The sequence below is a fragment of the Mesorhizobium sp. MC2-1-1 genome, assembly GCF_057597255.1.
On the sequence record NZ_CP195205.1, the window covers coordinates 3,469,193 to 3,581,239 of the forward strand.

The window sequence follows — 112,047 nt, forward strand, 5'->3', positions numbered from 1 at the left end:
GACCGCGCGACCGTGCTGCGCGACGGCTCCACGGTCGGCGTCGTCGACATCGAGCCAGGGGTCGAGGAAAGAATAGTCGAGATGATGCTCGGCACCCGCATCGAGAAGACGCGCGTCGCCGCGCGACAGGCCGGCGATCAAGCCGCGAACGGCGCTCGTAAGCGCTTGTCGGTCCGCAACCTGCAATTCGGCACCAAGTTACACGATGTCTCCTTCGATCTCGCCAATGGCGAGGTCGCCGGCGTGTTCGCCCTCGAGGGCCAGGGCCAGGACGAACTCTTCGCAGCACTTGCGGGCTCGATCCGCCCGACCGGCGGCACCATCGACGTCGACGGCGCGCCGGTGAAATTCTCGCATCCGAGCGACGCCATCCAGACCGGCATCGCCTATGTGCCGGGCGACCGCGCCGAGGCCTTGGCCATGCAGCGCTCGGTGCGCGAGAATATCGCGCTGCCCTTCAGCGCGGCGCTGCGTAAGTGGGGGCCGATCCGCATGCGCCGCGAGCAGGTGGTGGTTTCCAGCGCCATCGCCAGATTGCAGATCGACACCCGCGCGCAGGGCGAGGTGCAGCGTCTTTCGGGCGGCAACCAGCAGAAGGTGACCATCGCCCGCTGGATCGCCGCCGACGCCCGTACCATCCTTTGCTTCGACCCGACACGCGGCATTGATGTCGGCACCAAGCAGGAGATCTACAAGCTGCTGCGCGAGCTTGCCGGCCAGGGCAAGTCGGTCCTGTTCTACACGTCGGAAATGGAGGAGGTGCAGCGTGTCTGCGACCGCGTCATCGTCATCTTCGGCGGCCGCGTCGTCGACACCTTCCCGGTCGAAGAGGCCGACGAGGCGGCGCTGATGCGCGCGGCCTACGGCCTGCCGCGCGGCGCCAAGGCGGATGTCGGCATCCTTGCCGACGTCAAGCCAAGTTCCAATGCGGAGGTCACGCCATGAGCCGTTTCTTCCGCAATCAGGGCTGGGTCGTGGGCCTCTTGCTTCTGCTGATCTTCCTCTTCGTCGTCACGAAGCTGATCCAGCCGGGCTACGGCAGCGGCGACTTCGGCTCGCTGGCACGGGCGGTTCTGCCCTACGCCTTTGCCGTCGCGGCCCAGACCGTCGTCGTCATCGCCGGCGGGATCGATCTTTCTGTCGCCGCCATGATGGCGCTGACCAGCGTCACCGCGGCCTCGATGATGAACGGCGCCAGCGAGGAATATGCGCTCTTCGTCGTGCCCTTCGTGCTGGCCATGGGTTTCGCGCTCGGCGCGCTGAACGGCATCCTCATCGTTGTCACCCGGGTGCCCGACATTGTCGTCACCTTGGCCATGCTGTTCGTTCTGCAGGGCGCGGCGCTGCTTGTGCTTGGAGCGCCTGGCGGCGCCGCCGCCGAATGGCTGAAGGCAAGCGTCATCGGCACAGTGCCGCTCCCCGGCCTGCCGGATTGGGCCGATGCCTGGGTGCCGAAGGCGCTGGTGCTGCTCGTCGTCTGCCTCTGCATCGTGTGGATTCCCCTCAGGCGCTCACGCCTCGGTCTGTCCATATACGCCATCGGCAGCAACGAGCTCGCCGCCTTCCGCAGCGGCGTGCCGGTGGCGCGGACCAGGGTCGTCGCCTATGCGCTCTCCGGCCTGTTCGCGGCGCTCGGCGGCCTGTCGCTGACCGTAAGCACCGGCATCGGCGCGCCCATCCCCGGGCCTTATCTGCTTGCCAGCGTCGCCGCGATCGTGCTGGGCGGCGTCGCGCTCGGCGGTGGCAAGGGCGGCCTGCTCGGTCCGATCGTCGCCGTCTTCGTGCTTAGGCTTGTGCGTACCGACCTGACTCTTCTGGCCATCGATCCCAACGTCACCGCGATCATCGAAGGCGCGATCATGGTCGCGGTCGTTATGTTCGGCGCCTTCATCACCATGCGGAGCCGCCCTGCGGGAGCAACGCCATGACCGACATCGCGACCATGTCCCAGCCTGTCTCGTTCGGCCGTCGTATCAAGCGCTTCATGGCGGACCGGCCGCTGATCCCGCTGATCATCCTGTTGATCATCCTCGTGGTGATCCTGCAGGTGCTGCGCCCCGGCATCGTCAACGAGCGCTGGCTCGCCAACACGGCGAAGTTCGCCATCCCGCTGGCGATCCTCGCCGGCTGCCAGACCATGACCATGCTCACCGGCGGCATCGACCTTTCCGTCGGCACGGTGGCGACGATGAGCGCCTTCATCATGGCGACGCAGATCGTCAACCAGGATCCGGCGGTGGCGTTCCTGCTGGCCATGTTGCCCGCCGTGCTGATCGGCCTCGTCAACGGCATCGGCGTCGGAGTCTTCCGGGTGCATCCGCTGATCATGACGCTCGGCACCAGCCTGATCGGCACCGGCTTCCTGCAGGTCTACCAGCGCACCGTGATCGCGTCCGGCGCGAAAATCCCGGATTTCCTCAACTGGCTGGGCACCGGCGTCACCTTCGGTTTTCCCAACGCGCTTCTGCTGTTCGTGCCGGTGGCAGTGCTGATCGTCTTCATGCTCAACCGCACCGGCTTCGGCCGCCTGCTCTATGCTGTCGGCGACAATGAGCGCGCTGCCAGGCTCTCCGGCGTCCGCTACTGGCAGGTGATCGTTACGCTATACGTGCTTTCAAGCCTGCTGGCCGGCATTACGGGCCTGCTCTATATCGGCCTGATCAAGGCGCCCTCGCTGTCGCTCGCCGAACCGCTGGTGCTGCCTTCGGTGGCGGCCGCCGTCATCGGCGGCACCTCGATATTCGGCGGCCGCGGCGGCTACACCGGCACCATCATCGGCGCGCTGATCCTGACCGTGCTGACGACGCTTCTCACCATCCTGCAGATGCCCGAAGGCGGCCGCCGTATACTGTTCGGCTTCATCGTGCTGTTCGTGACCGCGGCCTATCTGCGGATCGTCGAGGATCGGTAGAACCGGGTGACGTGACAGGCGCGGCTCACTCCGCCGCCTGCACCTGGCGGGCATCGATGATCGCCCGGATCTCGGAGCGGCATGAGCCGCAATTGGTGCCCGCGCGCAGCGTCGAGCCTATCGCTTCGAGGCTGTCGCATCCGGCGGCTACGGCCGACGCAAGCTGGTTGGCGCCGATGTGAAAGCACGCGCATACGACGCGGCCGATAGCCGGCATGGGCACAGGCGAGCGACCGGACAGAAGCGCATGGCGATCGGCCGCTGACAGCTTCTGGCGCGTGGCGAGCAACGACACCAGCCAGTCCCGCATCGGCAACTGCTCCGGAGCGGCGACCAGCAAGGCTTCCGCCATGGCGCCGGCATCGTCGATGGCGGCCGCGCGATAAACGAGGCCGCGGCGATCGGTGTATTCGAGCAACTGGTCCCGCCGTTTGACGCCCAGCAGCTTGCGCGCCAGGAGGATGCCCTGGTCCGGCGGCTCGGTGCCGGTCAGTTCGTAGACCCAGCCGCCTTCGACCGCATGCCGGCTCCAGTGGACGAAACCCGTTGGCCTGAGATCGCGACTCGTGATGAGGACGCCGGCCCAACCGGTCTCTTCCCGCATGATCCGGACCGGAACATGCTTGAGCTCCGGCTGGCCGGAATGCGGATCGGTGACCGGCGAGGACAACATTCCGGCGGAGGCCCTGGCCGCGAAATGGCCGCTCCAATGCATGGGCAGGAAAGCATGGCCGCGCCGCTGCGCGTTCGACACCCGCACTCTCGCCCGAACGAAGCCGAAGCGGGTTGAAAGATGAGCGAGGTCGCCATCCTTGAGATGTCGCGCGGCCGCATCGGCCGGATGGAGATCAACCACCGGCTCCGGCGCGTTCGCCATCAAACGCGGCACGGTCCCGGTGCGCGTCATGGTGTGCCACTGGTCGCGCAGCCGGCCGGTGTTGAGCGCAAGCGGATAATCGGCATCGACTGTGAAAGCCGTCGCTTCCTGCCGCGCCGGCACAAAACGCGCGCGGCCGTCGGGCGTCGGGAAGCGGCCATCGGCGAACAATCTTGTCTGCTGCTCGCCTCTCTCCGACGCGGGCCAGTGGCGCGGCGCAAAGGCGGCATAGGTTTCATCGCTGAGGTCAGCCACGCCGCCGAGATCGAACAGGCGCTCGCCGTCGTTCTCGAAGGCGGAGAGCGCGGCATGCTCGCGGAAGATATCGGCCGGCGACTGATAGGCGAAAGCATCGCCGAAGCCCATGCGGGCGGCGACGTCGCAGACGATGCGCCAATCGGCCTTCGCCTCGCCCGGCGGCGGCTGGAACGGCCGCTGACGCGAGACGCGCCGTTCCGAATTGGTGACCGTGCCGTCCTTCTCGCCCCAGGCGGCGGCGGGCAGCAACACGTCGGCATAGCGCGTTGTGTCGGTGCGCGTCACATCCGAGACGACGACGAAATCGCATTTGGACAAAGCGGCGCGCACGCGTGAGGCGTCGGGCATCGAGACGGCGGGGTTGGTACCTATGACCCACAGCGCCTTGATGCGGCCGTCGGCGACCGCCTGGAACATATCCACCGCCTTCAGGCCGCCGCGCCGCGCGATGTCTGGCGCATTCCAGAAGCGGCAGACCCGGTCGATGGCGGACGGATCGGCGAAGTCCATATGCGAGGCAAGCTGGTTGGCCAGACCTCCCACCTCGCGCCCGCCCATCGCGTTCGGCTGGCCGGTGACGGAGAACGGCCCCATGCCAGGCTTGGCGATGCGGCCTGTGGCGAGATGGCAATTGATGATGGCGTTCACCTTGTCGGTCCCGTGCGCCGACTGGTTGACGCCCTGGCTGTAGACGGTGACGGTCCGCTCCGTGCCGGCGAAGAGATCGTAGAAGGCCTGGACGTCGGCAGCCGCCAGCCCGCAACCCTTGGCGACGCGGGCGACCGACGGCGCGTCGGCGCCGGCGAGCGAAGCTGCCGCGTCGAAGCCCGACGTATGGTCGCGGATGAAATCGGCATCGGTCTTTCCAGTCAGCGCGAGATGCGCGAGCAGCCCGTTGAACAACAGCACGTCCGTGCCCGGATCGAGAGCCAGATGCAGGTCGCATTCGTCGGCCGTGGCGGTGCGGCGCGGATCGATGACGACGATCCTGGTCCCACGTGCCTTCCGCGCCGCGAGCATGCGCTGGTAGAGCACCGGATGGCACCATGCGGTGTTGGAGCCGGTGAGCACGATGAGATCGGCGTGCTCGAAATCCTCGTAGACGCCAGGAACGATGTCCTCACCGAAAGCGCGGCGGTGGCCAGCGACGGACGAGGCCATACAGAGCCGCGAATTGGTGTCGATGTTGCCGGAGCCGATAAAACCCTTCATCAGCTTGTTGGCGACGTAATAGTCCTCGGTGAGCAATTGCCCGGAGACGTAGAAAGCGACCGAATCCGCCCCGTGCTCGGCGATAGCCCGCAGGAATTTTTCGGCGACGAGGTCGAGGGCTTCGTCCCAGCTCGCTTGCTTGCCGAGAACCTCCGGATGCAGCAACCGGCCTTCGAGGCCGAGTGTCTCGGCAAGGGCGGAACCCTTGGAGCAAAGCCGGCCGAAATTGGCCGGGTGCTCGGGATCGCCGCGCACGGTCGTCGTGCCGTCCGCGGCGACCCCGGCCAGCACGCCGCAGCCCACCCCGCAATAGGGGCAGGTGGTCCTCACCTCGCGTGCTTCTTCCATGCCTCAGGCCGCTTTCGAGGCCAGAGCCTGAAGCGCGATGAAGAGCCGTTCGCCCTCGACCTTGACCGGTATCGTCCTGACCGAGCCTTCGTCGGCGCCCAGCGCCTTGCCGGTCTCCAGCGAGATCACCCAGTTGTGCAGCGGGCATGTCACCGCCGCGCCGTGGACGATCCCCTGGCTCAGCGGCCCGCCCTTGTGCGGGCAATGGTCGTCAATGGCGAAGACCTGGTTATCCGCCGTGCGGAATACGGCGATCCTGCCTTGCGGCGTTGCGACACAGCGCGCCCCGCGCGGCGGGATGTCGGCGATGGAGCCGATGGCGGTCCAGTTCATGTTGGTCATTCCGCCGCCTCCGCGAACCCGACCGATGCCATCGGTCGGAACTCGTGCTTGTCCTTGCCGGAGACGCGCTCGGACCAGGGATCGACCTGCGCGAATTTCTGGCTGAAGACGAAGCGCTCGAAATAGGCCTTCCGCTTCTCGGCATCGTCGAGGATCTGCTTCTTGATCTCGGCGGTGCCGATGCGCTTGGCCCATTTGTAGATGCGCTCCAGATAGCGGGCCTGCTCGCGATACATCTGGACAAGCGCCACGATCACCTCCAGCGCCTCGTCCTCGGTCCTCACCAGGCCGAGCACTTCCGTGCCCTTGATGTCGAGGCCGGCCGCACCGGCGAAATGGATCTCGTAGCCTAAGTCGACGCAGACCACGCCGACATCCTTGCAGGTCGCTTCGGCGCAGTTGCGCGGGCATCCCGACACCGCCATCTTCACCTTTGCTGGCGTCCAGGAACCCCACATGAACTTCTCAATGCGGATGCCGAGCCCGGTCGAATCCTGGGTGCCGAAGCGGCACCAGTCGGTGCCGACGCAGGTCTTTACCGTGCGCAGGCCCTTGGCATAGGCATGGCCGGAGACGAAGCCAGCCTTGCCGAGGTCGGCCCACACCGCCGGCAGGTCCTGCTTGCGGATGCCCAGCATGTCGATGCGCTGGCCGCCGGTGACCTTGACCATCGGTATCTCGAACTTGTCGACCACGTCGGCTATGGCGCGCAATTCATTGGCGCTGGTCACGCCACCCCACATGCGCGGGACGACCGAATAGGTGCCGTCCTTCTGGATGTTGGCGTGCACGCGTTCGTTGATGAAGCGCGACTGATAGTCGTCGGCATATTGGTCCGGCCAATCGCAGACCAGATAGTAGTTGAGCGCCGGCCGGCACTTGGCGCAGCCGCAGGAAGTCTTCCATTCAAGCTCCTGCATGACGGCGGGGATCGTCTTCAGCCCCTTTGCCTTGATCAGGCGCCGCACGTCGTCATGGCCGAGGCTCGTGCAGCCGCACATCGGCTGCACCGCCGCGGGATTGTAGGCCTCGCCCAGCGTGAGCTTCAGCAGTTGCTCGACCAGGCCCGTGCATGAGCCGCACGAGGCCGAGGCCTTGGTGTGGGCGCGCACGTCGTCGAGCCCGCTCAGCCCTTTGCCGGTGATCGCGCCGGTGATCTTGCCCTTGCAGACGCCGTTGCAGCCGCAGATTTCCGCATCATCCGCCAGTGCCGCAACGGCCGCCAAAGGGTCCGAGGAGATGCCTCCCTGGAACGCCTGTCCGAAGATCAGCGTGTCGCGCATCGCCGATATGTCGGTCGCCTTCTTCTTGAGGTCGTTGAACCAGGCGCCATCGGCCGTCTCGCCGAACAGCACCGTGCCGATGATGCGGTTGTCCTGCAGCACGAGGCGCTTGTAGATGCCGGCGGATGCGTCGCGCAGGATGATCTCCTCGCGATCCTCACCATCGGCGAAGTCGCCCAGCGAATAGAGGTCGATGCCGGTGACCTTGAGCTTGGTCGGCGTGTCGGAATGGACGAAGCGCCTGTCTTCGCTGTCCGCCAGCCCGGCCGCCGCGACGCGGGCCATCTCGTAAAGCGGCGCCACCAGCCCGTAGACATGGCCGCCGACCTCCGCGCATTCGCCGAGCGCCATGATCGCCGGATCCGAGGTCCGCATGCGGTCGTCGACGACGATGCCGCGATTGACCTCGAGCCCGGCCTCCTTGGCCAAAGCGGTGCTCGGTCGGATGCCGACCGCCATCACCACCAATGTCGCCGGAATGATCGTGCCGTCCATCAGCTCGACGCCCTCGACCTTGGCGTCGCCGACAATGGCCTTGGTGTTGGCCTTGGTGATGACCTTGATGCCGCGCGCTTCGACGGCCTTCTGCAGCAGATAGCCGGCGGCCGGATCGAGCTGGCGTTCCATCAACGTCGGCATGACATGCAGCACGGTGACGTCCATGCCGCGTTCCTTCAAGCCGGCGGCTGCCTCGAGCCCGAGCAGACCCCCGCCGATGACGATCGCCTTGGCGCGCGATTGCGCGGCGAGCAGCATGGCGTTGACGTCGTCGAGGTCGCGATAGCTGAGCACGCCGGGCAGATCCCTGCCCGGCACCGGGATGATGAACGGGACCGAACCTGTGGCGATGACCAGACGGTCGTAGCTTTCCGTCACGCCGTGGTCCGACGTGACGGTCCTCGCATCCCGGTCGATGGCGACGATCCGGTGGCCCTTGTAGAGGGTGATGCCGTGCTTGATGTACCAGCCGTCGCCATGGATGACGATTTCCTCGAACGCCTTCTCGCCCGAGAGCACCGGCGACAGCATGATGCGGTCGTAGTTCACCCGCGGCTCGGCGTTGAAGATGGTGACGGCGTAGCGGTCGGGCGCCGCCTCGAGCAGGTGCTCCAGCATCCTGCCTGGCGCCATGCCATTGCCGATGATGACGAGTTTTTCGGTCATGTCCGGTCTGCTCCGATTCATTCGGCGGCGTAGGAAAGGGAGGCGTTGTCGACGGCGGCGGCGCGCTGCATCCAGCGGATAGTGAAGTGCATCCAGATGAGGCAGGAGCTGACAATCACGAAGAGCAGCATGAAGCAGCTCGACCAGACGCCGGTGAGGTCGTTCAGCGCGCCGAAGGCGATCGGCAGGATGAAACCGCCGAGGCCGCCGATCATGCCGACCACGCCGCCGACCGCGCCGACGCTCTGCGGATAATAGGCCGGGATGTGCTTGTAGACGGCGGCCTTGCCGAGGCTCATGAAGAAGCCGAGCACTGAGGCGACGGCGATGAAGGCGAGCGGGCCGATCTCGAAGTGGAAGGGGATCGGCCCGCTGATGCCGCGCACGATATAGTCTGCCGAGGGGAGAGACAGAACGAGCGTCGCGACGGCACAGACGCTGAAGGTCCAGTAGAGCACGGTGCGTGCGCCGATGCGGTCGGACAGCACACCGCCATAGGCGCGGAAAATGCTGGCGGGGATCGAATAGGCGGCGCCGATCATGCCGGCGGTGGCGATGCCGAAGCCGTAGACGCCGATCAGGTAGCGTGGCAGCCACAGCGACAGCGCCACGAACGCGCCGAAGCAGAAGAAATAGTAGAAGGCGAAACGCCAGACCTGCAGGTTCTTCAGCGGCGCGAATTCCTGCCAGAAGCTCCTCGCCGGCGCGGCCTTGCCGGCGCGGCGCTCGCGAATGACCGGATCGTCGCCGGTCGTGAACCAGAACACGGCGGCCATGACGACCAGCGCCGCGGCCCAGATCAGCGCCACCGACTGCCAGCCCCAGGACAAGAGCACGAACGGCGCGAGGAACTTGGTGACCGCGGCGCCGACATTGCCGACGCCGAATATTCCGAGCGCGGTGCCTTGCCTGCCGGCCGGGAAGAAGCGCGAGACATAGGCGACGCCGACGGCGAAGGAGCCGCCCGCGAGCCCGACGCCGAGCGCGGCCAGCAGCATCTGCTCATAGGTATGCGCGAAGGCGAGCAGGAAGGTCGCGACCGCGGCGGCAAGCATGGTCATGGTGTAAACCAGGCGGCCGCCATAGCGATCGGTCCAGACGCCGAGCACCATGCGCATGAGTGATCCGGTGAGGATCGGCGTACCGACCAACAGGCCGAATTCGGTCTCGTTGAGCCCAAAGTCCTGCTTGATGCGCACGCCGATGATGGAAAAGATCGTCCACACCGCGAAGCAAACGGTGAAAGCGATGGTGGACATGACGAGCGCTTGCCGGGAAGCACCGTCCTGGCTGGGCGCGGTTGGAGTGTTTGCAGTCATGGTCGGCTCCGGTTTGCGGTGTGGGAGACACCGCGTGTTGTGTTCATCAAGGCATCGGTCAGCGCGACGGGGTTTGCGCGGTCACATGCGGACCCTTGCCTTCGGTTTCGTGGCTGGCGGGAAACAAAAGAAGCGCAGCAATGAACAGCACCGCCGTCAGCGCGCTGCTCGCCAGGAAATCGCTGCGGGTGAAATGCTTGAGCGAAGGTCCGATCCTCTTCGTCATCGTCGTCTCCGGTCCAAAACGAAAAAAGCTGCCGTCCAGGCCCTCTCGCGTCCGTACATCCGGGATCGCGTGGTGACCTGAGCGGCAGCTTTGCCTGGGGCGCCCGCCTTTGGACGCCGGTTCTATTGCCCGCGAGGGGCTTGGCTAATTCGAAGCACGAAGCGTGCCAGTTTTGCGCTGAAGCTGAATTTCATGGAAATTCAATGCGGTGGGCGTTTTGACTGTTGACTGAGGGAAGAGGCGACACGGTCAAACATTGATCAATGGCATAGACCAGCCGCACAAATTTTGTGCAATGCACAAGATTGACGCGCAAATGATCAGGCGCGTTTCTGCCTGGCGATGTAGGCGTCGATCCGGTCCGGATCGAAGATCTGGCCGTCGAAAAATCCGTCCGGTCCGAGCACGAGGCTTGCCCCCGCCGAGCCGACCGGCGTCGCCGTCTTCAGGGCCCCTTCGACCTTGGCATTGGCGCCGGGCAAGGCCACGCCGAGCGGTCTCAGAGCCGAGCGGTAGAGATCGGGCCGATAGCAGTCGCGGGCAATGGCCAGGTTCTGCGGCGTGTGCTGCAATTGTCCCCAGCGCACCATCTGCGTGTAGAACCACAGTGCATGGCTCTTCCAGGGAAAGTTGGCCGCCTTGTCGAAGGGCAGGAAGAAATCCTCGACGCTCCGCTCTACGCCTCCGCCGAGCTGAAGACGTCCGGTGAGCGCCGGCATTTGGATCGCCTCCGGCTGCCCAAGGAAGGCAGGCTTGGCCATCAGCGCCGCCAGCTCGCTTCGGTTGGCCGGATCCTGGCACCAGCGGGCGGAGTGATGCAGCGCCCTCAGCAGCGCCGCCAGCGCATCGGGGTTCTCCTCAGCCCAGACCCTGCGCGCGCCGATCACCTTTTCCGGACTGTTGCGCCACAGCAGCGCCTTGACGGTGACGATGCGGCCAGTACCGGCCGCCACGGCGGCGCTGTTCCAAGGCTCGCCGACGCAATAGCCGTCGATGCGGCCGGCGGCCAGCGCGTCGGCCATGAAGGGCGGCGGGACGATGACGATCTCGAAGTCCCGGTCGGGATCGACGCCACAGGCGGCGAGCCAGTAGCGCAGCTCGTAATTATGCCCGGAATGCGGATGCACGACGGCGAAGCGCAAAGGCTCGCGGCCGGCCGCCGCCCGCTCGCGGATCAGCGCGCCGAGCGCTGCCCCCGCGCGCGACGGATCGAGATCGGGCGCCGCTCCATGCGCCGCCATGCCTTCCCAAACGGCGTTTGAGACGGTGACGCAATTGCCGCCGAGGCCGAGCGAGAACGGCACGATGGTCTCGGAAGCAAGCGGCGTCAGGCCGAGGCTGCAGGCGAGCGGCATCGGTCCCAGCATGTGCGCGACATCGAAATGGCCGATGGCGATGCGGTCGCGGATGTTGGCCCAGGAGGTCTCGCGATGCAGCTTGAGTTCGATGCCCTCGCGGGCGGCAAAGCCCATCTCGCCGGCCGCAACCAGAACGACGCTGTCGAAGAGCGGCATGAAGCCGGCGGTGATCTGATGCGCGGCGCTCATGCTCATTCGCCCTCCAGCGGCCCAAGCAATCCCGCCGCGGTCACCAGGCTCTGGGCGATGTCGGCGATCTTGCGGTTCTGGTTCATGGCGGTTTTGCGCAGCAGCGCGTAGGCCGCCTCCTCGCTCAAGCCGCGCGACTTCATCAAGATGCCCTTGGCCCGGTCGATGACCTTGCGGTTCTCGAGTTCGCTGCGCGCCTCCTCCAATTCGCGCGCCATGCGCGAGAAGGCGTTGAAGCGGCTGATCGCCATGTCGAGGATCGGCTTGATGCGTTCCTTCTTCAGCCCGTCGACCACATAGGCGGACACGCCGGCATCGACGGCCGCCTCGATCGAGGCCTGGTCGGAGCGATCGACGAACATCGCGATCGGCCGTTTCACGGCGCGCGAGAGCTGGAACATGTTCTCCAGCATGTCGCGGTTCGGGTTTTCGAGGTCGATGACGATGACGTCCGGCTCGATCTCCGCGATGCGCCGGGCGATGCCGGCCACGTCATGGATCACCGTGACATGGCGATGCCCGGCGTCCCGCAATCCGGCCTCGATGATCGAGGCACGGATGCGGTTCTCGTCGATAACAAGGATGGCCAACGAACCGGCGGACATGCGCCTATTGTGCAGGTGGGCCGGATTTGTGCAATGCGGTAGTCGACGTGAGCGGATCTCAGCCGCCGTCAAGGTGCGGACTGCGACGCTATCACGCCCAACCGTGCGTTGCTGGCGGGCGAAGGGAACATTATAGGTGTTCCATCGTGCGCCAAGATATTCACACAGCGGGGGTTCCGGTACTCTGCGTTTCATGCGAGGCGCGGCATCGGGGTATATGCGGCGCGCTCAACGCCGGGCAGCTCGTCGATCTTTCCAAATCGACGAAACGGCACAAGGCCGAGGCCGGCAAGGAACTGGTCGGCGATTCCAGGAGCGTCGAGCGTTTTTCGAACGTGATTTCGGGCGTCGTGAAGCTGACCAAGACGCTTTCCGACGGCCGCCAGCAGATCGTCGGCCTGCAATTCGCTCCCGATTTCCTCGGCAGGCCATTCCAGAGCGAGAGCACGCTGAGCGCCGAGGCGGCGACCGACGTCGAATTGTGCTCGTTCCCGCGCCAGGCGCTGGAGCGCTTGATAAGGGAGCAGCCGGATCTCGAGCATCGCCTGCTCGAACAGAAGCTGCGCGAGCTCGACCAGGCGCGCGACTGGATGGTGGCGCTCGGCCGCAAGACGGCCTCGGAGAAGATCGCCAGCTTCCTTCTGATGATCGCGCGCAACATCGATCCCGCCGCCGGCCCGGAACGGCGCGGCGCGGCTTTCGATCTTCCGCTGTCGCGCGCCGAGATCGCGGATTTCCTGGGTCTCACCGTCGAGACGGTGAGTCGGCAGATCACCCGCCTGCGGGGTGAGGACGTCATCCGCATCGAAAACAACCGCCACGTCATCGTCGACGATATCGGGCGCCTGGCCGCGCGGGCCGGGGACTGATCTCCCCGCGCCCCTTTACTGATTGCCGAGAACCTTCGGCAGCACGTGGTCACGCTCAAAGGCGATGTGGCGGCGCATGGATTCGAAGAAGGCGCGCAGCATATAGCCGAACGCCTCGGGATTTTCGATCGGCCGCCCGTGGCCGTAGGCCAGCAGAGCGTCGCTCAGGTCCACCGCGGCGCTCTCGTCCTCCAGGTGTTCGAGCTTCAGCCGCGCGAGGGTGTCTTCCTCGCCGCTTCGCCTGGCAAAGGCGGGGAAGACGACCTCTTCCTCGAAGCGATGACACTCGCGCAGCAGCGGCAACAGGTCGGCCGCCACGGCGAGGCACTGGAGCCGGTCGACGCGCGACGGCAGATCGTCGGCGATGCCCTCCAGCATGTGGCAGAGCGCAAGCTTCTGCATATGCGCCCGCCGCATGTCTGCCGGGCTGCGCAACGGCTCGGTGCCCGTCATGATGGCTGCTCCGTCACGCACAGGCTCAAGGGGTGGGCAACGCGACAGGCTCCTCTGCCGCTTCTTCGCGGACGGTTCGCAGTTCGTACCAGAGCGCGTTGAGGATGCCGACGGAGGCGGCCAGTCCAAGGCCGAGGATCCATGAAAAATACCACATGATCATAAACTCCGGTTGGATCAATAGGCCGACGAGCCCGCTTTTTCGATGCTCTTCTCGCCGACCTTGCCCCACAGCACGCTGTAGACCCAGGCGGTATAGGCAAGGACCAGCGGCATGAAGATCACCGTGGCGATCAGCATGTTGCGCAGCGTGGCGCGGCTCGACGAGGCGTCGAAGACCGCGAGCGAGTGGCCGGGGTTGCTGCTCGACGGTAACAGGATGGGGAACATTGCGAGCCCCACCGTCGCGATGATCATCGCAACGCCGAGCTTCGAGGCGATGAAGGTCCATCCTTCGAGCCGCGCCCGGAAACCGCCGGCGGCAAGCAATGGCGCGGCGACGCCGAGCGCGGGCACGATCCAGAGCAGCGGGTGGGCATGGAAGTTGGCCAGCCAGGCGCCGCCGTCCGCCGCCACCGTCTTGAGCAGCGGATTGGACGGCCCGTCCCAGACGATCGGCGATGTCACGCGGTAGCCCCCGAGCAGGCCGAGCCAGACAAGCAACCCCCCGCCGGCGAAGAGCACCGACGTGATGATCGCGGACCTGATCCCGATAGCACGGGCGCGGTCGGCGACCGGGCCTTCCGCCTTGAAGGTGAGCCAGGCCGCGCCATGGGTCACCAGCATGGCGAGCGAAACCAGCCCGCAATATAGCGCGAGCGGATTGAGCAATCCGAAAAGGCTGCCTTCGTAGACCGGGCGCAGGTCCGGCGTGAAGTGGAACGGAACGCCCTGGAGCGCGTTGCCGACGGCGACTCCGAAGATCAGCGCAGGCACCGCGCCGCCGACGAACAATGCCCAGTCCCAGCGCGCGCGCCAGGCCGGGTCCGGCCGCTTGGAGCGGTACTTGAAACCGACGGGCCGCATGATGAGCGCCAAGAGCACCAGGAACATGGCGAGGTAGAAGCCGGAGAAGCTCACCGCGTAGAGCGCCGGCCACGCCGCGAAGATGGCGCCGCCGCCGAGGATGAACCACACCTGGTTTCCCTCCCACACCGGACCGACGGTGTTGATCGCGACCCGCCGTTCGGCATCGGTCTTGCCGACGAAGGGCAAAAGCGCGCCGACGCCCATGTCGAAACCGTCGGTGGCGGCAAAACCGATCAGCAGCACGCCCAGCAGGACCCACCAGATCACGCGCAGCGTTTCGTAATTGAAGAGAAATTCGATCATCGCCGTGATCCTTCACTCCGCGGGTTGCAATGCGGGATCCGCGTTCGGACGCAGGTCATCGATGATGCTCGCGACCTCCGGTCCCTTGCGGATGGCGGCCAGCATCAGCCTGACCTCGATGACGGCGAGCACGCCGTAGACGAGCGTGAAGCCGGCGATGGTGAGCAGCAGGTCGGTCACGCCGAGTTCCGAGGTGGCAAGGAAGGTAGGCAGCACGCCGTCGATGATCCAGGGCTGCCGACCGAACTCTGCCACGAACCAACCCACTTCGACGGCGATCCATGGCAGCGGCATGGCGAGCAGCGCGGCGCGGAGCAGCCAACGCGGCGCTTCGGTCTCACGGCTCGTGCGCCACAACGACAGCGCGAACAGCGCGGCGAGCACGAAACCGCAGGCCACCATCAGCCGAAAACTGAAGAACAGCAGCGGCACGTAGGGCACCGTCGACCAGGCCGCGTCCTTGATCTGCTGCTCGCTCGCCTGCCTCGGATCGGGCAGGTAGCGCTTGAGCAGCAACGCGTAGCCGAGATCCTTGGAGCTGGCGTCGAAGGCCGTGCGGGCGGCGGTGTCGTTGCGGTCCGTCTTGATTTTCTCCAGTGCGTCATAGGCCGTGATGCCGCTGCGGATGCGGGTTTCCGCGTGCGCGACGAGCTCGTCGATGCCGGGGATCTGCTTGTCGATCGAACGGGTGCCGATGATGCCCATCACCCATGGGATGCGGATGGCGAAATGCGTCTCGCGATCGCTTTGGCTGGGGATGCCGAACGCCGTGAAGGATGCCGGCGCCGGCTCGGTCTCCCACATGGCTTCGATGGCCGCGAGCTTCATTTTCTGGTTGTCGGTCAACGCGTAGCCGCTTTCATCGCCAAGCACGATGACGGACAGCGCCGACGCAAAGCCAAAGGCGGAGGCGATCACGAAGGAGCGCTTGGCGAGCTGCACGTGGCGCCCACGCAGCAGATACCAGGACGAGACGCCAAGCACGAAAGTGGCGGCGCAGACATAGCCGGCCGAAACGGTGTGGACGAATTTCGCTTGGGCGACCGGGTTGAAGATCACCGCCATGAAGTCGGTGACCTCCATGCGCATCGTATCAGGGTTGAAGGCGGAACCGACCGGATTCTGCATCCAGCCATTGGCGATCAGGATCCAGAGCGCGGAAAAGTTCGTCCCAAGCGCCACCAGCCAGGTGACGATCATGTGCGCGCGCGGCGAGAGCCGGTCCCAGCCGAAGAAGAACAGTCCGACGAAAGTGGCTTCAAGGAAGAAGGCCATCAGGCCCTCGATGGCGAGAGGCGCCCCGAACACATCGCCGACATAGTGCGAGTAATAGGCCCAGTTCATGCCGAACTGGAATTCCATAGTGATGCCGGTGGCGACGCCGAGGACGAAGTTGATGCCGAACAGCGTGCCCCAGAACTTCGTCATGTCACGCCAAATGACGCGGCGGGTCATCACATAGACCGTTTCCATCATGGCGATGAGGACGGAAAGGCCGAGCGTGAGCGGGACGAACAGGAAGTGGTAGAGGGCCGTCAGGGCGAACTGCAGCCGGGAAAGGTCTACGAGGAGAAAGTCGGACACGGAAATATCCTTTCTGGCTACGCCTCATACCGCGCGGAGGATATACTTGACTTGACATGAATCAATTCGTTTCGTCCTGGCGCGTGACAGAAGGAGTGCATGACGATAGCCGCCGTTCCCGCCCCGTCTCCTGAGCTCGCTTCAGCGCCGCCCGCGTTCGATGCCCTCTCCGCCGCCGAGCGGGTGGCAAGGCCTGGTTTGCGCCGTCTTCTCGCCTTGCAGGCGGTCCGCACGGCGTTCAGGCTCGGCTTCGCCGCGACGGCCGCGATGACAGCTGGCCGTGTCGTGATGGGTGAGACGGTCGATCCCTGGCTCATCGCAGGCATGATCACGCTGCTCTCGGCCGCCTGCCTTGCAGGATTCGCCGCCGAAAGGATGCAGGCTTCCGCGGAGCACGCCGTGTCGACGCGGCTGCGGGCGCTCGCGGGTGAGCGACTGAGCGAGATGCCGGCTCGCCAGCTGCAATCTCTCTCGACTGGCGCCTTGATCGTCTCCATGCAGCGCCACCCGGAGTCGATCGCCGCGCTTTTGGTTGGCCATCGCGCCGCCACGGCGATGATGGCCGCCGGCCCGTTGCTAGCGGCCGTTGCGCTTTGCTTCGTCTCCTGGCAGGCAGCGCTGCTGGTCATCTGCCTGACGCCGGTGATGATCCTGTTCTTCGCGCTGGTGGGCAATGCCATTCGCCGGCGCGCCGACGCCCAGGAGCGCGCCTTCGGCCGGCTGGCGGGTCAGTTCGCTGATCGTGTCCGCACGCTGCCCACGATTCTCGCCAACCACGCGACGGCAACCGAGGAAGCAAAACTCGGCCAGCGCCTCGAGGGCTACGCCGGCAAGACGATCGGCCTTTTGCGCATCGCCTTCGCGAATGCAGGAATCATCGATTTCTTCGCTTCGCTCTCGATTGCGGTCCTCGCCATCTTCCTCGGCCTTGGCCACCTGAAGCTTGCAATGATCCCGGGCTTCTCCAATCTCGAGCTCTGGCAAAGCCTGTTCATCCTGATGATCGCGCCGGAATATTTCGCACCGTTCCGACGCTTCTCGGAACAGTACCACGCCAAGGCGGAAGGGCTGGCGGCGGCGGCTGCCCTGGACCGCTTGCTCGGCGCCGAGCCGATCGCGCCAAGAACCTTGCCGGCGCTTGACCGGCTGCGACTGACATTGCCGGCGCATGGCCTCGTCGCCATCGTCGGTCCGAGCGGATCGGGCAAATCGACCCTTCTGCGCCGCCTCGCCGGGCAAGAGCCGGGTGCGGTACCAACGCCGGGAACCCCTTCGCCGGCGGCCAGGGAGATCGCCTGGGTTTCGACGGACGCCTATGTACCCGAAGGAACGCTGTCGGAGGCCATTTCGTGGAACGCCGGCGCGCCGAATCAGGGCCGGCTGGAAAATGTCGCCCGCGCGATCGGGCTGCTCGACGACGCCCTGCTGCCAGGCGGTCTCGATGCCAGGCTGGACAAGGGCGGCGCCAACCTTTCGGGAGGTCAGCGGCTTCGCATCGCCGTTGCCCGTGCCCAACTTTCCGGACGAACCGTGCTCGCCGACGAGCCGACGGCCAAGCTTGATCGCCGGACAGCCGAGAGTGTGCGGCGCATGCTTCTGGAGATTTCCGCGGCGCGGCTGGTCGTCGTGGCGACGCATGACCGGGACCTTGCCGCCGCCGCCGATGTCACGATCGATCTCACGCACGACGATACCGTAGAGGTCGCGGCATGAGCACTGCGTATCAACCATCGAGCCGGAAGTCTTGGCGGCTGGCGACGGGCTTTGCCTTCACCGCAATGGCCTGCGCCATGTTGCTGGGCGGCGTTTCCGCCTGGCTCCTCGGATCGGTGGCGATCGCCGGCCTATCCGCCGCCGCCTTCACTTTCAACTTCCACATCCCCGCGGCTTTCATCAGGCTGTTCGCGGTCGGCCGCACCGCCGCCCGCTATGGCGAGCGCCTGACCGGCCATAAGGCGGCGCTCGCCGATCAGGTATCGCGTCGCGTCGGACTCTTCGCCGCCATGGCGGCGGCGCCGGCGGTGCGCCGGGCCGGGTGGCAACTCGGCGACGACGCGCGTCTTGCCGACTATCTGGACGACGTCGAGGACCTCGACTTCGCCAGGCTGCGGGTCGGGCTGCCGGCCCTGACTCTGGCCTGCGGCCTCGCGATCTTGATCGCAGGCTCCGTCGTGCTGGCGCCTCTATCCCTCCTGCCGATCACGCTATTCCTGCTTGCCATCCTGTTCGCGGGGGACAGGGTGGCCAGAGCTGGCGCCATGGCATGGGAGCAGACCAGGTCGCTGCGTCGCGGGGGCGCGAGTCGGCTTGGCGCGGCCATGGCGTCAGCCATACCCTTGAAGGCGGAGGGCGCTTGGAACCGTGAATGCACCGAGGCCCTTGCCGCGTTCTCCCGCGCCGACGGCGCGCTGCTTGCGCTTCGCCGGATGCAGGCCACACTGGACATCGTCGGCGCGTCCTTCGGTCCGGTTGCTGGTGTCAGCGTGATGGCGGCCGCCTGGTACGCCGGCAGACAAGGCGCCGAGCTTCTCGCGCCCATGCTGCTCGCCTTCTCCTGGCTGGCGCTGGGCGAGGCCATGAATGGCGCGTCGCGCATGCTGGTTGCCCTGCTTCGCCGCAACGCGGCCCGCGCCGAGATCGGTGAATGGACGACCGGCACCGCGGCAGAGAGGCCCGAATCCGTGCCGGATGACATCCGACCCGGCCTCCTGCGTCACGGCGCCCTGCAGCGCCGCGCGCCAGATGGCCGGGCGATTGGAACGCCCATCTCCCTGCTCCTCGCGCGGGGCCAGCCGACGGTGCTCGTCGGCGCAAGCGGTTCGGGCAAGACGAGCCTGCTAAAGCAGATCGCCGGTTGGATCGGTGACGACGCCTTCGCCGCCGGCGATCGCATCCTGCCGGCAAGCGAGCGGCGCGCACTCGTGGCCCTCGTGCTGCACGACGCGGTCGTCCTCGAGGACACCGTCCGCGCCAATTTTTTCGCCGGCGATGCCCCGGACGCGGCGCTCTGGCGGGCGCTGGAAGCCGTCGAGATGGACGGCCGCATCCGCGAAGCGGGCGGGCTCGATGCCTGGGTCAGGCAGGACCGGTTCTCGCTCGGCGAGGTGCAGCGCATCAACCTCGCGCGCGCCTGGTTGTCATCCCAACCGCTTGTACTGCTCGACGAACCGACCGAGCATCTCGACGACGCCCAGGGTGAGCGCATCCTCGGGCGACTGCTGGCCCGCTTCAGCGATCGGATCGTCGTCGTTTCCAGCCATCGCGCAACGCCGCTGCGCGACACCCATGTGATCGAATTGCAGCCGTGAATGCGATCCCGGTCAGAGACCGGTCGAACCGTGCCCAAACCGCCTGGCCGTGAAGCCATCAGCCCCCAGTTTGGCGCCCCAGCCGGCTGTCATGCCGCTGAGCTGCCCTGCTCTCCAGCGTGGGGGTCGCCCGGCGCCGTCGCCCAGGCGAGTTCGACCAGCGTCACCGTGCGCCGGCCGGTGCCGTCCACCTGGCAGACGATCAAGCCCTGTTCCTCGATGTAATCGAGCAGCCGCCGCGCGCGGCGCAGCGAGTGCGAGCCATAGGCCCGCGCGATCGCCGCGTCGCTGGGACAGGGCAAGCCCTCCTTGGCGGCGCGGGCGATCATCATGAACACGCCTTGCATGTCCTCGGGCAACAGCGAGGCCCGCACGGACACGTCCCGCCACGCATCGTCCTCAGCCATGTCGGAGCCGACTCCGGCCCGCGCCCTTGTCAGCATGCGGCGAAATTCCGAAAGGTCGGGCACCACCGAGGCCAGCCCTTCGATACGACAGCGAACCACGAACTCCTGATAAAGCACGCCGATGACGCGGAAGCCGGCATCCGGCTCGGCCAGGATGGCGCGCAGGATGCGGTCCATGCGCTCGCGCCGCTCGGCCAGGTCCTCGGCGCTCGGCTGCGGGTCCGCCGGCTCCGGCCGGATATCCAGTGGCGCGGCCTTTGCGGCCATCAGTTGCTCCAGCAGATCAGGCGAAGGCCGGCGTTGCGGCCTGGTGGTCTCCGGCGGCGGCGCTGCGAGGATGATCGATCGCGCATCCTCCAGCATTGCTTCCGGCAGCGGCATCAGCCGCGGTGTGCCGTTGCGGGGGCTGGTCTCGGTCTGGCCGATGCGCAGGCTGAGCGGACGGCGCGACAAGGCAGGCCCAAGCGCCATGAAATGCCCGCGCTCCAGGTCACGGAATGCTTCCGCCTGTCGCCGCTCCATGCCAAGCAGGTCGGCGGCGCGCGCCATGTCGATGTCGAGGAAGGTGCGGCCCATCAGGAAATTGGAAGCTTCCGCCGCGACATTCTTGGCAAGCTTCGCCAGCCGCTGCGTGGCGATGATGCCGGCAAGGCCGCGCTTGCGGCCGCGGCACATCAGATTGGTCATCGCGCCCAGCGAAAGCTTGCGCGCCTCGTCGGACACCTCGCCGGCCGCGGCCGGCGCGAATAGCTGCGCCTCGTCGACCACAACCAGCATCGGGTACCAGTGGTCGCGCGCGACTTCGAACAGCCCGCCCAGGAATGCCGCGGCGCGCCGCATCTGGTTCTCTGCGTCGAGTCCTTCGAGGTTGAGCACCGTCGAGACGCGGTGGATGCGCGCTCGCTCGCCCGCCGCCTGCAGGCCGCGCTCGGTATGCTCCTCGGCGTCGATCACCAGATGGCCGTAGCGCTCGCCGAGCGACACGAAATCGCCCTCGGGGTCGATGATGGTCTGTTGCACCCAAGGCGCGCTCTGTTCGAGCAGCCGGCGCAGCAGATGCGACTTGCCGGAGCCCGAATTGCCCTGCACCAGCAGGCGGGTCGCCAGCAGTTCCTCAAGGTCGAGGGCCGCCGGCGTTCCCGCCGTGGTCTGCCCCATCTCGATTGCAACTGTCATGTCTCGACTCGGACCATCTCCCTGCGCGCGACGGGCTTACCAACCAGAGCGCGGCGCGTCGAGCACGGCCATCGACCGGGCCCGCAATGTTCCACACCTATGGGCGAGCGTCAGCTCATCCCTACGAGCTGAACGGCGGCAGGCTGTCGCCATTCACACTGGTCGGACCACCATTTCGCTGGCGCTATCCAGCCATCGGCGTATCATGCCTTCGGGAAGGGTTCATGGCAGGAGGAGGCCAATGAACGTCGCTGCGGAAGTGCCCGTCACGGACCCGACGGTACAAGATCTTGTTTCGGCTGCTCTTTCGAAATTTCGCGCCGGCGACACCGTGTCCACACGCGCCATGCTCGATGCCATACGCGATGCCGACCCGTGCTGCGAGGACAGCGACGACCATCTGGTCGAGCTGATTGTGATGGCCGCCGTTGGTAGGACCATGGGTGTCGTGTTCGACCACCGCTCTCCCGATGAACGGTTGTCGCGTCTGTCCTAGAGCAGCGTTTGATAGAACCGATGAGCCCTTGGGTATCCCAAGGGCGATCTCTTGACGCAGGCGCCGTCCGATAGGCCTCAGCTTCCCAGGGGATGCGGCATATAGCCGACGAAGCCGGCGATCTTCCAGCGCCCGCCCGCCTTGCGGCAGAAGTAGAGCGTCTGCCATTTGAGCCGGTCGACACCGCCATCGGCCTTGGCGACGGAACCGTCGAACTTCTTGTGCAGCACAGCGCGGTCGCCGTCGACATCGATGTCGCGCATGTTGGTCACGCGAAAGAGCGCCTCGCGCAAGGGTTCGGCGAATTTCGTCGCCGCGGTTTCCTTGGCCTGCCGCAGCCATTCGTCGCGGTAGACTTCGAGCCTCGGGAACTGCAGCCGCCAGGCGTCGGCGTTGCTGAGGAAATGCGCATGCATGCCGAAGAAGCTTTCCGCGATGAAGTCGTCCTCGACCATCGCCCAGTCTTGTCCGAGGAAGGCATCGATGTCGCGCCGCACCAGCATTTCCCAGAGCGCGTGGCGATCGGCATCGCCCTCGGGAAAGGGATTTTTGTCAAAGGTCATGCTCGTTCTCCCTCATCGCGCCAGCCGGTGAAAGCGGCGTCGGGCGCAAGATGCTCAGGCTTCTGTAATAAAGCAACACGGATTTCGAAAAAATGTTGCTTTCCGACATTGCCTCTACGAGGATCATGCCGACAGGCGTAGACGGCTATGCGATCCTGTTCCCATCAGCCGTGAAAAGGAGGCTCACTTGCCCAAGCAATGCTTTGGAAAATCGCATGTTCCGCTCTCGCCCGCCGTGCGCGCCGGCGATTTCGTCTATGTCTCGGGCCAGGTGCCGGTGGGCAGCGACGGCCTTGTGGTGAAGGGCGGGATTGCCGAACAGACCGAACAGGTGCTGCAGAACGTCAAGGCGGCACTGGCGCTCGCCGGCTGCGCGATGGACGATGTGGTGAAGACCACAGTCTGGCTCGAGGACGCGCGCGATTTCGGCACCTTCAACACCGTCTATGCGAAGCATTTCCCGCAGGACCCGCCGGCGCGCACCACCGTCGAGTCGCGGCTGATGATCGACATCAAGATCGAGGTCGAGGCCGTCGCCTATCGGCCGGTCTGAGCGCGCTTATGCAAAGGAGGCAGCGATGCAGTTCGATATCCTGATCAAGGGCGGCCGTGTCGTCGATCCCGCGTCGGGTCTGGACGCGCATCGCGACGTTGCCATCGCCGGTGGCCGCGTCGCGGCGATCGACGCCGCCCTCGATGCCGAGGCGGCGGGTGAAGTGGTCGATGCCAGGGACTGCATCGTCACGCCCGGCCTCGTCGACCTCCACAGTCACGTCTACTGGGGCGGCACCTCGCTCGGCGTCGATGCCGACAGGCTTGCGGCCAAGAGCGGCACCACCACCTTCATCGACGCCGGCAGCGCGGGCGCCGGCAATTTCCTCGGCTTCCGACGCCATGTCATCGAGCGCTCGAAGGTTCGCATCCTCGCTTACGTCAACATCTCCTTTGCCGGCATATTCGGCTTCGCCCAGACCGTATCCGTCGGCGAATGCAGCGACCTCAGGCTCTGCGAGCCACGTGAGACGGTGGCGGCGGTGCGCGAGCACGCCGATGTCGTCGTCGGCGTGAAGGTCCGCTCCGGCAAGCATGCCGGAGGCTTGAGCGGCATCGCCCCGGTCGACCTCGCGCTCGAAGCCGCCGACAAGGTCGGCCTGCCGTTGATGGCGCATATCGACGAGCCGCCGCCCGGCCGCTCGGAAGTGCTGCCCAGGCTGCGCCGCGGCGACGTCCTCACCCACTGCTTCCGGCCATTTCCCAACGCGCCTGTTTTCGCCTCGGGCGCGGTGCGGCCGGATATGCGGCTGGCGCGCGAGCGCGGCGTCATCTTCGACATCGGTCACGGAATGGGTTCTTTTGACTTCGAGGTCGCGAAAGCGATGCTTGCGGAAGGTCTCGCGCCCGACGTCATCTCGAGCGACGTACACCTCTACTGCGTCGACGGCCCCGCCTTCGACATCCTCGTCTGCATGTCGAAGCTGATGGCGCTGGGCATGCCGCTGATCGAGGTGCTGCGCGCGGCGACAGTGAACCCGGCGCGGGCCATCGCAAGACCGGAACTGGGCTCCCTGAAGGTCGGCGGCATCGGCGATGTCGCGGTGCTGAGGCTGAAGCCCGGCCGTTTCACCTTCGTCGATGCCGTGGGGGCGTCATTGGTTGCGGACCAGCGGCTTGTTTCCAGCGGCATCGTCATCGGCGGCAAATGGTGGCCGAACGATGCGCCCGACCATAACGAGACCGAACGCTTCGTTGCGCACGCGCACCACACCCATGTCGACGTCAGCGCAAAGCACTTCGGCCGCTGGTGATCTCCCCCTCGAGGGGGAGATTGCAGCCTCACCGCCGTGCGTTGCTCGGCTCGCCATAAACAGGCGTGGCAATCCCCTCCATGCGCGCCTTGAGTTGCAGCGCCACGAACTTCGAATAGAAGCGCGACAGCGCCAGGTTGCCGCCATGGAACCACAACGCCTCCTGCGCTGTCGGCTTCCACATGTTGCGCAACTCACCTTGCCAGGGTCCGGGATCGCCCTTCACGCCGGAGCCAAGGCCCCAGCACGGGCCGACCTTGTCGGCGACCTCGCGCGAGACGATCCCCGCCACCGTCTCGTTCATCGACTGGTAGCCGGTGCAGCAGACGATCGCGTCGACGGCTAGCTCGCTGTCGTCCTCGAACAGAATACCGTTCGGCGTCAGTGATTTGATGCCTATGCCGCTTTTCACCGCGATCTCCCCGTTAAGGATCAGCTCGCAGGCGCCGACGTCGATGTAGTAGCCGGAGCCGGTGCGGTAGGCTTTCATCAACAGCCCGGTCTCGTCCTCGCCGAAGTCGATGGCGAAGCCGCTGGCGGTGAGGCGTTTGTAGAAATCCGCGTCGCGCTCCCGGATCACGTCGTAGAGCGCGCGCTGGCCCTTCGGCACCAAGGCGAATGGCGTGGAGGCAACGATCATGTCGGCCTTGTCGGTGGTGATGCCGCGCGCCAGCGCCTTTTCCGAAAAAATCTCGAAACCGACATCCATCAGCGTATCGGATTTCACCACGGTCGTCGGCGAGCGCTGGACCATGGTGACCTTGGCGCCCGCTTCCCACAGATCGACGCTGACATCGTGGCCCGAGCTTGCCGCGCCGATCACCGCGACGCGCTTGCCGCGGAACTTCTCGCCGGTGGAATACTGGCTGGAATGCAAGAGCTCGCCCTTGAAGCTGTCCGCGCCCGGCAATTCGATCTGCCGCGGCGGCCCATAGGCGCCGGTGGCGAAGACGATGTGCTTCGGCTTCAGCGTGATGCGCTGGCCCACGCGGTCGACCACCACGGTCCAGACCTTTTCGGCCTCGTCATAGGCGGCGCTGATGCATTTGGTGGCGACCCAATAGTTCAGCTCCATGACGCGGGCATACATTTCCAGCCAGTCGCCCATCTTGTCCTTGGGCGTGAAGACCGGCCAGTTCTCGGGGAACGGAATGTAGGGCAGATGATCGTACCAGACCGGATCGTGCAGCACGAGCGAGCGGTAGCGGTTGCGCCAGGAATCGCCGGCGCGCGCGTTCTTCTCGATGATGAGGGTCGGGACGCCGAGCTGCCGCAGGCGGGCGCCCAGCATGATGCCGCCCTGGCCGCCGCCGATCACCAGGCAGTAGGGCTGCTCATGCACGCCGAGATCACGCGCCTCGCGTGTCCTGGCCTCCGCCCAGGTCTCGCGCTTGGGGTCGGCCTTGTGGCGGATGCCGAGCGGCCGGGCCGGGCCTTTCCGCTCCTCAAAACCCTTGAGCTCGCTCATCGCCGTGAACAGCGTGCGGCAGCGGCCGTCCTTGAGCCGCAGGATCCCCTCACCGCGCGCGACGGCCGTCTCGAAGCTGAACCAGGCCTCGATCACTCCGTCATCGACGCTTGGCTCTCCGGACAGGCGCCAATGGGACGGCCGAGCCGAGGGTAACGTCGCCTTCAGCATGTCGCGGATGGCCGCCTGCCCCTCCATCGTCTTGATGTTCCATGTGAAGGTCAGAAGGTCGCGCCAGTAGCAATCCTCCGCAAAGAGGTTCGTCGCCGCCTCGATATCGCCGGCCTCGAGCGCATGGCCGAAGGAGCCGAGCCAGGTTGCCGCCTGTTGCGATGGTGCGATATCCAGCATTTTTGTCCTTCCCTCTGAATATAATCGAACGACATAGCCACAACCGGCGACCTTGCCGAAACTCGCCTTGAGGCGGTCGAGATTCGGGTCAGGCCGAGTCGAAAATGGTGGGTACCGAGAACCGGAGCGGAGCGTACTTAACGTACGTGAGCACCGGAAGCGCAGGAACCCGCCATTTGCAGGCCGGCCTCACCCGAATATCGACCGCCTCAATCCCCTAGCGGCTCCATCTCCTTGCCTGTCCGATGGATCTGGGCGTTGTACTTGATCCGGCGCACGGTCTCGCGCGCCGGGCCATCAATCCTGTAGGCGGTCGCCACCGCGAGAAGATCAATGGCCGCGAGGAAAGCGTATCGCGACGCGGTCGGCTTGAGCGTATCGGGATATTCGGGCACCGCAACCGTCAGCCGCGCATCGCAGACCCGCGTCAACTCGGTATCCGGCGCCGTCACGCAGATCGCGTTGGCGCGGTAATGCTTGGCCAGTTCCACCGCTTCGATAACCTCGCGCGTGCGGCCGGTGGCCGAGATCGCGATCACCAGATCGCCGGGCTTCAAGGTCGAGGCCGTCATGCGCATAAGGTAGGGATCGCATTGCGCGCTGATGGTGATGCCATAGCGGAACAGGCGGTATTGCGTCTCCTGCGCCAGCGCCGACGAGCTACCGCCGAGCCCGAACACCGTCACCTGCCGTGCCTTGGCGATCAGTTCCGCCGCCTTCTGCAACTGTCCCGGATCGATCTGCCGCTCCGCCTCCAGCAGCGCCCGCCGCGCTTCGCCGAATACGGCGTTCCAGAACGGCATGCCGCTGTCGCTGTTCGCGGGTTGGGGCTTGGTGCTGAGATAGAGCGCGCCGACGACCAGGCTCTGGGCCAGTTTCAGCTTGAAGTCGCGCACGCCGTCGCAGCCGATGGCGCGGCAGAACCGGGTCACCGTCGGCTCGCTGACCCCCGCCCGCTGGGCAAGCGCGGCATTGGAAGCATCGACCGCATATTTGACATCGTCGAGCACGACGTCCGCGACGCGGCGCTCGGCCGGACGCAGCTCCGCATAGCTGTCCTTCACCTGCGAGATGATGTCGGGAATGCGCCTGACATGGTCATGCCGGTCGCCGTCGTCGTCCGTCGTTCGCAATGCCAGGCTGTCAGCTTCCGTCATTGGCCAGTTCTCCCAAATCCGCTTCTGGACCCATTATCTTCGTAATTATCCGCCCACTGGCCACAGGCAATCAACCGAGCGAGTATGTAGGAAAGTAACACACATCGCAAGAGGACATAAAATGTCACTAAATCAGATACTTAATCGTCAAGCTGCTGATCGGCGCAGCTTCCGGCCGATGTCGCCGCTTGACAGGAAAGTAGGATAGTTACAGACTGATTTGGCGGACAGATGGGGCCTTCGGCAACTCATCGCGCAGTCTCCGAGGGGGAGCATGAGTACGGCAAGCGCAAGAACGCCCAAACTCGGCGTGCAGGCAGCGACCAAGATTTATCAAACGGCATCCGGCGATCTTCTTGCGCTGGACCGCTGCAGCCTCGATGTCCAGCCCAACGAGATCGTTTCGATAGTCGGGCCCTCCGGTTGCGGCAAGACCACGCTGTTGTGGTCGATGTCCGGCCTGCATCACCTGACCGCTGGCTCCATCCTGCTCGACGGCAAGGCGATCACCGGCCCGCGCCCCGAGATCGGCATCGTCTTCCAGGAAGCGAACCTCTTGCCATGGCGCAACCTCGACGCCAACATCAACTTCCCTTTTGAGATCAAGGGCGAGAAGCCCGACCGCGCCTGGATCGCACACCTGCTGCACCGCGTCGGGCTGGATGGCTTCGGCGGCAAATTCCCGCGCGAGCTTTCCGGCGGCATGCAGCAGCGCGCGGCGATTGTGCGGGCGCTGGCGCTGAAACCGTCCGTGCTGTTGATGGACGAGCCGTTCGGCGCGCTCGACAGCTTCACTCGCGAGGAGATGAACCGCCTCGTCGAGGAGATCTGGCTGGACACCAAGACCACCATCGTCTTCATCACCCACAGCATCGAGGAAGCGATCTTCCTCTCCGATCGCGTGGTGGTGCTTACCTCGCGGCCCGGCCGCGTCGCCAAGATCTACGATGTGCCGTTTGCCCGGCCGCGTTCCTTGGAAATCATGGCGACGAAGGAGGTCTTCGACCTCACCAATCGTATCAAGATGGACATTGTCGGCGAGCGCGTCCGGCCAATCGCACCGGAGCGGCCATCGGCCGAAATCGTGAGCATCAGGCCGTGAGCGCAGGCGACGCCATTCCGGAATTCTCGAAGGCCAAATCGGGGGATGGGCAGGAGGTCAGCCTTACCAACCTTTCCGCCTTCGCCAGCGGGCCCAGCATCAAGTCCGGAGCCGAAGTGGCTGCGATCCTCGCCGTCGCCGTGGTGATCGTCGGTGGCATCGAGCTCGCGCTGCGCATCTTCCACGTGCCGCAATATATCATGCCACCGCCGAGCTCGATCGCCTATGCTTTGTTCGACGAGTTCCCGCTGATCGCGCCGCATCTCGGCTACACGCTGGTGGAGCTCGTTTCCGGCTTCGCCATCGGCGCCATCATCGGCCTGGTGATGGCGGCGGTGATCACCCAGTTTCCCTTCGCCGAAAAGATCGTCGCTCCTTACATCCTCATCCTCGTCACAACGCCGATGCTGGCGCTGGTGCCGCTGCTCATCCTGCGCTTCGGCTTCGGCTACACGCCGCGCATCATCGCCGTGGCCTTGGCAGCCGGCCCGATGGTGATGATCAACGCCGCGACCGGCTTCCGCCGCGTCGACAGCGCCAAGATCGCGCTCGCACGCTCCTATGGCGCCAGCACGTTGCAGATCTTCTGGAAGATCCGCGCGCCTATGGCGCTGCCGATGATCCTGGTCGGGCTGATGATCGGCGCGATCTTCGGCCTGCTCACCGCGGTCGGCGCCGAGATGGTCGGCGGCGGCTTCGGTCTCGGCAACCGGCTCACCTCCTATTCGTCGATGATCCAGATGCCGCAATTCTTCGCGGTGGTGCTCATCCTGTCGACGCTCGGCATCCTGATCTACGTGCTGTTCTTCCTGATCGGCAAGAAATGGGCGAGTTGGGAGACCTGACCGGCAAGCGAAATCACGCCCCGGAGGCGGGCGAAAAGGCAAGCGATCAATAAAAGGGCAATCAACAAAAGGGGAGTGCCATGACAACCGAGAATCCGATCCATTCCAATGCCCCGGCCGGCATCAGCCGACGCTATTTCCTGCAGGTGACGGCGGCCGGCGTCGTGACCGCCACCGCGCTTGGCGCATCAGGTCTGAAAGCGAGGGCCGCGGCCTACGAGAAATTCACCTGGATTTCGCCGCGCGGCACACTGGAGGTGCTGGACGACTATCCTTATTGGTCGGCCAAGAAGGCCGGCTATTTCGGGGACCTCGCCACCGACATGCAGCCGGGTCCTTCGGACGGCACCGCGACGGTGAAGTTCGTCGATGTCGGCCAGGCCGACATGGGCTTCCCCTCACCCGGCGTCTTCTCCTTCGCCATACAGAACGGCATGAAGCTGAAGTCGGTGTTCCACATGGGCGCGCGCGACACCTTCAGCATCGCCTTCCGCAAGGGCCAGGGCACCAAGAACCTGAAGGACCTCGAGGGCAAGACCATCCTGCTCGGCTCCGCCGCCTGGCAGGCGATCGTCGATCCGCTGCTGGCCGCCCAGGGCGTCGACATCAAGAAGGTGAAATATGTCGAGGCCGGCTGGCCGACATGGGGCACCGCGCTTGCTGGCGGCCAGGGCGACGCCGCGCTTTCCTGGGAGGGGCTGCGCGCCGAATGGATCGCCAAGGGCCTCGACTTCGAATACTGGCTGGGCGTGCAGAATTCCAAGCTTCCGGCCAATACCTTCGTCGTGCGAGCCGCCGACCTCGAGGATTCCGACAAGAAGGCCTTCCTGGAGAAATACCTGCGCGGCTGGGCGATGGGCCTCGAATTCGGCTACCAGAACCCGCGCGCCGCCGTCGAGGCCGTGTTCGAGCAGTTCCCGACGCTGGCCAAGAACCTCGGCCCCGAACTCGGCACCACCTCGATCCTGCAGCAGATCAACGTCTTCCGCGGCGACATGGACAAGCGCGGCGGCTGGGGCTCGCATGACATGGCGAGCTGGCAGGGCTTCTTCGACGAGATCCTCAAAATCGGCCAGATCAGCGCGCCGGTTAAGGCCGAGGACGTCTGCACCAACGACCTGATCCCGGCCGCCAACGACTTCGACAAGGCCAAGGTCAAGGCCGACGCCGATGGCGTCAAATTGTCGGAAGGCTTCGCCGCGCTCGACGTCGAGAAGATCAAGGCTCACCTGTTCGACTCGGCCGTCAAATAAGTCGGACGCATTGACCGCGGGCGGCGCCAGCGCCGCCTGCGCTATTGTTCAAGAAGCATTGGGGAGGCTGGGATGGCCGACAAGGTAAGGATACTGGTGGTTGGTCTGGGCAATATGGGCGCTTCGCATGCCAGCGCCTACCACCGCTCCCACGGCTTCGAGATCGTCGGCATCATGAGCCGCAATATCAAGAGCAACAAGAAGATCCCGAAAGAACTTGCCGGCTACCCGCTCTACGAGGATTTCGACCTTGCGCTAAAGGAGACAAAACCGGACGCGGTGTCGATCAACAGCTGGCCGAACACGCATGCCGAATACGCGCTGAAGGCGATCGCAGCCAACTGCCATGTCTTCATGGAAAAGCCCCTCGCCACCAACATCGAGGACGCCGAGAAGGTGGTGGCCGCGGCGCGCGCGAAGAACCGCAAGTTGGTGCTGGGCTACATCCTGCGCGTCCACCCGTCCTGGATCAAATTCATCGAGGTCGGCAAGACGCTCGGCAAGCCGCTGGTGATGCGCCTCAACCTCAACCAGCAAAGCAGCGGCACCGCCTGGCACTGGCACAAGAACCTGATCGATTCGCTGATCCCGATCGTCGACTGCGGCGTGCACTATGTCGACGTCATGTGCCAGCTGACCGGCGCCAAGCCGGTACGCGTGCACGGCATCGGCGCCAAGCTCTGGGCAGAGGCCGACAAGCAGAATTACGGCCACCTTCATGTCACCTTCGATGACGGCTCCGTCGGCTGGTACGAGGCGGGCTGGGGCCCGATGATGAGTGAGACCGCTTATTTCGTGAAGGACGTTGTCGGTCCCAAGGGCGCGGTTTCGATCGTAGCCGGCCAGGGGGCGGGTAGCGCCAAGGATGCCGAGGAAGTGTCCGACTCCGCCGACATCGACCGCCACACCAAGACCGACGCGTTGAAGATCCACTACGCGCAGGTGGACGGCGACAAGAACTTTGCCAAGCCAGACGAGATCGTCAGCATGGAGGACGAGCCTGGCCATCAGGAGCTTTGCGATCGCGAGCAGGCCTTCTTCCTGCGCGCCATCCGCGAGGACCTCGATTTGACCGAGCAGATGGATGCCGCGGTCAACAGCCTGCGCATCGTGTTGGCGGCCGAGCAGAGCATCGCGGAAAAGCGTACCGTCGAGCTGACCTGAGGTCGCGCCTGTGCCGGCGCTGGAGGAGGCGCCTGCGGCAGGTCACGTCCCGGATGAAGACGCGCTGGGGTCGAGCCTTGGGGCCGGCTGCTTGTATGACATGGGAGGAATAATGGCGGCCGTCACCGACAGTCTGTTGAAGACCTACACCCAGTCCGACGCGCTGGCGCTTGCCGGCCTTGTCAAGCGCGGCGAGGTTTCGCCGGCGGAGCTCGTCGAGGCCGCGATCACCACCATCGAACGCCTCAACCCACGGCTCAACGCGGTCATCCACCGCCTCTACGACATGGCGCGCAGCCAGGCGGCGACGGTGGACAAGACCGCACCCTTTGCCGGCGTGCCCTATCTGCTCAAGGAACTCGCCTCGTCCTGGAAAGGCGCGCCCCTCACCAACTCCTGCTTCTACCTGAAGGACTTCGTCGCCGATTCCGACAGCGAGGTCGTGCGCCGCATCAAGGCGGCCGGCCTTGTGCTCGTCGGCAAATCCAACGCGCCTGAGAACGGCTGGTCGATCACCACGGAGCCGAAACTCTACGGCAAGACCAGGAACCCGTGGAAGGACGGCATCACGCCCGGCGGCTCCAGCGGCGGCGCCGCTGCCGCGATCGCCTCGGGCATGGTGCCGATCGCCGAAGCCAGCGACGGCGCCGGTTCGATCCGCGTGCCGGCCTCCTGCTGCGGCATCGTCGGCCTGAAGCCGTCGCGCGGCCGCGTCAGCCTCGCCCCCTTCGGAGACTATTGGTATGGCGGCGCCTATTTCCTCTGCTGCTCGCGCACGGTGCGCGACACCTCCGCCTATCTCGACGCGGTGGCCGGCGCCCTTCCCGGCGACGCCTACACGCCGCCGGTGCCCGAAGGCAGCTGGCTCAGCCTTTCCGCACGGACACCGGAGAAGCTGCGCATCGGCTTTACCGTCACGCCGCCCAACGGCGCCGCGATAAATCCTGAAGTCAAGGCGATGGTGCTCTCCACGGTCGCCCTGCTGGAACGCCTCGGCCATGATGTCGAGGAGCACGACATGCGGCTCGACGCCGATGCCGCCTGGAAGACCTATACCGACATGACCAACGTGCAGACGGCCGCGACATTCGGCTTTCTCGAAACGCTGGTCGGCCGCCCCGTCACGCCGAACGATGTCGAGCCGGTGACCTGGGCCATCATCGAGCGTGGCCGCGCGACCGGCGGCATCAAGCATGTTTCCGATGTCGAGCAGTTGAGGCTTATCGGCCGCGGCATCGTCGGCGACCTCGACCCCTATGACATCTTCATCACACCTACGCTGACGCGGCTGCCGCGCCCGCTCGGCTTTTACGACATGTCGGAGACTGACCTCGACCGCTACAACGCCAAATGGGGCGACGCGGTCTTCAACTTCCCCTTCAACATCTCCGGCCTGCCGGCGATCTCGCTGCCGCTCGGCCAGTCGGCCGGCGGCGTGCCGATCGGCGTGCAGCTGGTCGGCCGTTACGGCGACGAGGCGACTGTGCTCGCTCTCTCATCGCAACTGGAAGACGCCATGCCATGGAAAGATCGGCGGCCGGCGCTGTAGCGATCGGGGTCAGATATGAGCTCGCTAGTTCGCAACTGGCGTCGACTGAGTCGTTCCTGCGTCGCTCGGTGCGAGCGGCGTGCCTTAGCAGCGTCAGCAATGGTCAAAGCAGGATTCCCTTCGACAGTGCAGCATACGGCATAACGAACACACCACCTGCCGGCGCACTAAAACTCCTATAAAATTCCTATATCTTTCCCATCCCTCCCGTCTCGAACCTTTATGGCGATCGGGTCCATATTTCCATTCGAAGAAACGCTGTGAACGCGTCACCGCCAAGGTGACGGGCGTCAGCGTGCAGTTTTCCGCCCGCCGAAGCGGGTCGTGGACACAAGTGGAAAACAAGGAACACCTCCAATGGACATCATAGTTCTCGGGATCGGGATTTTACTCTTCGCCCTGTCCCTGGCGTACATCAAAGTCTGCGACAGAATCTAAACGAAAGGGAAGAGCCATGCTTCTAGACTATTTTCTCGGCGGCGCGGTGACATTGTTCCTGCTCGTCTACCTGACCTACGCCCTCATCCGCCCAGAACGTTTCTGATCGCAACTGGCGCCCGGCACGGAAAGCTACTCCCATGACAATCAATGGATGGATACAGATCCTTCTCTATTGCGTGATCGTACTTTTGCTCGTGAAGCCGCTCGGTGGCTACATGTACCGCGTCTTCAGCGGCGATCGCACCTTCCTCTCTCCGATCCTCGGCCCGGTCGAGCGGGCCCTCTACCGCGTATCGGGAACCAGAGAGAACGAGGAGCAGCACTGGACCGCCTACGCGGCCGGCATCATGTTCTTCAGCCTGGCCAGCTTCCTCGCGGTCTATTTCCTGCAGCGGCTGCAAGGCGTGCTGCCCTATAATCCGGCCGGGATGTCGGCTGTGGAGCAGGGTCTTGCCTTCAACACCGCCGTCTCCTTCACCACCAACACCAACTGGCAGAATTACGGCGGCGAGAGCACGATGTCCTATCTCGTGCAGATGGCCGCCCTGACCGTCCAGAACTTCATGTCCGCCGCGGTCGGCATCGCCATCGCTGTCGCGTTGATCCGCGGCTTCGCCCGCGCTTCCGGCAAGTCGATCGGCAATTTCTGGGTCGATATCACCCGCTGCACGCTCTACCTGCTACTGCCGATGTGCATCGTGCTGACGCTGGTCTATGTGTGGCTCGGCATGCCGCAGACGCTTGGGGCCTATGTCGACGTCACTACTCTTGAAGGCGCCAAGCAGACCATCGCGCTTGGGCCCGTCGCCTCGCAGATCGCCATCAAGATGCTCGGCACCAATGGCGGCGGCTTCTTCAACGCCAATGCCGCGCATCCCTTCGAGAATCCCGACGCGATCTCCAACCTGATCCAGATGGTGACCATCTTCGCGCTCGGTGCAGCGCTCACCAACGTCTTCGGCCGCATGGTCGGCAATCAGCGCCAGGGCTGGGCGATCCTCGCCTCGATGGGCGTGCTGTTCGTCGCCGGTGTCGCCATCTGCTACTGGGCCGAAGCCGCGGGCAATCCGCTGGTGCACGCGCTCGGCATCGACGGCGGCAACATGGAGGGCAAGGAAACCCGTTTCGGCATCGCCGCGTCGGCGCTGTTCGCGGTCATCACCACGGCCGCCTCCTGCGGCGCCGTCAACGCCATGCATGACTCCTTCACCGCCCTTGGCGGCCTGATCCCGATTATCAACATGCAGCTCGGCGAGGTTATCGTCGGCGGCGTCGGCGCCGGTTTCTACGGCATCCTGATGTTCATCGTCATCGCTGTCTTCGTTGCCGGCCTGATGGTCGGCCGCACGCCCGAATATCTCGGCAAGAAGATCGAGGCCAAGGAGGTCAAGATGGCGATGCTCGCCATCCTCGCCCTGCCGCTGGTCATGCTGACCTTCACGGCCATCGCGGTCGTGCTGCCGAGCGCGGTGGCTTCCATGGCCAATGGCGGACCGCACGGCTTCTCCGAGGTTCTCTATGCTTACACCTCGGCGGCCGCGAACAACGGCTCGGCCTTTGGCGGCCTGAGCGGCAACACGCCCTGGTACAACCTGACGCTTGGCATCACGATGTGGGTGGGTCGCTTCTTCGTCATCATCCCAGCGCTTGCCATCGCCGGCTCGCTGGCGGCGAAGAAGACGGTCCCGGCTTCCGCCGGCACCTTCCCGACCGACGGCCCACTGTTCGTCGGCCTGCTCGTCGGTGTCATCCTGATCGTCGTCGGCCTTACCTTCTTCCCGGCTCTCGCGATCGGCCCGATCGTCGAACATCTGGCGATGATCCATGGTCAGACCTTCTGAGACGACCATGCTCCGCTTCAACGACATACGCTGGCACGATCGTCACCAATCCGGTGGCGGAGCGCCCGACAACGGAAGGGACGAGGAGCCTCGTCCTTTCCCGACGCTTTCAACCTTTCTCGGCATGGCAGCCGTGCTGTTCTTGCTGTGGCTGCTGGCCTCCGGCCTTCCCCGTCAGTTCCCGAAGACCGAGCACCCGGCGCCGTCCAACATAACCGATACCGGAGCCCAAAAATGAGCCAGTCCAAATCCGCGAGCATTATGGATGCCCGTATCCTGCTGCCCGCCATTGGCGGCGCCTTCCGCAAGCTTGATCCGCGCACGCTGGTCAAGAACCCGGTGATGTTCGTCGTCGCCGTGGTGTCGCTGCTCACCACCGTGCTGTTCGTCCGCGACCTGATCACCGGCGGTGGCGATCTCGGCTTTACCCTGCAGATCATCATCTGGCTGTGGTTCACGGTGCTTTTCGCCAATTTCGCCGAAGCCGTGGCCGAAGGCCGCGGCAAGGCGCAGGCCGACTCGCTGCGCAAGGCGCGCACCGAGACCCAGGCCAAGCTGCTCGCCAACGGCGACCGCTCGAAGTTCAAGCTGGTCCCCGGCACCAGCCTGAAGGTCGGCGATGTCGTGCTGGTCGAGGCCGGCGACATCATCCCGTCGGATGGCGAGGTGATCGAGGGCGTGGCGTCCGTCAACGAAGCGGCGATCACCGGCGAATCCGCGCCGGTCATCCGCGAATCGGGTGGCGACCGCTCGGCCGTCACAGGCGGCACCCAGGTGCTGTCCGACTGGATCCGCGTGCGCATCAGCGCCGCCTCCGGCCACACCTTCCTCGATCGCATGATCTCGCTGGTCGAAGGCGCGGAACGCCAGAAGACCCCGAATGAGATCGCGCTCAACATCCTGCTGGTCGGCATGACGCTGATCTTCGTGCTGGCGACAGCGACCATTCCGAGCTTCGCCTCCTATTCGGGCGGCTATATTTCGGTGACGATCCTCGTCGCCCTGTTCGTCACGCTGATCCCGACCACGATCGGCGCGCTGTTGTCGGCTATCGGTATCGCCGGCATGGACCGCCTGGTGCGCTTCAACGTTCTCGCCATGTCCGGCCGCGCCGTCGAGGCCGCCGGCGACGTCGACACGCTGCTGCTGGACAAGACCGGCACCATCACGCTCGGCAACCGCCAGGCGACCGAGTTTCGCCCGGTCAAGGGCGTGACCGAGCAGGAACTGGCCGATGCGGCCCAACTCGCGTCGCTTGCCGACGAGACGCCGGAAGGCCGCTCGATTGTCGTGCTGGCCAAGGAGAAATACGGCATCCGAGCCCGCGACATGGCAACCTTGCACGCGACCTTCGTGCCCTTCACCGCGCAGACCCGCATGAGCGGCGTCGACATCGACGGTTCGTCGGTCCGCAAGGGCGCCGTCGATGCGGTGCTCAATCATGTCAACCAGGCGAACGTCGCAGCCCACGGCACGCGTCCGGCAAGCGACACCATCCGCGATCTCCAGGCAGTCGCCGACGAGATCGCCAAGGCCGGCGGCACGCCGCTGGCTGTCGAGCGCGATAGCCGCCTGCTCGGCGTCGTCCACCTCAAGGACATCGTCAAGGGCGGCATAGCTGAACGTTTCGCGGAACTGCGCAAGATGGGCATCCGCACGGTAATGATCACCGGCGACAATCCGCTCACCGCGGCGGCAATTGCCGCCGAAGCCGGCGTCGACGATTTCCTTGCCCAGGCGACGCCCGAGAACAAGCTGTCGCTGATCCGTGAGGAGCAGGCCAAGGGCAAGCTTGTCGCAATGTGCGGCGACGGCACCAACGACGCGCCCGCACTCGCCCAGGCCGATGTCGGCGTCGCCATGAACACCGGCACCGTGGCCGCGCGTGAAGCAGGCAACATGGTGGATCTGGACTCTGACCCCACCAAGCTGATCGAGATCGTCGAGATCGGCAAGGCGCTCCTCATGACGCGCGGCTCGCTGACGACCTTCTCGATCGCCAACGATGTGGCCAAGTACTTCGCCATCATCCCGGCGATGTTCGCTGTCTTCTATGTCGCGCCCGGCCAGTCCACCGGACCGCTGCAGGCGCTCAACATCATGCATCTGGCGACGCCGCAGAGCGCCATCCTGTCAGCCATCATCTTCAATGCGCTGATCATCATCGCGCTGATCCCGCTGTCGTTGAAAGGCGTGAAATATCGTGCCATCGGCGCCGGCGCGCTGCTCAGCCGCAACCTGCTGATCTATGGCCTCGGCGGCATCGTCGTGCCCTTTGTCGGCATCAAGGCGATCGACCTGATCGTCACGGCCCTCGGCCTCGCATAAGGATTTATCCCGATGTTCAAGCAACTCAGGCCCGCTCTTGTCATGATCGTCTTCTTCACCGTGCTGACCGGTCTCATCTATCCGATCGGCATGACTGGCATTGCCCAGGCGCTGTTTCCGAACCAGGCCAACGGCAGCCTGATCGACAAGGATGGAAAGGTGATCGGCTCCAGGCTGATCGGCCAGGCTTTCGTCAGCGACCGCTATTTTCGCGGGAGGCCGTCTGCCGCCGGAAACAACGGCTACGACGCAGCTTCCTCCGGCGGTTCGAACCTTGGGCCGACCAATGCCAAACTGATCGAGCGCATCAAGAACGACGCCGCTAAGCTGAAGGCGGAGAACTCGAACACGCCGGTGCCGATGGATCTTGTCACGACTTCCGGCAGCGGCCTCGACCCGGACATCAGCCCCGAGGCGGCCTATTTCCAGGTGCCACGGGTTGCCAAGGCTCGCGGCCTGGGCGAAGCCAGGGTGAAGGCGCTGGTCGACAGCCATGTCCAGGATCGCGAATTTGGCGTATTGGGCGAGCCGCTGGTCAACGTGCTGGCGCTGAACCTGGCGCTGGATGAACTGAAGTAGCCGACGCGCGGGGGATCGACACGATCTGCGGCGCAATTCATGATTGGACCCGATGCCGGACGACAGGACCGACCCGGAGCACCGACCCTCCCCCGACGCGCTCCTCCAGCATGCCGCGCGCGAGGGCCGCGGCCGCCTGCGCATATTTCTCGGCGCGGCGCCTGGCGTCGGCAAGACCTACGAGATGCTGATGGCGGGCCGCGCCCGTCGCGCCGACGGCATCGATGTCGTGATCGGCATCGTCGAGACGCACGGCCGCAAGGAAACCCAGGCCCTGGTCGATGGCTATGAGGTGATCCCTCGCCGTTTGGTCGACTATCGCGGCCAGACTTTGGACGAGATGGACATCGACGCCATCCTTAAGCGGCGCCCCGCCCTCGTCCTGGTCGATGAGCTCGCGCACACCAACGCGCCGGGCAGCCGGCACCCCAAGCGTTATCTGGATGTGCAGGAGATCCTGGCCCAGGGCATCGACGTCTACACCACGCTCAACATCCAGCATGTCGAAAGCCTGAACGACGTCGTGGCCCAGATCACGCGCGTCAGGGTGCGCGAGACGGTTCCCGATTCCATCATCGACGAGGCGGACGACATCGAGGTCATAGACCTGACGCCCGACGACCTGATCAAGCGGCTGCACGAAGGCAAGGTCTATTTCCCTCAAACCGCCCAGCGCGCGATCGAGAACTATTTTTCGCCGGGCAATCTGACCGCGCTGCGCGAGCTGGCCCTGCGCCGCACCGCCCAGCGCGTCGACGAGCAGTTGCTGAGCCACATGCAGTCGCACGCCATTCCCGGTCCATGGGCGGCCGGCGAGCGGGTCCTCGTCTGCGTCGACTCGCAGCCTGGCGGAGCGGCCCGCATACGCTATGCGCGCAGACTGGCCGACCGGCTGCGCGCGCCCTGGACGGCGCTGCATGTCGACACGCCACGACTCGCCGGCCTGTCGGAGGAGGACAAGGACCGCTTGGCCAGGAACCTGCGCCTCGCCGAACAGCTCGGCGCCGAGATCGCCACCATTCCCGGCCAGAACGTCGCCCAGGACATCGTGCGCCACGCGACGGCGAACAACTTCACCCATATCGTCATCGGCAGGCCGACCCGGTCGCGCTGGCGCGAGCTGATTGAGGGTTCGCTCACCCACGATTTGATCCGTAACGCCGGCGACATCAGCGTCCATGTCATTTCGGGCGCCGAGCGCGATGCCGACGCGCCGCCCGCGCGGGTGAAAGCCGCGCCCGAGCAGAAGCCGTTCCAGATCTGGCCCTATCTGTTCTCGACGGCCTATGTCGCAGGCGCACTGGCCGTCAGCTCCATACTCGACCAGTTCCTCGACGTCCGCAATCTCGCCAGTGTCCTGCTTCTTGCCGTCCTGACCGCGGCCGTGACGTTCGGGCTCTGGCCGGCGCTCTATGCCTGTTTCCTGAGCGCACTGGCCTTCAACTTCTTTTTCCTCGAGCCGCGCTACACGCTGACGATCCGGGATCCGGAAAGCATCGTTGCCTTCGCGGTATTCCTCGTCGTTGCCGTGATCGCCAGCAATCTTACGGCGCGCGTGCAGCGCCAGGCCGTCGCAGCGCGCTCGCGGGCTCGCGCCACCGAGGACATCTATTCCTTTTCCAAGAAGCTTGCCGGCGCCGGCACGCTCGACGATGTTCTGTGGGCCACGGCCTTCCAGATCGCGTCGATGCTGAAAGTCCGCGTCGTGCTGCTTTTGCCGGAAAACGGCACTATCGCCGTCAAGGCCGGCTATCCGCCGGACGACACCTTGGCCGAGGCCGATATCGCTGCCGCCCGCTGGGCCTGGGAGCATAACCGCGCCGCCGGCCGCGGCGCCGACACCTTGCCTGGCGCCAAGCGTCTCTATCTCCCCCTGCGAACAGGGCGGACCGCGATCGGGGTGGTCGGCCTCGATAATGACAAGCAGGGGCCGCTGCTCACGCCCGAGCAGCAGCGCCTGCTCGACGCATTGGCCGACCAGGCCGCCGTCGCCATCGAGCGCGTCCAGCTCGTCGCCGACGTTGACCGCGCCAGGCTGGCGGCCGAAGCGGACCGCCTGCGCTCGGCGCTGCTCACCTCGATCTCGCATGACCTCAAGACGCCGCTCGCCGCGATCATGGGGGCGGCCGGCACGCTCAAGGAATTCGCGCCGGCGCTCCCCGAGAAGGACCGCGCGGAACTCTTGTCGACGGTGGTCGGCGAGTCGGAACGGCTGAACCGCTTCATCGCAAATCTGCTCGACATGACCAGGATCGAATCGGGCGCGATGGAGCCTAACCACGCGCTGCATTATCTTGGCGAGGTCGTCGGCTCGTCGCTGAACCGGGCGAGGAAGATCACCGCCGAGCACAGGATCGAGACCGATATTCCTGCTGACCTGCCGATGTTGCGGCTCGATCCGGTGCTCTTCGAACAGGCGCTGTTCAACCTTCTCGACAATGCGGCCAAATATGCTTCGCCCGGCTCGATCATCCGGCTGCAGGCCTGGGTCGACAACGGCGCCGTCATCCTCCAGGTGATGGATGAGGGACCGGGCATCCCGCCCGACGACCTGGAGCGGGTATTCGACACCTTCTACCGCGTGCGCAAGCGCGACCAGGTGCGCGCCGGCACCGGTCTCGGCCTGTCGATCAGCCGCGGCTTCATCGAGGCGATGGGAGGAACGATCTCGGCCACCAACCGCACCGACCGGACCGGCGCGATCTTCACCATCCGCATGCCGGTGCCGGCTGAGTTGCCAGAGCTGGGCGCCCCCCTTACGGGTGATGCGGCATGACAAATCAGACCGTTTCCATCCTGGTCGTCGACGACGAACCGCCAATTCGCAAATTGCTGCGCGTAGGCCTCGCCAGCCAAGGCTATGCCGTCTCCGAGGCGCCGAACGCCAAGGTGGCGATCGAACTCTTGCAGACCGAACGGCCCGACCTCATCCTGCTCGACCTCGGCCTGCCCGGCATGACCGGCCTCGAACTGCTTGGCAAATGGCGCAGCGACGGCCTCGACATTCCGGTCGTCATCCTTTCCAGCCGCACCGACGAGGCCGGTATAGTCTCGGCGCTCGAGCTCGGTGCCGACGACTATGTGACAAAGCCCTTTGGCATGAATGAACTGGTCGCCCGCATCCGCGTGGCTCTGCGCCACAAATTCCAGCAGCAGGGCGAGAAGCCGGTCTTCCATACCGGTGATCTTTCCGTCGACCTGGTGAAGCGCATCGTCAAGGTGGAGGGCAAGGAAGTAAAGCTTTCGCCCAAGGAATACGACATTCTGCGCACGCTCGTTCAATATGCCGGCAAGGTGCTCACCCACCAGTTCCTGATGAAGCAGATCTGGAACGACTCCACAGACGTCCAGTATCTAAGGGTCTATGTCCGGCAGTTGCGGCAGAAGATCGAGAAGACACCGGACCAGCCGCGCTACATCATCACCGAAACCGGCGTCGGCTACCGCCTGCGCGAGGTCGACGCAAACGAATAACGCAACTCCAGAAAAAGTGTGTAGCGGTCTTCCGTCCGGAATTGCGTGAACGAAATGGCGACCGGTTCTCGCCGATCTCCCCCGAACAACTGCCCTCATCCACCGGTCATCCGGTGACAGATCCGCCGTCCGCGCGAGCGCGCTTCGAAAACCGTTGAGCGAGATGCTGAATGAGCGCGCGCGCATGGAATCCGCCGCCGTGGCGTCGATCTTCAGCGTGGTGCCGTTCTGCACGAGCGACGTGGTGTCGGCGAATCTCAGCGGCACCAGGCGGCACGGCTTGAGAGAGCCGCATCGCGTCCGGCAGCTGTCCATGGCGTTGGGGGGCCGGCCGCACTATATGAAGCGCATGGTTTTTCGTATGGGAGCGGCGCGGATGCTTCGTCACACTCAGGCTTTCCTTGCAGGCAGCGTGCTGGCGGCCACGATTTGCCAGGCCGCTCCGTCTTATGCTCAGGTCGTCATCCCGACGAACCGCAACGCATTGGTGCAGCAGGACCAGTTGCAGCAGTTGCAGAACCAATTGCAGCGGCAGCAATACCAGCAGCAGCAGCAATTATATCGCGAGCTCGACCGGCAGACCGCTCCCAAGCCGCAACCCGATGTGCCGGTATACGACCAGAGATGTCGAATGGAAGCGATCGGCAACACGATCTCCCGTGTTTGCCGCTGACATCCCGTTTCTTTCAGGTTATTAGCCGACTTACTTGCCGGCAAAATGGCGGGTTGCAAGCGAGGCGGTTCTGGGGTTTGCAGGGAGACAGGCTGCCTATACGCCGATAGCGATGGGCTGGATTCTGCTCTCACTGGAATTTGGGATGGCAACAACCAAGAAGAAGGCAGTTCGCAAAGCCAAGAAAGGCCAACGGATCCGTCAGGTGGCGGCCATTCCGTATCGGTTGCGAGAAGACGGTAGCCTTGAAGTGTTGCTGGTCACCTCGCGCACCACGCGGCGCTTCATCGTGCCCAAAGGCTGGCCGATGAAAGGCAAGAGCGGACGCAAGGCGGCAACGATCGAAGCTCAGGAAGAGGCAGGCGTTCTCGGCAAGACGCTGAAGCAGCCCGCCGGCACCTATTCCTATTGGAAGCGCATGGCCAATGGCTTCGTTCGCGTGGACGTCGTGGTGTACCTGCTCGAGGTCACCGAGGAACTTGCCGATTGGCGCGAGGCTGCGAATCGGCAACGCGCATGGCTGCCCGCGGAAGACGCCGCGTTGCTCATCGACGAGCCGGAGCTTTCGACGCTGCTTAGGGATTTGATCATTCCGGCAGCCGATCCGGCATAATCATACATCTGTTCGGTCGGGAAGGCCGTGCACTCGCCGCTTGACTCACACATATCCCGGCAGTTATACGTCAATTAATAGCCAACGGGTTATTGATCGAAAATGGCGACCACCCACGATATGATCTTCAGGACGCTTGCCGATCCGACAAGACGAGCCATCTTCGAGCGTCTCTGCCGCCAGGGCGAGCAGACGGTCGGAGCCCTCACCGCGCAGGCAGGCGTGTCGCAGCCGGCAGTGTCGAAGCATCTGGGCGTCCTCAAGGAAGCGGGATTGGTGCGCGACCGCCATGAAGGACGCCAGACCCACTACAGCGCGCAGCTCAAGGCGCTTGCGCCGCTCGTGGACTGGACGCGCGACATGGCGGGGTTCTGGGAAAGCCGGTTCGACGACCTGGAGGTTCTGCTCAAAAGGATGGATCAATGAATGAAGTGCCGGCTGGAACGCGCTCCGTCATTGTCGAGCGCGAGATACCTTTTGCGCCGGAAAGGATCTGGCGCGCCCTCACCCAGCCGCATCTCATTGCGGAATGGCTGATGAAGAACGACTTCAAGCCGGTCGTGGACCATCGCTTCGACATGAGCGCGGAGTGGGGTGGCGTCGCCTGCCGGGTGCGGACCGTAGAGCCGAACAGGACACTGTCCTACACCTGGGACACCAAGGACCTGGAGAGCGTCGTCACCTGGACGCTCATCCCGACGAATACGGGCACGCGTCTGCGCATGGAACAGGTGGGCTTCCGCACCGATCAGGAGCCGTACTATCGCGGCGCCACTGTCGGCTGGAAGAGATACCTGGCGACCTTGGAGGAAGTCCTTTCCCGGCTCGACTGAACATCGCGGCCAACATCAGGACTGCTCGGAGCCACACGCTGTTTGGGGAGCAAACCGCGGGCGTAAGCATGGAGAAACGACCATGAAGATCAAGCTGACAAGCATCTATGTCGACGATCAGGAAAAAGCTCTTGGTTTCTATACCCATGTTCTGGGATTCACCAGGAAGGCCGACTTCACCAATGGACCATTTCGCTGGCTGACGGTCGCCTCGCCCGACGATCTGGACGGCGCCGAACTGCAGTTGGTGCTCAACGACAACCCGGCGGCAAAGACATATCAGCAGGCGATCTTCAAGCAGGGTCAGCCGGCACTGATGCTGTTCAGCGACGACATCGAGAGCGACCATGAGCGTATCAAGGCCAATGGCGGTAGTTTCGCCATGGCGCCGACCGCGGTGACCGGCGCGACCATCGCGCAGATCAACGACACCTGCGGCAATCTCATCCAGCTTTCGCAGCTGGCGCGCTGGTAGGCGCCTTCCATCCGCTTGTCATTTGCTAGGGAGGTTAGATTGGACTGGAGCAAGTGGATTCGCCAGCTTCACCGCTGGCTGTCGATCATCTTCACCATCACAGTCATTGGCAATTTCGCCGCCATGGCCATGGGCCCGCCGCCCCCCTGGATCGTCTATTCGCCGTTGATCCCGCTTTTCCTGCTGCTGTTCAGCGGCCTCTACATGTTCGTGCTGCCCCACGCCGCCGGATGGCGGGGCAACCCGGCACGTGAGCGCACAGGGCCGATCTGATGACGGAGGCGAAACCAACAAAGGACGCCGCCAGCCGGACGAAAGAAAGAACCGTCCTGCTTTCGGGCGGCAACCCGCAGATCGCCAAGGGCTCTGGAGACGCCCCGGTGCAGGCCTATATAGCGGCGATGCCGGGCTGGAAGAGCGAGGTCGGGCGCCGGCTCGACCGGCTTATCGCGGAGGCCGTTCCCGGCGTGCGAAAGGCCGTCAAATGGAACTCTCCATTCTATGGAAGCGAAGATGATGGCTGGTTCCTCGGCATCCACTGTTTCGCCAGATACATCAAGGTGGCTTTCTTCCGCGGCATGTCGCTGGATCCGGTGCCGCCCATCGAATCCAAGAGCAAGGACACGCGCTATTTCCACATCCATGAGGACGACCTGCTCGACGAGAGACAGTTCGTTTCCTGGGTGAAGCAGGCGAGCCGATTGCCTGGCGAACGGATGTAAGGGCACGAAGAATCAGCCGCCGTCCCTTGAAAGGCCACGGGTGGCAATCTCTTATCCAGCCTTTGAGGAGAAGCGGACATGCAAGAAAACAGCGCGCAGGACGGCAAGACTCCGTCCGAGCTGATTGACGGACGGATCAAGGAACTGGGCGACTGGCGCGGCGAGACGCTTGCCCGGCTCCGCGCCCTCATCAGGGAGGCCGCGCCAGACGCTGTCGAGACGTGGAAATGGCGCGGCGTGCCGGTCTGGGAGGATAGGGGCATCATCTGCACCGGCGAGACCTACAAGGCCGTGGTCAAGTTGACCTTTGCAAAAGGCGCGGCTCTGCCCGATCCGTCGAATCTCTTCAACTCCAGCCTCGAAGGCAATACCCGGCGCGCTATTGATTTTAAGCAGGGCGACAAGGTTGACGAAGGCGCGCTGAAGGCGCTCGTCCGCGAGGCGGTAGCCCTCAACAGATCCAGGACCAAAGGCTGAGAGACGCCTACTGAAGCAATGCCGGAAAAGACAAGGCGGTTTTCCGGTCGAAATTGCCGGGAAAAGGAAGTATACAAACGCAAGGTGCGCTCAAACCGATTCAGGCGACGTTAGTATTTTATTCTAATTTCATTCATGTAATGGACCTTTTATTTTAATAATTCCAAAGGATATTCATAAATTAACTGGGAATTGAAGCGGTTGATTTGTAAAGAAATCGGAGCATTTGGGCAAATATCTATACTTGAGCCTCTGGCTGTCGCGACCCAATAGATCGTAAAACAACCATTGAACAAATTTATGGCCTGTTAAGCTCGGCGCATTATCTCGTTATTGTCGCCGATGATTCGACGACATCCGTGGAAGAACATCGTCTCAACTGGCGGATGAGCCAGCCGGACAGACACCGAGGGGGCCGCACAGAGCTCCGTGGGAGTGGGATGAAGCTCTTATCGACCGATGACGGTCCGCGCCTGATAGGACTGGTCTGGCCCTTCGTCGCCGTGGTTCTGATCCTGGCACTGGTAGCAACCCTCAGCCTCTACACATTGTCAGCCGTCCGCGCCTATGTCGGCGGTGAAAGCCAATGGTCGAAAGGACAGAAGCAGGCCATCTATTTCCTGAGCCTTTATGCCGATACTGGCAAGCAAGAGTATTTCAACGAATATCGTCAAGCCATCGCCGCGCCGCTCGCGGATCGTGCCGCGCGGCTCGCGCTCGAACAGACTGAGCCAGACATGAATGCAGCCCGCCTTGGCTTTCTTGGCGGAAACAACCACCCCGACGATGTCGAAGGCATGATCTGGCTGTTCCGGAATTTCCGAGGCGTCAGCTATCTCGATACCGCGATCCGCCACTGGGCGGCAGCCGACGAGATGATCCTTGCGATCGATCGGCTTGGCAACGACATGCATCGAAGGCTGGAGATGGGGCCGGCATCCGCGGCTGAGATCGGTATGTGGAAAGCGAAAATCCACCAACTCGACCGCCAGATCGGACCGCTTGCCAAGGCCTTTTCCGACAGCCTCGGAGAGGGATCGCGCTTCATCAAGATGGCGCTGACGACGGCCAATATCGCCACCGCCGCTCTGCTGATCGTGCTCGTTGTCTGGCGCACGCGCAAGCTGATGAGACAGCGCCAGGCGTTTCAGAGCGCCCTCAACGCCGAGCGCGAGCGTGCTCAGATCACGCTGGCCTCGATCGGCCAGGCCGTCATCAGCACAGATGCCGAGGGGCGGCTCGACTATATGAATGCGGTGGGGGAAAGGCTGCTTGCCCGCCCACTGGCCACCGCCAAGGGAAAACCGGTTGATGTCTTGTTCCGCCTGATCGACAAGGACAGCGGCGTCGAGGAGACGGATCTGATCCGTCGTCTGCTGGCGGGCGAGCCCCGCCGCTCCAACGTGCGCCCGCAGCTCCTCGAGCGTTCCGACGGGTCGGTCGTGCCAGTGGCGCTGAATGGCTCTCCGCTGATCGTTTCCGGCAAGGTCCTGGGCTGCGTTCTGGCCCTGCATGATATGACGCGCGAGCAGGATTATATAGAGCGCCTGTCGTGGCAGGCATCGCATGATGCTCTGACCGGGCTGGTCAACCGCCGCGCCTTCGAGAACCGGCTGGCAGGTACGATCTCCGAACCGCCGGAAAAGCCGCGCCGGCACGCGCTGATGTATCTCGACCTCGACCAGTTCAAGCTGGTCAATGACACGTGCGGCCATGCCGCCGGCGACCAGTTGCTGCGCCAGATCTCGGTGCTGCTCGCCAACGAACTGCCGGCCGGCGATATTCTGGCCAGGCTCGGCGGCGACGAGTTCGGCGTGCTGCTCTTCGATTGCGATCCCGATTGCGCCGCCGCCACGGCGGAACGGCTGCGCGCCACGGTGCAGGATCTGCATTTCTCCTGGGAAGGTCGTCCCTTCAACGTCAGCGTCAGCATCGGCATGGTCGAAGTCGCCAATGTCGGCATGACGTTGGAGGAGGTGCTGCGCGCGGCCGACGTCGCCTGCTATATGGCGAAGGAAAAGGGCCGCAACCGTGTCCAACTCCACAGCGAGGGCGACACCGCGTTGCGCGAGCGCTTCGGCGAGATGGCCTGGGTGCAGCGCCTGCATGCCGCGCTGGATCAGAACCGCTTCAGACTGCATGCGCAGGAGATTGCGCCACTGCGGGACGACGATATCCTGGAGCGCGGCGCGCATATCGAAATTCTGGTCCGGCTGGCTGACGAGGACGGCAGCTTCGTCACCCCGCAAAGCTTCATTCCCGCGGCCGAGCGCTACGGATTGATGCCGGCGATCGACCGCTGGGTGGTGCGCAACACCTTCGCCACGCTGGCGGCCAGGCACGCTGATCCGCATGCAACGCCGGTATCCACCTGCGCGATCAATCTCTCCGGCGCCACCTTCGGTGACGAGACCTTCCTCGCCTTCATGCGCGAGCAGTTCGCCGCGCATGGCATTGAGCCCGAGACAATCTGCCTGGAGATCACCGAGACCAGCGCCATCGCCAATCTGACCGATGCCATGCGCTTCATCGCCGACCTGCGCGGACTCGGCTGCCGCTTCGCGCTCGACGATTTCGGCTCCGGCATGTCGTCCTTCGCCTATCTGAAGCATTTGCCGGTCGACTATCTCAAAATCGACGGCGGCTTCGTCAAGGACATGCTCGACGACCGCATCGACCGCGCGATGGTCGAGATGATCCATCACATCGGCAGGGTGACGGGAAAACGCACCATAGCGGAATTCGTGGAAAGCGACGGTATCATCGACGCCCTGAAAGCAATCGGCGTCGATTATGCGCAGGGTTACGCGATCGCGCGGCCCCAGACATTCGACGCGGCAACGGTCCTGCGCGGCAGGCAGGCAGCACAGACTACGATGACGGATGCCTGGGACACGTTGGCCAAGACGTTGCGCCGCAAGGCCGGTTAGGCTTCGAGCGGTTCGCCGTCGCCAAGAACGTCGAACCGGTCTGTTTTCCCGGGATTTACAAAGCGCAGCCCAAGCCGGCCTGCCTCTCCAGAAGGATGGTCGGCTTGTCGTGATAGGTGGTGCGCAGAATTTCGCGATAGCCGTTCCTTTCGGCCACCTTCAACGAGGCGCCGTTTTCCGGATCGATGATGCAGACGGTCCTGGACCGTCCGAACACATCGTCGCCCCAGGCGACGATCCGCCGGACGACTTCGCTCGCAAGCCCCTGGCCGTGCGCATCCGAGGCCAGCGCCCAGCCGGCCTCCGGTACGCCTTCGAGCGACGGCTCGATCTCCCGCTTCAGGTCATGGAACCCGGCCTCGCCGATGAAGCGGCCCGTACCCTTCTCCTCGATCGCCCAGAAGCCGTAGCCGATCAGCGACCACAGTCCGGCAAAGCGCAAGAAGCGCATCCAGCTTTCCTCCCGGGTGCGCGGCTTGCCGCCGATGAAACGGGTGACGGCAGGCTCCGCCCACATGGCGGCATAGGTCTCGAAATCACCCAGACGATGCGGCCGCAAAATGGTCCGGGCCGTATCGAGGACCGGCACGCCGGCTTCCGTCCTGATGCCCATGGTATTCTCTCCATTGAGGTGGCAGCCCGTAGCAAACCGGCGCGCCCAAACAAGGGCCAGAACCGGCCGGGGTCATCTTCCAGCGCACCGATTTCGCCCTGTGGAAATTCTGACCGACGATGCTACCCGGACATATGATCCAGCCACGTCGCGGCCGCGAAATTGGCTTCCGTGAAGAACTATGTCCGGGCCGAAGGCTTCATCTTCATGCTTATTCCGGTCTTCGCCGCGCAATGGCGCGCGGCTACGGTTATTGGAGCACGCCCCTATGCCTCAGCCGGAAACGTTTCGTCCAGTGGGGCGATCGGCACCAGCGGGGCCGGAATATCGGTGGTCTTCTCCTTCGACTTGCAGATATCGGCGATCACGCAGGCCGGGCAGTCAGGCTTGCGCGCTTTGCAGACATAGCGGCCATGCAGGATCAGCCAGTGATGCGCGTGGCGCATGAACTCAGCCGGAATGACCCTGAGCAACCCCTGCTCGACCTGTTCGGGCGTCTTGCCGGGCGCCAGCCCGATGCGGTTGCCGATGCGGAAGATATGCGTGTCGACCGCCATGGTGTGTTGGCCGAAGGCGACGTTGAGCACGACATTGGCGGTCTTGCGCCCGACGCCCGGCAGCTTCACCAGTTCGTCGCGATCCTGCGGCACCTGACCCGCATAATCGTCGATCAGCGCCTTCGACAGTGCAGTCACGTTCTTGGCCTTGTTGCGCCACAGACCGATGGTGCGGATATAGTCGCCGACCCTGGCCTCGCCCAATGCCACCATCTTGGCTGGCGTGTCGGCCGCCGTGAACAGCCCCTTCGTCGCCTTGTTGACGCCTGCGTCGGTCGCCTGCGCCGACAGCACCACCGCGACCAGCAGCGTGAAGGCGTTGACATAGTCGAGCTCGCCTTTCGGCTCGGGCCGTTGCACGCAAAAGCGCCGGAATATCTCATGCACCTCGGCGGGACTGTAAAGCGATCGCGAGCCGGCCTTTCGCCGCCGTGCGCCGGGCGCGCGGCCGCCGTTCGCGACGGAGGGCTGAGGCTTTTTGACAGCTATGGATTTTTTGGACTTGGGAGGCGCCATGTCCCTTCCTATAATATCCCCTCATGAGCGACACAAACGCCTCGTTCCAGGCCGACGAGCCATTTTTCCAGGCCTTGCTGACGCCGCACCGCTCGCTCGGCCGCACCGGCTTCCTGGTCCTGATGGGAGCGCTTCTGTTCGGTTGGTTTGTCACCGGCGCCTTCTTCCTGGCGCACGGCGCGTGGCCGGTGTTCGGCTTCTTTGGCCTCGACGTGATCGCCGTCTACATCGCTTTCCGCGCCAACTACCGCGCCGCGCGCGCCCGCGAGGAAATCTCAGTCTCGCGCACCAGTCTCGAGATCCGCAAGACAGCACCGTCCGGCCGTTCGGAGGCACATCATTTCAACCCGTTCTGGACACGGTTCTCGATCGCCCGCCACAGCGAGATCGGCATCACCGGGATGGCGGTGGAAGCGCAAGGCAAGACCGTGGCGATCGGCGGCTTCCTCAATCCCGACGACCGCGAAAGTTTCGCCACCGCTTTCTCGCGCGCGCTGGCGACCGCCAAGACACGCTGACGCCCAAGTATCAGAACCGATACCGTAGCAGCCTGCCGACCTTGCGCATGGCCGGAATGAGCTTCCAGAAAACAACGAATAGACGCGCCGACCAGCCCAGGCGCGCCCCTTGCTCCGGCTTGTAGGAAGGGATCTCGTCGATGAAGCGAAGCTTAGGCACCGCCCGCTCCAATTCACGCGGATCCTCGATAGCCCAATGGACTTCGGCGCCGGTCGCCTTGATGGCGGGATTGAGGCGCATCAGCTTCAGGCCGAACCGGCTATAGGCGTCGAACATCAGCTCGCCGCCGGCAAGATGCGACACAAGCCGCGCGAGCAGCCGCGGTCCCTCCTCGGCGGGAAGATACGGCGTCAGCCCCTCGGCCACCACGATTGCCGGGCGATTGCGGGGCACCGGGGCCAGCCAGTCCGGTTCGGTCACCGATGAAGCGATCAGATGGTAACTGTCCCCGGAAGGATAGAGCCTGCGCCTGAGCTCGATGACATCGGGGTAATCGACATCGAACCAGTCGATGCCTGGCAGTGGGTCGACGCGAAAGACCCTTGTGTCTAGTCCGCATCCCAGATGCAGCACGATCGCGTCGGGATACCTTGCAATGAAATCCGCCACGCTGACGTCCAGCGTCTTCGCCCTGATTGCAAATCCGAGCCCTAGATTGCCATCGACCTTGAGCCTCGAGAAATCATAGTCGATCTTGCGCACCGCCTCGTCGGCGAAGCGGTCCTGAAGCAGCGAATTGGGCAGCCGGCTCTCCAGCGCCTTGCCGTAGAGCGTCATCAGCAAGGTTTCCCTTGCCCCGGTCAGATCAATCTTTTGGCCGGCCATGATCGTCCTCTTCGCCCCGAAGCCCACTCTATCTGGGTGCAGCGCGCTGGAAGGCAAGTTTCGGGTGGTGGCAAAGCCCTGGAAGACCGATATTCGCGGCCAAGGAGACATTGCCATGAACGCTCAGATGACCATGAATACGCAAATGAAGCCGACCGCGATCCTTCAGAACGACATCACGCCCGAAGGCAGCGACTATGACGTCGTGCGCCGCGCCATCGAGAAGATCAGTCTCGACTATCGCGACCAGCCCTCGCTCGAGGTCCTGGCCGAAGAGGTCGGCGAGACGCCGACCGGCCTGCAGAAACTCTTCACCCGCTGGGCCGGCCTTTCGCCCAAGGCCTTCCTGCAGGCGGTGACGCTCGACCACGCGCGAAGGCTGCTCGATTCCGGCATGCCGCTCCTTGAGACGTCATTCGAGCTCGGCATGTCTGGCCCCGGCCGGCTGCACGACCTCTTCGTAACCCATGAGGCGATGTCGCCCGGCGACTACAAGACGCGTGGCGCGGGTCTCACCATCCGCTATGGCTACCACATCTCGCCGTTCGGCATCGCGCTGATCATGGCCACTGACCGGGGGCTGGCGGGCCTCGCCTTCTGTGATGCCGGCGGCGAGCGGGCCGCATTCGCCGACATGTCTGGCCGCTGGCCGAACGCGACCTACGTCGAGGACATGTCGGCTACCCAGGCTTACGCCGCGCGGGTCTTCGACCCGACAAAATGGCGCGCCGACCAGCCGCTGCGCGTGGTAATGATCGGCACCGATTTCCAGCTTCGTGTCTGGGAAGCCCTGTTGCGTATTCCGATGGGCAGGGCCTGCACCTATTCCTCGATCGCGGCAAGCATTGGCGCGCCGAACGCCAGCCGTGCCGTGGGTGCGGCGGTGGGCGCCAATCCGATGTCGTTCGTGGTGCCCTGCCATCGGGCGCTGGGCAAGTCCGGCGCGCTCACCGGCTATCACTGGGGCCTGACGCGCAAACGTGCCATCCTCGGCTGGGAAGCCGGGCAAGTGGTGTCGTGAAGATCGATTTCTTCGTTCTCTGTTGTTGAAAGTCGCGAGAGGAAATAGCCGCGTGCTGCTCGCGGCCGTCCTGCTCGCTGCCTCTGCGTGCCGGGGCGGGCGGCGATCATCGGCACCTGCCCGATCATGATCGGCAACACCAGCGTGATGAAGGCAAACCCGTCGATCAACATATTCGGCTCCAAGCAGGCGGGCAGGTCGAGCGCCACCGCCACCATCACGGCAAGCTCGCTGCTCTGCACCGTGCTCAACCTGATCGACTCCTATTCGGTGTCCGCGCCGGCGCCGGCCGGTTCTCATCCGCGCCGAGCGGCGGCGACACCAACGTCTCTTTCGCCTCCGTCTTACGCTCGACGGCTCGGGATTGGATTTCCCGGCAGTTCGCCAGGTCGACCTGACCGCCACAAAGTTGCCAGGCATCTTCCCGGCGGGCAGTTACAAGGTCCAGCTCACCTTCCGCTGCGAATGATGCTGTGGGCCAGGCCGCATGGACAGCGACATGATCTGGCAACCGGTCGACTTTGCGGCTAGCTTCGCCCAGCCTGCAATTCTCGAACGGCCGTATCACGCGTTTTTGCCGGGAGTTGCACAAAAGCAAGGTCTTGAAGCGGGGTCCGCCTTCCGCGGATGACCAGCTTCAGCGGGAGGCACTTCTTGATTATCGTTGTCGGTTCGATCAACCTCGACCTCATCGCCAATGTCGACCGCCTGCCCGGACCCGGCGAGACGGTGCGCGGCTCCGGCTTCGCCACCGCGCCCGGCGGCAAGGGCGCCAACCAGGCCCTGGCCGCGGCACGCGCCGGCGCGCCGGTGCGCATGGTAGGCGCGGTCGGCAAGGACGGTTTTGCCGCCGAAGCGCTCGCCCTTCTCAAGGCCGGCAATGTCGACCTCTCCGGGGTCGGCCAGAGCTTTGCCTCCACAGGCACGGCCTTGATCCTGGTCGGCGCCGATGGGGAGAATGTCATCGCCGTCGTGCCGGGAGCCAATGATTCGGTCGTGCCAGGTGACATCGCCAAAGCCTACCTCAAGAAGGGGGATGTCGTGCTCTTGCAGCACGAGATTCCGCTGCAGACGGTCGAGGTCGCGCTCGACGCGGCGCGCGCCGCTGGCGCCGTCAGCGTGCTCAACACCGCTCCCTTCCGTGCCGAAGCCGCAGGCTTCCTCGGCAAGGCTGATTACGCGGTCGCCAACGAAACCGAATTCGACCTCTACGGCGAGGCCCTGGCGCTTTCCGGGCGCGACCGCCCCGCCCGCATGCGCGACTATGCCTCCAAGACCGGCCGCGCCATCGTCGTCACGTTGGGTGGCGACGGCGTGTTGGCCGCAACACCCGACGATTTCCTTACCGTTCCGGCGCTGGAGATCACCCCCGTCGACACGGTCGGCGCAGGCGACACCTTCTGCGGCTATCTCGGCGCCGGCCTGTCGTCCGGTCTGTCGCTTCAGGAAGCGCTGAAACGTGCCGCTGTGGCCGGCTCGCTCGCCTGCCTGAAGCCCGGCGCGCAGCCGGCCATTCCGCTGGCAAAGGATGTAGACGCCGCGTTGGCGGGGACGCGGTAAAAGCGATGCGTCCTGTCACCAAGCATGACGTGCCGCCGGCTCGCGATATATGCCGCTTCTCCGCCGTCGAGCTTGCCGGGAAGATCAGGCAGCGCCATTTGTCAGTGCGCGAGGTAGCCGGCGCCTTCCTCGACCGCATCGAGTCGGTTAACCCGCTGGTCAACGCCATCGTTTCGCTGCGCGAGCGCGCCGATATCCTGGCCGAGGCCGACAGGGGGGATGCTCATCTGGCTCGCGGCGGCGAGGCCGGATCGCTCTTCGGCATGCCGATCGCCATCAAGGATCTTGCCCTGACGAAGGGGCTCAGAACCACGTTCGGCTCACCGATCTTCGCCGATTTCGTTCCCGACGAGGATGAATTTTTTGTCGAGCGTATCCGCAAGGCCGGCGCCATCATCATCGGCAAGACGAACACTCCCGAATTCGGGCTCGGCTCCCACACTTATAATCCGGTCTTCGGGCCGACGCTCAATGCCTTCGACCCGGCGCTGACCGCGGGCGGCTCCAGTGGCGGAGCGGCGGTGGCGCTGGCGCTCGACATGCTGCCGATCGCCGACGGCAGCGACTTCGGCGGCTCGCTGCGCAATCCGGCCGCCTACAACAACGTCTATGGTTTTCGCCCGTCGCAGGGGCTTGTCCCCGCCGGGCCCAGCATCGATGTCTTTCATGCGCAGATGGGCGTGGAAGGGCCGATGGCGCGCAACGTGCGCGACATCGCGCTGCTGCTCGACGAACAGGCCGGCTACCATCCGGGCGCGCCGCTGTCCTATGCCAAGGGAGATTCGTTTCTCGATGGCCTGGGGGCGAAGGCGTCCGGCGGCCGCATCGCCTGGCTGGGCGATCTCGGCGGCCATTTGCCGACGGAACCGTGCGTCCTCGATCTCTGCGAGGCTGCGCTTGCCCGCTTCGCCGATGCGTCGTTCCACAGCGAAGCGCTGGTGCCGGATTTCGACTTCGAGGCGTTGTGGCAGGCTTTTGTCACATTGCGCCAGGCAAGCAGCGGCTGCGGGCTGAAGGCGCACTATGACGACCCGGAAAAGCGCAGGCTTCTGAAGCCCGAGGCAGTCTGGGAAGTGGAGCAGGCGATGCGCCTGACCGCGCCGCAAGTCCATGCCGCAACCGTCCGACGCAGCTCATGGCACCGCGCGCTGCTTTCGCTCTTCGAGCGCTTCGACCTGATAGCCCTGCCTACGGCTCAGGTCTTTCCCTTCGACGTCTCGATCACCTGGCCGCGTGAGGTCGCGGGACGGGCCATGGACAGCTATCACCGCTGGATGCAGGTCTCGGCCTTCGCCACGCTCGGCGGCTGTCCGGCGCTCAACGTGCCGGCCGGCTTCGACCACAAGGGCCGGCCGATGGGCATGCAGTTGATCGGCCGCCCGCGCGGCGACCTGGACGTGCTCAGGGCCGGAGCCGCCTATGAGGCGACGCTGCCATGGGCGGCGGGGGCGGGTTGACGCGTCAGCCCCGCCCGGCCGGCTTGCGCCGGCGCCAATCCCGTGCATTGATCGCGCTCCGCCCACGTCGGCGCCATCTGGTTCGAGGCAAGACCATGTCGCTGGAACTTTACGCCACCTATGTCGTCGCTTGCATCGTCATCATCCTGGTGCCGGGCCCTACTGTGACACTGATCATCGCCAACAGCATCCGCCACGGATCGCGCGCGGGCTTGGCCAACGTCGCCGGCACGCAGGCCGGCCTTGCGATCATGATCGCCATCGTCGGTATCGGCCTCAACACGCTGATCGCCGGCATGGGCCACTGGTTCGAATGGGTGCGGCTGATCGGCGCCGCCTACCTGATCTGGATGGGCGTGCAGATGTTCCGCGCCAAGGGCGCGCTGAATCCCGACGGATCGGCCCGCAAGCCGCGCGGCGGTTTCTTCCTGCAGGGTTTCATGGTGGCGATAAGCAATCCGAAGACCTTGGTTTTCTTCGGCGCTTTCTTTCCGCAGTTCATCGCGCCGCAGGGCAATTACACGCTGCAGATCGTGGTGATGGGTCTGACCGCGATGATCTTCGCCGCCATGTCGGACTCGACCTACGCGCTCGCCGCCGGCCGCGCCGGGCGCCTGCTGTCGGCCAGCCGCGTCCGGCTGATGTCGCGCATCAGCGGCAGCTTCATGGTGGGCGGCGGACTGTGGCTGGCGTTCTCGAAGGCGAAATAAAAGCCAGCAGAAGCCAAGACTCAACTACCTTGCCGCAACAGAAGGCCGATTGAAAGTCCGCCTTGCAACCTTTGCATGAATGATCAGCAGGAGATTCATGTGGTGTCGTGGGCCTATGCCGATCTGAAGAGAGACGCGCCCGGCGCAATCTTGATCGTCGCCTTGTTCGCTGCGATTTATATATTGGCACCCAGCAATGCCAGTCCGACCCAGGCGGTCGACCAGGTGGCGCTACGGTCAAAAGCCTCGCTTGGGACCATACGAAGACATACGCACTGCTCCTCGAAGACAGTTCGATAGTATTCGTTCAGGACGATCGCCCTTATTTGATCGGCTCGCACGTGGCAATCGAGCGCGTCAGGCGCGACGATCGGTCCGTCTTCTATCGGTTTCCCGAATGAATGGCTGCGCGCTTTACTGCACCCATGATGCCATTGACGAGCATCACAACAACAGCGTCGACACCCATCGATTGCTCGACGGGTGACGACTCATGCTTGACGATCTTGGCAGTCAGTTAAGTCGCCCCAGCCGCTCCACCAGAAGCGCGAAGAAGCCGTCATGGTCGATGTCGCGCATCACCGTTGCGTTCTTCTCCCTTTTGGTGACGCCCCACCAGTCGATCACCGTCATGCCCATGGTGAGCTCCGACGAGGTCTCGACGCTGACATTGCAGTAACGGCCCCTGAACAGCTCTGGCTTGATGAGATAGGCGATCACGCACGGATCGTGCAGTGGTCCGCCATCGGTGCCGTATTTCTCCTCGTCGTAGCGCTCGAAGAATTCCAGCATCTCGGCGGTCGCGGTGCCGACCTTTGTGCCGAGCTGGCGGAAGCCCTGGATGCGCCTGGACGTGGTCAGCGCCTTGTGGGTGACGTCGAGCGGCATCATCACGATCGGAATGCCCGATTTGAACACCAGGTCGGCGGCCTGCGGGTCGACATAGATGTTGAATTCGGCGGCCGGCGTGACGTTGCCGCCCTCGAAGAAGCCGCCGCCCATCAGAACGATTTCCTTGATACGCGGCGCGATCCTGGGCTCCCGGATCAGCGCCAGCGCGATGTTGGTGAGCGGTCCGAGCGGGCAGAGCGTGATCGTGCCGCTTTCCTCGCGCATCAGCGTCTCGACGATGAAATCGACGGCGTACTGCTCCTGCAACGGCATGGTCGGCTCGGGCAGTTGCGGCCCGTTCAGGCCGGTCTTGCCATGCACTTCCTCGGCGGTGACAAGTGCGCGCGCCAGCGGGCGGATGGCGCCGGCATAGACCTTGACGTCGGGCCTGCCGGCCAGCTCGCAGATCTTGCGGGCGTTGTTCTGGGTCAGCTTCAGCGGCACGTTGCCGGCAACCGCGGTTATGCCGACGATCTCCAGTTCGGAACTGCCGAGCGCCAGCAATATGGCGACGGCATCGTCCTGGCCGGGATCCGTGTCGATGATGATCTTTCTGGACTGGGGCATTTCAATTCCTTTTGGAAGTCTTTTTGGGCGGGTTTAGAGCATGATCCCGAAAAGCGGAAACCGGTTTTCGGACAGGATTTTGGTCCGACGACGAGTTGAAAAAGGATGGCGGTTCAACGAAACGTCATCCTGATTTCAGTGGCTTGAACTTGATCGCGCGGCGGACCATATCAAAGCCATCGGGAAAAATGCCATCCGGGTTTTTCCAGTTTGTGTCGCTCTTCAGAGGACAGTGTAACAATGAGTCGAATGACGCCCTTCTCCAGCCCGCTTCTTCTGGGCTTCGACGCCGTGGAAAAGACGCTTGAGCGTCTGGCGAAATCCGGCGACAGTTATCCCCCGTACAATATCGAACGCCTCGGCGCCGCCGACGGCAAGGCCGAAAGGCTGCGCATCACATTGGCCGTTGCCGGTTTCGCCGAGAGCGACCTCGATGTCACCACGGAGGAAAACCAGCTGGTCGTGCGCGGTCGCCAGACCGATGATACCGAGCGCGAGTTCCTCCACCGCGGCATCGCCGCGCGCCAGTTCCAGCGCTGCTTCGTGCTGGCCGACGGCATGCGGGTGATCGGCGCCGAGCTGAAGAACGGCCTGTTGTCGGTCGATCTCGACCGGCCGGAGGCCGAGCGGTTGGTACGGAAAATAAACATATCGGTGAAAGACTGACCTTCGCCGATGGCTCTATGCGAGGCGGCCAATCCTGGCGTCTCGCGCCAAGGAGGCTTGAAATGACCAGAACTGACGAAACCATTAACATGACCAGCGGCGAGCTCGCCCATCTCGGCGAAGGCTCCGTCGCCTATCTCAGGAAAGTGTCGAGCGACGACCTGCGCGGCCGTTTCCCCGGCCTCAAGGAAATCGCGCCCGGCCTGGAACTGTGGGCGCTTTTTGCGGCCAACGGCCAGCCGATCCTGCTTTCCGATGCCCGTGACCGGGCGCTGGCCGGCGCGATGGAGAACGACCTGACCACGGTCGCCATTCACTGACCTCGGTCACCAGCTAACCCGGGGGCTTCGCCTGAATTGGAAAGGGCCGCTCGCGGCGGCCCTCCCGAGGTTTCAATCCGAAATTTCAGGCGGCGTGCGAGGCTTGCGTATCCGATAGCAGCGCGTGGATCGCCACCGCGTCCCGCGTTCCCCTGATCTTGGCGACAGTATCGGCGTCGCGCAGCACGCGCGCGATGCGCGACAGCGCCTTGAGATGGTCGGCGCCCGCGCCTTCAGGGGCGAGCAGCAGGAACACCAAATCGACCGGCTGGTCGTCCAAGGCCTCGAAATCGACCGGCGTTTCGAGGCGTGCGAAGACGCCCGCGATCCGCTTGACGCCGGCGAGCTTGCCGTGCGGGATGGCGATGCCGTTGCCGACGCCGGTCGAGCCCAGCCGTTCGCGCTGCAGGATGGTGTCGAACACCTCCCGTTCCGGAATCCCCGAAATCGCGGCCGCCCTCTCCGACAGCAACTGCAGAAGCTGCTTCTTGGAATTCGCCTTCAACGCCGGCATGATCGCCGGTACGCTGATGAGATCACTGAGATCCATGCTTGAAAATCCCTTGCTCGCCTGCCGCGCCAGTCGTCGCCCCCTCGCGCGGCTGGCTTTTATCCCTGTGCGACTTTGGTCGTCGACGGATCGATCCAGCCGATATTGCCATCCGGCCGGCGGTAGACGATGTTGAGATGGTCGTTTCCGGCATTGCGGAAGACGAAAACCGGGCTGTCGCTGGTGTCCAGCTCGATGACGGCCGATGCTACCGACATGGTCCGCAGCGTCATGCTTGATTCGGCGACGATGGCCGGGGCGAAGTCCTCTGGGATGTCTTCTTCATCGTCGGCCAGGGGAGCCATCACGGTGTAGGCGATGTCGGTCGGCTCTTCGCCGCTGGCGTTGCCGGTGTTGCGCGACTTCAGCCGGCGCTTGTAACGGCGCAGCCGCGTTTCCAGGCGATCGGCGGCCGCCTCGAAGGCGAGCGTGGGGTCCTGGGCGTCGCCCGTCGCCTGCAGAGAAGCGCCGGAATCGAGCCGGACCATGCAATCGGCGGAGAAACGCGACCCCGATTTGACGACTGTGACATGTCCTGAAAAACCACGATCGAAATACTTCTCGATCGCCTCGCCGACCCGGTCGCTGATGCGCGTTCGGAACGCATCGCCGATGTCCATGTGCTTTCCCGAAATGCGTAGATTCATCTGAAAACTGACCTTCCTTGCTCAGGCTTCAAACTGTTCCCGAGTTTATACCCGTGGCGCGCGCGCACAAGCTTTGCAGCGGCATGCGCGCCGATTTTAGACCCGAACTTTCCGGTTGATCACAAGTCGCCTTCTCGGCCGTCCGTGGCCGTGTCTGACGGACCCATCCGCAAGCGGGCATTACCGCCCCGCTCCATGCGGGCGGGCTTCTAGCCACTTCATTGCGGCTTGTCAATGAAGCTTGGAAATTGTGGAAAATCCGCGTGTCGCGCCCCGGCCAGGGCTTGTCGGGTTTCGGGCCGGGCCGCGTCGACAAATAGCGTTTTCAGAAACCGCAGTGGCATTGCCGGGAAAGACATTACAGCTGCATAATGAACATGGGGATTTCCTCTGTGGTCCCGGATTTTAAACGCAGGCGGACCCTGTCAGCCACAGCGAAGGCGACGGCGGCTTCATCTGCCCTACCCGCAAAATCGGATTCGGACCTTGGTATCAAATGCATTCAACCCTGAGCCAGGCCGGCGGGAATTCCTCGACCCGCCGCGTGTCCATCATGATCGGCTGCCTCGCCCTGCTGACCGCCCTGGCGGCCCTGTGGCCGGTTTATCGGGCGTTTTTGAACATCGAGATCGATACCAATGAGGGGTGGAATGCCTATTATGCCGACGCGGCGATGGGGCGGATGCCGCTCTATCCCTCCGCCCACCAGTTGATCGCCAACAATTATCCGCCGCTTTCCTTCTATATCGTCGGCGGTCTTGGACGATTGATCGGCGATCCCGTTCTAGCTGGGCGGTTGCTGTCGCTCGCAGCGGTGCTGGTGATCGCCTGGGGCGTTTTCCGCGCGGTCCGCCTTCTAGGCGGCGATGCGACCTCCGCAGGAGTCGGCGCGCTGTTTTTTGGCGCCACCATGTGCCGCTTCTTTACCAGCTATGTCGGGATGAATGACCCGCATTTGCTGGCGCAGGCGGTCATGACCATTGGCTTTGTCGCCTTCCTGCAGGCCAGATCGCAGGATCGCGGCTTTGCGCTGCCCATCCTTCTGATGGTGGGCGCGGGTTTCATCAAGCACAACCTGGTGGTGATGCCGCTGACGGCTATGATCTGGCTGGGCTTCACCCGGCCGCGACAGATGGTGAAATCGGGGCTTCTGGCGGCATTCGCCATCCTGTTGGGATTCGCTCTTTGCTACCTCGCCTTCGGCCCTGACTTCTTTACCAATTTGAGGTCGCCGCGCGCCTACATGTTGAAACACGCCGTAGGCGCCATCGGCCATCTGCAATGGATTGCCGTTGGCCTGGCTGCCTGGGCTTACGTCGGCATTGCGCGCAGGACCGATGCCAATATCCGGCTCTGCAATCTGTTGAATACGCTTGGCCTCGTGATGTTCTTCGTCCAGAAGACCGGCGACGGCGTAGCCTACAACGCTCAGTTCGAGCTGGTCTTCGGCGTGTCCATTGCCACCGGCCTCGCTTTCGCGCACGCGCCGGGTTTGCCGCTCGCTCGGCGCTGGTCCCCGCAGAAGCTCCAATTCATCCTTCTGCTCGCCATTTGTCTCCGTCTGGTGGCGTCCGCTCGCCTGGAACCGGTGCAATTGTTGATGGACCCCGGCTTTCACGCGGAAATAGCCTTGCGCGAAGCCGCCATGTCCGCCGCTGTCGCCCGCCTCAGAAACACGCCCGGAGACACGACCTGCTCCTCCACCTTGGCCAGTTACCGTTCGGGAAAGCCTTTCGTTGTCGATCCCTTCTACACCCGCGAGCAGATTCTCACCGGCCATCTTCCTCCCGATGTCGTCACCAACCTCGTCACCGCCGGAAAATTGACGGTGGTGAATGCTGGCCCACTGCTGCATTGGTATTGAAGCTTGGCTTGCTCCAGCCTGATCCGACGATAGGCGGCTTTGCATGGCGTCAAAGCGCGGTCAGGCGCCACGGCGCCAACCTCAGATAACCAGGGGTCGACTTTGAACATCGATGTCACAGACAGTCAAAATGCGAACTCGCATTTTGTCCCGTTGGTTTCGGTGATAATCCCGACATTCAATGAAGTTGCGAATGTTTCCAAGATCGCGGCAGCTGTTGGGAACGCACTCAAAGGCAGGGACCACGAGATCGTCTTTGTCGACGACGACTCCATTGACGGCACGAGAACCGAAGTTGCGAAATTGGCCGCCGCCGTCCCCGGAATTCGGCTCATTCATCGTATCGGCCGGCGTGGGCTATCCACTGCCGTCACCGAAGGCATGCTCAGCACGACCACTCCCTTCATGGTCGTAATAGATGCCGATCTCCAACATGACGAGAAGATCCTACCGGAAATGCTTTCCTTCCTCGAAACCGACGCCGCCGACCTTGTGGTCGGTTCAAGGTATATCGAAGGTGGTGGGCTGGGTTCCTGGGACCAGCGCCGGGCACAAATCAGCGCCGTTGCGACATGGTTGGCCAGAATGGTGACCAAAAGCGATCTCAGCGACCCGATGAGCGGCTTCTTCGCCATTACGAGATCGGCTTTCGATAATTCGGTCAGGGATCTATCGGGGCAAGGCTACAAAATCCTTTTGGATATCTGTGCTTCCTCGAAATCTCCGTTGAGAATTCGGGAGGTCGCTTATCAGTTCCGACCGCGGCAGGCCGGCGAGAGCAAGCTGGATGCATTGGTTACATGGGAGTACCTGATGTTGCTGGCCGACAAGCTGGTCGGCCACATCATTCCGGCGCGCTTCATATCTTTCTCCCTGATAGGCGGGCTGGGCGTCCTCGTTCATATGGTGGTTTTGTCGGCGCTTCTCGCCACGGGCCGTCTCGATTTCATCGCCGCTCAAGGCGTCGCGACATTCACCGCGATGGTGTTCAATTTCTTTGTTAACAACACTCTGACCTATCGCGACAGGCGCCTCCGGGGCGTCAAGGAGGTGATTTTCGGCTTGTCCAGTTTCATGCTCGTATGCGCCGTGGGCGCCTTCGCAAATGTCGGCATTGCGAACTACCTGTTCGCGAACAGCCACTACAGATGGTGGTCGGCGGGTCTGGCCGGTATCCTCGTCGGCGCCGTTTGGAACTATGCGGTCACATCAGTCTTTACCTGGAGGGTAAGAAAACGTGCGAGCGGCGGCGCAAACACTTCCGGGGTGTAGGCGGCAAGGCCCGCTGCCGCCGCAATAACGGCTACCGCGAAGCCCCACCGCCTCAACTTTCCTGGAATTGCCCTAGCGGCCAGCGTTCGCGAGCGCGCGTTTTTCCCGCCGCCGCTGCACGGACGAAGGAATGTTCATGCCTTCGCGATACTTCGCGACGGTGCGGCGCGCGATGTCGACCCCGCTTTCCTTGAGCATGTCGACGATGGCGTCGTCGGAGAGCACGTCGGCGGGCTTTTCCTCGTCGATCATCTGCTTGATGCGGTCGCGCACGGCTTCGGACGAATGGGCTTCGCCGCCTTCGGCCGAGGCGATCGATGCCGTGAAGAAATAGCGCAGCTCGAAGACGCCACGTGGCGTCAGCATGTATTTGTTGGCGGTGACGCGGCTGACCGTCGATTCATGCATGCCTATGGCATCGGCCACTGTGCGCAGGTTGAGCGGCTTGAGATGGCGCACGCCATGGACGAGGAAGGCATCCTGCTGGCGCACGATTTCGGAGGCCACCTTGAGAATGGTCTTGGCCCGCTGGTCGAGGCTGCGCGTCAGCCAATTGGCGTTCTGCAGGCATTCGGCGAGAAAATCCCTTTCCGCCTGATCCTTGGCGTGGCCCGAAATGCGGGCAAAATAGACGTTGTCCACCAGCACGCGCGGCAGCGTGTCGGCATTGAGCTCCACCACCCAGCTGCCGTCATTGGCCGCGCGGACCTCGACATCGGCGACGATGGCATCGCTTGCGCCGCCCGAGAACGCCAGCCCCGGTCGCGGATCGAGGGCGCGGATCTCGGCCAGCATGTCGAGGAGGTCCTCCTCGTCGACGCCGCAGATGCGTTTCAGCGTCTGGAAATCCCGCCGCGCCAGAAGCTCGAGATTGGCGATCACCGCCTTCATCGCCGGATCGAGGCGGTCGCGCGCCTGGAGCTGCAGCGACAGGCACTCGGCAAGGTCGCGCGCGAAAAGTCCTACCGGCTCGAAGGTCTGGCAGACGCCAAGCACGCGCGCCACCGCCGCTTCATCCGCCCCGAGCCGTGCCGCGATCTCATCGAGGTCCGTGCGCAGATAACCAGCTTCATCGATTCCTTCCGCAAGCTCACCTGCGATAAGGCGTTCGCCGGGGCTCAGCGAAGCAAGCGCGACCTGCTCGCCGACATGCTCGCGCAATGTGACGGCGGCCGCGGCCATGTCGCCGACGTCGAACCCTTCGGATGACGCCGTGCCTGCGCCGCCGGCGGCCGATTTCCACTGCGCCGTGAGATCCGGCCCCAGCCGCTCGCTGGTGCCGGGATCGTCCGGGAACAGGTTCTCCAGGGAAGAGTCTAGCTTTTGCGAAATCCCCTCCGCGCTCCACTCCGTCTCGCCCTCGAACCAATCGCCTTCGGAATCCCGTTCCGGCGCGACCTCGGTTTTCTGGGCCTGGTCGCTGGCGGCGTCGTCCTGCGGCTCGGCCCGCTCCAGTAGCGGGTTGCGCTCGATCTCCTCGTCGATGAAGTGCTCGAGTTCGACATGGGTAAGCTGCAGCAGCCGGATCGACTGCATCAGCTGCGGCGTCATCACCAGCGACTGGGACTGTCTGAGCTGCAGTTTGGCTGCCAGCGCCATGGTGGGATTCAAACGCCTCGTCTACGCATCGGACTGATGTTTCTGATCGGGCATAGAAACTGGCCCGGCTTTTGCTTGTCAAGCAAAACGCTAGCAGCCGCGGCTTACCGGAGCGTTATCGAGCGCTAAAATAGCCTATAATCGTCACGCGGCATCGAAAACCGCGCCGCGGCCCGAATATCCGCGGATCAGAGCGTGAAGCCCTCGCCGAGATAGAGCCGCCGCACATCCGCGTTGGCGACGATTTCGTCGGCGCGGCCATGCGTCAGAACCTGGCCGGCATGGATGATGTAGGCACGATCAATCAGGCCGAGCGTCTCGCGCACATTGTGGTCGGTGATCAGGACTCCGATGCCGCGCGCCGTGAGGTGGCGGACGAGTTGCTGGATGTCGGCGACGGCGATCGGGTCGATGCCGGCGAAGGGCTCGTCGAGCAGCATATAGGCAGGCCGCGTCGCCAGCGCCCGCGCGATTTCGAGGCGACGCCTCTCGCCGCCCGACAGCGACATCGACGGCGCCTTCCGCAGATGGCTGATGTGGAACTCCTCGAGCAACTCGTCGAGCGTGCGCTCGCGCTCCTTGCGGCTCTTTTCCACCACCTCCAGCACGGCGCGGATGTTCTGCTCGACGTTCAGGCCCCGGAAGATCGACGCTTCCTGCGGAAGATAGCCGATACCAAGGCGAGCGCGCCGGTACATCGGCATCGAGGTGACATCGAATCCGTCGATCTCGATCGAGCCCTCATCGACGGGAACAAGGCCGGTGACCATGTAGAAACATGTGGTCTTTCCGGCGCCATTGGGGCCAAGCAGCCCGACAGCCTCGCCCGCACGCACGCCGAGCGTCACCCCGCTCACCACCTTGCGGCCCTTGTAGCTTTTGGTCAGGCCCTTGGCGATCAGGGTGCCCTTGAACTTCGCCTTGTCGGCGCCGACCGTCACCGGGGCAGCCGGCTTTGCAGCCGCCCGTCCCGGAAGACGGGCAAGCAGCGAGGTCACGCCGGCCATTAGTTGCTCGACGCTCCCTGCTGGGACGTGCCCTGCTTCTGGGGCGTGATCGACATGATGACGCGGCCACCGGTTCCGCAACCGTCGACATTGGCGAGGCCGCTTTTCATCTGCACGGTGAGCTTGCAGCCCTTGAGCACATTGTCGCCCTGCGACAGCACCACTTCCTTGCCCGAAAGCACAAGCACTTGCGTCTTCATATCGAACTTGCCGGTGTCGCCGGTGGCGATCTGGTCGTTGGATTTGATGTAGACTTTGTTCTCGACCTCAAGGTGGTCGATATTGGCAGCGCCCGTCATCGCCGACGCCCCGGCGGCAGCGCTTTTGTCGGCCTTGGGATCCTTGACATAGTAGACCGTCATCTTGCCGGCCTTGAGCAGGGTCGGCCCCTGATTGACTGTGACGTTGCCGCTGAAAATGGCCATGCTGTCGGCTTGGCGGACCTCAAGCTTGTCGCTCTCGATCTGGATCGGCTGGTCTCCGGACAGCTTGAGCCCGGACATCTGGCTGGTCGCGCTCGACTGCGCGAAGGAATGCGCCGCCCCCAGAAACAGCAATGCGGAGGCAGCGGCCAGAGCCCACGCGGATTTACTGCGACGCATTCTGTTCTCCACTGTTTACCCCTGCCGCCTTCAGCGCAGTCGGATCGATGTTTACGCGAACCCGGTTCTCGAAGACCACAAGCCTGCCATTGTCCTCGACCGACATCGAGTCCGCGGTAATGCGCGACCCTCCACGGCTGACGTCGACCGGATTGCTCGTCTTCATAGAGCCTTTGCCCATGTCTAGGAAGATCGATTTGAATTTCGCCACCAAACCGTCCGTCGTCGTCACGCTGACGTCGCTGGTCAGATCCATCGTATTGGCGTCGCGGTTATAGATGCCGTGCGCGGCATCGACCGATACGATGTTGTCGGTGGCCACGGGCAGTTTCGCGTTGATGCCTTCGAGGTCGATGACGGCCTGCTGGCCGACGTCCTGCGTCGCCCTGGTCGCGGTCAGTGAATAGGGCAGCTTCTGCTTGGTGAAGCCGTTGAGCTTCGGATTGGCCATCACCAGCTTGCCGTCTGAAAAGGCCGTGCCGTCGGCCTGCACCGAGACGGACAGAGGCGCCTTCAGGTAGGAATAGACCGGGAAAGCCACGGCGATCGCGACCGCCACCAGCGGCACCGCGAATTTCAGCACGCGCACGCGGCGCGAGTGCCGCCGCGCGCGGTTGAACGCATCGCCACGCGTGCCGTCCGGGGTCGCGTGAGCCGGTGCCTTACCGGCGTCGCTCGTTTCGTCAGATCGCGCCAACATGACCTTCTAGTGGACCTTTGCCCGCCCAACATCGCCTATAGGTGGTATGTCGGCACCTACAAGCAAAGCACAAGCGGAGGAAAACTGCAAAAATGTGACGGCTGCCGCCCGCAAAATCGGGAGGAATTTGGCGAAGACGGCCAGCACTTCATAGCAGATACGGACGGACTGCGTTAATTTTTCGTGAGCCTGACGTCAACGCGAAGGTTGAAGCCGGACATTCAGGAAACGGTAGCCGCATGCCTGGGCTTGCTTTAAAAGCGTGCTTTCCCTCCGACCAATGAGGCTGACGATGGCAATGAGAGCCGACGACCTGATCGACCGCCGCCGCCTGCGCCGCAAGCTGACGTTCTGGCGCGTGGCCGCGTTTCTGATTCTGGCGGCAGCCGTCATCGCATTCTCGTCCTGGTTCTATGACGATAATTTTACCGGCCGGGCGCTTCCCCATATCGCCAAGGTCAAGATCGAAGGCACCATCACCGAGGACGAGGAACTGCTTAAGAGGCTGGAAGCGATCCGCACCTCGCCGGAGGTAAAGGGCGTCATCCTGTCGATCGATTCGCCCGGAGGCACTACGGTCGGCGGCGAGTCCACCTTCGAGGCGGTGCGCAAGCTTGCCGGAGATAAGCCCGTCGTGGCCGAGGTCGGCACGCTGGCGGCTTCGGCCGGCTACATGATTGCAAGCGCGGCCGACCACATCGTCGCCCGCAAGACCTCGATCGTCGGCTCGATCGGCGTTCTGATCCAGTATCCCGATGTCAGCGGTCTAATGGACAAGCTCGGCATCAAGCTGGAGGAAGTGAAGTCGTCGCCGCTCAAGGCATCGCCCTCGCCCTTCAAGCCGACCAATGACGACGAGCGCGCCATGGTGCGCAAACTGATCCTCGACAGCTACGACTGGTTTGTCGGCATCGTCGCCGATCGCCGCAAAATGACGCATGAGCAGGCCCTTGCGCTGGCCGACGGTTCGATCTTCACCGGTCGCCAGGCCTTGGCCAATCATCTGGTCGACGCCGTCGGCGGTGAGCAGGAGGCGATCGATTGGCTGGCGACCAAGGGGGTTGACGGCAAGCTCAAGGTGATCGAGTGGAAGAACAAGGACAGGCCCGGCGGTTTTCTGTTTTCGCAGTCGATGGCAAAAGTGGCGGCCAAGGCCCTCGGCCTGCCCGATGCCGGCGGCGATGTCATCCACGAACTCGGCGCCGACCGCTTGTTTCTTGACGGTCTCGTTTCGGTCTGGCACCCTTGAGGCGTCGTTGGGACGAGAAAAAAGCAATAAAATCATCCTGATAATCGACTGCACTGGTTTTACGGGGAACGTTCTATGATCAAATCCGAGCTTGTGCAGATCATTGCTGCACGCAACCCGCACCTTTTCCTGCGCGATGTCGAAAATATCGTCGGCGCCATCTTTGACGAGATTACCGATGCGCTTGCCGAGGGAAACAGGGTCGAACTGCGCGGTTTCGGCGCCTTTTCGGTGAAGAATTGTCCCGCCCGCACCGGCCGCAATCCACGCACCGGCGAATCGGTCGAGGTCGAGGAAAAATGGGTGCCGTTCTTCAAGACCGGCAAGGAGTTGCGCGAGAGGTTGAACGGCGGCAAATAGGCGCCGCGCCGGCGATCTGAACCCGGAATCTTGGCGCCAGGCCGCTTCACCATGGAGATCTGATGTTCAATCGCTTCATCCTCGTCGTGGTCTTCGTGCCGCTGGCAATCATCCTGATTGCGCTCGCCGTGGCCAATCGCGGGCCTGTCGCCTTCACGTTCGATCCGTTTCACCCGGGCAATCCCGCGCTGACGCTCAACCTGCCATTTTTTATCTTCATTTTCATGGCCTTGGCCATCGGCATGATCGTCGGCAGCACGGCGACCTGGATCAGGCAGGGGCGCTACCGCAAGCTCGCCCGCCAGCGTGGCCTCGAGGCCGAAAACCTGCGCCAGGCAGTCAGTCGCGCCCCCGTGGCGCCGAATGGACCGGCGCTTCCCAAGCCGAACTAGATAACGCCCCACGGAGCCTCCGATGCTGACCATTTCGGCCGCCGAGGTCGACCGCGCGCTGACCTTTCCCGGTCTGGTCGAGACATTACGCACCGCCTTTCGCGAGGGTGCAGTGCAGCCGGTTCGTCACCATCATGGCGTCGAGAGGCCGGACGGCGCTGCCTCGACCTTGCTGTTGATGCCGGCCTGGACCGATTTCAACACAGCGGGCACCTCGGCGGGAGGCCATATCGGCGTCAAGATCGTCACCGTGTCGCCGGACAACAACGCCATCGGCAAGCCGGCGGTGATGGGTCTTTATCTGTTGCTCGACGGGGCAACGGGCGAGCCGCAAGCGATGATCGACGGCCAGCGGCTGACGCAGTGGCGCACGGCCTGCGCTTCCGCGCTCGCCGCCTCCTATCTTGCCCGCGGGGACGCCTCGCGGCTTCTGGTGATCGGCGCCGGCGCGCTGTCGCCGTTCCTTGCCAAGGCGCATTCGGCGGTGAGGCCGATCAAATCCATCCGCATCTGGAACCGTACGCCGGCCAATGCCGAAAAGGTGGCCGCCGCCTTGCGCGCCGAAGGGCTTCCCGCCAATGCCGCCGGCGATCTCGATTCTGAGCTTGCCGAGGCCGACATCGTCGCCTCGGCGACGATCTCGAACACACCGCTGGTGAGGGGCGCGCTGCTGAAGCCAGGCGCCCATGTCGATCTCGTAGGCGGTTTCACGCCGGACATGCGCGAGGCCGATGACGACGCCATTGTGCGCTCCCGCGTTTATGTCGACACCCACGCCGGCGCCACCAAGGAGGCTGGCGACATCGTCCAGCCGCTGGCCTCGGGCCTGCTGAAGCCGGAAGCGATCATCGCCGACCTGCTCGAACTTGCGCGTGGCGAAAAACAGGGCCGGCGAAACGACAGCGAGATCACGCTGTTCAAGTCGGTTGGCGCTGCGCTTGAAGACCTCGCTGCCGGCGTCGCCGTCTACAAGGCGCTCAAGTAGCAGTCAGGGCCGTGTTGGCGCCCATCGCTTCGCCGATCAGCCGGAAATCATGCTCGCTGATCTCGAACAGGCCGAAGCGCAACTGATAGCCCCAGTTCGGCTTGCCGGCGGTAAAGTCGAGCCTGTCGAGCAGCGGCTTGATCGGCGCCTCCTTGGCCTCGCGCCAGTCGACATCGCGCCGCGCGGGCGTGAAACCGCCGCCCATGACACCCTCATACACCTCTCCTTGCCGCACCGTGCCGATCGCCGTGAAGGATTGCACTCCGTCCTTCTCGCCGAGCACGGCGCTCGGCGAGTAGTAGACGATGCCGTCGCCCGGCTTGATGCGGCGCAGCGGCGCCGCCTTGCCGTGGTTGACCTGCATGAAGCCACCCTTACGGCCGATCCGCACATGCTCGGCCGACGCGACGGCAACCCAGAAGGCGCTCATCCTTGCGCTCCCTCGAACGGCCAGTAGACGCGCAGGCGATGATTGTCCGGATCGAGCCCGACGAAGGTGCGGCCGAAATCGAGATCGGTCGGAGCCTGCAGCACCTTGATCCCTCTGCCAGTCCAATCCGCATGGGTGGCATCGACCGCAGCCGCGTTCTCGACGGCAAGCACGAGCTCGCCGCCACCGCCTGTTGCCGCCGCAGCCGGTTCCACCGTATGGCGCGACCAGAGCCCGAGCTTGAAACCCTTGTCGAGCACGAACATCACGAAGGTCGGCGAGGACTCGACCGGCTCGCGTCCGAGCAAAGAGGTGTAGAACGCACCGCTGTTCTCCGGGCTGTCGACATAGAGGATGACGAAATTCGGCGTGGTCATATTGATCTCCAAGGTGTTTTGGACCTCGGAAACAATAGGCGAAGCCGCTGTCAGATTCTGGCAGCAGCGGTCAGCCCGCAGCGTCTCGCTGGATATCCCGACGAGGCCCATCGAGCGTTGCCTTCCACTCTTTCAGCATCGCCTGGCGACGGCGCGGATAGCGGATGTCGGTCGCCGTCAGGTCGGATATCCGGTCGGCGCGGAAATGCCGGAAATCCTGGCGCGTTTCGCACCACGCCACCATCACCCGCACCTTGTCGAAGAAGGCAAGCGCGAATGGCCAGACCACGCGCTTCGAGGTCGAACCACCGGCATCGCGATAGAGGAAGCCGAGCTTTCGCTCCTCGCGGATCGCCTGCCGCACGACACCGAGGTCGATCGCTTCGACGCTTTCCGAGCGCGGCCCAACGAGCAGCGTCGTTGCGTCGAGATCCTCGCGCAAATCATCCGGCAGCACCGCCGCGATCTTTGCCAGGGCATCCGTCGCCGCCGCTGCCAGTCGGGAATCCGGCTGTTTCGCCACCCAGCGCGACCCGAGCACGATCGCCTCGATCTCCTCGTCCGAGAACATCAGCGGAGGCAGCATGAAACCGGGCTTCAGCACATAGCCCAGCCCCGCCTCGCCCTCGATTGGCGCGCCCTGCCCCTGCAGCGTCGCGATGTCGCGGTAGAGGGTGCGGATGGACACACCCATCTCGTCCGCAAGCACGCGGCCGCTCACCGGCCGGCGATGACGGCGCAGGATCTGGACGAGGTCGAGGAGGCGTTCCGAACGGGACATCGTTCTTACGATAGGGCCGAAGGGGCGCGGCCGGAAGCCACGCCCCTTCATCCTGCCGGCCTTTCAGAGGCGAAACACCTTCACGGCGTTGCCGCGCTCCAGCGCTTTGTTCGCCATGAAGAGCTCCGCCTTGGACGCCTCCACCTCGCGATCCGCCAGCACGCGCAACACCTCGGCGAGCCGCCGCAGCGCGATCGCCTTGTTGCGATGCTGCGAGCGCTCGCTGCGCGCAACCACGACGATGCCGGTCGGCAGGTGGACCGCCCGCACAGCGCTGTCGGTGGTGTTCTGGTGCTGCCCGCCGGGACCGCCGGCGCGAAGCGTTTCGAAGCGCACATCGCTAGCCGCGATTGTCCGCCCGGCCATCGGCGCGTCCGCCAGATCCACCCGTTTCACCCCGACAAACCAGTTCTGCCGCTTGTGGCCCAGCCGCACCGGGCTTTTGAAGATGAACTTCACCGACCCGCAATACTCGGTGGCCAGGGCATTCGCGCCCTGGCCTTCCAGGCTGATCAGCGCCGATTTCGCACCGTGCCGGTCGGGTGCATGGCCGAACGTGACTTCTACCGGCAAGCCGCGCCGGCCGCAGTCCTCCTCGATGATGCGAACCAGGGCTGTCAGTGCGATTCGGCACTCGACGGGGCCGCTGCCGGCGGTGACGAGCAGATCAACCGCGCTCATGGCGACCTCCCGTGCCATGTCCACGTTCGCCGCGACCCGGTTTTGCTCGCGTGCGGTCGACGCTGCCGTCGACCGCCTTCTTGTAGGTCACCAGCGGCTTCATCGCCGCCAGCGGCAAGACAAGGCCGGCGTCGGCAAGGTCTCCCACGACCTGCCCCGCATCCTTGTAGGCCGTTGCCGCCTCCTCGATGACCAGGTCGCGGTCGCCACAGATCAGTTGCCCGCCCCAGGCGTTGCGGAGCAGGGCCTCGCGTTCCGACCTGTTGCGCCCGACACGGCCATGCATGGTCGCGCGATCGTATTTGCGGCCGGCGCCATGCGAGATGCCGCCCAACGAAGGGCCGGTACCGTCCAGCGCGCGGACCACATAGCTGAGGCTGGCGCGCGAGCCGGCGATCGGCGCGAGGGTTCCCGTCTCGACCGCCGCGGAGCCCTTATGGTGGACGAAGCCGCCACCCTGCCGACGCACCAGATTGTGCGGCACGTCGACGACAAGTTTCGCCTCGCAACGCAATGCGCTCGCCGCCCGCTCCGCGATCATGCTTCGGTTGAGCGACGCCCAGGCAACGCAAATGTCGTGCTGGCCGAGCCACGCCTTTCCCGCTTCCGATGCCGGATCAAGTCCGGCCGCGAGCGCGGCCCGATGATCGACCTCGCCGAACACCCGCGCTCCCAGTCCGCGCGAGCCTGAGTGGACGAGCAGGTACAGGCCCTGGCGGTCGAGAGCTTCCGCGTTCTCGGCGCCGATCAGCTGTTCGACGGCCTGTAGCTCGCAGAAATGATTGCCGCCGCCGATCGTGCCCAGCGCTCCCGGAAACAGATCGCCGGCCAGACCCGAAGCGGCCAGCTCGGCTTGCGGATCGAAACAGTCCTGCGCCTCGATCTCGCCCATGCGCTCGACCGCCCGATCGACCCTGAGCTTGCGCTGCGGCATGTCGAGGTGAAACAGCGACATGCCGCAGCCGATATCGTTGCCGATGAGCTGCGGGTGCAGTCGTTGCGACAGGACGGCGATCCCGGTTGGCCCGTATTTGCCGGGATGCAGATCCGGAAAGGCCGCGACCGTGATCACGCCTGGCAGCGCGGCGACGGCTTTCAGCTGTTCGAGCGCGGCGCCCTCGATCCAGCTTTGCGACGAGAAATAATGTCGGATTTGCGCTGGCTCGGCAGCGCAAGACGAAGAGGGGCCGGTGGCCCCGAATGAATTGCCCATGATGGAACACTTCTGGAAATGCGGTCAGGTATCCGACGCCGCAGGCGTCAGTCGACCGGCGTCGAAGCAGCAAAGGCTGCTTTACGCCGGAACCCTCAAGGGGCGCGCGGTGAAGATGTTCGTCATCTGTCGCTCCCGTTCCAGAAACCAAGAAAGGTGTCCCCATAGAGCAAGCCTGCCAATCTGGCAAGCCTGAAGGGTTTGCTCTGGCATAGCGCACCGTTTGTTGCGCCGGTGGGTTGAGCTGTGGCAGAAGCAGGCCGAACCGCCGGAGAAGCCCGTTCTTGAAATCTTTTCGCGACAAACGCCGCGACGGCCGTCAGCAACCCGCAAGGGCTGAGCCGGCCCGCCAGCGCGAAGCGCATCCGGCTGGACGACCCCCGGCCAAACCTGCCGAGCGGTATGAAAAGAAACCAGCGGACCGGCAGGAACCGAAACCCGCGCCGCGCGTGCTTGGGCGCCGCGAGGGGGCGCTGCCGGCCGAGCGCCTGCCACTGATCCTCGAGGTCGCGCCCAACGCCGACTACGCGCTGCTGGACAGCGGTGCCGGCGAGAAGCTGGAGCAATATGGCCCCTACCGCATCGTGCGCCCCGAGGGTCAGGCGATCTGGCAGCGAGCCCTTCCCGCGAAGGAATGGGAGCGCGCCGACGCGATCTTCACCGGCGACACAGACGAGGAAGGCATGGGCCGCTGGCGCTTCCCGAAGGCGCCGCTCGGCGAAACCTGGCCGCTGAAGCATGACGGCATCGACTATCTCGGCCGCTTCACCTCGTTCCGCCATGTCGGCGTCTTTCCCGAGCAGGCCTCGCACTGGGACCATATGGCGGGGCTGATCGCGGCGGCCAGGCGCCCGGTCAAGGTGCTCAACCTGTTTGGATATACCGGCCTGGCCTCGCTGGTGGCGGCCCGTGCCGGCGCCGAGGTCACCCATGTCGATGCCTCGAAGAAGGCGATCGGTTGGGCGCGCGAGAACCAGGAAATGGCCGGACTTGCCGACAAGCCTATCCGCTGGATCGTCGAGGACGCCGTCAAATTCGCCGAACGCGAGGAACGCCGCGGCAGCCGCTACGACATCGTGCTCTTCGACCCGCCGGCCTATGGCCGCGGCCCCAAGGGCGAGGTCTGGCAATTGTTCGAGGACCTGCCCGGCCTCACCGACCTCTGCCGCTCGATCCTGACGCCAAAGCCGTTGGCCGTCGTTCTCACCGCCTATTCGATCCGCGCCTCCTTCTTCGCCATCCACGCGCTGATGCGCGATACCTTCGCCGGGATGGGCGGCACGGTCGAATCCGGCGAACTGATCATTCGCGAGAAATCCGCCGGCCGGGCGCTGTCGACCTCGCTGTTCTCGCGCTGGGTGGCTTGAAATGACGGCACATAACGGCGCTCGCCCTGTCGGGCAGGTCAAGGAAGTCACCAGTCTTGCCAATCCCCTGGTCAAGGACATCAAGGCGCTGGCGCTGAAGAAGTTCCGCGACCAGCAGAACGCGTTCATGGCCGAAGGCCTGAAGCTGGTCATTGACGCCCTCGATCTCGGCTGGTCGATCAGGACCTTGGTCTTCGCCAAGGCGGGCCGCGGCAACGCGGCCGTCGAGAAGGTCGCCGCGCGGACCGTCGCCGCCGGCGGCACTGTTTTGGAAGTCTCCGAAAAGGTGCTCGCGACAATCACCCGCCGTGAGAACCCGCAAATGGTGGTCGGCGTCTTTGCGCAGCAGACCGTGCCGTTGAAGGACATCCGCGCCAGGGACGGCGACGTCTGGGTTGCGCTCGATCGGGTACGCGACCCCGGCAATCTCGGCACAGTGATCCGCACTGTCGACGCCGTCGGCGCCAAGGGAGTCATCCTGGTAGGCGACACCACCGATCCGTTCTCGCTGGAAACGGTGCGCGCGACGATGGGCTCGATCTTCGCCGTGCCCGTCGCCAGGGCGAGCGAGCAAGCCTTCCTCGCCTGGCGGCGCGATTTTTCTGGTCTCGTCGCTGGAACGCATCTCAAGGGCGCGGTCGACTATCGCTCCGTCGATTTCTCCAGGGGCCCGGTGTTGCTGCTGATGGGCAACGAGCAGCAGGGCCTGCCGGACAACCTCGCCGAAAGCTGCGACCGGCTGCTAAGGATCCCCCAGGCCGGCCGGGCCGATTCGCTCAATCTGGCCGTCGCCACCGGCGTGATGTTGTTCGAGATCCGGCGCAGCGCGTTGAAGCTCGACCCCGCCACAGACCCGCGATGAGGAAACCTAAGTGAAATCCTGGTCCCCTTACGTCGTGCTGGTCGTCATCGCCATTGCGATCGACCAGTGGATCAAGCAGTTGGTCGAAAATGGTCTCGCCTTTCAGGAGAAGGTCGACCTTCTGCCTTTCCTGGCGCTGTTCCGCACCTACAACACCGGCATCGCCTTCTCGATGTTCCAGTCGTTCGGCGATACCGGCCTGGTCGTCGTCGCCGTGCTCGTCGTCGCCTTCGTGCTCTACCTTGCCACGCGCACGCCGGCCGGCCATGTCGTCGCTCGCGCCGGCTTTGCGCTGATCATCGGCGGCGCGCTCGGCAACCTCATCGACCGCGCCGTCTACGGCCACGTCATCGACTACATCTTGTTCCACACGCCTGTCTGGTCCTTCGCGGTGTTCAATCTCGCCGATGCCTTCATTTCGGTCGGCGCGGCGCTTGTCGTCCTGGACGAGCTGATCGGCTGGGGCCGCGAGGCGAAGCCCCAGGACCCAGGTAATTGACCTCGCGCGGTTGAAACCGCAGACTTTTCCGACAGCCAGAACCGAGGAGAAAAACGTGTCAGAAACCTTCAAAGCCATCCTCGTTTCGCGCGATGCGGACAAGAAGCAGTCGGTCGATGTGGTCGACCTCACCGAAGCGGATCTGATGGAAGGCGATGTCACCGTCGCCGTAGAGGCGACCACGGTGAACTACAAGGACGGGCTCGCCATCACCGGCAAGGCGCCGGTCGTGCGCCGCTGGCCGCTGGTTCCAGGCATCGATTTCGCCGGCACCGTGATATCCTCCTCGCATGCCGACTGGCGCAAGGGAGACAAGGTCATCCTCAATGGTTGGGGTGTCGGCGAGACGCATTACGGCGCCTATGCCGGCCGCGCCCGAGTCAAGGGCGACTGGCTGGTCCTGCTGCCCGAGGGCATGAGCGCGCATGACGCGATGGCTGTCGGCACTGCAGGCTATACGGCAATGCTCTCCGTCATGGCGCTCGAGCGTCACGGCATCGTGCCGGGCCGCGGACCGGTGGTGGTGACCGGGGCCGCCGGCGGCGTTGGCTCGGTCGCGGTCTCGATTCTCTCAAGCCTCGGCTACCATGTCATCGCCTCGACCGGCCGCAACGCCGAAAGCCCATATCTGATCGACCTCGGCGCGGCGGAGGTGATCTCGCGCGAGGAGCTCAGCCAGCCGGCGAAGCCGCTCGCCAAGGAGCGCTGGGCCGGCGGCGTCGATTCGGTCGGCAGCCATACCTTGGCCAATGTGCTGTCGATGACCTCCTATGGCGGCGCGATCGCCGCCTGCGGCCTGGCCGGCGGCATGGACCTGCCTTCCAGCGTGGCGCCCTTCATCCTGCGTGGCGTCTCGCTGCTAGGCATCGATTCCGTGATGGCGCCGAAGCCGGTCCGGCTCGAAGCATGGCGCCGCATCGCCGCCGACCTCGACCTCGGAAAGCTGTCGAAATTGTCGCGCACGATCGGTTTCGACGGCATTGTCGCCGCCGCGCGCGACATCGTCGAGGGCAAGGTCAGGGGCCGGGTCGTCGTCGATATGTAGCAGGAGCGATCTAGCGGATCTCCGGCTTCGTCCGCGTGGACGAGCGACCGTAATCCGCGCGTTCGCTAAAAATCGAACGATTCGTCCCAGTCTTCCATAATTTCTGTCTGGCATGGTTGCCGCATGATCGCGGACTCCGACGTCAAACAGGACAGCCAAGCCGCCGGCGCTGACGGGCCCGTCCCCGATGCGCCCAAGCGGCGAGTGCTCGTCGCGCCGCCGCTGGCTCCAGAACTGCCTGCCGCCAGTCACGACGGCCTGCCGTTCCTGACAATCGTCGCCATCGCCGTCATGGCCGGGTTGGCGCATCTTACCGGGGCGCCGATCATCGTCACCGTCGGCCTCGCCGCGGTTGCCCTAGCCGGCCTTGCCATGCATCTGCGCAGCCGTCGCGACGAGCAGCGCACCGCGGCGCTGCTCGACGAGACCGCCGCGCGCAGCCGCGCCGAGATCGAGACCCTCGCCGACCGCATGTGGGAGATGCAAGAGAGCGAGGAGCGCTTCCGCGGCCTGATCGACGCGCTCGGTGACCTCGTCGTCCATCGCGACCGCGATGGCCATATCGTCTATGCCAACAGCGTCTTTGCCTCGCTTGTCGAGATCGACCCGCGCGATCTCGCCGGCAAGACCTTGTCCGATCTCGGCATCGATGTCGGCATCGTTCCCGACGCCGCTTTCTCCGATCATGAGTGCCTGAGCTCCACCGATGTCGCAATCCGCACGCAGAACGGGCCGCGCTGGTTCTCCTGGATCGAATTGTCGGTGCGCGACAAGGACACGGGCGCCGTTTCGCACCGGGCGATCGCCCGCGACATCACCGCCCGCAAGCGCGCCGAATCCTCGCTGATCACCGCGCGCGAGCGGGCCGAATATGCCAGCCAGGCCAAGTCGCGATTCCTCGCCACTGTCAGTCACGAGATCCGCACGCCGATGAACGGCATCATGGGCATGGCGAAGCTGCTTGCCGATACCGACCTGTCGCCCGAACAGCGCACCTATGTCGGCGCGGTCTCCACCTCGGCCAGCGCGCTGCTCGCCCTCATCGAGGACCTGCTTGACTATTCCAAGATCGAGGCCGGCCGCTTCGAGCCCGAGCCGCAGCCGACTTCCTTGCGCGAGATCGCCGACAACATCATCGAGCTTCTGGCCGCGAGGGCCTTCGCCAAGAACATCGGCCTCGGCTGCCATGTCGAACCCGACGTGCCGCAGATGATCACGGCCGATCCCGGCCGCGTGCGCCAGGTGCTGCTCAACCTCATTGGCAACGCGGTGAAGTTCACCGACACGGGCGGCGTGCTGCTCACCGTGGCGCGCGCCCGCACCGAGACCAGCGACCGGATCCGCTTCACGGTCTCCGACACCGGCCCCGGGCTGCGGGAAGAGGACATGGAGCGCATCTTCGAGGAGTTTGAACAATCGGATGGCACCTCAACCAGGGTGCATGGGGGCGCCGGCCTCGGCCTTGCCATCTCCAAGCGGCTTGCTACGGCGATGGGCGGCACGATCTCGGTCTCGAGCCGGCTTGGCGAGGAATCCGAATTCGTGCTCGAGATACCGTCGGTCGCGGCGACCGAGCCGCCGCCGCACCGGGACAACATCCTTGCCGACCGGCGAGCGGTTATCGTGTCGAAGAACGCCATCGAGGCAGATGCCATCGCCCGCACGATCCGAGCCCATGGCGGCATGGTCGAGGCGGCGGCGACACCGAGCCAGGCCGCACCGTTCGCTGCCGGCTGCAACGTGCTCCTGATCGACGCCGCGCTCGAAAGCAGCGACGGAAGGCTGCTCAAGCGACTGCGCGACTCAGGGTTTGCCGATTGTGAAGCCATCACCCTGATCGCGCCGACGGACCGTGGCATGCTCGGCGAGTTCCGGGCCAGCGGCTACGCCACCTTCCTGGCCAGGCCGGTGCGCGGCGAGACCCTTTTGCGGGTGCTGCTGACCAGCCATGGCAGCGTGCTGGCGCAGCCGCGGCCGGAGCCGCGAGGCGCCTCCTCGGTGCGCAGGCGCGACCGGGGCCTGTCTGTACTGATCGCCGAGGACAATGATATCAACGCCATGCTCGCCCGCGCCACGCTGATCAAGGCGGGGCATCGCGTCAAGATCGTCGGCAACGGCAAGGCTGCGGTCGAGGCTGTTACCGATGCCGGCCTCAAATCCCGCTTTGATGTGGTGTTGATGGACCTGCATATGCCCGTCATGGACGGACTGGATGCGATCGCCGCCATCCGTCGCCATGAGGAGTCCCTGGCGATGCCGCCGATCCCGATCATGGTGCTTTCGGCCGACAGCCAGGAAAAGACCCGGCATGCCGTGCTCGCCCACGGGGCCAGCGGCTTCGTGACCAAGCCGCTCGACCCGGACGTACTCGTCCAGGCGGTTGAGGGCCAGGTTGCCGCCTGATCAAATTTTTACCCCCCGAAAACCTTGGGGTGCCTGACTTTCGCGGCTGTAAGATAGCCGGTTGAGGGTATTGTCCAGCCGACAAAGTATTGCCCGCTAGGCCGTATCACGGTACTGTCACAATCCTGTTGCACCTAGACCGTATCCCCGTGCCAAGAGGGATGGCTCGAAGGAGAATCACTCGTGCATACAGTCATGCCTGAATGTGACACTCGGCCGAACGCTGGCGGCGCCCTGCTCGCTGCCCGGACCGCCGACGCCGTCGCAAACGGTGCTCCACTGGGCCGGATCGGCAACCTCGAAGTGCGGCTCGCCCGCAACGAGGCTGAGATCGCAGCAGCCCAGGAAGTCCGCTATCGGGTATTCTATGACGAGCTTGGCGCAAGGAAGGATCTGTTCCAGGCGCAGGACCGGCGCGACGCCGACCGTTTCGATCCGCTCTGCGATCACCTTCTGGTGTTGGATACTTCCCTTCCCGGTCCCGAGCACCGCCGCATCGTCGGCACCTACCGCTTGCTTCGGCAAGAGATCGCAGCGGCCGCCGGCGGATTCTATTCCGAGGGCGAGTTCGAGCTGACCAAGCTGATCGCGCGGCATCCAGGCCAGCGCTTCCTCGAGCTCGGCCGCTCCTGCGTTCTGCCGGAATACCGCTCGAAGCGCACCATCGAGGCGCTCTGGCAGGGCATCTGGGCCTACATCAACCACTACAGCATCGGCGTTATGACGGGCTGCGCCTCCTTCCATGGCGTCGTACCGGCGGCGCATGCCGAGGCGCTGACCTATCTCGCCCATCACTGCCGCACGAACTCAGCCTGGGATGTCCGCGCTGTTCCGGGACGCTACTGTGCAATGGACCTGATGCCTATCGAGGCGGTGAACGCCAAGGCGGCGATCGCGGCCATGCCGCCGCTGGTCAAGGGTTACCTGCGCGTCGGCGCCCGCATCGGCGACGGCTGCGTCATCGATCACGAATTCTCGACGGTCGACGTCTTCGTCGTCATGCCGGTCAAGGAGATCGGCGCTCGCTACGTCAACTATTATGGTGGCGAGGGCCAGCGTTTCGCTGCGTGAGTGGTAGGAACCATATCGCTGACTATTCCCTGCTCCCTCTCACGGAATATCTTCAGGCCTGCGCCCCGGGCGGCTCTTGTAGGCGGCGAATGACCAACCGAATTTGAGCGCCCCGCCGCGCACCACCAATGCGCCCGCGAAGCCGAGCAGGCTGGACGCCAGAGCCGACAGGCCGGCAAGGTCGCCAAGGGTGAAAATGGCGGCGCCGGCAAGGGCGGCCGTGACGTAGATTTCGGGCCTGAGCAGCACCGAGGGCTCGCCGGCAAGCAGGTCGCGCAATATGCCGCCGAAGGTCGCCGTCAGAACGCCCATGATGACCGACACGACGGGCGAGCCGGTGATCGCCAGCCCCTTGGCCGCGCCCATCACCGCGAAGGCGGCAAGGCCGACCGCATCGAGCCAAAGCAGCAGCTTGTAGCGGGATTCGACCCGGTGGGCGCTGAAGAACACCGCCACCGCGACGGCCGCGCAGATCAGCACATAGCCGCTATTGGCGACCCAGAACACGGGCAGGTTGAGGATGACGTCGCGTAACGTCCCGCCGCCGATGCCGGTGACGCTGGCCAGGAACAGGAAGCCGATTATGTCGAGCTGCTTGCGCGATGCTGCAAGCGCGCCCGTCGCCGCGAAGACGGCGACGCCGGCGTAATCTAGCAACGTGATGGGGTTCATTTAGGTGAATGGCGAAATGGTGAATGGGCAACTAGCCTAGCACGCACCCAAGCCCATTCACCATTGACTATTCACCATCCGCCACGTTGTCACGCATCCCTCTCGGCCTGCTCGTTCACCGGACCCGGCTCGACCTTCGCCTCGGCGCCCGCCTTCGGACCGCCCTTGGCGACACCGACCATCGCCGGCCGTAGGACGCGCTCGCCGATCGAATAGCCCGGCTGCACCACCTGGACGACGGTACCGGCCGGAACCTGCGGGTTGGGCACCTCGAACATCGCCTGATGGAAGTTCGGGTCGAACTTCTCGCCTTCGGGCGCGAGTTTCTTGACGCCATGGCGTTCCAGCGCCGACAGCATGGCGCGCTCGGTGAGGTCGACGCCCTCGATAAGCGCCTTGAAGCCGGCATCGCCGGATACCTTCACCTCGGCCGGAATCGCATCGAGCGCGCGGCGCAGATTGTCCGACACCGACAGCATGTCGCGTGCGAAATTGGCCACCGCGTAAGTGCGCGCGTCATGCACGTCGCGCGCGGTGCGTCGGCGCAAATTCTCCATTTCAGCCGCAACGCGCAGCGCGCGGTCCTTCAGTTCCTCGTTTTCCTTCAGCAGCCGCACAAGCGCCTCATAGTCGCCGTCGACACCGCCTTCGGTACGCTCGCCCGTAGCCTGGGTGGCCTCTAAATCTTCGGGCGTGCGTTCGTCTTTTGCCTGGTCGCTCATCGCGTTTCCCATCATTCGGATTGGTCTGGATTTGCGCCCGATATCGAGGTTTGGAGGCCAAAAATCAAGGGGCAAGCGCTTGCGGCGTAGGTCGGGCGATCATTCTAAATTAATTCAAATTTTACCGTATCGCGCGGCTTTGCTTGCCCTCAATTGCCGTTAGGGGAACCATAAACGGGCTGGAGGAGTTTCGAAGCCGACACAGGATTTTGGGACTATGAACGGCAACAATGGCAACCGGCGCCCCGAATTGGCCAACCATATCAGGCGGCAGGCGAGTAGCGAAGCAACCAAGCGCCTTCTGCGCGCGTTGCCGGCATTCCGCCTGGAAAAGGAAATACCCCGGCGACTGAGCGATCTGCTTGACCGCCTCGACGGCGCCGAGGCCAAGAATGCAGGCGGCGGGCGACGTCAATAGCCGCGCGCCGCGATCGACAAAGTTTCAGGCCGCCTTCCTCTCGTCTCGCATCAGCGCTTCGCCATGGCGGATCTCGGTGCCGAGCACCTTCAGGCATTCGCGCATAAAGGCGGCAAGGCCCGGCCAGCCCTTGGCTGAGACCAGATTGCCGTCGACATGTGCGCCAGTCGGGGCGACATCGACATAGATGCCGCCGGCGAGCGTTACTTCCGGCTCGCAATATTGCAGCGCCGCCACTTGCCTGCCGCGCACAACCCCATCGACCGCGATCAGGATCTGCACGCCGTGGCAGATGGTGAAGATGGGCTTGCCGGTGTCGTGGAAATGCCTGACGAGCGACTGCACCCGCTTGTCGATACGGATATATTCCGGCCCGCGCCCGCCGGCCGCGTACACCGCGTCGTAGTCGGCCGGGTTCACCTCGGCGAAGGTCTTGTTGAGGGTGTAATCGTGGCCGGGCTTTTCCGTGTAGGTCTGGTGACCTTCGAAGTCGTGAAGCGAGGTCTTCAGCACGTCGCCCGCTTTCTTGTCGGGGCAGACGACATGGACCGTGTGCCCAACCGCGTGCATGCCCTGTTCAAAGACGAAAATCTCATATTCCTCGCTGAACTCGCCTACGAGCATCAAAATCTTCTTGCCTGCCATGCCGTTTCCTCCCTTAGCCGGCTATTTATTTCGTCGCAAAACAATCATCTTATCCTAAAGGCAAGACAGCGGAAGGAGAAGCATAAACTGCAGATTGGTCTGACCAGATTGACCGAAATCGGCGACGCCTTCTCCGCGGCGACAGGAAATGAAAGAAGCTGGTCGGACCAAGCGAGCAGAAATCAGGCCGCAGCCCGGATCAGGTCCGCCGCCTTCTCCGCGATCATGATCGTGGGCGCATTGGTGTTGCCGCCGATCAAGGTCGGCATCACCGAGGCATCAACCACACGCAGCCCTTCCAGCCCGCGAACCCTGAGCCGCGGATCGACCACGGCCATGTCGTCGACACCCATCTTGCAGGTGCCGGCGGGGTGATAGATCGTGTCGGCGCGCGCCCTGATATGCGCCATCAGCTCGGCATCGCTCGCAGCGCCGGCGGTGTAGATTTCCTTGGCGCGATACTTCGCCAACGCCGGCGCCTCCAATATCGCGCGCATGATCCGCACACCCTTGAGCAGAAGATCGCCGTCGCGCTCGTCCTCGAGGAAGCGTGGATCGATGCGCGGCGGCGCCAGCGGATCCGCGCTCGTCAGCCCGACCTCGCCGCGCGAATGCGGCCTCAGCACGCAGACATGGCAGGAAAAGCCGTAGCCCATATGCAGCTTGCGCCCGTGGTCGTCGACAATGGCGATGCAGAAATGCAGTTGCAGGTCGGGACGCTCGATCGTCGGATCGGATTTGAGGAAGGCGCCGCCTTCGGCATAGGGCGTGGCGATCATGCCGCCGCCGTCCCTGCGCCAGCGCAGCGCGTGCCGGACCAGGCCGGACATGCCGGCGAGGCCGATGCCGACCAGATCCGTCTCCCGCGATTTCCAGGCGAGGATGAAGTCAAGATGGTCTTGCAGGTTTTTGCCGACGCCGGGCAACTCGTGCACGACCGGGATGCCGTGCGCCGCAAGCTCGACCGCCGGACCGATCCCCGACAAAAGCAGCAGTTGCGGCGAACCGAACGCCCCGCCGCAGAGGATCACCTCGCGCTTTGCCTCTGCCACAGCCTCGCTTCTACCGGTGCGATAGCGCAGGCCCGTGGCGCGCTTGCCATTGAGCACGATGCCCGTCGCATGCGCGCCGGTGATGACGGTGAGATTCGGCCGGCCCATTGCCGGGTGGAGATAGGCGGCAGCCGCCGAGCAGCGCTCGCCGTTACGGCGCTCGCCCCAGAACTGCGTCACCTGGTATAGGCCGGCCCCTTCCTGCTCCGGCCCGTTGAAATCGTCGTTGCGGCTGATCTGATTTTCGCCGCAAGCCTCGACGAAAGCCCTGGAAATCGCGCGCGGCTCCTGCTGGTCGGCAACCTTGAGCGGCCCGTCGCCGCCATGAAAAGCGTCGGCGCCGCGCTGGTTGTCTTCGGCGCGCCGGAAATAGGGCAGTACCTCGTCCCATGACCAGCCGTCGCAGCCGAGTTCAGCCCAGTCGTCATAGTCGCGGCGGTGGCCGCGCGTGTAGAGCATGGCGTTGATGGCGCTCGATCCGCCCAATGCCTTGCCGCGCGGCTGGTAGCCCCGGCGACCGCCCAACCCGCCTTGCGGCACCGTCTCGAAAGCCCAGTTGTTGATCTTCGGGCGGCCGGGCAGCAGCGCGATTATGCCGGCCGGCGCACGGATCAGTAGATCCTTGCCGACGCCGCCCGCCTCGAGCAGGCAAACCGTCTTCGATGGATCCTCGGAAAGCCTGGCGGCAAGCGTCGAGCCGGCGGAGCCGCCGCCGGCAATCACATAGTCGTAGCGCATGGTTCCCTCCCGGCGGATCTTTCTGTCCGGTGGCCCGAGAGAATGCCTGCTTGCGATGCTTGTAAAGATGCCGCTGCGTTAGGCGCAGCACGATCCCGAAGAGATCATGCTCCAGCGAAGGACTGTACCAGGAGGACGCTTCAACCGAACGTCATTCCGATCCGGCGCGCTTGCGTCGCCAGGAATATTTCGGACCCTTGGGCTCCGGCTCCACGGCCGGCTGGTAATAGACCGGCAGGCCGCCGGTCCGGCCTTCCTCCAGCCGCTTCAAGAGCACGGGATTGGAGACCTCGAACTCGTCGAAGCCGAGCCGCAGCATGTGCGGCAACTGGTCGACCAGAACCTGGCCCGTGGCGCGGACCGCGCCTTCGAAATGGTAGCGGGCGCGCAGCAATTCGCCCTTGGAGAAGGAGCGGCCGTCATTGAACGCCGGGAAGGCGAGCGCCACCAGCGACAGTTGGTCCAGCAGGCCGGTTATCTTGTCGAGTTCATCGCCTGGCTGCAGCAACACGCCGAGGCGCTCCTTTGCTGACTTGCGAGCCTCGTCATCCAGCCCGAGAAAAACCTGCAGCGTCAGGATGAAGCGGCCATTGCCGGCAAGCGCCTCGGCGCTTTCGGCATGCGTCCACTCATCCTCGCGAAACCCGTTCGGGGTCCAGAGGCGAGTCCCCGCTGTCGTCGATCCAGTCATCAAAGATCCTAAAGCACAAACAGAAGCGGGCCACCGTTCGCGCCCGGCATTACTCGAATATCACATAACCTAAAGCGAGGCGTCGGTCAGCGACTTCTCTAGCCCCGAGAGGTGGATGCCGCACTCGGTCTTGGCGTGCCCCGCCCAGCGGCCGCTGCGCGCGTCATCGCCGGGCTGCACCGGCTGCGTGCAAGGGAAACATCCGATCGACAGATAGCCGTAGGCGACCAGCGGATTTTCGCGCAGCGCATGCGCGCGCATATAATCGGCCTGGTCCGACGTCGTCCAATGCGCCAGCGGATTGATGCGGATGCGCGACCCGACTGCCTCGAAGACGGGCAGCGCAGCGCGCGTCGAAGCCTGAAAACGCTTGCGGCCGGTGAACCAGGCGCGGAACGGCTCCACGCCCCGCGCCAGCGGCTCGACCTTGCGCACGTTGCAGCAGGCGTCCGTGTCGGTCTCATGCAGCCTGCCGGTCGGATCGACGCGGTCGAGCGCCGCTTCTTCCGGCCGGATCACTCTGACGTCAGTCAGGCCGAAATCGGCAACCAGCGCGTCGCGGTAGCCAAGCGTCTCCTCGAAATGCTTGCCGGTATCGAGGAAGATCACCGGCAGCGAGCGGTCGATCTCCGAAATCATATGCAGCAGCACCGCCGAGTCCGCGCCGAACGACGACACCGCGGCAACCTCGCCGCGGAAGGATTCGCGCGCCGCGCGCTCGATGATCTCGATCGGCTTGAGATGGCCGAGCAGGGCGTCGAGCCCCGCCGCCTCGGCCGCAATGCCGGCCTCGACATCGACGATGCGATCAAGCGGCCTTGGTTTCGCCAGCATAGAGCGCCTCCTTGAACGGCGCGGGACCGACACGGCGGTAGGCGTCGATAAAACGTTCGTCGGGACTGAGCCGAAGGCCGAGATAGGTATCGACGATCTGCTCGATGGCGTCGGTGATCTCTTCCGAGGAGAAACCGCGGCCGATGATCTCGCCCACGGACGTGTTCTCGTCGGCCGAGCCGCCGAGCGTCACCTGGTAGAGTTCGGAACCCTTCTTCTCGACGCCGAGAATGCCGATATGGCCGACATGGTGATGGCCGCAGGCATTGATGCAGCCGGAGATCTTCAGCTTCAATTCGCCGATCTCGCGCTGCCGCTCCAGCGAGGCGAAGCGGCGCGAGATCTCCTGCGCGATGGGAATCGATCGGGCCGTGGCCAGCGCGCAATAGTCGAGGCCGGGGCAGGAGATGATGTCGCTGATCAGGTTGGAATTGGCTGTTTCGAGGCCGATCTCGACCAGCGCGTCATAGACCGCCTTCAGGTCGGCTCGCGCGACATGCGGGAGGATCAGGTTCTGCTCGTGGCTGACCCGCAGCTCGTCGAAGGCGTATTTCTCGGCGATGTCGGCCACCGCTTCCATCTGGCTGTCGGTGGCGTCGCCGGGCACCTCGCCGATACCCTTGAGCGAGATCGTCACCGCCGCGTAGTCGGGATGGCGATGTGTCACGACATTCTGGTCGAGCCATTCCGAAAAGCTCCTGGAATCGAGCCGGGCCTGCTTCACCGCGTTATCGCCTTCCGGACGGGAAACCAGCGCCGGTGGCGCGAAATAGGCGTTGATTGCCTCGATGTCGGCCGCCGGCAATTTCAGCTCGGCGTCCTTGAGCTCCTGCCATTCGGCCTCGATCTGGCGCGTGATTTCCTCCACGCCCGTCTCGTGGACCAGGATCTTGATACGCGCCTTGTACTTGTTGTCGCGGCGGCCATAGAGGTTGTACACGCGCAGGATCGCCGTGCAGTAGGACAAGAGATCGGCTTCCGGCAGGAAGTCGCGGATCTTCCTTGCCACCATGGGCGTGCGCCCCTGGCCGCCGCCGACATAGACCGCGAAACCCAGCTCACCGGCCGCGTTCTTCTTCAGGTGCAGGCCTATGTCGTGGGTCTGGATGGCGGCGCGATCACGCTCGGCGCCGGTCACCGCGATCTTGAACTTGCGCGGCAGGAACGAGAATTCCGGATGTACCGACGACCATTGCCGCAGGATTTCCGCATAGGGGCGCGGATCGGCGACCTCGTCGGCGGCGGCGCCGGCGAAATGATCGGCGGTGACATTGCGGATGCAATTGCCGCTGGTCTGGATGGCGTGCATCTCGACGCTGGCAAGGTCTGCCAGGATCGCCGGGATATCCGACAGCGCCGGCCAGTTGAACTGGATGTTCTGGCGCGTGGTGAAATGGCCGTAGCCCTTGTCATATTTGCGGGCGATGTGTCCGAGCATGCGCAATTGCCGGCTGTTCAGCGTGCCGTAGGGCACCGCGATGCGCAGCATATAGGCATGGAGTTGCAGGTAGACGCCGTTCATCAGCCTGAGCGGCCGGAACTGGTCCTCGGTGATTTCGCCGGCAAGCCGGCGCTGCACCTGGTCGCTGAACTCGGCGACGCGGGCGTGAACGAAATCCTGGTCGAACTCGTCGTAACGGTACATGCTTCGTCTTTCCGGGCGCGTTCGCCCGCTTCCTGATGCTCTACGCCGCCCGGGCGGCTTCCGGGTTCGCCTGCTTCCCGAGGTCGGTTCGGATGGTGGGACCCGCGGCGCGGATTTTCTCGCGCAGCCTAGCCGGCTCGACCAGACCGTCGACCACGGTCACGTCGATGAGGTTGACGTCGACCACTTCATTGTTGGCCGAGGCGGCGGCGCCGATGGCTTCGAGCCGGTCCTCCGCCGTCTTGTCGTTGGCGATGTCGGCATGGCCGACGGTCTCCGCCCAGCCGCCATCGGCATACCAGACGGCAATGCCGTCGGAGAGCCTGTTCGCGGTCAGAACCTTCATTGTTCAACTCCCTCGTCGGCCGGATTGGCCGCAATCTCATGTCTATGTGCCGCGAGCGGCTCGGAACCTTCGAGATTGGCGCCGGCGACCGCGTCGCCGATGATCGTCATGACCGGCCCGGTAAGATCGGCGCGCGCTTCCAGCGACGGCAGGTCGGCGAGCGTGCCATGGAAGCGCCGCCGGCTGCTCAGGCTGGCATTCTCGACGACGGCAACGGCGGTGTCCGGCGACAGCCCCGCCTCGATCAGCCGGCCGGCAACCTCGGCCGCGACCGAGCGGCCCATATAGACGGCGACGGTGGCGCCCGAAATCGCGAGCTTCGCCCAGTCGGGCAGCGAGTTGCCCTTGAGATCGTGGCCGGTGGTGAACACCATCGAGGACGAAACGCCGCGCAGCGTCAGAGGCAATTCGAAATCCGCGGCGGCTGCGAAGGCGGCGGTAACGCCCGGAACCACCTCGTAGGCAATGCCGGCGCCACGCAGCGCGGCCATCTCCTCGCCCGCCCGGCCGAACACCAGCGGATCGCCGGACTTCAAGCGCACCACGCGCTTGCCGGCGCGGCCGAGTTCGATGAGCAGGGCATTGATCTCATCCTGGCTCTTGGTGTGGCAACCCTTGCGCTTGCCGACGGACAGACGCTCGGCGTCGCGGCGGCCCATCGCGACGATGGCCTCAGGCACAAGCGCGTCGTGGACGATGACGTCGGCTTCCATCAGCAGGCGATGCGCGCGCAGCGTCAAAAGGTCCTCCGCGCCCGGACCTGCGCCGACCAGCGCAATATGGCCCCTGGCCGGACCATTCGCGGTCAAAAGATCGAGCGCCGCGCCATGGGCCTCGGCGAACTCCCCGGCCTCGATTGCCTTGGCCGGCGCGCCGGCGAAGAACTCGCTCCAGAAGCGCCGGCGGCGATTACCCTTCGGCAGCGTCTCGGCGGCGGTGCGAAACGACGCGGCAAGCGCCGCCAGCCGACCCAGCGACGGCGACAGCATGCGGTCGATGCGTCCACGCAGCATCTGCGCCAGAACCGGTCCGGCGCCCTCGGTACCGATGGCGATGGCGACCGGCGCCCGATTGACCAGAGCCGGTGTGTAGAAATCACACAAGTCGGGCTGGTCGACCGCGTTGACCGGAATGCCCAACCGGCGCGCGTCCTCGACGACGCGGCGGTCCAGCACCTCGTCGCCGCTGGCCGCGAACACCAGCACGGCACCGTGGAGATGGGCCGCCTCATACGGAGCCTTGGTGTGAACGGCTCCGGCCGATGCGATGAACTGCAGCAGGCCGGGATCGGCGTCCTCGGCAACGATGCGCAGCACAGCGCTCGATTGGGAAACCAGCCGCGCCTTGGCAAGCGCTTCCTCGCCATTGCCGACGATGACCACGGCTTCGCCGTCGACCCGCATGAAGACGGGAAAGGCATTGAGTTTGGCGTTGGCTGACGACATGGCGATGAGCAATATTGGAACAGTTTGGCAGTTTTACGCGGCCACGCCGAAAACCAGAAGGCAATCACTCGCGCATCACCGAACGGCAGGCAATCGCTTTTTCGCAGCCACTAAGGGCAGGAGAATAAATTTCTACTGCTTAGCCGAGACCGGCAGATCGTCTGGCGGAAGCGCCTTGATAGGCCGCAACTTTTCCCTTGGGCTCAAAAAACGGCAAAACAGTTTTTTCTAAATTCTACCAATTTAGTAGATTAAAGCCGGCCTTGCTGCATCGAGCTCAAGCCTACCTGCGTCAAGCGATCGGGACCCCCCTGTGGATCGGAACAATCGTCCTTCGAGTATCGTTTGCATAGCACCCGTTCTGTCGACGCTCGGTTCGACCGATCCCCAGCGCACAAGCAAGGAGAAGCGCCATGAACGTCAAGCTGAAACACGGATTGTGGGTCATCGTGGCCGATGGCGAAAAGGCCCTCTGCCTGCGCAACAAGGGCGACAACAAGTTCCCAAACCTGGAAGTGGTGCAGGAGATGGAGCAGGAGAACCCGGCAACGCGCGAGCAAGGCACCGACAAGCCGGGCCGCCAGAGCAACGAAGGCCCCCGCAGCGCGGTCGAAGAAACCGATTGGCACCGCCTCGGCAAGGAGCGTTTCGCCGCCGAGATCGCCGAACGGCTCTACAAGCTTGCGCATCGCGGCGCGTTCGACGAGTTGGTGCTGATCGCGCCGCCGCAGGTGCTTGGCGAGATGCGACAGAAGCTGCACAAGGAAGTCAGCGAGAAGGTCCAGGCCGAGATCCCGAAAACGCTCACCAGACACACCATTTCCGACATCGAGAGCCTGTTGCAACCGGCATAAGGCAACGAAGCGGTTTCGAGGCTGGGTCGCGTTTCCCAATCGTCTCTTTGTCGCATTGGTACGGATTTTTCCGGTTGACGTCGATTTCTGCGCATCGGTGGTTGCATGATCACCGCTCCGTCAACCATATTGCCGAAGGCGACGGCCTCGGCGGGCGCCCATCCGACATCGCGATTTTCCGAAAGGCGCGCAAAAGACAATGCCGCATGACACGCCCCTTATCGCCACCATCGTCGCCGGTCTGGGGCTGGCTTTCATCTTCGGGGCTTTAGCCAATCGTTTCCGTATTCCGCCGCTTGTCGGCTATCTTGTCGCCGGTGTCCTTGTCGGACCGAACACGCCTGGCTTCGTCGCCGATGCCAGCCTTGCCAACGAACTCGCCGAGATCGGCGTCATCCTGCTGATGTTCGGCGTCGGCCTGCATTTTTCGCTGAAGGATCTTCTGTCCGTCCGTGCCATCGCCGTGCCGGGCGCGATCGTGCAGATCGGCTTTGCGACGCTGCTTGGCGTGGGGCTTGCCTGGATGCTCGGCTGGTCGCTGGGCGCGGGCCTGGTGTTCGGCTTGGCGCTTTCGGTAGCCTCGACCGTGGTGCTCTTGCGCGCCCTGCAGGAGCGGCGGCTGATCGAGACCGAACGCGGCCGCATCGCGGTCGGTTGGCTGATCGTCGAGGACCTCGCCATGGTGCTGGCGCTGGTGCTGCTGCCCGCGCTCGCCGGCGTGCTCGGCGGCCAGCCGCTGGTGGAAGATCATGCGAGCCTGCTCTCGCTGCCGGCCAGTTATGGCATATGGGGCGTGGTCGGTGTCACGCTCGCCAAAGTCGCGGCATTCGTCGTCGTCATGCTGGTGGTCGGCCGCAGGGTGATCCCGTGGATCCTGCACTACGTCGCCCATACCGGTTCTCGGGAACTGTTCCGGCTCTCGGTGCTTGCCATCGCGCTCGGCGTCGCCTTCGGCGCGGCAAAGCTGTTCGGCGTTTCGCTGGCGCTCGGCGCCTTCTTCGCCGGCATGATCATGAGCGAGTCCGAGCTCAGCCACCGCGCGGCGGAAGAATCGCTGCCGTTGCGCGATGCCTTCTCGGTGCTGTTCTTCGTTTCGGTCGGCATGCTGTTCGACCCCTCGAGCCTCATCAGCAACGGATTGCCGATCCTCGCCACGTTGGCCATCATCGTCATAGGCAAGTCGCTCGCCGCTTTCGTCATCGTCATCGCCTTCCGCTTTCCCATCGTGACAGCGCTGATGATTTCCGCGAGCCTTGCCCAGATCGGCGAATTCTCCTTCATCCTGGCCGAGCTTGGCGTCGGACTGAAGCTGTTGCCGGAGCAAGGCCGCGATCTGATACTGGCCGGCGCGATCCTGTCGATACTGCTCAACCCGCTGATGTTCCTCGCATTGGACCGCCTGAAACCATGGCTGGAAAAGCGCAACGGCAAGACGCGACCGGCCGAGGAGGCGAGGCCCATCGGTCCGGCCACGGAGCCCGGCCATGTCGCCTCGGTTGCGGTGGCGCGGTCGAAAGAGGATGGGCCGCCGGCGCGCACGACGCTGACCGGTCATTCCATCCTCATCGGCTACGGCCGCGTCGGCAGCCTTGTCGGCGCCGCCCTGAAGGAGGCTGCCCTGCCCTTCCTGGTCGTCGAGGATGCCGACAAGACGCTGGCGAAGCTGAAGGCCGACGGCGTGGAGACCGTCGCCGGCAACGCCGCCAATGCGGACGTCTTCGCCGCCGCCAACCCGGAAGGCGCAAAGCGGCTGATCCTCGCTATCCCCAACGCCTTCGAGGCGGGGCAGATCGTGCTTCGAGCGCGGGCGGCCAATCCCGCGATCAATGTCATCGCACGCGCTCATTCCGACGCCGAGGTCGAGCATCTGAAGAACCTGGGCGCCGACACCGTGATCATGGGGGAGCGTGAGATCGCCCGCGGCATCGTCGAGGTGGTGTCCGGCAAGACGGCCGGGCCGGCCGCGGAGATCAGCCCGCAGCCCGCCTGACGCTTGCCAATGCATGTATGCCAGAACCATGCAGCCGTGCGGGGACAACGACATGCACCGACAAAGACCTGAAGCCCATCAGCTGAATCCGGTTCGGCGACGCGCTTTAGCCCACGAACGCGGAGCCGCCATTTTGCGCGATGTCGCTGAGATATCTTGCCGGCGGCTTGCCCAGCGCTTTCTTGAACATGGTGATGAAGGCGGTGACGGAACCATAGCCGAGGTCGCCCGACACCTGCTGCACGCTGGCGCCGGCGGACAATTCCCTGAGTGCGACGATCAGATGCAGTTGCTGGCGCCAACGGCCGAAGCTTAGGCCCGTCTCCTTGACGACGAGGCGCGCCAGGCTGCTTTCGCTGAGCGCCAAGCGGTTTGCCCACTCCTCCAGCGTGCTGCGATCGGCGGGATCGTCGGCCAGCGCCTCTGCGATGCGCCTTAGCCGCGGCTCGGACGAGATCGGCAGGTGCAATTGCTGCACAGGCATGCGCGGCAGCTCGGCGAGCAGGACGCTCCCCAGGAAATCGCATCGCGCGTCGTCCGGCGCACACTCCGACAGTTCGATGATCAGCTCGCGCAGAAGCGGCGAGATCGAAAGCGTGCAGCACCGGTCCGGCAGGTCGGCGGCGGCGGGCTCGATATAGACGAAGAAGATACGCGCATTGGCCGTCGCGATGTTGCTGTGCCGCATGGCGCCGGGGATCCACACGCCGCAATGCGGCGGCACCATCCAAAGACCACCGGGGACACGGCAGGTGACGCCGCCGCCTAGCGCGAAGACGAGTTGTCCCTTGCGATGCCAGTGCTCGGACACCTCGGCCCGGGTCTCGGTCACGTCGACGCGGACCGAAATCGCCGGTGCCAGGACGTCATCGACATCGAAGTCCAGCCAGGGCCAGTGGAGCGGTTGTCGCACGATTGACTACTTTCAGTGATTGATCGCCCTAATAGCTAAATTCTTCGGCTGGGGAAGTCGATAGGTTCCTGTCTGTTCTTGCGGGCAACGTCTCGCGTTGGCGCCGCGCAAATCTGCAGGAAGGTACGCCTCCATGCTCGCCTTGGTCACGTCCCTCGACAGCTCTACGGGCCTGGAGCTTGCCGAGTTTCAGGAACCCAGGCCCTTGGCGAACGAGGCCCTAGTCTCGCTCCACGCAACCTCGCTCAATCGCGGCGAGTTGCGCCTGCTCGCCATCCGCCCGAACGGCTTCATACCCGGGCAGGACGTCGTTGGAATCGTCGAGCGCGCGGCGACCGACGGCTCCGGCCCGGCCGCCGGCACGCGTGTTGCGGCCTTGGTCGACCAGGCCGGCTGGGCTGAGCGTGTCGCCGTTCCGACCGACCGCCTTGCCGTCCTGCCAGAGGGCGTACGCTTTGCTTCCGCCGCCACGCTGCCGGTCGCGGGCACGACGGCGCTGCGGACGTTGCGCCATGGCGGCGAGCTCGCCGGCCAGCGGGTCCTGATAACCGGTGCAAGCGGTGCGGTCGGCCGCTTCCAGATACAGATTGCTCGCGAGCAAGGCGCTTCGGTGACGGCGGTCGCCTCCCCCCGGCACCATGACGATCTTCGTCGGATCGGCGCCGCGCAAGTGGTCGAGTCGATCGAACTGGCCGAGGGCCTATTCTCACTGATCACCGAATCGGTGGGCGGCAAAAGCCTCGCCGGGGCAATCGAGCGCATCGCGCCGGGCGGAACAATCGTCATGTTCGGCTCGAGCAGCGGCGAGCTCGCACCGGTCGGCTTCCGTCAGTTCGTTCCAGGCCACGAGGGAGCTAGGCTTCAAACCTTCGCCTATTACGCGTCCGGCTCCGCCATCGGCGACGACATCGCCGCGCTGCTCGATCTGGTCGCAGCCGGCAGGCTCGAAACCCGCGTGGCCATGACCATGCCTTGGACGGACATCGACCAGGCTCTGGACGCCCTGCGGCAGCGCAGCTTCAGCGGCAAGGCTGTTCTCACCGTGGCTTGAGTCAGCGGCTCACACGTGCTGGCCGCCATTGATGTGGATTTCCGAGCCGGTCACATAGGACGCTTGGCTGGAACACAGGAAGAAGATGATGTCTGCGACTTCCGACGTGGCGCCCAACCTTCTCAGCGGGATCGTCTCGACGATCTTGTCGGTGCCGGGCGACAGGATCGCGGTGTCGATCTCGCCCGGAGCGATGGCGTTGACGCGGATGCCGTGCGGGCCGAAGTCATGCGCCATCTCGCGCGTCAGCGAGCCGAGCGCCGCCTTCGACGTCGCATAGGCCGTGCCGGCGAAGGGATGCACGCGCGTGCCGGCTATCGAGGTGACGTTTACGATAGAGCCCTTCGCCGCGGCCAGTTCCTTGAAAAGGCCTCGCGCCAGCATGATCGGCGCGAAGAAATTGACCTGGAAGACGTCGCGCCAGACATGCATCGGCGTCTCGATCGAATTCATCCGGCTGCCATCCCTCAACTTGGGCGAGATACCGGCATTGTTGACCAGCGCATTGAGTTGCCCGCCATGCGCCTCGAGGCGATGGCGGATTCTCCGAGACCGCAACGCCGACATCCTCCTGATCGGCGAGATCGACCTTGATGTGGTCCTCCGGTCCTGCAGGCCACGGGCAGTCCTCGGCAAAGGCCTGGCGCGAACAGGTGATGACGCGCCAGCCCTCGCGCGAAAAGCGCTTCACGGTGGCATGGCCGATGCCGCGGCTGGCGCCGGTGAGCACGATGGTTTTTCTGCTGTCGGTCTCGACCATGGTTTGTCTCCGGCCGGACATGTAGCCGAAGGCGCCGTTGATAGCGAGAGGCGAAGTGCCGCTTCAACCGCCGCTTAAGATATCGAGGATCGAGGTTCGGCGCTTCCTGGTTGGCCCACCGACCTCGCCGGGCGGCACCGGATGCTTGATCGAGGCAGTCGATCCGCTGTCGCTCGGCATGTCGAAGCCGCTCGCATCGACCGTCTCGGCCGGTTGCGCGGTCCGCGCCGGGCGTGCCGGCGCCTGGGCGACAGGCTGCGATGGAGCTGCCGTCTGTGACCGGCCGACGGCGGCCGGTGGCGCGGGAGCGGGCTGCGAGGCGTCCGCCGACGGGATCTCGTCCGGCACGATCGTGTCGGACGGTGTCGACTTCCAGGTGCCCGGCAGCGGCCGCACCGGCACGCCCTCATGCGCCGCGACCATGAATTCATGCCAGGCCTGCGCCGGCAGGGCGCCGCCGGTGACCTTCTTCATTGGGCTGCCGTCGTCATTGCCGAACCAGACGCCAGTGGTCAGATTTGCCGTGTAGCCGACAAACCAGGCGTCACGCGAATTCTGGCTGGTGCCGGTCTTGCCGGCCGAGGGCCAGTTGAAAGCCGCCTTCCTGGCGGTACCGACCTCGACCGTCCCGGTCATCATCGAGTTCATCATGCCGACGATATCGGCCTTGATGACGCGCGGCGCGCTGCCGCCGCTGTTCTCGTAGAGCACCTTGCCGGCCGCTGTGGTGATGCGTTGGATGAAGTGGATGTCCGGCTTGTAGCCGCCATTGGCGAACGGCACATAGGCCGAGGTCAGCTCCAGCGGCGTCACTTCCGAGGTGCCGAGCGCGATCGAGGTGTTGGCCTGCAGATCGGACTGGATGCCCATGCGGTGCGCGGCTTCCACCACGGCGTCAGGCCCGACCTCCATGGTGAGTTGCGCCGCGACCGAATTCAGCGACTTGGCCAGAGCCGTCGCCAGCGTGACCTTGCCGTAATATTTGCCGCCGTAATTGTCGGGCGTCCATTTGCCGATCTTGATCGGCGCGTCGTTACGGATGCTGTCGGGCGTGCGGCCGGCTTCCAGCGCCGCCATATAGACGAAGGGCTTGAAAGCCGAGCCTGGCTGCCGGCGTGCTTCCGAGGCGCGGTCGAACTGGCTGGTCGAATAATCATAGCCGCCGACCATGGCCCGCACCGCGCCGGAATCGTCGATCGATACCAGCGCGCCTTGTGTGACGTTGAGCTTCTTGCCGCTCTCGTCGATCAGCCGACGGATCGACTGTTCGGCAAGCTTCTGCAGGTTGAGGTCGACGGTGGTGTTGATGACGATGTCGCCGCGCACGTCGCCGATGAGATCGGGAAGCTCGTCCATCACCGTATCGGCGACGTAGTTTTCCGAGCCGGTCCAGTAGGACGGCGCGCGCGTCGCCGGTGCGCTCAGCGCCGTCTTGTATTCCTTGTCGCTGATCTTGCCTGTCTCGCGCATGGCCGCGAGCACCAGCTGCGCGCGCTCCTCCGCCGCCTTCGGGTCGCGCGCGGGCGACAGCTTGGAGGGCGCCTTGAGCAGGCCCGCCAGCAACGCGGCCTCCGAAAGCGTCACGTCGCGCGCGCTCTTGCCGAAATAGCGCCGCGAGGCCGCCTCCACGCCATAGGCGCCCGAGCCGAAATAGACCCGGTTAAGGTACATTTCGAGTATCTGGTCCTTGCTGTGCTTGTGCTCGAGCCAGAGCGCCAGCAGCACTTCCTGGACCTTGCGCTCCAACGTGCGGTCCGGCGTCAGGAACAGGTTCTTCGCCAATTGCTGCGTCAGCGTCGAGCCGCCTTGCGAGAAATGGCCGCCAAGCAGATTGGTCGCCATCGCGCGCGACAGGCCGATCGGGTCGATGCCGAAATGCGAATAGAAGCGGCGATCCTCGATGGCGACGACGGCTTGCGGGATATAGGGCGACATTTCGTGCAGGCCGACGGCCTCGCCGCCCGACGCGCCGCGATTGGCGATCAGCGCGCCATCGACCGAAACGATCTTGATGTTGGGCGCGCGGTCCGGGATCGACCATGTCGTCGCCGCTGGCATCTTGGCGCCGTAATAGACGACGATGCCTGCCACCGCGATGCCGCCCCAGATGCACAGCACGAAGCACCAATAGACCAAGCGGGTGGCAATACCGAGCAGTCCACGCCGATTGCGATCGCGGCCGCGACCGCGTGATCTCGCCTTGGCGGATTTGCCTCTTGCAGCGGATTTACGGGTGCGCGGCACGACGCGATCCTCCTCGCTCACCGAAAAGCCTTCGGAGGACTTCGCGCGCGGCGAACTCTCGAAGCTCGGTTCGATGCGACTGTCCCTGCGGTTCGCCATGCGCTCTGCTTGCCTGCCCCGGTGCCGATGGCGTTCGGGTTGAAGACTAGATGCGGCGGTTTAAAGGCGGGTTAAAGCAGGGTTTATGCAGCCTTTTGAAAACCCTTAGAGTTTTCTGATTTAACTGTCGCGCGGTATGGTCCGGCGTGAGGCGGATTACCCTGCGGCACGCTGCGTCTTGCGAGTGGACAGTCGTTCAGAGCCCCGCCGCCTTGGCCAGATAGGGCGCCAGCGCCAGGGCGTAGGTCGCGGTAAGATGATGGTTGTCGCGCAGCACGACGATGTTGCCGACCACCGCCGGGCAACGATCCTTGCCGCACAACGCGTCGTTCATGTCGACCACCCTCACCCCCGTCACGGACCGGGCGGCCAGCGCGAAGATGTCTTCCCGTTCAACCTCGCTGCGCGGATTGACGCACTTGCCGGGATCGGTCGCCAGGCAATTGCGTGGATCGAACAGGCTGTAAGGCGTGTTACGGATCGCGACGACGCGCACGCCCTCATCCGCAAGCTCGCTCCAGACGCTGCGCAATCCTTCGATCATCGCATCCTGGGCGATGCTGGTGTAGTTGCTCTGGCTGGTGATTGCCAGATCGGGCTTCAATTTGGCAATCTCGGCAAGAACCTTCTCCCGCCAAAGCGCACATTGCTCATAGGGCTTGCCGCCGTCGAGGATGGTGACCCTCGTCACCGGGCATGCCGCCTTGGTGAAGCTGATGAGCTTCCACTTCCTGTCTTTGGCTATCTTATCGACCGCTGGTATCCATTGCGCCGCGTGGGAATCGCCCATCACGACAATGGTCCTCGTTCCCGCCGGATCGCCGAGCCGGCAACCGGTCGCGTCCGTGCCCTTCTGCTCCTGATGACACCTCATCCTGTAGACGACGGGCACGTCGCTGCCGAGCTTGCTGAGCGGAGGCAACGGCCTGACACCCTCGGGTACGGCAGCATTCGACAGCAAGGCGGCCGGCCCCGGATATTTCGGGGTTCCGATCAGACTGGTATCTATGGGCCGCCGGTCGATCGCGTAGACGAGTCCGCCGGCCATCGCCACGCACAAGCCCACGGCCACCGTGCCGTCGATCAGCGGCCGCCATTCCAGGGATGATCGCGAATGGCGATAGGGCTGTTCGATGAAGCGATAGGAGAGCTCCGAAACGAACAGGGTCGCGACGATCAGGGCTGCGCCGCCGACAAGGCCGACCTCGCCGCGCTGCGCCACATAGAAGATGATCAGCGGCCAGTGCCACAGATAGACCGAATAGGAACGATCGCCGATATAGCGCAGCGCGGCGATATCCAGGCCACGGAAGCGGCCGATGCGTATGGCGCCGGCCGCCACGATCAAAGCCGCGCCCAGCGTCGGCAGGAGCGCCTTGAAGCCCGGAAAATCGGTCGACCTTGAAAACAGCATAGCTGATGCAAGCGCCGCCGATATGCCGGCGACAGCCATGGCCGTCCGCACGCCCGCGCTCGGGTGGAACCGGTCGAGGCCCAGCGCCAGGAGCCCGCCCAGGGCCAGTTCCCACATCCGCGTGTGGGTCACGAAATAGGCCCATGCCGGATCGGATCGGGTGAGAACGACCGAAGCCGCGAGCGAGCCCCCCAGGATCACGCCGAGCACGAAGGTGAGCATTTGCACCGGCGAGTGCCCGCGACGCCTGGCCCACCACAGCGCCGCGATCATCAGCACCGGCCAGGCGATGTAGAACTGTTCCTCGATCGACAGCGACCAGAAATGCTGCACCGGGCTCGGCGCGTCCTCGGCGCCGAGGTAGTCCACGGCCTGCCCGGCAAGCCGCCAGTTCTGAACGTACAGCGCGCTCGCAATCACCTGCCTGGCGGTCTCTTCCCACCAGGCGTCCGACACGAACAGCAGCGTTCCCGCGAGCGTGACCAAAAGTGTGACGATCGCCGCCGGCAGCAGCCGCCTGACCCGGCGCGTGTAAAAGCTAATCAGCGAGATGCCGCCCTCGCTGAGCGCCATGCGGGTGAGCAGGCCGGTGATGAGGAACCCGGAGATGACGAAGAAGATGTCGACGCCGACATAGCCGCCGGGAAGCGCTGCCGGCCAGATGTGGAAGATCACCACAAAGGCCACGGCGAGCCCACGCAGCCCCTGTATCTCCGGCCGGAATCCCCCCGACGCAATGTCGTCTCGCAAAGTCAGTCTGGCCCCTCACGGCGTCGGCGGCAGGCCACCCGTGATCAATTCTGCTGGATCGAAATACCCTTGTCGTCGATCTTGAGCTCGACGCCTTTCGGCCTGGTCTGCTCGCGATAGATATAGATGCCGAGCGCTAAGACCACGACCACGAGGGCGCCGATGATGACATAGAACATATTCTGCTTCATGGCGCGTCCCCTATGCCTGCTGGAAGATCAGGCCTGTTTCACCAGCTTGATCAGCACCAGCAGGACCACCGCGCCGATGGTGGCGTGGATGATCGCGGCAAGGATGCCACCGCCTACGGCAAAGCCCAGCCTCGGAAAGATCCAGCCGGCGATCAGGGCGCCGACGATGCCGACGACGATGTTGCCGACCAGTCCGAAGCCGAAACCCTTGACGATCAGGCCGGCAAGCCAGCCGGCGATCGCACCGATGATTATGAAGACGAGCAGGCTTTCAATTCCCATTGCCAATCCCTCCATGAGCGGAGGACCAACGAAGCAATGCGCCCCGAATCGGCCTCCGACTGCGACGGATCGAACCTATTTGAAAGCGGCCGGCCTCGCCAGCGCCAGCTTCATTCGTCGTCGTCCCCCGATGCGGGCCGCCAGCTCGTCGGATCGACCTTCTTTTGCGTGTCGCTGTCCGTGTAGACCCACCAGCCGCCGTCACGATACTGACCGATGGATTCATTGACGACGCCGTCGCCGTCCTTCCACAGGATGCTGACCTTCGAGCCGTCCTTGGGCGCGCTTTCTATCGGTTTGCGCTCTGCCATCTCACTCCCTCCATGAGCCCGCTGCTCTTCCATGAGCCGCCAGGAACGTACCTGGACGCGCCCGGTTCCGTCAGCTATGCGCGAAGATATCTTCCTCCGCCCAGCCCATCAGGTCGAGCCTGGCGCGCGTCGGCAGGAAACGGAAGCAAGCGTCCGCCTCCTTGGTGCGGTTTTCGCGCGCCAGCCGCACCGCCAGCACCTCGCGCAGTCGATGCAGATAGAGGACATCGGAGGCGGCATATTCGAGCTGTTCGGGCGAGAGCGTTTCCGCTGCCCAGTCCGAGGATTGCTGCGCCTTGGACAGGCCGACGCCGAGCAGTTCGTTGCACAGGTCCTTCAACCCGTGGCGGTCGGTATAGGTGCGGGTGAGCCGCGAGGCGATCTTGGTGCAGAACACCGGCTCCGCCATCACGCCGAAGGCATTGTAGAGCACGGCGATGTCGAAGCGGCCGTAATGAAACAGCTTGGTGATCGCGCGGTTCTTGAGCAGGCTGACGAGGTTCGGCGCCTTCTTCTGGCCTGGCGCGATCTGGATGACGTCGGCGCTGCCGTCGCCGGGCGAGATCTGCACCACGCAGAGCCGGTCGCGATGCGGGTTCAAGCCCAGCGTTTCCGTGTCGATGGCTACTGCCCCGACATTGTAGCGTGACAGGTCCGGCAGGTCATTCTTATGGAAACGGATATCGGTCATTGTCTTCTCCGGGTCGCGACATGGACCGTCCTTGCCGCGATCCGGAGAAAAATCAACCAAAACTTGTCGCTTAGCGGGTCAGCGCGTCGAGGATGCGCGCCCAGGACCGCTGCCCCTTGTGGAAGGAGGTCAGCTCGTATTTCTCGTTCGGCGAATGGATGCGGTCGTCGTCCAGGCCGAAGCCGACGAGCAGCGATTCCATGCCGAGATAGGTCTGGAAGTCGCCGACCACTGGAATGGAGCCGCCACTTCCCGTGGTGATGGCCTGCTTTTCCCATTCGTCCGAAAGCGCGTCCTTGGCCTTGGCGAGGAAAGGGGAGTCGTAGGAAAGCTGGATCGCCGGCGAACCGCCGTGCGGATGGAATTCAACGGAGCAGTCGGCGGGGATCCGCTCGCGCACGAAAGCCTGGAAGGCGGTGCGTATCTTCTTCGGATCCTGCTTGTGGACCAGCCGGAACGATACTTTCGCCGAGGCCTCCGCCGCGATCACCGTCTTGAAACCCTTGCCGGTATAACCGCCGATGATGCCGTTGAACTCGGCCGTTGGCCGCGCCCAGGTGAGCTCGAGCAGCGAACGCCCTTTCTCGCCGGCGGGAATGGAAAGGCCGACCGGCCCCAGGAAGGTCTCGGCGGTCTCGCCCAGCCCTTCCCAGGACCTCAGTACCTGCGAAGGCGTCTCCTCGACGCCGTCATAGAAGCCTGGGATGGTGACGTGGCCATCCTTGTCGTGAACGTCGGCCAGCACCTTGGCAAGGATGCGGATCGGATTGGCCGCCGCGCCGCCATAAAGGCCGGAATGCAGGTCGCGGCTGGCCGCCTTGACGGTGATCTCCTCGCCGACCATGCCGCGCAGCGACACGCAAATCGACGGCGTCTCGCGGTTCCACATGCTTGTATCGCAGACCAGCGCGAAATCCGCTTTCAGCTCGGCGGCGTTGGCTTCCAGGAAGGGCTTCAACGAAGGCGAGCCGGATTCCTCCTCGCCTTCGAACAGGATGGTGATGCGGCACGGCAAATTGCCGTGCACCTGCTTCCAGGCGCGGCAGGCTTCGACGAAGGTCATTAACTGCCCCTTGTCGTCGGCCGAGCCGCGGCCGGTGATCACCTTGCGGCCGGGCGCGATCTCCTTGATCGCGGGCGCGAACGGGTCGGTTTCCCACAATTCGATCGGATCGACCGGCTGGACGTCGTAGTGGCCGTAGAACAGCACATGTGGCGCGCCCGCAGGCCCCTCGTGATGCGCCACCACCATCGGATGTCCCGGCGTGTCGCGCACGCTCGCCTCGAAGCCGATCAGCTTGAGCTCGGCGACCAGCCATTCGGCCCCCTTGCGGCAGTCCGCGGCAAAGGCGGGATCGGTGGAAATGGACTTGATGCCGAGCAGGCCGAAGAGCCGCTCCAGGCTCTGGTCGAGATTCTGGTCGAGACGGTCGAGGACGGGGGAAATTCTGGACATTATAGGGCCTTTCGATTCTCGGGCTCGACCCTAAAGGTCCGGACCAGAAACGAAAAGTCGCGATTTGTTGGACCAAGCGCGGGAATGCCTACCGCTAAATAAAAGAAGACCGCCGTGGTGGAGGGGAACCACGGCGGTCTTTACTCAAAACGATGCGGCAGCCCGGAGAGGGGGGATAGGCTGCCGCAAATGCCCGGGATAGGCGGGGGACGGGCCTTGCTCCGGACTTCGGCGAAAACTGCCGATGACGTGTATTTGGGTCTGTGAACGTGGCGATTCAAGGGCACGAAAATTACACTTTTGTAACATGCCCGTGAGCAGCGAACACCGTGAATGTCGCCCAAAAGTGTAAAGCGGTTTCTGAAAAAACGGCATGCACAAACAAGGACCCGGGCGCGTCGACAGAATGCGTTTCAGCCCGACGCGCTTTGCCGGACAGTATGTGTCAGGGGTGTTGCCCGAACCGGCTGGTTTCACAGCCTTTGGCATGGACCGCGAAGCCCGGCCGCGCTATCCCTGCCGGCATGAAAAAAGGCGATCACCTCTTCCTCGTCGACGGCTCCGGCTACATTTTCCGCGCCTATCACGCGCTGCCGCCGCTCAATCGCAAATCAGATGGCCTGCCGACCAACGCCGTGCTCGGCTTCTGCAACATGGTCTGGAAGCTGGTGCAGGACGCCCGCAACACCAATGTGGGCATCGTGCCGACGCATTTCGCCGTCATTTTCGATTATTCCTCGAAAACGTTCCGCAACGATCTTTATCCTGAATACAAGGCCAACCGCTCGGCGCCGCCGGAGGATCTGATCCCGCAATTCGGGCTGATCCGCCAGGCGACCGTGGCCTTCAACCTGCCCTGCATCGAGATGGAAGGTTTCGAGGCCGACGACATCATCGCCACCTATTGCCGGCTCGCCTGCGAGGTCGGCGCCGACACCACCATCATCTCGTCCGACAAGGATTTGATGCAACTGGTCGGCCCGACGGTCGGCATGTACGACCCGATGAAGGACCGGCAGATCGGCATCCCGGAGGTGATCGAGAAATGGGGCGTGCCGCCGGAAAAGATGATCGACCTGCAGGCGCTCACCGGCGACTCGGTAGATAACGTGCCGGGCGTGCCGGGCATCGGACCGAAGACGGCGGCGCAGCTGCTGGAGCAGTTCGGCGACCTCGATGGTCTGCTGGCCCGCGCGGGTGAGATCAAGCAGGAAAAGCGGCGCGAGACCATCATCGCAAATGCCGAAAAGGCGCGCATCTCGCGCGAGTTGGTGACGCTGAAGAACGATGTGCCTCTGAAAGAGGGATTGGACGACCTCGTCCTGCATGCGCCGGACGGACCGAAGCTGATCGGCTTCCTGAAGACCATGGAGTTCACCACACTGACGCGACGCGTCGCGGAGGCGACCGCCACCGAGATCGGCGACGTCCAGGCTACCGCGGTCACCGTCGAGCGTGCCGATACCGCGCATGGGCCCGATGTCGGCGCCAGCGCACCGCCGCGCCAGCCCGCGCCTCAATCGAACGGCGACGCAACATCCGGTGCGTCGGCCATAAGGGGAGAGGACGCACCGCCGCAGGGCGACACCCCCTCGCTCCTCTCGGCGCTGCGGCTGGAACAGGCGGCGGCGCGAAAGATTGACCCCTCTGCTTATAGCGCCATCCGCGATGCGGCCGCGCTGAACGCCTGGATCGCCGAGGCCCGCGAAGCCGGTATCCTCGCGCTTGACGCCGAGACCAGCTCGTCCGACCCGATGCAGGCCGATCTCATCGGCCTGTCCATGGCGATCGCGCCCGGCCGCGCCGTCTATATGCCGCTTGCCCACAAGAGCGGCAATGGCGACCTGCTCGGCGGCGGCATGCTGGAAAACCAGATACCGGTCCGCGAGGCTTTGACGCTGTTGAAGCCTGTGCTCGAGGACCGGTCGGTCCTGAAAATCGTGCAGGACATGAAATACGACATCGTCGTGATGAGCCGGCACGGCATTGAGGTCGGACCATTCGACGACACGATGCTTATCTCCTACGTACTCGACGCGGGCACGTCCGGCGGCCATGATCTCGTCTCTCTCTCGGAGAAGTGGCTTGGCCACGCGCCCGCCTCCAAGAAGGAACTTGCAGGCTCGGGCAAGAGCGCCATCGGCTTCGACCAGGTCGATATCGAGCGCGCGACCGCCTATGCCGGAGAGCAGGCCGACCTGGCGCTTCGGCTGTGGCAGGTGCTGAAGCCGAGGTTGGCCGCCAAGGGCCTGGTTTCGGTGTATGAGCGATTGGAAAGGCCGCTGGTGCCGGTGCTCGCCCGCATGGAACAGCGCGGCATCTCGGTCGACCGCCAGATCCTGTCCCGGTTATCGGGCGAACTGGCGCAAGGCGCTGCCCGCGCCGAGGAAGAAATCTACGGCATCGTCGGCGAGCGCATCAACATCGGCTCGCCAAAGCAACTCGGCGACATCCTGTTCGGCAAGATGGGCCTGCCGGGCGGCTCGAAGACCAAGACCGGACAGTGGTCTACTTCGGCGCAGCTTTTGGAAGAGCTTGCGGCGGAAGGCCATGAACTGCCGCGCAAGATCGTCGACTGGCGCCAGCTGACCAAGCTGAAATCGACCTATACCGACGCGCTGCCGGGCTTCATCAATCCCGAGACGAATCGCGTCCACACTTCATACGCGTTGGCCGCGACCACGACCGGACGGCTGTCGTCCTCCGACCCCAACCTGCAGAACATCCCGGTACGCACCGCCGAAGGCCGCAAGATCAGGACCGCCTTCATCGCCGAAAAGGGCCACAAGCTGGTCTCCGCTGACTACAGCCAGATCGAATTGCGCGTGCTTGCCCATGTCGCCGAAATCCCGCAGCTCAAGCAGGCATTCGCCGACGGCGCCGACATCCATGCCATCACCGCGTCGGAAATGTTCAACGTGCCGGTCGAGGGCATGCCTTCGGAGGTGCGCCGGCGAGCCAAGGCGATCAATTTCGGCATCATCTACGGCATCTCCGCCTTCGGCCTCGCCAACCAGCTGTCGATCCCGCGTGACGAGGCCAGCGCCTACATCAAGCGCTATTTCGAGCGCTTCCCAGGCATCCGCGACTATATCGAGGAAACCAAGGCCTACGCGCGCGAGAACGGCTTCGTCGAAACCATCTTCGGCCGCCGCATCCATTATCCGGAGATAAGGTCGTCCAACCCGTCGGTCCGCGCCTTCAACGAGCGCGCCTCGATCAACGCCAGGCTGCAGGGCACCGCGGCCGACATCATCCGCCGCGCCATGGTGCATATGGAAGAAGCCCTGGATAAGGCGAAGCTCTCCGCCCGCATGCTGTTGCAGGTGCATGACGAGCTGATCTTCGAAACGGTGGACGCGGAGGTCGAAGCGACGATTCCCGTCGTGCGCCGCGTCATGGAAAACGCGCCAATGCCGGCGGTCTCGATGTCGGTGCCGCTACATGTCGATGCGCGGGCAGCGAACAACTGGGACGAGGCGCATTAACTTGGCGTTACGCACGTAAGTGCGTTGAGATTCAGGTCGGGCCGAGTCGAAAATGGTGGTTTCCGAGAACCGGAGCGGAGCGTACTTGAAGTACGTGAGCACCGGAAGCGCAGGAAGCCGACATTTGCAGGCCGGCCTCACCTGAATATCGGCGTACCTACGCCGCCTGGGCCCTGCACTTTGCGCACACACCCCGAAACTCGATCACCGCCTTCTTGGCCGCGAATCCCGTCGAGCGCACCCATTCGTCCAGCCGATGGTCGACATCATGGTCGGACATCTCGGTCACCTGGCCGCAATTGTCGCATATGGCGAAGGCGGTCATCGAATGGCTGTGGTCGTGCGGCTCGGCGCAGGCGACGAAAGAGTTGAGGCTTTCGAGCCTATGCACGAAGCCGGACTTCACCAGCGTGTCGAGCGCCCGATAGACCTGCAGCGGCGCGCGGAAACCGCGCTCGCGCAGCTGGTCGAGCAACGTATAGGCGCTGAGCGGCCCGCTGGACGCCTCGAGCTTCTCGAGCACGCAGAGCTGGTTCTTGGTCAGCGCATCTCTTGTCGTCATTCTGTTCGTCCAATCGACGCTCGCATGCGACCGTGCACGCGAAGGACTTCAATTTCCCCTGAGATAGCGACGAACGAGCGATTTTGCCACTGTTTCCGCAGCCTTTGCTGCCTGGCGGGCACCACGCGCCAATGCTTCGCGGCTGACCGCTACTTGCGCGGCGGCCCCTTGCGCTCGGCCGAAGCCGCCCAAAGGTTGATGTCGGACTCGCGCGCATAGGTGTCGATCTCGGCGAGCTCGGCATCGCTGAATTCCAGCGCGTTGAGCGCGCCGACGCAATCCTCGACCTGTTCCGGCCGGCTGGCGCCGATCAGCGCCGTCGTCACGCGGCCCTTGCGCAGCACCCAAGCCAGCGCCATCTGCGCCAGCGTCTGGCCGCGCCGGCCGGCAATTTCGTTGAGCGCCTTGATATTGGCGATCGACTTGTCGTTGATGAAGGCGGGCCTCAGCGATTTGCCTGGGGATGCGCGGCTGCCTTCGGGAATGCCGCCGAGATATTTATCGGTCAGCATGCCTTGCGCCAGCGGCGAGAACACGATCGAGCCGATGCCCAGTCCCTCCAGCGTGTCGAGCAGCCCGTCCTCCTCTACCCAGCGGTTAAGCATCGAGTAGCTCGGCTGGTGGATAAGGCAGGGCGTGCCGAGCTGCCGCAAAATGTCGGCAGCCTCCCGCGTGCGCTGCGAATTGTAGGACGAGATGCCGGCGTAGAGCGCCTTGCCCGAGCGCACCGCGTGGTCGAGCGCGCCCATCGTCTCCTCGAGCGGCGTCTCGGGATCGAAACGGTGCGAATAAAATATGTCGACATAGTCGAGCCCCATGCGCTTCAGGCTCTGGTCGAGACTGGCCAGCACATATTTGCGGCTGCCCCATTCGCCGTAGGGACCAGCCCACATCTCGTAGCCGGCCTTGGTCGAGATGATCATCTCGTCGCGATAGCCGGCGAAATCGGTGCGCAGGATCTCGCCGAACGCGGTTTCCGCCGAGCCGGGCGGCGGGCCGTAATTGTTGGCGAGGTCGAAATGGGTGATGCCGAGATCGAAGGCCTTGCGCGCGATCGCCTGCTTGGTCTGGTGCGGCGTGTCGTTGCCGAAATTGTGCCACAGCCCAAGCGAGATCGCCGGCAGCTTCAGGCCGGACCGGCCGCAGCGGTTGTAGATCATCTTCTCGTAGCGGTTCTCTGCGGCGACATAGGGCATAGCAATCCTCGGGATCGAAACGGCGGCGATCGCCGCTAGAGCATGATGCCAAAAGATGTGAAGCGGTTTTCCGGCGGCATCGGCTCTGCTGTGCTGCGGGTTGAATCGATGCTTGTCCAACCCTTACCCTCTCCCCGCCGGAACGGGGAGAGGGGTTGCCACCTACTTTTTCTTCGCCAGCAGCGCCTTGGCGTCCTTGACGCCGAGCGCGGCCGGCCGCTCGCAGGTCGTCTGCATGGCGACATATTTGCCGCTTTCGCCGGAACGCAGGATGCCGGTCATGACGTCGACGGCGTGCAGCGCCAGCTCCATCGAGCAGCGATGCGGCCGCCCTTCGGCGATCGCGACCGCCATGTCGGCAAGGCCGGCCGTGCGATAGTTCGCCATCATTCCGTGGCCATGCATCTCGTTCGGCACGCCGAACGGATGGTTCCATTTGGGCAGCTTCTTCACCGGCCGGGCACCGTCGGTGAAGCGCACCTCGCCCCCGAAGAAATTCGGGTCCGGCACGAAGACGGTGCCCAATTCGCCATACAGCTCCATCGGCGCGTGGCCATGGCTCCAGACGTCCCAGGAGGTGTTGAGCGTGATCACCGCGCCATTCGCGAATTCGAGCAGCGCATGGATGGTGGTCGGCGTCTTGACCGGGATCTTCTCCCCCGCGCGAGGTTTCGACGAGATCGTCCGCTCCTTCGCCGGGGTCGTCGCGAAGGCGGCCACCCGGCTGACCGGCCCGATCAACTGGATCAGGTTGGTGACATAGTAAGGCCCGATGTCGAGCACCGGGCCGGCGCCCGGTTGGAAGAAGAAGTCGGGATTGGGGTGCCAGTGTTCCATGCCGTGGCTCATGACATGGCATGTGCCGCTGGTGATCGCGCCAAGCTTGCCGCTGTCGATGAGATCGCGCACCAGCTGGTGGGCGCCGCCGAGAAACGTGTCCGGCGCCGAACCGATGCGGAGGCCCTTCTTTTCGGCCCGGCTTTTGAGATCGAGTCCTTCCTTGATCGACAGCACGAAGGGTTTTTCCGAATAGACGTGCTTGCCGGCGTCGAGCACCGCTTTTGAAACTTCATAATGCACGGCCGGGATCGTGAGGTTGACGACGATGTCGATCTCGTCGTCCTTGAGCAGATCGTCGACCGTCTCGGCGCGTAGCTTGAACTCCTTTGCCCGCGCCTTGGCGGCATCCATGTTGATATCCGCGCAGGCCCGCATCTTGATGCCGCGGAACAGCGGAGCCAGCGAGAAATAGGCCTTTGAGATGTTGCCGCAGCCGATGACGCCGACGCCAAGCTTGTCTGCCATTTCGATTACTCCTGCCAGCTCTTGGCTGCGGCGATCGAGCGGCGGGCATAGCGCTCGATGTCGTTGGGGTTGTCCTGCTCCATGATGAAATACTGCGCCGAGCTCTTGGCGCGCAACGTCTTGAACAGGCCCGCCCAGTCGATCGTGCCGTGGCCGACATCGGACCAGCCGTCCTCGTCCAGCCCCTCACCGGGCTTGGCGATATCCTTGACGTGGACGGCGAGGATGCGCTTGCCGTGCTTTTCGATCCAGGGCAGCGGATCGGCGCCGCCGCGAACCACCCAGGCGACGTCCATTTCCCAGCCGATGTCAGGCGCGGCGGACAGGATATGGTCCTGCGGCAACGAGCCGTCGGGAAGCGCCTTGAACTCGAAATCGTGGTTGTGCCAGGCAAAGCCGTATCCGGCCTTTTTCGCGGCCTCGCCCACCTTGGCGAGACGCTCGCCGAAACCGCGCCAGCCTGCGGCGTCGGACGGCCGCGCTTCCGCCACCAGATAAGGACAGATCAGATGCTTGATGCCGAGCGTGTCGGCGATTCTGCGCACGTCGTCGAAGTCGTTTTCCAGCGCGTCGATCGAGAAATGCCCGGTCGGCATCGCCAGCCCGTTCTTGTCGAGTTCGGCGCGGAACGCCTTCGGATCGTCGTAGACGCCGCCAAAGCCTTCGACTTGCTTGTAGCCAAACTCGCCAAGCATTTTGACCACGCCGTTCCATGGCTGGAAATTGCGGGCGCTGTAGAGTTGGAATGACCAGTTCATCTGTCCTGTCCGTTCTGTTGGTCCTGGAAGTTAAAGGCGGTTGCCGGTTTGAGCGTCGAAGATCGAGGCGCGCATCGGATCGAAGCCGACACTGACCGTATCCCCGTTCTTCGGCGTGCGTTCGGAGGTGACGCGCACTGTGAAGTTCTGCCCGCCCAGCTTCAACCACACCAGCGTATCGGAGCCCATCGGCTCCACGACTTCGACATTGGCCGTTGCGGCAAAAGGCCAGCCCGTGCCGCTGTTGAACGCGACATGCTCGGGCCGGATGCCGAACACCGCGGCACGCGGCGTGGGCTCCTCTTCAAAGGCGTAGGTCGCAAGCGGGATGCGCACATCCTCGACGACAAAGTGCCAATCGCCGCCATCCTTCTCCAGCCGACCGTCTACGAAATTCATCGCCGGCGAACCGAGAAAACCGGCAACGAAGCGGTTCACGGGACGATTGTAGATCGTCTGCGGCGCGTCAAGCTGCTGGATCACGCCGCCCTTCATCACCGCGATGCGGTCGGCCAGCGTCATCGCCTCGATCTGGTCATGGGTGACGTAGATCATCGTGTTCTTCAAGCGGCGGTGCAAAAGCTTGATCTCGACGCGCAGCTCCGAACGCAGCTTGGCGTCGAGATTGGAGAGCGGCTCGTCGAACAGGAAGACGTCGACGTCGCGCACCAGCGCGCGCCCGATCGCCACGCGCTGACGCTGGCCGCCGGACAGCGCCGAGGGCTTCCTTTGCAGCAGCGGCTCGATCTGCAGGATCTCGGCAGCGCGCGCGATGCGCTTTGCAATTTCATCCTTGGGCACGCCGGCGACGCGCAGACCAAAGGAAAGGTTCCTTTCGACCGTCATCTGCGGATAGAGCGCATAGGATTGGAACACCATGCCGATGCCGCGATCCTTCGGCTCTTCCCAGGTGACGTTCTTGCCCTTGATGAAGATGCGCCCGTCCGAAATGTCGAGCAGGCCGGCGATACAGTTGAGCAAGGTGGACTTGCCGCAGCCGGACGGTCCAAGAAGCACGATGAATTCACCGTCGGCGACGTCCAGGTTGAGCGTCTGCAGCACCGAGACGGCGCCGAAATTGAGCGACAGGTCCTGGATCGAAACGCTGGGATTGGCGATTTCAGCTGCCATCATCATCCTTTCACCGCGCCGGCGGCGATGCCGCGCACGAAGAGCTTGCCGGAAATGAAGTAGACGATGAGCGGAACCAGCCCGGTCAGGATTGTCGCGGCCATGTTGACGTTGTATTCCTTCACGCCCTGGACCGAGTTGACGATGTTGTTGAGCTGCACCGTCATCGGGTAGGTGTCGGGGCGCGTGTAGACGACGCCGAACAGGAAGTCGTTCCAGATGCCGGTCACCTGCAGGATGATGGCGACGACGAAGATCGGCAGCGACATCGGCAGCATGATGCGCATATAAATGCCCCAGAAGCCTGCGCCGTCGACGCGCGCGGCGCGGAACAGCTCCTCCGGCATCGAAGTGAAATAGTTGCGGAACAAAAGCGTCAGGATCGGCATGCCGAAGATCGAGTGCACGATCACCAGACCGGTCAGCGTACCGTATATCCCGATCTCGCGCAGGATGATGACGATCGGATAGATCATCACCTGATACGGGATGAACGCGCCCACGATCAGGATGATGAAGAAGGTGTCGGCGCCCTTGAAGCGCCAGTTGGCCAAGGCATATCCGTTCACCGAGGCGATCGCGATGGACAGGATCACCGAGGGAACAGTGATGCGCACCGAATTCCAGAAACCGCGCGAGAGCCCGTCGCAGTTCAGCCCGGTGCAGGCGCTCGCCCAGGCCTTTACCCAAGGCTCGAATGTGATCTCCATCGGCGGCGAGAAGATGTTGCCGAGGCGGATTTCCGGCATGCCCTTGAGCGACGTGACGATCATCACGTAGAGCGGCAGAAGGTAATAGAGCGCCACGACGATCAGCGTGCCGTAGAGGAAGATATTGCGGCGAGACAGCACATGT

General features: G+C 64.2%; 109 protein-coding genes and 1 pseudogene (2 of these 110 only partly in view). 55 read left to right on the plus strand and 55 right to left on the minus strand.

What is annotated here, in order from left to right:
- The 3 genes in view from ACR64R_RS17170 to ACR64R_RS17180 are tightly spaced (each overlapping or abutting the next) and all read left to right on the plus strand, a layout consistent with a single transcriptional unit that may run on beyond the window.
- Positions 1 to 945 carry the 3' portion of a sugar ABC transporter ATP-binding protein gene (locus ACR64R_RS17170; RefSeq protein ID WP_487362466.1) on the plus strand. The gene continues 597 nt to the left of window position 1, outside the view, so 945 of the gene's 1,542 nt are visible here — the last part of the coding sequence; its start codon lies beyond the left edge, outside the window; its stop codon occupies positions 943 to 945.
- On the plus strand, positions 942 to 1,928 hold the full coding sequence (locus ACR64R_RS17175) for an ABC transporter permease (RefSeq protein ID WP_487357527.1): 987 nt from the start codon (positions 942 to 944) through the stop codon (positions 1,926 to 1,928). Before ACR64R_RS17170 ends, ACR64R_RS17175 begins: the two co-directional genes overlap by 4 nt.
- Positions 1,925 to 2,911 carry an ABC transporter permease gene (locus ACR64R_RS17180; RefSeq protein ID WP_487357528.1) on the plus strand — a complete coding sequence of 329 codons (987 nt, stop codon included), beginning with the start codon at positions 1,925 to 1,927 and terminating at the stop codon, positions 2,909 to 2,911. Before ACR64R_RS17175 ends, ACR64R_RS17180 begins: the two co-directional genes overlap by 4 nt.
- 25 nt (positions 2,912 to 2,936) lie before the next feature.
- Here the strand turns inward: ACR64R_RS17180 and ACR64R_RS17185 are convergent, their stop codons facing one another.
- The 7 genes from ACR64R_RS17185 to ACR64R_RS17215 all read right to left on the minus strand — a co-directional run bounded on the left by ACR64R_RS17185 (position 2,937) and on the right by ACR64R_RS17215 (position 12,092).
- A complete protein-coding gene (locus ACR64R_RS17185; protein WP_487357529.1) occupies positions 2,937 to 5,606 on the minus strand; it encodes a nitrate reductase in 2,670 nt (889 codons plus the stop codon).
- 3 nt (positions 5,607 to 5,609) lie between these two features.
- Entirely contained in the window at positions 5,610 to 5,939 is a 330-nt protein-coding gene (nirD, locus tag ACR64R_RS17190) for a nitrite reductase small subunit NirD (protein ID WP_487362467.1), read from the minus strand.
- Positions 5,940 to 5,944: 5 nt separating this feature from the next.
- Positions 5,945 to 8,395, minus strand: a complete 2,451-nt coding sequence (gene nirB / locus ACR64R_RS17195; protein ID WP_487357530.1) for a nitrite reductase large subunit NirB — start codon at positions 8,393 to 8,395, stop codon at positions 5,945 to 5,947.
- A gap of 17 nt (positions 8,396 to 8,412) precedes the next feature.
- The gene (locus tag ACR64R_RS17200; RefSeq protein WP_487357531.1) at positions 8,413 to 9,714 is read right to left on the minus strand and encodes an MFS transporter; all 1,302 of its coding nucleotides are present in this window, start codon (positions 9,712 to 9,714) and stop codon (positions 8,413 to 8,415) included.
- Positions 9,715 to 9,772: 58 nt separating this feature from the next.
- The gene (locus ACR64R_RS17205; protein ID WP_487357532.1) at positions 9,773 to 9,940 is read right to left on the minus strand and encodes a hypothetical protein; all 168 of its coding nucleotides are present in this window, start codon (positions 9,938 to 9,940) and stop codon (positions 9,773 to 9,775) included.
- A 320-nt stretch (positions 9,941 to 10,260) separates the two neighbouring features.
- A complete protein-coding gene (locus ACR64R_RS17210; protein WP_487362468.1) occupies positions 10,261 to 11,487 on the minus strand; it encodes a CmpA/NrtA family ABC transporter substrate-binding protein in 1,227 nt (408 codons plus the stop codon).
- Between the two features lie 2 nt (positions 11,488 to 11,489).
- Positions 11,490 to 12,092, minus strand: coding sequence for an ANTAR domain-containing response regulator (locus tag ACR64R_RS17215; protein WP_487357533.1), 603 nt, complete (start codon positions 12,090 to 12,092; stop codon positions 11,490 to 11,492).
- A gap of 146 nt (positions 12,093 to 12,238) precedes the next feature.
- On the opposite strand from ACR64R_RS17215, the gene ACR64R_RS17220 reads away from it, so the two are divergent.
- The gene (locus tag ACR64R_RS17220) at positions 12,239 to 12,961 is read left to right on the plus strand and encodes a Crp/Fnr family transcriptional regulator (protein WP_487357534.1); all 723 of its coding nucleotides are present in this window, start codon (positions 12,239 to 12,241) and stop codon (positions 12,959 to 12,961) included.
- A gap of 15 nt (positions 12,962 to 12,976) precedes the next feature.
- Here ACR64R_RS17220 and ACR64R_RS17225 read toward each other — a convergent pair whose 3' ends face one another.
- From ACR64R_RS17225 to ACR64R_RS17240, 4 genes are read right to left on the minus strand one after another with little or no spacing between them, the layout of a single operon-like run.
- Positions 12,977 to 13,414 carry a hemerythrin domain-containing protein gene (locus ACR64R_RS17225; protein WP_487357535.1) on the minus strand — a complete coding sequence of 146 codons (438 nt, stop codon included), beginning with the start codon at positions 13,412 to 13,414 and terminating at the stop codon, positions 12,977 to 12,979.
- 25 nt (positions 13,415 to 13,439) lie between these two features.
- On the minus strand, positions 13,440 to 13,571 hold the full coding sequence (gene cydX, locus ACR64R_RS17230) for a cytochrome bd-I oxidase subunit CydX (RefSeq protein ID WP_487357536.1): 132 nt from the start codon (positions 13,569 to 13,571) through the stop codon (positions 13,440 to 13,442).
- 20 nt (positions 13,572 to 13,591) lie between these two features.
- Positions 13,592 to 14,746, minus strand: a complete 1,155-nt coding sequence (cydB, locus tag ACR64R_RS17235; RefSeq protein ID WP_487357537.1) for a cytochrome d ubiquinol oxidase subunit II — start codon at positions 14,744 to 14,746, stop codon at positions 13,592 to 13,594.
- Positions 14,747 to 14,758: 12 nt separating this feature from the next.
- Positions 14,759 to 16,330: a cytochrome ubiquinol oxidase subunit I gene (locus ACR64R_RS17240; protein WP_487357538.1), complete on the minus strand. Its 1,572-nt coding sequence runs from the start codon at positions 16,328 to 16,330 to the stop codon at positions 14,759 to 14,761.
- A 99-nt stretch (positions 16,331 to 16,429) separates the two neighbouring features.
- Here ACR64R_RS17240 and ACR64R_RS17245 point away from each other — a divergent pair, with 99 nt between their 5' ends.
- Together ACR64R_RS17245 and ACR64R_RS17250 are read left to right on the plus strand one after the other, a co-directional pair.
- Positions 16,430 to 18,043 carry an ATP-binding cassette domain-containing protein gene (locus ACR64R_RS17245; protein ID WP_487357539.1) on the plus strand — a complete coding sequence of 538 codons (1,614 nt, stop codon included), beginning with the start codon at positions 16,430 to 16,432 and terminating at the stop codon, positions 18,041 to 18,043.
- Positions 18,044 to 18,120: 77 nt separating this feature from the next.
- Complete coding sequence (locus tag ACR64R_RS17250) at positions 18,121 to 19,638, plus strand: ATP-binding cassette domain-containing protein (RefSeq protein ID WP_487357540.1); 1,518 nt, start codon at positions 18,121 to 18,123, stop codon at positions 19,636 to 19,638.
- An 89-nt stretch (positions 19,639 to 19,727) separates the two neighbouring features.
- Here the strand turns inward: ACR64R_RS17250 and ACR64R_RS17255 are convergent, their stop codons facing one another.
- The gene (locus ACR64R_RS17255) at positions 19,728 to 21,221 is read right to left on the minus strand and encodes a helicase HerA domain-containing protein (RefSeq protein ID WP_487357541.1); all 1,494 of its coding nucleotides are present in this window, start codon (positions 21,219 to 21,221) and stop codon (positions 19,728 to 19,730) included.
- Positions 21,222 to 21,462: 241 nt separating this feature from the next.
- Between ACR64R_RS17255 and ACR64R_RS17260 the strand changes: the two genes are divergently transcribed.
- Complete coding sequence (locus ACR64R_RS17260) at positions 21,463 to 21,717, plus strand: hypothetical protein (RefSeq protein ID WP_487357542.1); 255 nt, start codon at positions 21,463 to 21,465, stop codon at positions 21,715 to 21,717.
- Positions 21,718 to 21,794: 77 nt separating this feature from the next.
- Here the strand turns inward: ACR64R_RS17260 and ACR64R_RS17265 are convergent, their stop codons facing one another.
- Complete coding sequence (locus ACR64R_RS17265; RefSeq protein ID WP_487357543.1) at positions 21,795 to 22,280, minus strand: hypothetical protein; 486 nt, start codon at positions 22,278 to 22,280, stop codon at positions 21,795 to 21,797.
- Between the two features lie 187 nt (positions 22,281 to 22,467).
- Here ACR64R_RS17265 and ACR64R_RS17270 point away from each other — a divergent pair, with 187 nt between their 5' ends.
- A complete protein-coding gene (locus tag ACR64R_RS17270; RefSeq protein ID WP_487357544.1) occupies positions 22,468 to 22,833 on the plus strand; it encodes a RidA family protein in 366 nt (121 codons plus the stop codon).
- A gap of 25 nt (positions 22,834 to 22,858) precedes the next feature.
- A complete protein-coding gene (locus ACR64R_RS17275) occupies positions 22,859 to 24,085 on the plus strand; it encodes an amidohydrolase/deacetylase family metallohydrolase (RefSeq protein ID WP_487357545.1) in 1,227 nt (408 codons plus the stop codon).
- A gap of 28 nt (positions 24,086 to 24,113) precedes the next feature.
- On the opposite strand, the gene ACR64R_RS17280 is transcribed toward ACR64R_RS17275, so the two are convergent.
- Positions 24,114 to 25,904, minus strand: coding sequence for an NAD(P)-binding domain-containing protein (locus tag ACR64R_RS17280; protein WP_487357546.1), 1,791 nt, complete (start codon positions 25,902 to 25,904; stop codon positions 24,114 to 24,116).
- Positions 25,905 to 26,113: 209 nt separating this feature from the next.
- On the minus strand, positions 26,114 to 27,061 hold the full coding sequence (locus tag ACR64R_RS17285; protein ID WP_487357547.1) for a MurR/RpiR family transcriptional regulator: 948 nt from the start codon (positions 27,059 to 27,061) through the stop codon (positions 26,114 to 26,116).
- A gap of 274 nt (positions 27,062 to 27,335) precedes the next feature.
- On the opposite strand from ACR64R_RS17285, the gene ACR64R_RS17290 reads away from it, so the two are divergent.
- From ACR64R_RS17290 to ACR64R_RS17390, 21 genes are all read left to right on the plus strand, one after another.
- The gene (locus ACR64R_RS17290) at positions 27,336 to 28,163 is read left to right on the plus strand and encodes an ABC transporter ATP-binding protein (RefSeq protein WP_487357548.1); all 828 of its coding nucleotides are present in this window, start codon (positions 27,336 to 27,338) and stop codon (positions 28,161 to 28,163) included.
- On the plus strand, positions 28,160 to 29,008 hold the full coding sequence (locus ACR64R_RS17295; RefSeq protein ID WP_487357549.1) for an ABC transporter permease: 849 nt from the start codon (positions 28,160 to 28,162) through the stop codon (positions 29,006 to 29,008). The genes ACR64R_RS17290 and ACR64R_RS17295 overlap by 4 nt, the downstream gene beginning before the upstream one ends.
- A gap of 80 nt (positions 29,009 to 29,088) precedes the next feature.
- The gene (locus ACR64R_RS17300) at positions 29,089 to 30,261 is read left to right on the plus strand and encodes an ABC transporter substrate-binding protein (RefSeq protein WP_487357550.1); all 1,173 of its coding nucleotides are present in this window, start codon (positions 29,089 to 29,091) and stop codon (positions 30,259 to 30,261) included.
- A gap of 72 nt (positions 30,262 to 30,333) precedes the next feature.
- Positions 30,334 to 31,425, plus strand: coding sequence for a Gfo/Idh/MocA family protein (locus ACR64R_RS17305; RefSeq protein ID WP_487357551.1), 1,092 nt, complete (start codon positions 30,334 to 30,336; stop codon positions 31,423 to 31,425).
- 112 nt (positions 31,426 to 31,537) lie between these two features.
- On the plus strand, positions 31,538 to 32,974 hold the full coding sequence (locus ACR64R_RS17310) for an amidase (protein WP_487357552.1): 1,437 nt from the start codon (positions 31,538 to 31,540) through the stop codon (positions 32,972 to 32,974).
- Between the two features lie 454 nt (positions 32,975 to 33,428).
- Positions 33,429 to 33,518 carry a K(+)-transporting ATPase subunit F gene (locus ACR64R_RS17315; RefSeq protein ID WP_112096557.1) on the plus strand — a complete coding sequence of 30 codons (90 nt, stop codon included), beginning with the start codon at positions 33,429 to 33,431 and terminating at the stop codon, positions 33,516 to 33,518.
- A 34-nt stretch (positions 33,519 to 33,552) separates the two neighbouring features.
- Complete coding sequence (gene kdpA, locus ACR64R_RS17320) at positions 33,553 to 35,256, plus strand: potassium-transporting ATPase subunit KdpA (protein WP_487357553.1); 1,704 nt, start codon at positions 33,553 to 33,555, stop codon at positions 35,254 to 35,256.
- Complete coding sequence (locus ACR64R_RS17325; protein WP_487357554.1) at positions 35,240 to 35,494, plus strand: hypothetical protein; 255 nt, start codon at positions 35,240 to 35,242, stop codon at positions 35,492 to 35,494. The genes kdpA and ACR64R_RS17325 overlap by 17 nt, the downstream gene beginning before the upstream one ends.
- On the plus strand, positions 35,491 to 37,584 hold the full coding sequence (gene kdpB / locus ACR64R_RS17330) for a potassium-transporting ATPase subunit KdpB (protein WP_487357555.1): 2,094 nt from the start codon (positions 35,491 to 35,493) through the stop codon (positions 37,582 to 37,584). Before ACR64R_RS17325 ends, kdpB begins: the two co-directional genes overlap by 4 nt.
- 12 nt (positions 37,585 to 37,596) lie before the next feature.
- Positions 37,597 to 38,163, plus strand: coding sequence for a potassium-transporting ATPase subunit KdpC (kdpC, locus tag ACR64R_RS17335; protein ID WP_487357556.1), 567 nt, complete (start codon positions 37,597 to 37,599; stop codon positions 38,161 to 38,163).
- Positions 38,164 to 38,215: 52 nt separating this feature from the next.
- The gene (locus tag ACR64R_RS17340) at positions 38,216 to 40,939 is read left to right on the plus strand and encodes a DUF4118 domain-containing protein (protein ID WP_487357557.1); all 2,724 of its coding nucleotides are present in this window, start codon (positions 38,216 to 38,218) and stop codon (positions 40,937 to 40,939) included.
- Positions 40,936 to 41,637: a response regulator transcription factor gene (locus tag ACR64R_RS17345; RefSeq protein ID WP_487357558.1), complete on the plus strand. Its 702-nt coding sequence runs from the start codon at positions 40,936 to 40,938 to the stop codon at positions 41,635 to 41,637. Before ACR64R_RS17340 ends, ACR64R_RS17345 begins: the two co-directional genes overlap by 4 nt.
- Before the next feature lie 154 nt (positions 41,638 to 41,791).
- The gene (locus tag ACR64R_RS17350; RefSeq protein WP_487357559.1) at positions 41,792 to 42,310 is read left to right on the plus strand and encodes a hypothetical protein; all 519 of its coding nucleotides are present in this window, start codon (positions 41,792 to 41,794) and stop codon (positions 42,308 to 42,310) included.
- A gap of 145 nt (positions 42,311 to 42,455) precedes the next feature.
- Positions 42,456 to 42,923: an NUDIX hydrolase gene (locus ACR64R_RS17355; RefSeq protein WP_487362469.1), complete on the plus strand. Its 468-nt coding sequence runs from the start codon at positions 42,456 to 42,458 to the stop codon at positions 42,921 to 42,923.
- Between the two features lie 102 nt (positions 42,924 to 43,025).
- Positions 43,026 to 43,349, plus strand: a complete 324-nt coding sequence (locus ACR64R_RS17360) for an ArsR/SmtB family transcription factor (protein ID WP_487357560.1) — start codon at positions 43,026 to 43,028, stop codon at positions 43,347 to 43,349.
- Positions 43,346 to 43,756, plus strand: coding sequence for an SRPBCC family protein (locus ACR64R_RS17365; protein WP_487357561.1), 411 nt, complete (start codon positions 43,346 to 43,348; stop codon positions 43,754 to 43,756). Before ACR64R_RS17360 ends, ACR64R_RS17365 begins: the two co-directional genes overlap by 4 nt.
- A gap of 82 nt (positions 43,757 to 43,838) precedes the next feature.
- Complete coding sequence (locus ACR64R_RS17370; protein WP_487357562.1) at positions 43,839 to 44,231, plus strand: VOC family protein; 393 nt, start codon at positions 43,839 to 43,841, stop codon at positions 44,229 to 44,231.
- Positions 44,232 to 44,270: 39 nt separating this feature from the next.
- The gene (locus tag ACR64R_RS17375) at positions 44,271 to 44,504 is read left to right on the plus strand and encodes a hypothetical protein (protein WP_487357563.1); all 234 of its coding nucleotides are present in this window, start codon (positions 44,271 to 44,273) and stop codon (positions 44,502 to 44,504) included.
- On the plus strand, positions 44,504 to 44,953 hold the full coding sequence (locus ACR64R_RS17380) for a DUF1801 domain-containing protein (RefSeq protein ID WP_487357564.1): 450 nt from the start codon (positions 44,504 to 44,506) through the stop codon (positions 44,951 to 44,953). The genes ACR64R_RS17375 and ACR64R_RS17380 overlap by 1 nt, the downstream gene beginning before the upstream one ends.
- A 78-nt stretch (positions 44,954 to 45,031) precedes the next feature.
- Positions 45,032 to 45,430, plus strand: a complete 399-nt coding sequence (locus ACR64R_RS17385; RefSeq protein ID WP_487357565.1) for a DUF1801 domain-containing protein — start codon at positions 45,032 to 45,034, stop codon at positions 45,428 to 45,430.
- A 440-nt stretch (positions 45,431 to 45,870) separates the two neighbouring features.
- On the plus strand, positions 45,871 to 48,360 hold the full coding sequence (locus ACR64R_RS17390) for an EAL domain-containing protein (protein WP_487357566.1): 2,490 nt from the start codon (positions 45,871 to 45,873) through the stop codon (positions 48,358 to 48,360).
- Between the two features lie 55 nt (positions 48,361 to 48,415).
- Here the strand turns inward: ACR64R_RS17390 and ACR64R_RS17395 are convergent, their stop codons facing one another.
- A complete protein-coding gene (locus ACR64R_RS17395; RefSeq protein ID WP_487357567.1) occupies positions 48,416 to 48,973 on the minus strand; it encodes a GNAT family N-acetyltransferase in 558 nt (185 codons plus the stop codon).
- Positions 48,974 to 49,239: 266 nt separating this feature from the next.
- Positions 49,240 to 50,046 (minus strand): endonuclease III, encoded by an 807-nt coding sequence (nth, locus tag ACR64R_RS17400; protein WP_487357568.1) that lies wholly within the window; start codon positions 50,044 to 50,046, stop codon positions 49,240 to 49,242.
- 23 nt (positions 50,047 to 50,069) lie between these two features.
- Between nth and ACR64R_RS17405 the strand changes: the two genes are divergently transcribed.
- Positions 50,070 to 50,564, plus strand: a complete 495-nt coding sequence (locus ACR64R_RS17405) for a DUF2244 domain-containing protein (RefSeq protein WP_487357569.1) — start codon at positions 50,070 to 50,072, stop codon at positions 50,562 to 50,564.
- Positions 50,565 to 50,574: 10 nt separating this feature from the next.
- On the opposite strand, the gene ACR64R_RS17410 is transcribed toward ACR64R_RS17405, so the two are convergent.
- Positions 50,575 to 51,390 (minus strand): class I SAM-dependent methyltransferase, encoded by an 816-nt coding sequence (locus ACR64R_RS17410; RefSeq protein ID WP_487357570.1) that lies wholly within the window; start codon positions 51,388 to 51,390, stop codon positions 50,575 to 50,577.
- Positions 51,391 to 51,505: 115 nt separating this feature from the next.
- On the opposite strand from ACR64R_RS17410, the gene ACR64R_RS17415 reads away from it, so the two are divergent.
- The gene (locus tag ACR64R_RS17415; protein ID WP_487357571.1) at positions 51,506 to 52,411 is read left to right on the plus strand and encodes a methylated-DNA--[protein]-cysteine S-methyltransferase; all 906 of its coding nucleotides are present in this window, start codon (positions 51,506 to 51,508) and stop codon (positions 52,409 to 52,411) included.
- On the opposite strand, the gene ACR64R_RS17420 is transcribed toward ACR64R_RS17415, so the two are convergent.
- Positions 52,348 to 52,662 (minus strand): hypothetical protein, encoded by a 315-nt coding sequence (locus tag ACR64R_RS17420; protein ID WP_487357572.1) that lies wholly within the window; start codon positions 52,660 to 52,662, stop codon positions 52,348 to 52,350. The two genes, ACR64R_RS17415 and ACR64R_RS17420, sit on opposite strands and share 64 nt — an antisense overlap.
- A 236-nt stretch (positions 52,663 to 52,898) precedes the next feature.
- Here ACR64R_RS17420 and ACR64R_RS17425 point away from each other — a divergent pair, with 236 nt between their 5' ends.
- The 4 genes from ACR64R_RS17425 to ACR64R_RS17440 all read left to right on the plus strand — a co-directional run bounded on the left by ACR64R_RS17425 (position 52,899) and on the right by ACR64R_RS17440 (position 56,138).
- Positions 52,899 to 53,042 (plus strand): hypothetical protein, encoded by a 144-nt coding sequence (locus ACR64R_RS17425; protein WP_487357573.1) that lies wholly within the window; start codon positions 52,899 to 52,901, stop codon positions 53,040 to 53,042.
- A gap of 23 nt (positions 53,043 to 53,065) precedes the next feature.
- A complete protein-coding gene (locus ACR64R_RS17430; RefSeq protein WP_487357574.1) occupies positions 53,066 to 53,971 on the plus strand; it encodes a ribokinase in 906 nt (301 codons plus the stop codon).
- Positions 53,972 to 53,976: 5 nt separating this feature from the next.
- Positions 53,977 to 55,428, plus strand: a complete 1,452-nt coding sequence (locus ACR64R_RS17435) for an amidase (protein WP_487357575.1) — start codon at positions 53,977 to 53,979, stop codon at positions 55,426 to 55,428.
- 95 nt (positions 55,429 to 55,523) lie between these two features.
- Positions 55,524 to 56,138: a LysE family translocator gene (locus tag ACR64R_RS17440; RefSeq protein WP_487357576.1), complete on the plus strand. Its 615-nt coding sequence runs from the start codon at positions 55,524 to 55,526 to the stop codon at positions 56,136 to 56,138.
- A 513-nt stretch (positions 56,139 to 56,651) separates the two neighbouring features.
- Here the strand turns inward: ACR64R_RS17440 and ACR64R_RS17445 are convergent.
- The gene (locus ACR64R_RS17445; RefSeq protein WP_487357577.1) at positions 56,652 to 57,596 is read right to left on the minus strand and encodes a nucleoside hydrolase; all 945 of its coding nucleotides are present in this window, start codon (positions 57,594 to 57,596) and stop codon (positions 56,652 to 56,654) included.
- Between the two features lie 240 nt (positions 57,597 to 57,836).
- Here ACR64R_RS17445 and ACR64R_RS17450 point away from each other — a divergent pair, with 240 nt between their 5' ends.
- Both ACR64R_RS17450 and ACR64R_RS17455 read left to right on the plus strand, forming a co-directional pair.
- On the plus strand, positions 57,837 to 58,262 hold the full coding sequence (locus ACR64R_RS17450) for an Hsp20 family protein (RefSeq protein WP_487357578.1): 426 nt from the start codon (positions 57,837 to 57,839) through the stop codon (positions 58,260 to 58,262).
- A 62-nt stretch (positions 58,263 to 58,324) separates the two neighbouring features.
- Positions 58,325 to 58,582 carry a BQ00720 family protein gene (locus tag ACR64R_RS17455; RefSeq protein ID WP_487357579.1) on the plus strand — a complete coding sequence of 86 codons (258 nt, stop codon included), beginning with the start codon at positions 58,325 to 58,327 and terminating at the stop codon, positions 58,580 to 58,582.
- An 85-nt stretch (positions 58,583 to 58,667) separates the two neighbouring features.
- Here the strand turns inward: ACR64R_RS17455 and ptsN are convergent, their stop codons facing one another.
- Together ptsN and hpf are read right to left on the minus strand one after the other, a co-directional pair.
- Positions 58,668 to 59,132 (minus strand): PTS IIA-like nitrogen regulatory protein PtsN, encoded by a 465-nt coding sequence (ptsN, locus tag ACR64R_RS17460; protein WP_042641064.1) that lies wholly within the window; start codon positions 59,130 to 59,132, stop codon positions 58,668 to 58,670.
- A gap of 59 nt (positions 59,133 to 59,191) precedes the next feature.
- On the minus strand, positions 59,192 to 59,779 hold the full coding sequence (gene hpf / locus ACR64R_RS17465) for a ribosome hibernation-promoting factor, HPF/YfiA family (protein ID WP_487357580.1): 588 nt from the start codon (positions 59,777 to 59,779) through the stop codon (positions 59,192 to 59,194).
- A 496-nt stretch (positions 59,780 to 60,275) separates the two neighbouring features.
- Between hpf and ACR64R_RS17470 the strand changes: the two genes are divergently transcribed.
- Complete coding sequence (locus ACR64R_RS17470; protein ID WP_487357581.1) at positions 60,276 to 61,643, plus strand: glycosyltransferase family 39 protein; 1,368 nt, start codon at positions 60,276 to 60,278, stop codon at positions 61,641 to 61,643.
- Between the two features lie 102 nt (positions 61,644 to 61,745).
- Positions 61,746 to 62,915 carry a glycosyltransferase gene (locus ACR64R_RS17475; protein WP_487357582.1) on the plus strand — a complete coding sequence of 390 codons (1,170 nt, stop codon included), beginning with the start codon at positions 61,746 to 61,748 and terminating at the stop codon, positions 62,913 to 62,915.
- A gap of 72 nt (positions 62,916 to 62,987) precedes the next feature.
- Here the strand turns inward: ACR64R_RS17475 and rpoN are convergent, their stop codons facing one another.
- From rpoN to lptC, 4 genes are all read right to left on the minus strand, one after another.
- A complete protein-coding gene (gene rpoN / locus ACR64R_RS17480) occupies positions 62,988 to 64,514 on the minus strand; it encodes an RNA polymerase factor sigma-54 (RefSeq protein ID WP_487357583.1) in 1,527 nt (508 codons plus the stop codon).
- 188 nt (positions 64,515 to 64,702) lie between these two features.
- Positions 64,703 to 65,521 (minus strand): LPS export ABC transporter ATP-binding protein, encoded by an 819-nt coding sequence (gene lptB / locus ACR64R_RS17485; RefSeq protein ID WP_487357584.1) that lies wholly within the window; start codon positions 65,519 to 65,521, stop codon positions 64,703 to 64,705.
- Positions 65,521 to 66,123 (minus strand): LptA/OstA family protein, encoded by a 603-nt coding sequence (locus ACR64R_RS17490; protein WP_487357585.1) that lies wholly within the window; start codon positions 66,121 to 66,123, stop codon positions 65,521 to 65,523. Before ACR64R_RS17490 ends, lptB begins: the two co-directional genes overlap by 1 nt.
- On the minus strand, positions 66,110 to 66,823 hold the full coding sequence (gene lptC / locus ACR64R_RS17495) for an LPS export ABC transporter periplasmic protein LptC (RefSeq protein ID WP_487357586.1): 714 nt from the start codon (positions 66,821 to 66,823) through the stop codon (positions 66,110 to 66,112). Before lptC ends, ACR64R_RS17490 begins: the two co-directional genes overlap by 14 nt.
- 292 nt (positions 66,824 to 67,115) lie before the next feature.
- On the opposite strand from lptC, the gene sppA reads away from it, so the two are divergent.
- The 4 genes from sppA to lhpI all read left to right on the plus strand — a co-directional run bounded on the left by sppA (position 67,116) and on the right by lhpI (position 69,809).
- Positions 67,116 to 68,072 carry a signal peptide peptidase SppA gene (gene sppA / locus ACR64R_RS17500; RefSeq protein WP_487357587.1) on the plus strand — a complete coding sequence of 319 codons (957 nt, stop codon included), beginning with the start codon at positions 67,116 to 67,118 and terminating at the stop codon, positions 68,070 to 68,072.
- A gap of 75 nt (positions 68,073 to 68,147) precedes the next feature.
- Complete coding sequence (locus ACR64R_RS17505; protein WP_487357588.1) at positions 68,148 to 68,432, plus strand: integration host factor subunit beta; 285 nt, start codon at positions 68,148 to 68,150, stop codon at positions 68,430 to 68,432.
- 62 nt (positions 68,433 to 68,494) lie between these two features.
- Positions 68,495 to 68,824 carry a DUF1049 domain-containing protein gene (locus ACR64R_RS17510; protein ID WP_487357589.1) on the plus strand — a complete coding sequence of 110 codons (330 nt, stop codon included), beginning with the start codon at positions 68,495 to 68,497 and terminating at the stop codon, positions 68,822 to 68,824.
- A 22-nt stretch (positions 68,825 to 68,846) separates the two neighbouring features.
- A complete protein-coding gene (lhpI, locus tag ACR64R_RS17515; protein WP_487357590.1) occupies positions 68,847 to 69,809 on the plus strand; it encodes a bifunctional Delta(1)-pyrroline-2-carboxylate/Delta(1)-piperideine-2-carboxylate reductase in 963 nt (320 codons plus the stop codon).
- Here lhpI and ACR64R_RS17520 read toward each other — a convergent pair.
- The 5 genes from ACR64R_RS17520 to ACR64R_RS17540 all read right to left on the minus strand — a co-directional run bounded on the left by ACR64R_RS17520 (position 69,802) and on the right by ACR64R_RS17540 (position 73,291).
- Positions 69,802 to 70,239, minus strand: coding sequence for an EVE domain-containing protein (locus ACR64R_RS17520; RefSeq protein WP_487357591.1), 438 nt, complete (start codon positions 70,237 to 70,239; stop codon positions 69,802 to 69,804). The two genes, lhpI and ACR64R_RS17520, sit on opposite strands and share 8 nt — an antisense overlap.
- A complete protein-coding gene (locus tag ACR64R_RS17525) occupies positions 70,236 to 70,616 on the minus strand; it encodes a VOC family protein (protein ID WP_487357592.1) in 381 nt (126 codons plus the stop codon). The genes ACR64R_RS17520 and ACR64R_RS17525 overlap by 4 nt, the downstream gene beginning before the upstream one ends.
- Before the next feature lie 70 nt (positions 70,617 to 70,686).
- Entirely contained in the window at positions 70,687 to 71,397 is a 711-nt protein-coding gene (locus tag ACR64R_RS17530; RefSeq protein WP_487357593.1) for a helix-turn-helix transcriptional regulator, read from the minus strand.
- 63 nt (positions 71,398 to 71,460) lie between these two features.
- On the minus strand, positions 71,461 to 72,078 hold the full coding sequence (gene prfH, locus ACR64R_RS17535; RefSeq protein ID WP_487357594.1) for a peptide chain release factor H: 618 nt from the start codon (positions 72,076 to 72,078) through the stop codon (positions 71,461 to 71,463).
- Positions 72,065 to 73,291 (minus strand): RNA ligase RtcB family protein, encoded by a 1,227-nt coding sequence (locus ACR64R_RS17540; RefSeq protein ID WP_487357595.1) that lies wholly within the window; start codon positions 73,289 to 73,291, stop codon positions 72,065 to 72,067. Before ACR64R_RS17540 ends, prfH begins: the two co-directional genes overlap by 14 nt.
- A 284-nt stretch (positions 73,292 to 73,575) precedes the next feature.
- Here ACR64R_RS17540 and ACR64R_RS17545 point away from each other — a divergent pair, with 284 nt between their 5' ends.
- The 6 genes from ACR64R_RS17545 (at position 73,576) to olsB (ending at position 80,538) form a co-directional block, all read left to right on the plus strand.
- The gene (locus tag ACR64R_RS17545) at positions 73,576 to 74,658 is read left to right on the plus strand and encodes an RsmD family RNA methyltransferase (RefSeq protein ID WP_487357596.1); all 1,083 of its coding nucleotides are present in this window, start codon (positions 73,576 to 73,578) and stop codon (positions 74,656 to 74,658) included.
- Position 74,659: 1 nt separating this feature from the next.
- Positions 74,660 to 75,520 carry a TrmH family RNA methyltransferase gene (locus tag ACR64R_RS17550; protein WP_487357597.1) on the plus strand — a complete coding sequence of 287 codons (861 nt, stop codon included), beginning with the start codon at positions 74,660 to 74,662 and terminating at the stop codon, positions 75,518 to 75,520.
- Positions 75,521 to 75,530: 10 nt separating this feature from the next.
- On the plus strand, positions 75,531 to 76,019 hold the full coding sequence (gene lspA / locus ACR64R_RS17555) for a signal peptidase II (protein ID WP_487357598.1): 489 nt from the start codon (positions 75,531 to 75,533) through the stop codon (positions 76,017 to 76,019).
- Positions 76,020 to 76,074: 55 nt separating this feature from the next.
- Complete coding sequence (gene acuI, locus ACR64R_RS17560; protein ID WP_487357599.1) at positions 76,075 to 77,064, plus strand: acrylyl-CoA reductase (NADPH); 990 nt, start codon at positions 76,075 to 76,077, stop codon at positions 77,062 to 77,064.
- Between the two features lie 123 nt (positions 77,065 to 77,187).
- Entirely contained in the window at positions 77,188 to 79,467 is a 2,280-nt protein-coding gene (locus tag ACR64R_RS17565; protein ID WP_487357600.1) for an ATP-binding protein, read from the plus strand.
- A gap of 195 nt (positions 79,468 to 79,662) precedes the next feature.
- Positions 79,663 to 80,538, plus strand: a complete 876-nt coding sequence (olsB, locus tag ACR64R_RS17570) for a l-ornithine N(alpha)-acyltransferase (protein WP_487362470.1) — start codon at positions 79,663 to 79,665, stop codon at positions 80,536 to 80,538.
- 39 nt (positions 80,539 to 80,577) lie between these two features.
- On the opposite strand, the gene ACR64R_RS17575 is transcribed toward olsB, so the two are convergent.
- Complete coding sequence (locus ACR64R_RS17575) at positions 80,578 to 81,210, minus strand: trimeric intracellular cation channel family protein (RefSeq protein ID WP_487357601.1); 633 nt, start codon at positions 81,208 to 81,210, stop codon at positions 80,578 to 80,580.
- An 89-nt stretch (positions 81,211 to 81,299) separates the two neighbouring features.
- Positions 81,300 to 81,932, minus strand: a complete 633-nt coding sequence (gene grpE / locus ACR64R_RS17580; RefSeq protein ID WP_487357602.1) for a nucleotide exchange factor GrpE — start codon at positions 81,930 to 81,932, stop codon at positions 81,300 to 81,302.
- A 217-nt stretch (positions 81,933 to 82,149) separates the two neighbouring features.
- Here grpE and ACR64R_RS17585 point away from each other — a divergent pair, with 217 nt between their 5' ends.
- Positions 82,150 to 82,350 carry a hypothetical protein gene (locus tag ACR64R_RS17585; protein ID WP_487357603.1) on the plus strand — a complete coding sequence of 67 codons (201 nt, stop codon included), beginning with the start codon at positions 82,150 to 82,152 and terminating at the stop codon, positions 82,348 to 82,350.
- A 24-nt stretch (positions 82,351 to 82,374) separates the two neighbouring features.
- Here ACR64R_RS17585 and ACR64R_RS17590 read toward each other — a convergent pair whose 3' ends face one another.
- From ACR64R_RS17590 to cysG, 7 genes are all read right to left on the minus strand, one after another.
- Complete coding sequence (locus tag ACR64R_RS17590) at positions 82,375 to 82,995, minus strand: DJ-1/PfpI family protein (RefSeq protein ID WP_487357604.1); 621 nt, start codon at positions 82,993 to 82,995, stop codon at positions 82,375 to 82,377.
- A gap of 182 nt (positions 82,996 to 83,177) precedes the next feature.
- The gene (locus tag ACR64R_RS17595) at positions 83,178 to 84,785 is read right to left on the minus strand and encodes a GMC family oxidoreductase (protein ID WP_487357605.1); all 1,608 of its coding nucleotides are present in this window, start codon (positions 84,783 to 84,785) and stop codon (positions 83,178 to 83,180) included.
- 151 nt (positions 84,786 to 84,936) lie between these two features.
- Positions 84,937 to 85,476: a DUF934 domain-containing protein gene (locus ACR64R_RS17600; protein ID WP_487357606.1), complete on the minus strand. Its 540-nt coding sequence runs from the start codon at positions 85,474 to 85,476 to the stop codon at positions 84,937 to 84,939.
- A gap of 69 nt (positions 85,477 to 85,545) precedes the next feature.
- Entirely contained in the window at positions 85,546 to 86,310 is a 765-nt protein-coding gene (locus ACR64R_RS17605) for a phosphoadenylyl-sulfate reductase (protein ID WP_487357607.1), read from the minus strand.
- Entirely contained in the window at positions 86,285 to 87,955 is a 1,671-nt protein-coding gene (locus ACR64R_RS17610) for a nitrite/sulfite reductase (protein ID WP_487357608.1), read from the minus strand. Before ACR64R_RS17610 ends, ACR64R_RS17605 begins: the two co-directional genes overlap by 26 nt.
- A gap of 40 nt (positions 87,956 to 87,995) precedes the next feature.
- Positions 87,996 to 88,301, minus strand: a complete 306-nt coding sequence (locus tag ACR64R_RS17615) for a DUF2849 domain-containing protein (protein ID WP_487357609.1) — start codon at positions 88,299 to 88,301, stop codon at positions 87,996 to 87,998.
- The gene (gene cysG, locus ACR64R_RS17620) at positions 88,298 to 89,746 is read right to left on the minus strand and encodes a siroheme synthase CysG (RefSeq protein ID WP_487357610.1); all 1,449 of its coding nucleotides are present in this window, start codon (positions 89,744 to 89,746) and stop codon (positions 88,298 to 88,300) included. Before cysG ends, ACR64R_RS17615 begins: the two co-directional genes overlap by 4 nt.
- Positions 89,747 to 90,159: 413 nt before the next feature.
- Between cysG and ACR64R_RS17625 the strand changes: the two genes are divergently transcribed.
- On the plus strand, positions 90,160 to 90,600 hold the full coding sequence (locus tag ACR64R_RS17625; RefSeq protein WP_487357611.1) for a baeRF12 domain-containing protein: 441 nt from the start codon (positions 90,160 to 90,162) through the stop codon (positions 90,598 to 90,600).
- 199 nt (positions 90,601 to 90,799) lie between these two features.
- Positions 90,800 to 92,590: a YbaL family putative K(+) efflux transporter gene (gene ybaL / locus ACR64R_RS17630; RefSeq protein ID WP_487357612.1), complete on the plus strand. Its 1,791-nt coding sequence runs from the start codon at positions 90,800 to 90,802 to the stop codon at positions 92,588 to 92,590.
- Between the two features lie 106 nt (positions 92,591 to 92,696).
- Here the strand turns inward: ybaL and ACR64R_RS17635 are convergent, their stop codons facing one another.
- Positions 92,697 to 93,503 (minus strand): AraC family transcriptional regulator, encoded by an 807-nt coding sequence (locus ACR64R_RS17635; protein WP_487357613.1) that lies wholly within the window; start codon positions 93,501 to 93,503, stop codon positions 92,697 to 92,699.
- A 133-nt stretch (positions 93,504 to 93,636) separates the two neighbouring features.
- On the opposite strand from ACR64R_RS17635, the gene ACR64R_RS17640 reads away from it, so the two are divergent.
- Positions 93,637 to 94,554: a zinc-binding dehydrogenase gene (locus ACR64R_RS17640; RefSeq protein ID WP_487357614.1), complete on the plus strand. Its 918-nt coding sequence runs from the start codon at positions 93,637 to 93,639 to the stop codon at positions 94,552 to 94,554.
- 9 nt (positions 94,555 to 94,563) lie between these two features.
- Here ACR64R_RS17640 and ACR64R_RS17645 read toward each other — a convergent pair.
- From ACR64R_RS17645 to ACR64R_RS17680, 8 genes and pseudogenes are all read right to left on the minus strand, one after another.
- Positions 94,564 to 95,314, minus strand: a pseudogene (locus tag ACR64R_RS17645) (SDR family NAD(P)-dependent oxidoreductase).
- 63 nt (positions 95,315 to 95,377) lie between these two features.
- Positions 95,378 to 97,657: a transglycosylase domain-containing protein gene (locus ACR64R_RS17650; protein ID WP_487357615.1), complete on the minus strand. Its 2,280-nt coding sequence runs from the start codon at positions 97,655 to 97,657 to the stop codon at positions 95,378 to 95,380.
- A 196-nt stretch (positions 97,658 to 97,853) separates the two neighbouring features.
- Positions 97,854 to 99,821, minus strand: coding sequence for an acyltransferase family protein (locus ACR64R_RS17655; protein ID WP_487357616.1), 1,968 nt, complete (start codon positions 99,819 to 99,821; stop codon positions 97,854 to 97,856).
- Positions 99,822 to 99,865: 44 nt separating this feature from the next.
- On the minus strand, positions 99,866 to 100,012 hold the full coding sequence (locus tag ACR64R_RS17660) for a hypothetical protein (RefSeq protein ID WP_487357617.1): 147 nt from the start codon (positions 100,010 to 100,012) through the stop codon (positions 99,866 to 99,868).
- 27 nt (positions 100,013 to 100,039) lie between these two features.
- Positions 100,040 to 100,294 (minus strand): GlsB/YeaQ/YmgE family stress response membrane protein, encoded by a 255-nt coding sequence (locus ACR64R_RS17665; protein WP_042640778.1) that lies wholly within the window; start codon positions 100,292 to 100,294, stop codon positions 100,040 to 100,042.
- A 110-nt stretch (positions 100,295 to 100,404) separates the two neighbouring features.
- On the minus strand, positions 100,405 to 100,605 hold the full coding sequence (locus tag ACR64R_RS17670; protein ID WP_487357618.1) for a hypothetical protein: 201 nt from the start codon (positions 100,603 to 100,605) through the stop codon (positions 100,405 to 100,407).
- A gap of 70 nt (positions 100,606 to 100,675) precedes the next feature.
- Positions 100,676 to 101,296 (minus strand): ribonuclease D, encoded by a 621-nt coding sequence (locus tag ACR64R_RS17675; RefSeq protein WP_487357619.1) that lies wholly within the window; start codon positions 101,294 to 101,296, stop codon positions 100,676 to 100,678.
- Positions 101,297 to 101,366: 70 nt separating this feature from the next.
- Positions 101,367 to 102,752 (minus strand): M20/M25/M40 family metallo-hydrolase, encoded by a 1,386-nt coding sequence (locus ACR64R_RS17680; RefSeq protein WP_487357620.1) that lies wholly within the window; start codon positions 102,750 to 102,752, stop codon positions 101,367 to 101,369.
- A gap of 524 nt (positions 102,753 to 103,276) precedes the next feature.
- Here ACR64R_RS17680 and polA point away from each other — a divergent pair.
- Positions 103,277 to 106,240, plus strand: coding sequence for a DNA polymerase I (gene polA / locus ACR64R_RS17685; protein WP_487362471.1), 2,964 nt, complete (start codon positions 103,277 to 103,279; stop codon positions 106,238 to 106,240).
- A 157-nt stretch (positions 106,241 to 106,397) separates the two neighbouring features.
- Here the strand turns inward: polA and ACR64R_RS17690 are convergent, their stop codons facing one another.
- The 6 genes from ACR64R_RS17690 to ACR64R_RS17715 form a co-directional block, all read right to left on the minus strand.
- Positions 106,398 to 106,802 (minus strand): Fur family transcriptional regulator, encoded by a 405-nt coding sequence (locus tag ACR64R_RS17690; protein ID WP_487357621.1) that lies wholly within the window; start codon positions 106,800 to 106,802, stop codon positions 106,398 to 106,400.
- A gap of 149 nt (positions 106,803 to 106,951) precedes the next feature.
- Positions 106,952 to 107,998 (minus strand): L-glyceraldehyde 3-phosphate reductase, encoded by a 1,047-nt coding sequence (gene mgrA / locus ACR64R_RS17695; protein WP_487357622.1) that lies wholly within the window; start codon positions 107,996 to 107,998, stop codon positions 106,952 to 106,954.
- 162 nt (positions 107,999 to 108,160) lie between these two features.
- Complete coding sequence (locus tag ACR64R_RS17700; RefSeq protein WP_487357623.1) at positions 108,161 to 109,303, minus strand: Gfo/Idh/MocA family protein; 1,143 nt, start codon at positions 109,301 to 109,303, stop codon at positions 108,161 to 108,163.
- A 5-nt stretch (positions 109,304 to 109,308) separates the two neighbouring features.
- Positions 109,309 to 110,061 carry a sugar phosphate isomerase/epimerase family protein gene (locus tag ACR64R_RS17705; RefSeq protein WP_487357624.1) on the minus strand — a complete coding sequence of 251 codons (753 nt, stop codon included), beginning with the start codon at positions 110,059 to 110,061 and terminating at the stop codon, positions 109,309 to 109,311.
- Between the two features lie 30 nt (positions 110,062 to 110,091).
- On the minus strand, positions 110,092 to 111,192 hold the full coding sequence (locus ACR64R_RS17710) for an ABC transporter ATP-binding protein (RefSeq protein WP_487362472.1): 1,101 nt from the start codon (positions 111,190 to 111,192) through the stop codon (positions 110,092 to 110,094).
- Positions 111,193 to 111,194: 2 nt separating this feature from the next.
- On the minus strand, positions 111,195 to 112,047 hold the 3' portion of the coding sequence (locus ACR64R_RS17715; protein ID WP_487362473.1) for a carbohydrate ABC transporter permease. 62 nt of this gene lie beyond the right edge of the window; only the last 853 of its 915 coding nucleotides appear in the window; its start codon lies off the right edge, out of view; its stop codon occupies positions 111,195 to 111,197.

Excerpts from the sequence above, each read along its gene's own strand:
- rpoN (WP_487357583.1), bottom strand. The coding sequence starts at position 64,514 with ATGGCGCTGGCAGCCAAACTGCAGCTCAGACAGTCCCAGTCGCTGGTG.
- ACR64R_RS17175 (WP_487357527.1), top strand. The coding sequence starts at position 942 with ATGAGCCGTTTCTTCCGCAATCAGGGCTGGGTCGTGGGCCTCTTGCTT.
- sppA (WP_487357587.1), top strand. The coding sequence starts at position 67,116 with ATGGCAATGAGAGCCGACGACCTGATCGACCGCCGCCGCCTGCGCCGC.
- ACR64R_RS17550 (WP_487357597.1), top strand. The coding sequence starts at position 74,660 with ATGACGGCACATAACGGCGCTCGCCCTGTCGGGCAGGTCAAGGAAGTC.
- ACR64R_RS17390 (WP_487357566.1), top strand. The coding sequence starts at position 45,871 with ATGAAGCTCTTATCGACCGATGACGGTCCGCGCCTGATAGGACTGGTC.
- ACR64R_RS17585 (WP_487357603.1), top strand. The coding sequence starts at position 82,150 with ATGAACGGCAACAATGGCAACCGGCGCCCCGAATTGGCCAACCATATC.
- ACR64R_RS17590 (WP_487357604.1), bottom strand. The coding sequence starts at position 82,995 with ATGGCAGGCAAGAAGATTTTGATGCTCGTAGGCGAGTTCAGCGAGGAA.
- ACR64R_RS17505 (WP_487357588.1), top strand. The coding sequence starts at position 68,148 with ATGATCAAATCCGAGCTTGTGCAGATCATTGCTGCACGCAACCCGCAC.
- ACR64R_RS17455 (WP_487357579.1), top strand. The coding sequence starts at position 58,325 with ATGACCAGAACTGACGAAACCATTAACATGACCAGCGGCGAGCTCGCC.
- ACR64R_RS17290 (WP_487357548.1), top strand. The coding sequence starts at position 27,336 with ATGAGTACGGCAAGCGCAAGAACGCCCAAACTCGGCGTGCAGGCAGCG.
- ACR64R_RS17340 (WP_487357557.1), top strand. The coding sequence starts at position 38,216 with ATGCCGGACGACAGGACCGACCCGGAGCACCGACCCTCCCCCGACGCG.
- mgrA (WP_487357622.1), bottom strand. The coding sequence starts at position 107,998 with ATGCCCTATGTCGCCGCAGAGAACCGCTACGAGAAGATGATCTACAAC.
- ACR64R_RS17245 (WP_487357539.1), top strand. The coding sequence starts at position 16,430 with ATGACGATAGCCGCCGTTCCCGCCCCGTCTCCTGAGCTCGCTTCAGCG.
- ACR64R_RS17435 (WP_487357575.1), top strand. The coding sequence starts at position 53,977 with ATGCGTCCTGTCACCAAGCATGACGTGCCGCCGGCTCGCGATATATGC.
- kdpA (WP_487357553.1), top strand. The coding sequence starts at position 33,553 with ATGACAATCAATGGATGGATACAGATCCTTCTCTATTGCGTGATCGTA.
- ACR64R_RS17260 (WP_487357542.1), top strand. The coding sequence starts at position 21,463 with ATGAACGTCGCTGCGGAAGTGCCCGTCACGGACCCGACGGTACAAGAT.
- grpE (WP_487357602.1), bottom strand. The coding sequence starts at position 81,932 with ATGAGCGACCAGGCAAAAGACGAACGCACGCCCGAAGATTTAGAGGCC.
- ACR64R_RS17225 (WP_487357535.1), bottom strand. The coding sequence starts at position 13,414 with ATGACGGGCACCGAGCCGTTGCGCAGCCCGGCAGACATGCGGCGGGCG.
- ptsN (WP_042641064.1), bottom strand. The coding sequence starts at position 59,132 with ATGGATCTCAGTGATCTCATCAGCGTACCGGCGATCATGCCGGCGTTG.
- ACR64R_RS17315 (WP_112096557.1), top strand. The coding sequence starts at position 33,429 with ATGCTTCTAGACTATTTTCTCGGCGGCGCGGTGACATTGTTCCTGCTC.
- ACR64R_RS17370 (WP_487357562.1), top strand. The coding sequence starts at position 43,839 with ATGAAGATCAAGCTGACAAGCATCTATGTCGACGATCAGGAAAAAGCT.
- ACR64R_RS17450 (WP_487357578.1), top strand. The coding sequence starts at position 57,837 with ATGAGTCGAATGACGCCCTTCTCCAGCCCGCTTCTTCTGGGCTTCGAC.
- prfH (WP_487357594.1), bottom strand. The coding sequence starts at position 72,078 with ATGAGCGCGGTTGATCTGCTCGTCACCGCCGGCAGCGGCCCCGTCGAG.
- ACR64R_RS17280 (WP_487357546.1), bottom strand. The coding sequence starts at position 25,904 with ATGCTGGATATCGCACCATCGCAACAGGCGGCAACCTGGCTCGGCTCC.
- ACR64R_RS17285 (WP_487357547.1), bottom strand. The coding sequence starts at position 27,061 with ATGACGGAAGCTGACAGCCTGGCATTGCGAACGACGGACGACGACGGC.
- kdpB (WP_487357555.1), top strand. The coding sequence starts at position 35,491 with ATGAGCCAGTCCAAATCCGCGAGCATTATGGATGCCCGTATCCTGCTG.
- ACR64R_RS17275 (WP_487357545.1), top strand. The coding sequence starts at position 22,859 with ATGCAGTTCGATATCCTGATCAAGGGCGGCCGTGTCGTCGATCCCGCG.
- ACR64R_RS17600 (WP_487357606.1), bottom strand. The coding sequence starts at position 85,476 with ATGACTGGATCGACGACAGCGGGGACTCGCCTCTGGACCCCGAACGGG.
- kdpC (WP_487357556.1), top strand. The coding sequence starts at position 37,597 with ATGTTCAAGCAACTCAGGCCCGCTCTTGTCATGATCGTCTTCTTCACC.
- ACR64R_RS17510 (WP_487357589.1), top strand. The coding sequence starts at position 68,495 with ATGTTCAATCGCTTCATCCTCGTCGTGGTCTTCGTGCCGCTGGCAATC.
- ACR64R_RS17525 (WP_487357592.1), bottom strand. The coding sequence starts at position 70,616 with ATGACCACGCCGAATTTCGTCATCCTCTATGTCGACAGCCCGGAGAAC.
- ACR64R_RS17640 (WP_487357614.1), top strand. The coding sequence starts at position 93,637 with ATGCTCGCCTTGGTCACGTCCCTCGACAGCTCTACGGGCCTGGAGCTT.
- ACR64R_RS17440 (WP_487357576.1), top strand. The coding sequence starts at position 55,524 with ATGTCGCTGGAACTTTACGCCACCTATGTCGTCGCTTGCATCGTCATC.
- ACR64R_RS17200 (WP_487357531.1), bottom strand. The coding sequence starts at position 9,714 with ATGACTGCAAACACTCCAACCGCGCCCAGCCAGGACGGTGCTTCCCGG.
- ACR64R_RS17215 (WP_487357533.1), bottom strand. The coding sequence starts at position 12,092 with ATGTCCGCCGGTTCGTTGGCCATCCTTGTTATCGACGAGAACCGCATC.
- ACR64R_RS17675 (WP_487357619.1), bottom strand. The coding sequence starts at position 101,296 with ATGACCGATATCCGTTTCCATAAGAATGACCTGCCGGACCTGTCACGC.
- lptC (WP_487357586.1), bottom strand. The coding sequence starts at position 66,823 with ATGTTGGCGCGATCTGACGAAACGAGCGACGCCGGTAAGGCACCGGCT.
- hpf (WP_487357580.1), bottom strand. The coding sequence starts at position 59,779 with ATGAATCTACGCATTTCGGGAAAGCACATGGACATCGGCGATGCGTTC.
- ACR64R_RS17605 (WP_487357607.1), bottom strand. The coding sequence starts at position 86,310 with ATGCTGGCGAAACCAAGGCCGCTTGATCGCATCGTCGATGTCGAGGCC.
- ACR64R_RS17710 (WP_487362472.1), bottom strand. The coding sequence starts at position 111,192 with ATGGCAGCTGAAATCGCCAATCCCAGCGTTTCGATCCAGGACCTGTCG.
- ACR64R_RS17250 (WP_487357540.1), top strand. The coding sequence starts at position 18,121 with ATGTTGCTGGGCGGCGTTTCCGCCTGGCTCCTCGGATCGGTGGCGATC.
- cydX (WP_487357536.1), bottom strand. The coding sequence starts at position 13,571 with ATGTGGTATTTTTCATGGATCCTCGGCCTTGGACTGGCCGCCTCCGTC.
- ACR64R_RS17705 (WP_487357624.1), bottom strand. The coding sequence starts at position 110,061 with ATGAACTGGTCATTCCAACTCTACAGCGCCCGCAATTTCCAGCCATGG.
- ACR64R_RS17365 (WP_487357561.1), top strand. The coding sequence starts at position 43,346 with ATGAATGAAGTGCCGGCTGGAACGCGCTCCGTCATTGTCGAGCGCGAG.
- ACR64R_RS17680 (WP_487357620.1), bottom strand. The coding sequence starts at position 102,752 with ATGTCCAGAATTTCCCCCGTCCTCGACCGTCTCGACCAGAATCTCGAC.
- cysG (WP_487357610.1), bottom strand. The coding sequence starts at position 89,746 with ATGTCGTCAGCCAACGCCAAACTCAATGCCTTTCCCGTCTTCATGCGG.
- ACR64R_RS17255 (WP_487357541.1), bottom strand. The coding sequence starts at position 21,221 with ATGACAGTTGCAATCGAGATGGGGCAGACCACGGCGGGAACGCCGGCG.
- ACR64R_RS17615 (WP_487357609.1), bottom strand. The coding sequence starts at position 88,301 with ATGAAGGTTCTGACCGCGAACAGGCTCTCCGACGGCATTGCCGTCTGG.
- nirD (WP_487362467.1), bottom strand. The coding sequence starts at position 5,939 with ATGAACTGGACCGCCATCGGCTCCATCGCCGACATCCCGCCGCGCGGG.
- ACR64R_RS17210 (WP_487362468.1), bottom strand. The coding sequence starts at position 11,487 with ATGAGCGCCGCGCATCAGATCACCGCCGGCTTCATGCCGCTCTTCGAC.
- ACR64R_RS17575 (WP_487357601.1), bottom strand. The coding sequence starts at position 81,210 with ATGAACCCCATCACGTTGCTAGATTACGCCGGCGTCGCCGTCTTCGCG.
- ACR64R_RS17305 (WP_487357551.1), top strand. The coding sequence starts at position 30,334 with ATGGCCGACAAGGTAAGGATACTGGTGGTTGGTCTGGGCAATATGGGC.
- ACR64R_RS17665 (WP_042640778.1), bottom strand. The coding sequence starts at position 100,294 with ATGGGAATTGAAAGCCTGCTCGTCTTCATAATCATCGGTGCGATCGCC.
- lhpI (WP_487357590.1), top strand. The coding sequence starts at position 68,847 with ATGCTGACCATTTCGGCCGCCGAGGTCGACCGCGCGCTGACCTTTCCC.
- ACR64R_RS17470 (WP_487357581.1), top strand. The coding sequence starts at position 60,276 with ATGCATTCAACCCTGAGCCAGGCCGGCGGGAATTCCTCGACCCGCCGC.
- ACR64R_RS17425 (WP_487357573.1), top strand. The coding sequence starts at position 52,899 with ATGGACAGCGACATGATCTGGCAACCGGTCGACTTTGCGGCTAGCTTC.
- cydB (WP_487357537.1), bottom strand. The coding sequence starts at position 14,746 with ATGATCGAATTTCTCTTCAATTACGAAACGCTGCGCGTGATCTGGTGG.
- nirB (WP_487357530.1), bottom strand. The coding sequence starts at position 8,395 with ATGACCGAAAAACTCGTCATCATCGGCAATGGCATGGCGCCAGGCAGG.
- ACR64R_RS17530 (WP_487357593.1), bottom strand. The coding sequence starts at position 71,397 with ATGTCCCGTTCGGAACGCCTCCTCGACCTCGTCCAGATCCTGCGCCGT.
- ACR64R_RS17385 (WP_487357565.1), top strand. The coding sequence starts at position 45,032 with ATGCAAGAAAACAGCGCGCAGGACGGCAAGACTCCGTCCGAGCTGATT.
- ACR64R_RS17185 (WP_487357529.1), bottom strand. The coding sequence starts at position 5,606 with ATGGAAGAAGCACGCGAGGTGAGGACCACCTGCCCCTATTGCGGGGTG.
- ACR64R_RS17325 (WP_487357554.1), top strand. The coding sequence starts at position 35,240 with ATGGTCAGACCTTCTGAGACGACCATGCTCCGCTTCAACGACATACGC.
- ACR64R_RS17490 (WP_487357585.1), bottom strand. The coding sequence starts at position 66,123 with ATGCGTCGCAGTAAATCCGCGTGGGCTCTGGCCGCTGCCTCCGCATTG.
- ACR64R_RS17355 (WP_487362469.1), top strand. The coding sequence starts at position 42,456 with ATGGCAACAACCAAGAAGAAGGCAGTTCGCAAAGCCAAGAAAGGCCAA.
- ACR64R_RS17380 (WP_487357564.1), top strand. The coding sequence starts at position 44,504 with ATGACGGAGGCGAAACCAACAAAGGACGCCGCCAGCCGGACGAAAGAA.
- lptB (WP_487357584.1), bottom strand. The coding sequence starts at position 65,521 with ATGGCCGGCGTGACCTCGCTGCTTGCCCGTCTTCCGGGACGGGCGGCT.
- ACR64R_RS17700 (WP_487357623.1), bottom strand. The coding sequence starts at position 109,303 with ATGGCAGACAAGCTTGGCGTCGGCGTCATCGGCTGCGGCAACATCTCA.
- polA (WP_487362471.1), top strand. The coding sequence starts at position 103,277 with ATGAAAAAAGGCGATCACCTCTTCCTCGTCGACGGCTCCGGCTACATT.
- ACR64R_RS17445 (WP_487357577.1), bottom strand. The coding sequence starts at position 57,596 with ATGCCCCAGTCCAGAAAGATCATCATCGACACGGATCCCGGCCAGGAC.
- ACR64R_RS17660 (WP_487357617.1), bottom strand. The coding sequence starts at position 100,012 with ATGAAGCAGAATATGTTCTATGTCATCATCGGCGCCCTCGTGGTCGTG.
- ACR64R_RS17415 (WP_487357571.1), top strand. The coding sequence starts at position 51,506 with ATGAACGCTCAGATGACCATGAATACGCAAATGAAGCCGACCGCGATC.
- ACR64R_RS17565 (WP_487357600.1), top strand. The coding sequence starts at position 77,188 with ATGATCGCGGACTCCGACGTCAAACAGGACAGCCAAGCCGCCGGCGCT.
- ACR64R_RS17625 (WP_487357611.1), top strand. The coding sequence starts at position 90,160 with ATGAACGTCAAGCTGAAACACGGATTGTGGGTCATCGTGGCCGATGGC.
- ACR64R_RS17360 (WP_487357560.1), top strand. The coding sequence starts at position 43,026 with ATGGCGACCACCCACGATATGATCTTCAGGACGCTTGCCGATCCGACA.
- nth (WP_487357568.1), bottom strand. The coding sequence starts at position 50,046 with ATGGCGCCTCCCAAGTCCAAAAAATCCATAGCTGTCAAAAAGCCTCAG.
- ACR64R_RS17345 (WP_487357558.1), top strand. The coding sequence starts at position 40,936 with ATGACAAATCAGACCGTTTCCATCCTGGTCGTCGACGACGAACCGCCA.
- ACR64R_RS17650 (WP_487357615.1), bottom strand. The coding sequence starts at position 97,657 with ATGGCGAACCGCAGGGACAGTCGCATCGAACCGAGCTTCGAGAGTTCG.
- ACR64R_RS17300 (WP_487357550.1), top strand. The coding sequence starts at position 29,089 with ATGACAACCGAGAATCCGATCCATTCCAATGCCCCGGCCGGCATCAGC.
- ybaL (WP_487357612.1), top strand. The coding sequence starts at position 90,800 with ATGCCGCATGACACGCCCCTTATCGCCACCATCGTCGCCGGTCTGGGG.
- ACR64R_RS17395 (WP_487357567.1), bottom strand. The coding sequence starts at position 48,973 with ATGGGCATCAGGACGGAAGCCGGCGTGCCGGTCCTCGATACGGCCCGG.
- ACR64R_RS17610 (WP_487357608.1), bottom strand. The coding sequence starts at position 87,955 with ATGTACCGTTACGACGAGTTCGACCAGGATTTCGTTCACGCCCGCGTC.
- ACR64R_RS17265 (WP_487357543.1), bottom strand. The coding sequence starts at position 22,280 with ATGACCTTTGACAAAAATCCCTTTCCCGAGGGCGATGCCGATCGCCAC.
- ACR64R_RS17205 (WP_487357532.1), bottom strand. The coding sequence starts at position 9,940 with ATGACGAAGAGGATCGGACCTTCGCTCAAGCATTTCACCCGCAGCGAT.
- ACR64R_RS17410 (WP_487357570.1), bottom strand. The coding sequence starts at position 51,390 with ATGGCCGGCCAAAAGATTGATCTGACCGGGGCAAGGGAAACCTTGCTG.
- ACR64R_RS17310 (WP_487357552.1), top strand. The coding sequence starts at position 31,538 with ATGGCGGCCGTCACCGACAGTCTGTTGAAGACCTACACCCAGTCCGAC.
- ACR64R_RS17690 (WP_487357621.1), bottom strand. The coding sequence starts at position 106,802 with ATGACGACAAGAGATGCGCTGACCAAGAACCAGCTCTGCGTGCTCGAG.
- olsB (WP_487362470.1), top strand. The coding sequence starts at position 79,663 with ATGCCTGAATGTGACACTCGGCCGAACGCTGGCGGCGCCCTGCTCGCT.
- ACR64R_RS17405 (WP_487357569.1), top strand. The coding sequence starts at position 50,070 with ATGAGCGACACAAACGCCTCGTTCCAGGCCGACGAGCCATTTTTCCAG.
- ACR64R_RS17180 (WP_487357528.1), top strand. The coding sequence starts at position 1,925 with ATGACCGACATCGCGACCATGTCCCAGCCTGTCTCGTTCGGCCGTCGT.
- ACR64R_RS17540 (WP_487357595.1), bottom strand. The coding sequence starts at position 73,291 with ATGGGCAATTCATTCGGGGCCACCGGCCCCTCTTCGTCTTGCGCTGCC.
- ACR64R_RS17670 (WP_487357618.1), bottom strand. The coding sequence starts at position 100,605 with ATGGCAGAGCGCAAACCGATAGAAAGCGCGCCCAAGGACGGCTCGAAG.
- ACR64R_RS17520 (WP_487357591.1), bottom strand. The coding sequence starts at position 70,239 with ATGAGCGCCTTCTGGGTTGCCGTCGCGTCGGCCGAGCATGTGCGGATC.
- ACR64R_RS17595 (WP_487357605.1), bottom strand. The coding sequence starts at position 84,785 with ATGCGCTACGACTATGTGATTGCCGGCGGCGGCTCCGCCGGCTCGACG.